Source organism: Actinomadura sp. 6N118 (genome assembly GCF_044326415.1).
In the GTDB taxonomy this organism is placed as follows: Bacteria; Actinomycetota; Actinomycetes; order Streptosporangiales; family Streptosporangiaceae; genus Spirillospora.
On sequence record NZ_JBIRAZ010000027.1, the window covers coordinates 1 to 113,062 of the forward strand.

At 69.7% G+C, this 113,062-nt stretch carries 104 protein-coding genes, 1 tRNA gene and 1 pseudogene (1 of these 106 cut by a window edge); 52 read left to right on the forward strand and 54 right to left on the reverse strand.

What is annotated here, in order from left to right:
* Positions 1-126 precede the first annotated feature (126 nt).
* The 4 genes from ACH34W_RS46090 to ACH34W_RS46105 all read right to left on the reverse strand — a co-directional run bounded on the left by ACH34W_RS46090 (position 127) and on the right by ACH34W_RS46105 (position 2,484).
* Positions 127-200, reverse strand: a tRNA-Met gene (locus tag ACH34W_RS46090).
* 46 nt (positions 201-246) lie between these two features.
* Positions 247-1,299, reverse strand: coding sequence for a PDZ domain-containing protein (locus ACH34W_RS46095; protein ID WP_395967584.1), 1,053 nt, complete (start codon positions 1,297-1,299; stop codon positions 247-249).
* A gap of 103 nt (positions 1,300-1,402) precedes the next feature.
* Positions 1,403-1,834 (reverse strand): molybdenum cofactor biosynthesis protein MoaE, encoded by a 432-nt coding sequence (locus tag ACH34W_RS46100; RefSeq protein ID WP_395967719.1) that lies wholly within the window; start codon positions 1,832-1,834, stop codon positions 1,403-1,405.
* 119 nt (positions 1,835-1,953) lie between these two features.
* A complete protein-coding gene (locus tag ACH34W_RS46105) occupies positions 1,954-2,484 on the reverse strand; it encodes a PPA1309 family protein (RefSeq protein ID WP_395967585.1) in 531 nt (176 codons plus the stop codon).
* A 117-nt stretch (positions 2,485-2,601) separates the two neighbouring features.
* Between ACH34W_RS46105 and ACH34W_RS46110 the strand changes: the two genes are divergently transcribed.
* Complete coding sequence (locus ACH34W_RS46110) at positions 2,602-5,541, forward strand: UPF0182 family protein (RefSeq protein ID WP_395967586.1); 2,940 nt, start codon at positions 2,602-2,604, stop codon at positions 5,539-5,541.
* 238 nt (positions 5,542-5,779) lie between these two features.
* Here ACH34W_RS46110 and ACH34W_RS46115 read toward each other — a convergent pair whose 3' ends face one another.
* Entirely contained in the window at positions 5,780-6,892 is a 1,113-nt protein-coding gene (locus ACH34W_RS46115) for an NAD-dependent epimerase/dehydratase family protein (RefSeq protein WP_395967587.1), read from the reverse strand.
* 86 nt (positions 6,893-6,978) lie between these two features.
* Between ACH34W_RS46115 and ACH34W_RS46120 the strand changes: the two genes are divergently transcribed.
* Both ACH34W_RS46120 and ACH34W_RS46125 read left to right on the forward strand, forming a co-directional pair.
* Positions 6,979-8,325 carry a zinc-dependent metalloprotease gene (locus ACH34W_RS46120; RefSeq protein WP_395967588.1) on the forward strand — a complete coding sequence of 449 codons (1,347 nt, stop codon included), beginning with the start codon at positions 6,979-6,981 and terminating at the stop codon, positions 8,323-8,325.
* Between the two features lie 169 nt (positions 8,326-8,494).
* Positions 8,495-9,025 (forward strand): NUDIX hydrolase, encoded by a 531-nt coding sequence (locus tag ACH34W_RS46125; protein WP_395967589.1) that lies wholly within the window; start codon positions 8,495-8,497, stop codon positions 9,023-9,025.
* 173 nt (positions 9,026-9,198) lie between these two features.
* Here ACH34W_RS46125 and ACH34W_RS46130 read toward each other — a convergent pair whose 3' ends face one another.
* Positions 9,199-9,819: a hypothetical protein gene (locus tag ACH34W_RS46130; protein WP_395967590.1), complete on the reverse strand. Its 621-nt coding sequence runs from the start codon at positions 9,817-9,819 to the stop codon at positions 9,199-9,201.
* Entirely contained in the window at positions 9,816-10,319 is a 504-nt protein-coding gene (locus tag ACH34W_RS46135) for a M48 family metallopeptidase (RefSeq protein WP_395967720.1), read from the reverse strand. The genes ACH34W_RS46130 and ACH34W_RS46135 overlap by 4 nt, the downstream gene beginning before the upstream one ends.
* Before the next feature lie 501 nt (positions 10,320-10,820).
* On the opposite strand from ACH34W_RS46135, the gene ACH34W_RS46140 reads away from it, so the two are divergent.
* A complete protein-coding gene (locus tag ACH34W_RS46140; RefSeq protein WP_395967591.1) occupies positions 10,821-11,198 on the forward strand; it encodes a hypothetical protein in 378 nt (125 codons plus the stop codon).
* Between the two features lie 104 nt (positions 11,199-11,302).
* Here the strand turns inward: ACH34W_RS46140 and ACH34W_RS46145 are convergent, their stop codons facing one another.
* The gene (locus ACH34W_RS46145) at positions 11,303-12,106 is read right to left on the reverse strand and encodes an enoyl-CoA hydratase/isomerase family protein (protein WP_395967592.1); all 804 of its coding nucleotides are present in this window, start codon (positions 12,104-12,106) and stop codon (positions 11,303-11,305) included.
* 156 nt (positions 12,107-12,262) lie between these two features.
* On the opposite strand from ACH34W_RS46145, the gene ACH34W_RS46150 reads away from it, so the two are divergent.
* On the forward strand, positions 12,263-13,636 hold the full coding sequence (locus ACH34W_RS46150) for an ABC1 kinase family protein (RefSeq protein WP_395967593.1): 1,374 nt from the start codon (positions 12,263-12,265) through the stop codon (positions 13,634-13,636).
* A 439-nt stretch (positions 13,637-14,075) separates the two neighbouring features.
* On the opposite strand, the gene ACH34W_RS46155 is transcribed toward ACH34W_RS46150, so the two are convergent.
* The 5 genes from ACH34W_RS46155 to ACH34W_RS46175 all read right to left on the reverse strand — a co-directional run bounded on the left by ACH34W_RS46155 (position 14,076) and on the right by ACH34W_RS46175 (position 17,224).
* Positions 14,076-14,237 (reverse strand): hypothetical protein, encoded by a 162-nt coding sequence (locus ACH34W_RS46155; RefSeq protein ID WP_395967595.1) that lies wholly within the window; start codon positions 14,235-14,237, stop codon positions 14,076-14,078.
* A gap of 97 nt (positions 14,238-14,334) precedes the next feature.
* The gene (locus ACH34W_RS46160; protein ID WP_151566282.1) at positions 14,335-14,613 is read right to left on the reverse strand and encodes a WhiB family transcriptional regulator; all 279 of its coding nucleotides are present in this window, start codon (positions 14,611-14,613) and stop codon (positions 14,335-14,337) included.
* Positions 14,614-14,735: 122 nt separating this feature from the next.
* Positions 14,736-15,110 carry a hypothetical protein gene (locus tag ACH34W_RS46165; protein WP_395967596.1) on the reverse strand — a complete coding sequence of 125 codons (375 nt, stop codon included), beginning with the start codon at positions 15,108-15,110 and terminating at the stop codon, positions 14,736-14,738.
* A gap of 342 nt (positions 15,111-15,452) precedes the next feature.
* Positions 15,453-16,109, reverse strand: a complete 657-nt coding sequence (locus ACH34W_RS46170; protein WP_395967597.1) for an FMN reductase — start codon at positions 16,107-16,109, stop codon at positions 15,453-15,455.
* Entirely contained in the window at positions 16,106-17,224 is a 1,119-nt protein-coding gene (locus ACH34W_RS46175) for an LLM class flavin-dependent oxidoreductase (protein WP_395967598.1), read from the reverse strand. The genes ACH34W_RS46170 and ACH34W_RS46175 overlap by 4 nt, the downstream gene beginning before the upstream one ends.
* 173 nt (positions 17,225-17,397) lie before the next feature.
* Here ACH34W_RS46175 and ACH34W_RS46180 point away from each other — a divergent pair, with 173 nt between their 5' ends.
* Positions 17,398-18,330 (forward strand): FAD-dependent oxidoreductase, encoded by a 933-nt coding sequence (locus ACH34W_RS46180; RefSeq protein WP_395967599.1) that lies wholly within the window; start codon positions 17,398-17,400, stop codon positions 18,328-18,330.
* A 29-nt stretch (positions 18,331-18,359) separates the two neighbouring features.
* On the opposite strand, the gene ACH34W_RS46185 is transcribed toward ACH34W_RS46180, so the two are convergent.
* Positions 18,360-18,803 (reverse strand): hypothetical protein, encoded by a 444-nt coding sequence (locus ACH34W_RS46185; protein WP_395967600.1) that lies wholly within the window; start codon positions 18,801-18,803, stop codon positions 18,360-18,362.
* Positions 18,804-18,991: 188 nt separating this feature from the next.
* Here ACH34W_RS46185 and ACH34W_RS46190 point away from each other — a divergent pair, with 188 nt between their 5' ends.
* From ACH34W_RS46190 to ACH34W_RS46220, 7 genes are all read left to right on the forward strand, one after another.
* Positions 18,992-19,345, forward strand: coding sequence for a YciI family protein (locus ACH34W_RS46190; protein ID WP_395967601.1), 354 nt, complete (start codon positions 18,992-18,994; stop codon positions 19,343-19,345).
* A 34-nt stretch (positions 19,346-19,379) separates the two neighbouring features.
* Positions 19,380-20,618, forward strand: a complete 1,239-nt coding sequence (locus tag ACH34W_RS46195; protein WP_395967602.1) for an RNA polymerase sigma factor — start codon at positions 19,380-19,382, stop codon at positions 20,616-20,618.
* A 435-nt stretch (positions 20,619-21,053) separates the two neighbouring features.
* A complete protein-coding gene (locus ACH34W_RS46200; protein WP_395967603.1) occupies positions 21,054-27,101 on the forward strand; it encodes an SDR family NAD(P)-dependent oxidoreductase in 6,048 nt (2,015 codons plus the stop codon).
* Positions 27,098-27,532, forward strand: a complete 435-nt coding sequence (locus ACH34W_RS46205) for an acyl-CoA thioesterase (protein ID WP_395967604.1) — start codon at positions 27,098-27,100, stop codon at positions 27,530-27,532. Before ACH34W_RS46200 ends, ACH34W_RS46205 begins: the two co-directional genes overlap by 4 nt.
* A 14-nt stretch (positions 27,533-27,546) precedes the next feature.
* Positions 27,547-28,353 (forward strand): class I SAM-dependent methyltransferase, encoded by an 807-nt coding sequence (locus ACH34W_RS46210; RefSeq protein WP_395967605.1) that lies wholly within the window; start codon positions 27,547-27,549, stop codon positions 28,351-28,353.
* 97 nt (positions 28,354-28,450) lie between these two features.
* Complete coding sequence (locus ACH34W_RS46215; protein WP_395967606.1) at positions 28,451-28,891, forward strand: hypothetical protein; 441 nt, start codon at positions 28,451-28,453, stop codon at positions 28,889-28,891.
* A 201-nt stretch (positions 28,892-29,092) separates the two neighbouring features.
* Positions 29,093-29,455: a cupin domain-containing protein gene (locus ACH34W_RS46220; RefSeq protein ID WP_395967607.1), complete on the forward strand. Its 363-nt coding sequence runs from the start codon at positions 29,093-29,095 to the stop codon at positions 29,453-29,455.
* A 206-nt stretch (positions 29,456-29,661) separates the two neighbouring features.
* Here the strand turns inward: ACH34W_RS46220 and ACH34W_RS46225 are convergent, their stop codons facing one another.
* The 3 genes from ACH34W_RS46225 to ACH34W_RS46235 form a co-directional block, all read right to left on the reverse strand.
* Positions 29,662-30,096 carry a hypothetical protein gene (locus ACH34W_RS46225; protein ID WP_395967608.1) on the reverse strand — a complete coding sequence of 145 codons (435 nt, stop codon included), beginning with the start codon at positions 30,094-30,096 and terminating at the stop codon, positions 29,662-29,664.
* A 237-nt stretch (positions 30,097-30,333) separates the two neighbouring features.
* The gene (gene tesB, locus ACH34W_RS46230; RefSeq protein WP_395967609.1) at positions 30,334-31,197 is read right to left on the reverse strand and encodes an acyl-CoA thioesterase II; all 864 of its coding nucleotides are present in this window, start codon (positions 31,195-31,197) and stop codon (positions 30,334-30,336) included.
* Positions 31,198-31,257: 60 nt separating this feature from the next.
* Entirely contained in the window at positions 31,258-33,333 is a 2,076-nt protein-coding gene (locus ACH34W_RS46235; protein ID WP_395967610.1) for an ATP-dependent DNA helicase UvrD2, read from the reverse strand.
* Between the two features lie 139 nt (positions 33,334-33,472).
* On the opposite strand from ACH34W_RS46235, the gene ACH34W_RS46240 reads away from it, so the two are divergent.
* A complete protein-coding gene (locus ACH34W_RS46240; protein ID WP_395967611.1) occupies positions 33,473-33,760 on the forward strand; it encodes a mycoredoxin in 288 nt (95 codons plus the stop codon).
* A 100-nt stretch (positions 33,761-33,860) separates the two neighbouring features.
* Here ACH34W_RS46240 and nudC read toward each other — a convergent pair whose 3' ends face one another.
* Positions 33,861-34,775 carry an NAD(+) diphosphatase gene (gene nudC, locus ACH34W_RS46245; protein WP_395967612.1) on the reverse strand — a complete coding sequence of 305 codons (915 nt, stop codon included), beginning with the start codon at positions 34,773-34,775 and terminating at the stop codon, positions 33,861-33,863.
* A 29-nt stretch (positions 34,776-34,804) separates the two neighbouring features.
* Positions 34,805-36,187, reverse strand: a complete 1,383-nt coding sequence (locus ACH34W_RS46250) for a dipeptidase (RefSeq protein ID WP_395967613.1) — start codon at positions 36,185-36,187, stop codon at positions 34,805-34,807.
* An 89-nt stretch (positions 36,188-36,276) separates the two neighbouring features.
* On the opposite strand from ACH34W_RS46250, the gene ACH34W_RS46255 reads away from it, so the two are divergent.
* A complete protein-coding gene (locus ACH34W_RS46255) occupies positions 36,277-36,558 on the forward strand; it encodes a DUF4031 domain-containing protein (RefSeq protein WP_395967614.1) in 282 nt (93 codons plus the stop codon).
* Here the strand turns inward: ACH34W_RS46255 and ACH34W_RS46260 are convergent.
* On the reverse strand, positions 36,539-37,147 hold the full coding sequence (locus ACH34W_RS46260) for a metal-dependent phosphohydrolase (RefSeq protein ID WP_395967615.1): 609 nt from the start codon (positions 37,145-37,147) through the stop codon (positions 36,539-36,541). The two genes, ACH34W_RS46255 and ACH34W_RS46260, sit on opposite strands and share 20 nt — an antisense overlap.
* A 193-nt stretch (positions 37,148-37,340) precedes the next feature.
* Here ACH34W_RS46260 and ACH34W_RS46265 point away from each other — a divergent pair, with 193 nt between their 5' ends.
* The 4 genes from ACH34W_RS46265 (at position 37,341) to ACH34W_RS46280 (ending at position 43,472) form a co-directional block, all read left to right on the forward strand.
* The gene (locus ACH34W_RS46265) at positions 37,341-38,516 is read left to right on the forward strand and encodes an acetyl-CoA carboxylase biotin carboxylase subunit family protein (protein ID WP_395967616.1); all 1,176 of its coding nucleotides are present in this window, start codon (positions 37,341-37,343) and stop codon (positions 38,514-38,516) included.
* Positions 38,513-40,123, forward strand: a complete 1,611-nt coding sequence (locus ACH34W_RS46270; RefSeq protein WP_395967617.1) for an IucA/IucC family protein — start codon at positions 38,513-38,515, stop codon at positions 40,121-40,123. The genes ACH34W_RS46265 and ACH34W_RS46270 overlap by 4 nt, the downstream gene beginning before the upstream one ends.
* Complete coding sequence (locus ACH34W_RS46275; RefSeq protein ID WP_395967618.1) at positions 40,114-41,781, forward strand: IucA/IucC family protein; 1,668 nt, start codon at positions 40,114-40,116, stop codon at positions 41,779-41,781. Before ACH34W_RS46270 ends, ACH34W_RS46275 begins: the two co-directional genes overlap by 10 nt.
* Before the next feature lie 86 nt (positions 41,782-41,867).
* A complete protein-coding gene (locus ACH34W_RS46280; protein WP_395967619.1) occupies positions 41,868-43,472 on the forward strand; it encodes an AMP-binding protein in 1,605 nt (534 codons plus the stop codon).
* A gap of 69 nt (positions 43,473-43,541) precedes the next feature.
* Here ACH34W_RS46280 and ACH34W_RS46285 read toward each other — a convergent pair whose 3' ends face one another.
* The 12 genes from ACH34W_RS46285 to ACH34W_RS46340 all read right to left on the reverse strand — a co-directional run bounded on the left by ACH34W_RS46285 (position 43,542) and on the right by ACH34W_RS46340 (position 58,612).
* Positions 43,542-43,901 (reverse strand): hypothetical protein, encoded by a 360-nt coding sequence (locus ACH34W_RS46285; protein WP_395967620.1) that lies wholly within the window; start codon positions 43,899-43,901, stop codon positions 43,542-43,544.
* A gap of 145 nt (positions 43,902-44,046) precedes the next feature.
* A complete protein-coding gene (locus ACH34W_RS46290; RefSeq protein ID WP_395967621.1) occupies positions 44,047-44,358 on the reverse strand; it encodes a hypothetical protein in 312 nt (103 codons plus the stop codon).
* Positions 44,359-44,410: 52 nt separating this feature from the next.
* Positions 44,411-45,193 (reverse strand): class I SAM-dependent methyltransferase, encoded by a 783-nt coding sequence (locus ACH34W_RS46295; protein ID WP_395967622.1) that lies wholly within the window; start codon positions 45,191-45,193, stop codon positions 44,411-44,413.
* Between the two features lie 87 nt (positions 45,194-45,280).
* Positions 45,281-48,754 carry an ATP-dependent helicase gene (locus tag ACH34W_RS46300; RefSeq protein WP_395967623.1) on the reverse strand — a complete coding sequence of 1,158 codons (3,474 nt, stop codon included), beginning with the start codon at positions 48,752-48,754 and terminating at the stop codon, positions 45,281-45,283.
* Positions 48,751-51,912: an ATP-dependent helicase gene (locus tag ACH34W_RS46305; protein ID WP_395967721.1), complete on the reverse strand. Its 3,162-nt coding sequence runs from the start codon at positions 51,910-51,912 to the stop codon at positions 48,751-48,753. Before ACH34W_RS46305 ends, ACH34W_RS46300 begins: the two co-directional genes overlap by 4 nt.
* 233 nt (positions 51,913-52,145) lie before the next feature.
* Positions 52,146-52,469 (reverse strand): MGMT family protein, encoded by a 324-nt coding sequence (locus ACH34W_RS46310; RefSeq protein ID WP_395967624.1) that lies wholly within the window; start codon positions 52,467-52,469, stop codon positions 52,146-52,148.
* Complete coding sequence (locus ACH34W_RS46315; protein WP_395967625.1) at positions 52,453-53,616, reverse strand: S8 family peptidase; 1,164 nt, start codon at positions 53,614-53,616, stop codon at positions 52,453-52,455. Before ACH34W_RS46315 ends, ACH34W_RS46310 begins: the two co-directional genes overlap by 17 nt.
* On the reverse strand, positions 53,610-54,323 hold the full coding sequence (locus tag ACH34W_RS46320; protein WP_395967626.1) for a hypothetical protein: 714 nt from the start codon (positions 54,321-54,323) through the stop codon (positions 53,610-53,612). The genes ACH34W_RS46315 and ACH34W_RS46320 overlap by 7 nt, the downstream gene beginning before the upstream one ends.
* A 165-nt stretch (positions 54,324-54,488) precedes the next feature.
* On the reverse strand, positions 54,489-55,691 hold the full coding sequence (locus ACH34W_RS46325; protein WP_395967627.1) for a S8 family serine peptidase: 1,203 nt from the start codon (positions 55,689-55,691) through the stop codon (positions 54,489-54,491).
* The gene (locus ACH34W_RS46330; RefSeq protein ID WP_395967628.1) at positions 55,685-56,458 is read right to left on the reverse strand and encodes a hypothetical protein; all 774 of its coding nucleotides are present in this window, start codon (positions 56,456-56,458) and stop codon (positions 55,685-55,687) included. Before ACH34W_RS46330 ends, ACH34W_RS46325 begins: the two co-directional genes overlap by 7 nt.
* A gap of 40 nt (positions 56,459-56,498) precedes the next feature.
* Positions 56,499-57,770, reverse strand: coding sequence for a S8 family serine peptidase (locus ACH34W_RS46335; RefSeq protein WP_395967629.1), 1,272 nt, complete (start codon positions 57,768-57,770; stop codon positions 56,499-56,501).
* Positions 57,770-58,612 (reverse strand): hypothetical protein, encoded by an 843-nt coding sequence (locus tag ACH34W_RS46340; protein WP_395967630.1) that lies wholly within the window; start codon positions 58,610-58,612, stop codon positions 57,770-57,772. Before ACH34W_RS46340 ends, ACH34W_RS46335 begins: the two co-directional genes overlap by 1 nt.
* A 228-nt stretch (positions 58,613-58,840) precedes the next feature.
* Between ACH34W_RS46340 and moeZ the strand changes: the two genes are divergently transcribed.
* Complete coding sequence (gene moeZ / locus ACH34W_RS46345; RefSeq protein WP_395967631.1) at positions 58,841-60,022, forward strand: adenylyltransferase/sulfurtransferase MoeZ; 1,182 nt, start codon at positions 58,841-58,843, stop codon at positions 60,020-60,022.
* A gap of 87 nt (positions 60,023-60,109) precedes the next feature.
* Here the strand turns inward: moeZ and ACH34W_RS46350 are convergent, their stop codons facing one another.
* Positions 60,110-60,826, reverse strand: coding sequence for a TetR/AcrR family transcriptional regulator (locus ACH34W_RS46350; RefSeq protein WP_395967632.1), 717 nt, complete (start codon positions 60,824-60,826; stop codon positions 60,110-60,112).
* 161 nt (positions 60,827-60,987) lie between these two features.
* Here ACH34W_RS46350 and ACH34W_RS46355 point away from each other — a divergent pair, with 161 nt between their 5' ends.
* The 5 genes and pseudogenes from ACH34W_RS46355 (at position 60,988) to ACH34W_RS46375 (ending at position 64,323) form a co-directional block, all read left to right on the forward strand.
* Positions 60,988-63,132 carry an MMPL family transporter gene (locus ACH34W_RS46355; protein WP_395967633.1) on the forward strand — a complete coding sequence of 715 codons (2,145 nt, stop codon included), beginning with the start codon at positions 60,988-60,990 and terminating at the stop codon, positions 63,130-63,132.
* Between the two features lie 103 nt (positions 63,133-63,235).
* Positions 63,236-63,508 (forward strand): annotated as a pseudogene (locus ACH34W_RS46360) (hypothetical protein); the annotation flags it as partial.
* Positions 63,509-63,519: 11 nt separating this feature from the next.
* Positions 63,520-63,849 carry a transposase gene (locus tag ACH34W_RS46365; RefSeq protein ID WP_395967634.1) on the forward strand — a complete coding sequence of 110 codons (330 nt, stop codon included), beginning with the start codon at positions 63,520-63,522 and terminating at the stop codon, positions 63,847-63,849.
* Positions 63,850-63,875: 26 nt separating this feature from the next.
* Positions 63,876-64,124, forward strand: coding sequence for a DDE-type integrase/transposase/recombinase (locus tag ACH34W_RS46370; protein ID WP_395967635.1), 249 nt, complete (start codon positions 63,876-63,878; stop codon positions 64,122-64,124).
* Positions 64,042-64,323 carry an integrase core domain-containing protein gene (locus ACH34W_RS46375; protein ID WP_395967722.1) on the forward strand — a complete coding sequence of 94 codons (282 nt, stop codon included), beginning with the start codon at positions 64,042-64,044 and terminating at the stop codon, positions 64,321-64,323. Before ACH34W_RS46370 ends, ACH34W_RS46375 begins: the two co-directional genes overlap by 83 nt.
* A gap of 499 nt (positions 64,324-64,822) precedes the next feature.
* Here the strand turns inward: ACH34W_RS46375 and ACH34W_RS46380 are convergent, their stop codons facing one another.
* Positions 64,823-65,266 (reverse strand): nitroreductase family deazaflavin-dependent oxidoreductase, encoded by a 444-nt coding sequence (locus ACH34W_RS46380; protein ID WP_395967636.1) that lies wholly within the window; start codon positions 65,264-65,266, stop codon positions 64,823-64,825.
* Positions 65,267-65,426: 160 nt separating this feature from the next.
* Here ACH34W_RS46380 and ACH34W_RS46385 point away from each other — a divergent pair, with 160 nt between their 5' ends.
* Positions 65,427-65,771, forward strand: coding sequence for a hypothetical protein (locus ACH34W_RS46385; RefSeq protein ID WP_395967637.1), 345 nt, complete (start codon positions 65,427-65,429; stop codon positions 65,769-65,771).
* 404 nt (positions 65,772-66,175) lie between these two features.
* Here the strand turns inward: ACH34W_RS46385 and ACH34W_RS46390 are convergent, their stop codons facing one another.
* From ACH34W_RS46390 to ACH34W_RS46400, 3 genes are all read right to left on the reverse strand, one after another.
* Entirely contained in the window at positions 66,176-67,438 is a 1,263-nt protein-coding gene (locus tag ACH34W_RS46390; RefSeq protein ID WP_395967638.1) for a DUF222 domain-containing protein, read from the reverse strand.
* Between the two features lie 2,129 nt (positions 67,439-69,567).
* The gene (locus ACH34W_RS46395) at positions 69,568-70,023 is read right to left on the reverse strand and encodes a nuclear transport factor 2 family protein (protein ID WP_395967639.1); all 456 of its coding nucleotides are present in this window, start codon (positions 70,021-70,023) and stop codon (positions 69,568-69,570) included.
* Between the two features lie 150 nt (positions 70,024-70,173).
* A complete protein-coding gene (locus ACH34W_RS46400) occupies positions 70,174-72,135 on the reverse strand; it encodes a WD40 repeat domain-containing serine/threonine protein kinase (RefSeq protein WP_395967640.1) in 1,962 nt (653 codons plus the stop codon).
* 146 nt (positions 72,136-72,281) lie between these two features.
* On the opposite strand from ACH34W_RS46400, the gene ACH34W_RS46405 reads away from it, so the two are divergent.
* From ACH34W_RS46405 to ACH34W_RS46425, 5 genes are all read left to right on the forward strand, one after another.
* Complete coding sequence (locus ACH34W_RS46405) at positions 72,282-72,974, forward strand: DNA polymerase beta superfamily protein (protein ID WP_395967641.1); 693 nt, start codon at positions 72,282-72,284, stop codon at positions 72,972-72,974.
* A gap of 231 nt (positions 72,975-73,205) precedes the next feature.
* On the forward strand, positions 73,206-74,084 hold the full coding sequence (locus tag ACH34W_RS46410) for a helix-turn-helix transcriptional regulator (protein ID WP_395967642.1): 879 nt from the start codon (positions 73,206-73,208) through the stop codon (positions 74,082-74,084).
* Positions 74,081-74,275, forward strand: a complete 195-nt coding sequence (locus tag ACH34W_RS46415; protein ID WP_395967643.1) for a DUF397 domain-containing protein — start codon at positions 74,081-74,083, stop codon at positions 74,273-74,275. Before ACH34W_RS46410 ends, ACH34W_RS46415 begins: the two co-directional genes overlap by 4 nt.
* A gap of 339 nt (positions 74,276-74,614) precedes the next feature.
* Positions 74,615-75,400, forward strand: coding sequence for an SGNH/GDSL hydrolase family protein (locus ACH34W_RS46420; RefSeq protein WP_395967644.1), 786 nt, complete (start codon positions 74,615-74,617; stop codon positions 75,398-75,400).
* A gap of 89 nt (positions 75,401-75,489) precedes the next feature.
* The gene (locus ACH34W_RS46425; RefSeq protein WP_395967645.1) at positions 75,490-76,032 is read left to right on the forward strand and encodes a superoxide dismutase family protein; all 543 of its coding nucleotides are present in this window, start codon (positions 75,490-75,492) and stop codon (positions 76,030-76,032) included.
* Positions 76,033-76,102: 70 nt separating this feature from the next.
* Here the strand turns inward: ACH34W_RS46425 and ACH34W_RS46430 are convergent, their stop codons facing one another.
* Positions 76,103-76,993 (reverse strand): Ku protein, encoded by an 891-nt coding sequence (locus tag ACH34W_RS46430; protein ID WP_395967646.1) that lies wholly within the window; start codon positions 76,991-76,993, stop codon positions 76,103-76,105.
* Positions 76,994-77,106: 113 nt separating this feature from the next.
* Between ACH34W_RS46430 and ligD (ACH34W_RS46435) the strand changes: the two genes are divergently transcribed.
* The 7 genes from ligD (ACH34W_RS46435) (at position 77,107) to ACH34W_RS46465 (ending at position 82,420) form a co-directional block, all read left to right on the forward strand.
* Positions 77,107-78,081, forward strand: coding sequence for a non-homologous end-joining DNA ligase (gene ligD, locus ACH34W_RS46435; RefSeq protein WP_395967647.1), 975 nt, complete (start codon positions 77,107-77,109; stop codon positions 78,079-78,081).
* A complete protein-coding gene (gene ligD, locus ACH34W_RS46440) occupies positions 78,071-78,970 on the forward strand; it encodes a non-homologous end-joining DNA ligase (RefSeq protein WP_395967648.1) in 900 nt (299 codons plus the stop codon). The genes ligD (ACH34W_RS46435) and ligD (ACH34W_RS46440) overlap by 11 nt, the downstream gene beginning before the upstream one ends.
* Positions 78,971-79,118: 148 nt before the next feature.
* Complete coding sequence (locus ACH34W_RS46445) at positions 79,119-80,570, forward strand: dihydrolipoyl dehydrogenase family protein (RefSeq protein WP_395967649.1); 1,452 nt, start codon at positions 79,119-79,121, stop codon at positions 80,568-80,570.
* A 143-nt stretch (positions 80,571-80,713) separates the two neighbouring features.
* A complete protein-coding gene (locus tag ACH34W_RS46450) occupies positions 80,714-80,908 on the forward strand; it encodes a hypothetical protein (protein ID WP_395967650.1) in 195 nt (64 codons plus the stop codon).
* A gap of 123 nt (positions 80,909-81,031) precedes the next feature.
* Complete coding sequence (locus ACH34W_RS46455; RefSeq protein WP_395967651.1) at positions 81,032-81,652, forward strand: TetR/AcrR family transcriptional regulator; 621 nt, start codon at positions 81,032-81,034, stop codon at positions 81,650-81,652.
* Between the two features lie 146 nt (positions 81,653-81,798).
* A complete protein-coding gene (locus tag ACH34W_RS46460; RefSeq protein ID WP_151566255.1) occupies positions 81,799-82,035 on the forward strand; it encodes a DUF3107 domain-containing protein in 237 nt (78 codons plus the stop codon).
* 100 nt (positions 82,036-82,135) lie between these two features.
* Positions 82,136-82,420, forward strand: coding sequence for a GlsB/YeaQ/YmgE family stress response membrane protein (locus ACH34W_RS46465; RefSeq protein ID WP_395967652.1), 285 nt, complete (start codon positions 82,136-82,138; stop codon positions 82,418-82,420).
* A gap of 105 nt (positions 82,421-82,525) precedes the next feature.
* Here the strand turns inward: ACH34W_RS46465 and ACH34W_RS46470 are convergent, their stop codons facing one another.
* A complete protein-coding gene (locus ACH34W_RS46470) occupies positions 82,526-84,322 on the reverse strand; it encodes a serine/threonine-protein kinase (RefSeq protein ID WP_395967653.1) in 1,797 nt (598 codons plus the stop codon).
* Positions 84,319-85,137: a hypothetical protein gene (locus ACH34W_RS46475; protein WP_395967654.1), complete on the reverse strand. Its 819-nt coding sequence runs from the start codon at positions 85,135-85,137 to the stop codon at positions 84,319-84,321. The genes ACH34W_RS46470 and ACH34W_RS46475 overlap by 4 nt, the downstream gene beginning before the upstream one ends.
* A gap of 559 nt (positions 85,138-85,696) precedes the next feature.
* Between ACH34W_RS46475 and ACH34W_RS46480 the strand changes: the two genes are divergently transcribed.
* From ACH34W_RS46480 to ACH34W_RS46490, 3 genes are all read left to right on the forward strand, one after another.
* Positions 85,697-87,202 (forward strand): DEAD/DEAH box helicase, encoded by a 1,506-nt coding sequence (locus ACH34W_RS46480; RefSeq protein ID WP_395967655.1) that lies wholly within the window; start codon positions 85,697-85,699, stop codon positions 87,200-87,202.
* Between the two features lie 224 nt (positions 87,203-87,426).
* Positions 87,427-89,505 (forward strand): phosphocholine-specific phospholipase C, encoded by a 2,079-nt coding sequence (locus tag ACH34W_RS46485; protein ID WP_395967656.1) that lies wholly within the window; start codon positions 87,427-87,429, stop codon positions 89,503-89,505.
* 50 nt (positions 89,506-89,555) lie between these two features.
* A complete protein-coding gene (locus ACH34W_RS46490) occupies positions 89,556-90,263 on the forward strand; it encodes an HAD-IA family hydrolase (protein WP_395967657.1) in 708 nt (235 codons plus the stop codon).
* Between the two features lie 16 nt (positions 90,264-90,279).
* On the opposite strand, the gene ACH34W_RS46495 is transcribed toward ACH34W_RS46490, so the two are convergent.
* Complete coding sequence (locus ACH34W_RS46495) at positions 90,280-90,960, reverse strand: glycerophosphodiester phosphodiesterase (RefSeq protein WP_395967658.1); 681 nt, start codon at positions 90,958-90,960, stop codon at positions 90,280-90,282.
* Between the two features lie 137 nt (positions 90,961-91,097).
* On the opposite strand from ACH34W_RS46495, the gene ACH34W_RS46500 reads away from it, so the two are divergent.
* The gene (locus tag ACH34W_RS46500; protein ID WP_395967659.1) at positions 91,098-91,979 is read left to right on the forward strand and encodes an alpha/beta fold hydrolase; all 882 of its coding nucleotides are present in this window, start codon (positions 91,098-91,100) and stop codon (positions 91,977-91,979) included.
* A gap of 92 nt (positions 91,980-92,071) precedes the next feature.
* Entirely contained in the window at positions 92,072-92,977 is a 906-nt protein-coding gene (locus ACH34W_RS46505) for an oxygenase MpaB family protein (protein ID WP_395967660.1), read from the forward strand.
* A 232-nt stretch (positions 92,978-93,209) separates the two neighbouring features.
* Here ACH34W_RS46505 and ACH34W_RS46510 read toward each other — a convergent pair whose 3' ends face one another.
* From ACH34W_RS46510 to ACH34W_RS46520, 3 genes are all read right to left on the reverse strand, one after another.
* Positions 93,210-94,097 carry a RecB family exonuclease gene (locus ACH34W_RS46510; RefSeq protein ID WP_395967661.1) on the reverse strand — a complete coding sequence of 296 codons (888 nt, stop codon included), beginning with the start codon at positions 94,095-94,097 and terminating at the stop codon, positions 93,210-93,212.
* Positions 94,098-94,124: 27 nt separating this feature from the next.
* Positions 94,125-94,835 (reverse strand): MBL fold metallo-hydrolase, encoded by a 711-nt coding sequence (locus ACH34W_RS46515; protein ID WP_395967662.1) that lies wholly within the window; start codon positions 94,833-94,835, stop codon positions 94,125-94,127.
* A gap of 64 nt (positions 94,836-94,899) precedes the next feature.
* Complete coding sequence (locus ACH34W_RS46520) at positions 94,900-95,553, reverse strand: DUF6758 family protein (protein ID WP_395967663.1); 654 nt, start codon at positions 95,551-95,553, stop codon at positions 94,900-94,902.
* Between the two features lie 80 nt (positions 95,554-95,633).
* Here ACH34W_RS46520 and ACH34W_RS46525 point away from each other — a divergent pair, with 80 nt between their 5' ends.
* The 3 genes from ACH34W_RS46525 to ACH34W_RS46535 all read left to right on the forward strand — a co-directional run bounded on the left by ACH34W_RS46525 (position 95,634) and on the right by ACH34W_RS46535 (position 98,783).
* Positions 95,634-96,026, forward strand: coding sequence for an NUDIX hydrolase (locus ACH34W_RS46525; RefSeq protein WP_395967664.1), 393 nt, complete (start codon positions 95,634-95,636; stop codon positions 96,024-96,026).
* Between the two features lie 127 nt (positions 96,027-96,153).
* Complete coding sequence (locus ACH34W_RS46530; protein ID WP_395967665.1) at positions 96,154-96,801, forward strand: hypothetical protein; 648 nt, start codon at positions 96,154-96,156, stop codon at positions 96,799-96,801.
* 35 nt (positions 96,802-96,836) lie between these two features.
* Positions 96,837-98,783, forward strand: coding sequence for a protein kinase (locus tag ACH34W_RS46535; protein ID WP_395967666.1), 1,947 nt, complete (start codon positions 96,837-96,839; stop codon positions 98,781-98,783).
* Here ACH34W_RS46535 and ACH34W_RS46540 read toward each other — a convergent pair.
* Together ACH34W_RS46540 and ACH34W_RS46545 are read right to left on the reverse strand one after the other, a co-directional pair.
* Positions 98,758-100,059 (reverse strand): lysostaphin resistance A-like protein, encoded by a 1,302-nt coding sequence (locus ACH34W_RS46540; RefSeq protein ID WP_395967667.1) that lies wholly within the window; start codon positions 100,057-100,059, stop codon positions 98,758-98,760. The genes ACH34W_RS46535 and ACH34W_RS46540 overlap by 26 nt on opposite strands.
* Before the next feature lie 69 nt (positions 100,060-100,128).
* Positions 100,129-101,067 carry an HpcH/HpaI aldolase/citrate lyase family protein gene (locus ACH34W_RS46545; RefSeq protein WP_395967668.1) on the reverse strand — a complete coding sequence of 313 codons (939 nt, stop codon included), beginning with the start codon at positions 101,065-101,067 and terminating at the stop codon, positions 100,129-100,131.
* 72 nt (positions 101,068-101,139) lie between these two features.
* Here ACH34W_RS46545 and ACH34W_RS46550 point away from each other — a divergent pair, with 72 nt between their 5' ends.
* Positions 101,140-101,646, forward strand: a complete 507-nt coding sequence (locus tag ACH34W_RS46550) for a hypothetical protein (protein ID WP_395967669.1) — start codon at positions 101,140-101,142, stop codon at positions 101,644-101,646.
* A 70-nt stretch (positions 101,647-101,716) separates the two neighbouring features.
* On the opposite strand, the gene ACH34W_RS46555 is transcribed toward ACH34W_RS46550, so the two are convergent.
* Both ACH34W_RS46555 and ACH34W_RS46560 read right to left on the reverse strand, forming a co-directional pair.
* Positions 101,717-102,646 (reverse strand): RNA polymerase sigma-70 factor, encoded by a 930-nt coding sequence (locus ACH34W_RS46555; RefSeq protein WP_395967670.1) that lies wholly within the window; start codon positions 102,644-102,646, stop codon positions 101,717-101,719.
* Positions 102,647-102,661: 15 nt separating this feature from the next.
* A complete protein-coding gene (locus tag ACH34W_RS46560; protein WP_395967671.1) occupies positions 102,662-103,219 on the reverse strand; it encodes a carboxymuconolactone decarboxylase family protein in 558 nt (185 codons plus the stop codon).
* A 159-nt stretch (positions 103,220-103,378) separates the two neighbouring features.
* Between ACH34W_RS46560 and ACH34W_RS46565 the strand changes: the two genes are divergently transcribed.
* Both ACH34W_RS46565 and ACH34W_RS46570 read left to right on the forward strand, forming a co-directional pair.
* Positions 103,379-104,734 (forward strand): magnesium transporter MgtE N-terminal domain-containing protein, encoded by a 1,356-nt coding sequence (locus tag ACH34W_RS46565; RefSeq protein WP_395967672.1) that lies wholly within the window; start codon positions 103,379-103,381, stop codon positions 104,732-104,734.
* A complete protein-coding gene (locus ACH34W_RS46570) occupies positions 104,731-105,225 on the forward strand; it encodes a DUF1003 domain-containing protein (RefSeq protein WP_395967673.1) in 495 nt (164 codons plus the stop codon). The genes ACH34W_RS46565 and ACH34W_RS46570 overlap by 4 nt, the downstream gene beginning before the upstream one ends.
* Before the next feature lie 41 nt (positions 105,226-105,266).
* Here the strand turns inward: ACH34W_RS46570 and ACH34W_RS46575 are convergent, their stop codons facing one another.
* Positions 105,267-105,749: a MarR family winged helix-turn-helix transcriptional regulator gene (locus ACH34W_RS46575; RefSeq protein ID WP_395967723.1), complete on the reverse strand. Its 483-nt coding sequence runs from the start codon at positions 105,747-105,749 to the stop codon at positions 105,267-105,269.
* A gap of 165 nt (positions 105,750-105,914) precedes the next feature.
* Between ACH34W_RS46575 and ACH34W_RS46580 the strand changes: the two genes are divergently transcribed.
* Complete coding sequence (locus tag ACH34W_RS46580; RefSeq protein ID WP_395967674.1) at positions 105,915-107,057, forward strand: Mrp/NBP35 family ATP-binding protein; 1,143 nt, start codon at positions 105,915-105,917, stop codon at positions 107,055-107,057.
* A 93-nt stretch (positions 107,058-107,150) separates the two neighbouring features.
* Here the strand turns inward: ACH34W_RS46580 and ACH34W_RS46585 are convergent, their stop codons facing one another.
* The 5 genes from ACH34W_RS46585 to sigE all read right to left on the reverse strand — a co-directional run bounded on the left by ACH34W_RS46585 (position 107,151) and on the right by sigE (position 112,035).
* Positions 107,151-107,501, reverse strand: a complete 351-nt coding sequence (locus ACH34W_RS46585) for a sec-independent translocase (RefSeq protein WP_395967724.1) — start codon at positions 107,499-107,501, stop codon at positions 107,151-107,153.
* An 89-nt stretch (positions 107,502-107,590) separates the two neighbouring features.
* Positions 107,591-109,351 carry a S1C family serine protease gene (locus ACH34W_RS46590; RefSeq protein ID WP_395967675.1) on the reverse strand — a complete coding sequence of 587 codons (1,761 nt, stop codon included), beginning with the start codon at positions 109,349-109,351 and terminating at the stop codon, positions 107,591-107,593.
* A gap of 76 nt (positions 109,352-109,427) precedes the next feature.
* A complete protein-coding gene (locus tag ACH34W_RS46595) occupies positions 109,428-110,561 on the reverse strand; it encodes a MucB/RseB C-terminal domain-containing protein (RefSeq protein ID WP_395967676.1) in 1,134 nt (377 codons plus the stop codon).
* A 38-nt stretch (positions 110,562-110,599) separates the two neighbouring features.
* Positions 110,600-111,325 carry an anti-sigma factor family protein gene (locus ACH34W_RS46600; protein WP_395967677.1) on the reverse strand — a complete coding sequence of 242 codons (726 nt, stop codon included), beginning with the start codon at positions 111,323-111,325 and terminating at the stop codon, positions 110,600-110,602.
* Between the two features lie 77 nt (positions 111,326-111,402).
* Positions 111,403-112,035 (reverse strand): RNA polymerase sigma factor SigE, encoded by a 633-nt coding sequence (sigE, locus tag ACH34W_RS46605; RefSeq protein ID WP_395967678.1) that lies wholly within the window; start codon positions 112,033-112,035, stop codon positions 111,403-111,405.
* 210 nt (positions 112,036-112,245) lie between these two features.
* Between sigE and ACH34W_RS46610 the strand changes: the two genes are divergently transcribed.
* Positions 112,246-112,851, forward strand: coding sequence for an O-methyltransferase (locus ACH34W_RS46610; protein ID WP_395967679.1), 606 nt, complete (start codon positions 112,246-112,248; stop codon positions 112,849-112,851).
* Positions 112,852-112,871: 20 nt separating this feature from the next.
* On the forward strand, positions 112,872-113,062 hold the start of the coding sequence (locus tag ACH34W_RS46615; protein WP_395967680.1) for a hypothetical protein. 421 nt of this gene lie beyond the right edge of the window; 191 of the gene's 612 nt are visible here — the first part of the coding sequence; it begins with the start codon at positions 112,872-112,874; the stop codon falls past the right edge of the window.

Below are 113,062 nucleotides of genomic sequence, written 5' to 3' on the forward strand. Positions count from 1 at the left end.
GAGCTCACCATCGACCCCACCCGCGACTACCAACCCACCGGACGCCCACCCGGCCCACAACCAAAACGACCCTGAACCCACAATCGTGGGTTCAGGGTCATTCCGATGTCCTGAGACATCACACTGTAGCGGGGGCAGGATTTGAACCTACGACCTCTGGGTTATGAGCCCAGCGAGCTACCGAACTGCTCCACCCCGCGGCGATGTCTTAACTCTATGGCATGCGAGGAGATGGACCAAATCGGCTCAGCCGGTGGGGCATGCGGGGAGGTCGTTCTTGCCCGCCTTGAGGGATTCCAGGGCCTTGATGGCGCTGTCCAGCGTGTCGGCCCGGACGAGGCGGAGGCCGTCGGGGCGGGCGGCCACGGCGTCGGCGCAGTTGTCGGTGGGGGTCAGGAAGATCGCGGCGCCGGCCTGGCGGGCGGCGATCAACTTCTGCTGGATGCCGCCGATGGGGCCGACCTTGCCCTCGGGGGTGATGGTGCCGGTACCGGCGATGAACTTGCCGCCGGTGAGGGGGCCGGGCGTGAGCTTGTCGACGATGGCGAGGGAGAACATCAGGCCGGCGCTGGGCCCGCCGATGTCGCCGACGCTGATTTCGACCTTGAACGGGAACTTGTACTGGTCGCCCAGGACGACGCCGACCACGGCACGCTTGCCGTCTGTCGAGGCGACGGTGGTGAGGGACACCTTCTGCTCGGCGCCGCCGCGCTTGACGGTGACGGCCACCGGACTGCCGATCTTGCGCTTGGCCATCAGCTCGGTGACCTGCGCGACGCTGGTGACCTTGGTCCCGTCCACCGCGATGATCTCGTCACTGGGCTTGATCTTGCCGTCGGCGGGCTTGCCCTTCTGCACGGAGTCGACCAGGACCTGAATGGAGATCGGGACCTTGAGATGGTTGAGCGCGGCGGCCTCGGCGTTCTGCTGCGAGTCGCGCATCTGGCGGGTGTTCTCCTCGTCCACCTGCTGCTGCGACTCGTTCTTGGGGAAGATCGTCTCTTCGGGGACGATCGCCACGTCGTCGTCGACCCAGCCGCGCAGGGCGGTGAAGAGGTCGATGCGGGCGCCGGGGCCGCCCCGGTAGGTGACCGTCGTGAAGTTCAGGTTGCCGGTGGCCGGGTAGATCTCGCGTCCGTCGATCTTGACCAGTGGCTGGCCCTTGTCGTTCGTGCCCAGGGTGTTGCTCGTCGGGCCGGGCATCAGCGCGACGTAGGGCACCGGCATGAAGGAGCCCACGAGGGCGAAGACGAGGACGAGCACGCTCGTGAGGGTGAGCGTGGCGGCACGGCGAGACATGTCGGAAACTCTATGCGCAAGGGGCCCCGCACGCCGCAGCGGAGCAAGGCGTGATGGGGAAGTCGCGGGGGTCTGGGGGTCGCCCCCCAGGGAAACAGGGTGCCTAGCAGGCACCGACCCACTCGTCGCCGCCGTCCTCGAACAGCTGGTGCTTCCAGATGGGCACCTGGGCCTTGAGGTCGTCGATCAGCCGGCGGCAGGCCTCGAACGCCTCGCCGCGGTGCGGGCAGGACGCCGCGACCACCACGGCAAGATCGCCGATCTCCAGGTCACCGACCCGGTGAACGGCCGCGATGGCCTTGACCGGATAGTCCGCGACGACCTTCTCCATGACGGCACGCAGCTCGCGTTCGACCGTGGGGTGAGCGCTGTAGGACAGCCGGCGGACGGCGCGGGCGTGGTCGGTGTCGCGGACGGTGCCGACGAAGACCGTCGTGCCGCCCGCACCGGAGTCGCCGACCGCGTTGAAGACCTCGTCGACCGACAGGGGCGTCTCCCGGACACCGATCAGCCGGATGACGTCCTCGGAAGCCATGACCTCGCTCACGTCACGCAGGTTACCCCGCGAACAAGCCACCCTGCCCGTCCGCCTGGCGTGCTCTGGGGCTTGATCAGGCTTCTCTGGGCGGCTTGGTCAGGTTTCTCTGGGGCCTGTCAGGCTTGTTTGGCCGGCTCGTCTGGTTCGAACGTGGCGATGAGGGCTTCGGCGAGGGCGGGGACCAGGTCGGGGCCCACCAGGACCTCGTCGTCGGTGTCATGGCGGCGGAGGCGGAGGGCCGAATGGCGGGTGCCGTCGCGGAGCACGCCGACGACCATGCGGACGTCCTCGCGCTTGGGGTGTTCGGCGGCCCAGTTGGTGGCCTCTTTCTCGTTCTCCGGGATCTCGTCCTCGGCGTCGGGCGGCAGGACGACCCGTTCGATCACCAGGGCACAGCCCGCGACCGCCTCCGGCCAGGCGATCGTCGCCAGTGCGTCCTCCACGCCGCCCTGCTCGGGAAGCGCGGGCTGCTCCAGGGCGGCAAGCGTGTCCGCGTCGGCGGGCAAACCCAGATCATCGGCCAGCGCGGGCTCGGCGCGCCGCAGTTCGGCGCTTTCCACGAGCGCGTATAGCTTCGGTGCTGTGTCCCATCCTTCCTGGGCAGAGTGGCGTTCGAGGTCCAGCACGACTTCTTCCAGAAGACTCACGGGGTCATCTTCCCCCCAATCCCGCGAAGGAAATGCTGGAACCCCCCGCCAAGTCGGTAAGTTGCATAGACAGCACCGGCTCTCCGCCGGTGGGCATGACCTGAAACGGAGAGGCCATTGACCTTCCGGACTCCCGGATTCGGGCGACGGCTCGGTACCGGCCGAACGCGGCTGGTGGTGCCGGTGCTGGTCGCGCTGGCGATACTGCTGGTCGCGTTCATGGTGTTCACGTCCATCTGGACGAATCTGCTCTGGTACCGCTCGGTCGGTTTCTCGTCGGTCTACACGACGCAGCTGTGGGCCAGGGTCTTGCTGTTCCTCGGCGCGGGCCTGCTGATGGCGGCCGTGGTGGGCGCCAACATGGTGATCGCCTACAAGCTGCGCCCCGCGTACCGGCCGTTGTCGGTGGAGCAGCAGGGACTGGAGCGGTACCGTGCCGTCGTCGATCCGCATCGCAAGCTGATCGCGGGCGGGCTTCTCGGTCTGCTGGGGCTGCTGACGGGTTCGTCGATCGCAGGCCAGTGGCCGGTGTTCCTGGCGTTCCTCAACAGGACGCCCTTCGGGCTCGAAGACCCGCAATTCCACAAGGACATCTCGTTCTACGTCTTCACCTATCCGTTCCTGCGGCTGGTGCTGGGCGTGATCTTCGCCACGGTGATCCTGTCGATCCTGGCGTCGGTGGCCGTGCACTACCTGTACGGCGGGTTGCGGCTGCAGGGCCCTGGTGACAAGGCCAGCGGCCCCGCGCGCGCCCACCTGTCGGTGCTGGTCGGGCTGTTCGTGCTGCTGAAGGCGTTCGCCTACTGGTTCGACCGGTACGGGCTTGCGCATTCCGAACGCGGCGTGGTGACCGGCGCCTCGTACACGGACGTCAACGCGCTGCTCCCAGCCAAGACGATCTTGGCGTTGATCGCGCTGATCTGCGCCGCGCTGTTCTTCGTCAACATCACGCGGCGCGGCATGATGCTGCCCGGCGTCGGCTTCACCCTGCTGGTGGTGTCGGCGATCCTGGTCGGCGGCGTCTACCCGCTGCTGATCCAGCAGTTCCAGGTCAAGCCGGACGAGCTGGCCAAGGAACGCCAGTTCATCGCGCGCAACATCGAGGCCACCCGCGCCGCGTACGGCGTCAACGGGATCAAACCCGAGGTGTACGGGGCCAAACCGGCCACCGACGCCAAGAAGCTGACCGACGAGTCGGGGCGGCTGCAGGGCGACGGCGTGCGCCTGCTGGACCCGAACGTGGTCGGCGAGACGTTCCAGCGGCTCCAGCAGGGCCGTAACTTCTACAAGTTCCCCGACCCGCTCGACGTCGACCGCTACAAGATCGACAACAAGACGATCGACACGATCGTGGCGCTCCGCGAGGTCTCCGGCGCGCCGGCCGGGCAGCAGAGCTGGGTCAAGGACCGCATGGTCTACACCCACGGCTACGGATTCGTGTCCGCGTACGGCGACCGCATCGCGGCCGGCGGCAACCCGGACTTCGTGACCAAGGACATGCCGGTCTCCCCCACCGCCAAGATCAAGGTCGACAAGCCGCAGATCTACTTCGGCGAGCGCTCCCCCGGCTACTCGGTCGTCGGCGGCCAGGGCCAGCAGGAGCTGGACTTCCCCGACGACAAGAGCGCGGGCGGCCAGGCGTACACGCAGTACGAGGGTTCGCGCGGCGTGCCGATCGACTCGTTCTTCAACAAGCTGCTGTTCGCGACCAAGTTCCAGGAGAAGAACCTCCTGCTCTCCGGCGCGATCAAGTCCGGCGCGAAGATCCTCTATAACCGCAGCCCGCGCGAGATGGTGCAGCGGACGGCGCCCTGGCTGACGCTGGACGGCGACCCGTACCCGGCGGTGGTCAACGGCCGGATCCTGTGGATCCTCGACGGCTACACCACGTCCAACGGCTACCCGTACTCCGAGCAGACGAGCCTCGGCGACGCCACCCGCGACACCGTCACCGACACCCGGTCGGCGGTGGCCCGGCAGGCGAACGACCGGATCAACTACATGCGCAACTCCGTCAAGGCGACCGTGGACGCCTACGACGGCACGATCCACCTCTACCAGTGGGACGACAAGGACCCGGTCGTCCAGACCTGGATGAAGGTCTTCAAGGGCACCGTGGAGCCCAAGAGCGCGATCGACAAGGTCCCCGGGCTCAGGGACCACTTCCGCTACCCGCAGGACATGTTCAAGGTGCAGCGCCGCATCCTGGCGAAGTACCACGTGACCGAGCCCGGGCCGTTCTTCAACGGTGAAGGTTTCTGGTCGGTGCCGGAGGACCCGGGCGCCAAGGGCAAGACGCAGCCGCCGTATTACCAGGCCTTGCGGATGCCCGGAATCAATACGCCGCAGTTCTCTCTGACCTCGGTGTTCACGCCGCGTGGCCGCGGCAACCTGGCCGCGTTCATGGCCGTCGACACGAGCGCCGACCCACCTCGGATCCGTGTGCTTGAACTACCCCGAAATTCCCTCGTGGACGGGCCGGAGCTCGTCCAGGGCTCCTTCGGCAGCGATCCAGGAGTGCAAGCCCAGCTGCTGCCGCTGAAACAGTCCGGCACCACGCTGGTCTACGGCAACCTGCTCACGCTGCCGTTCGCCGACGGGATCCTGTACATCGAGCCGGTGTACGCGAAGGTCTCGGGCGGCACGGGCCAGCAGCCGTACCCGATCCTGCGCAAGGTCCTGGTGCGGTACGGGGAGAAGGCTGCCGCGGGCGACACGCTCGCCGACGCCCTCAAGGGGGTCTTCGGCGGCACCGGCGCCATCACGCCGCCGACATCGCCCGGCGAGCAGGGCCAACCCCAGGGCGGCACCCAGCTCAGCGCGGCCGCCCAAAAGGCGATCACGGACCTGCAGAACGCGGTCAACGCGTTCGAAGAGGCCCAGCGCAAGGGCGACTACGCCGCCATGGGCGAGGCCTGGAAGCAGATCAAGGCCGCCCGCGACGCGCTGGCCGCAGCACAGTCCGCAGCCGCCGCCAAGCCGACCGCCAGCCCGTCCCCGAGCCCAACGGGTTCCCCGTCACCAACCCCGACCGGCTCACCCACCCCGACAGGCTGACACCAACCACCTGACCACCCCTGTGGCCGGGCCGGGCACCCGCCCGTCCCGGCCACACGTCTGTCTAAGCCCGACAACACTTCTGTCCAAGCCCGACCACGCGTCCGTCCGAGCCCGACCGCGCGCCTGTCCGAGCCCGACCGCGCGCCTGTCCGAGCCCCGGCCACGCATTTGAAGCGGGGCCGGCGTGACGCGGGCCGCCGTGACGCGGGCCGGGTTGATCAGTCTCGGGGCGGGGTCAGCGGCGGCGTTTGCGGGCTCGGCGGATGGCGGCCGCAGCGCCGATCGCCGCGACGGTGGCGCCTGCGGCGGTCGCCATGGTGGCCTCCTTGCCGCCGACGCGGCGGCCGACGACGGCGTGCCGGCCCGCGCTCTCGTCCATGAGCACGCGGAGCGCGGTCGCGTTGTCGTACGCGGGTTTCCAGCCGGCGGCGCGCAGGCGGGCGGCGTCGACCACCCACGGGTACGTCACGTAGTGCAGATCCGTGGCGGGCGCCGGGGTCATGCCGAGGCGGTGCAGGCGCTGGGCCATGCCGAACGTGACGGCGGCGGGCAGTTCGAAGCTGCGCTTGCCGGTGATCTCGGAGACCTCGTCCGAGCCGAGCCAGCCCTCGCAGGTGACCGCGACCGGGCCCGTGACGCCGGAGACGACCACCACCTCGAGGGCGGCCGCCAGGTCCTCGATATGGCAGAACTGCCAGGCGGGCGTGCTGCCCTTGACCGAGAGCAGCCGGGGCGCCTCGAAGTGCCGGGTCATCACGGTGTCGATCCCCGGGCCGACGATGGTGGCGGGCCGTACGACCGTCACCTCCAGGCCCGGATGGGTGATCGGCGCGCTGGCGGCGAGATCCTCGATCTCCAGGAAGTCGCCCGCGATGCCGGTGTCGGCCTCGGCGAGGAGGGGCGCGTCCTCGTTCAGGGGCACCTCGTTGTCCGGGCCCGCCCCGTACACCATCGCGCTCGTCACCAGGATCACGCGCCGCACCCGTGCGGCGGCCGCGGCCGTCACGACGGTCTGCGCGCCGCGGACGTTGTGGGTACGGCGTTCCCGCGGATCGAGCTCCGGGGAATACTCGAGGTCGGCGTGCACGATCACGTCCACGTCCGACAGCCGGTTCGACAGCAGCGGGTCGCGGATGTCCACGACACGCCAGGTGACGCCCGGCACATCTCCACGATGGCCGTCGATCGCGACGACCTTGCGCACCTTGTGCCCCGAGCCGACTTCGTCGGCCTGTGCTGCCCGCTCGGCGAGCCGCGCGGCCAGCAGCCGCCCCGCCCCGAAGGCCGCGCCGGTGACGGCGACGACCGGACCCTTGCTACGCCGAGGGCGAACCTTGCCCGTTGCCACTGAGGTGCCCCCTTCCTTGTGTACGCGAGTTCGCCAGGACCGGCTAACGTGGCCGGTATGAGCCCATCATGCCCAGGGGCAAACCTATGAGTGACACTCCGTTCGGCTTCAACCGTCCAGGCGACGGTGACGACGACAAGCCCCAGGACCCATTCAAGGCCATGGGCGGCGACATGCAGCAGTTCGCCGCCATGTTGCACCGGTTCGCCGACATGATCGGCAGCCAGGGCGCTCCCGGCGACCCCGACGCCGGTCCGCTGAACTGGGACCTGGCCAAGAACATCGCGCGCCACTCCGTGGTCGAGCAGGGTGACCCGTCGATCGTGGACGCCGAGCGGCGCCAGGTCGAGGAGGCGTTGCGACTGGCCGACCTGTGGCTGGACGAGGGCACGACGCTGCCCGCCGGCATCCAGAAGCCGCAGGCCTGGAGCCGGTCGGAGTGGATCGAGCAGACGCTGCCGGTCTGGGCGAAGGTGTGCGACCCGATCGCGACCCGCATGGTCGAGTCCATGGGCGGCGCGCTCGGCGGCGCGGGCGACATCCCCGCCGAGATGCAGGCGATGGCCGGACCGCTGATCGGCATGGTCAAGCAGATGGCCGGCGCCATGGTGGGCGGTCAGGCCGGACAGGCGCTGGGCGCGCTGGCCCGCGAGGTCGTCGGCTCGGCCGATGTCGGGCTCCCCCTCGCCCCTGACGGCGTGGGCGCGCTGCTGCCCGCCGGGGTGGACGCGTTCGGCGCGGGCCTGGAGGTCTCAGACGACGAGGTCCGGCTCTATCTGGCCCTGCGCGAGGCCGCGCACCAGCGGCTGTTCGCGCACGTGCCATGGCTGCGGGCCCACATCCTCCGCGCGGTCGAAGACTACGCGCGTGGCATCACCGTGGACCTGTCCGGCATCGAGCAAGCGGTCCAGGGCCTGGACATCTCCAACCCCGAGGCGATCCAGGAGGCCCTCGGCGGCGAGATCAGCCTCCAGCCCGAAGAGACCCCGCAGCAAAAAGCGGCGCTCGCCCGCTTGGAGACCACGCTCGCCCTGGTCGAGGGCTGGGTCGACACCGTGGTCAACGAGGTCGCGGGCGGCCGCCTCCCCGGCGCGGTCAAGCTGGCCGAAGCCGTCCGGCGCCGCCGCGCCACCGGCGGTCCCGCCGAACGCACGTTCGCCACCCTGGTCGGCCTGGAGCTCCGTCCCCGCCGCCTCCGCGAGGCCGCCACCCTCTGGCGGACCCTCACCGAGGTACGCGGCACCCAGGGCCGCGACGCCGTCTGGGAACACCCGGACCTGCTGCCGACCGCCGAAGACCTGGACAACCCCGAGGGCTTCGCGCAAAACAAGTCCGAGCTGGACGACCTCGACATCTCCGCCTTCACCAACGAGGACCGCGCCGACGAGGGCGGCACCGACGAGGATGGCGACGACCCCAAAGCGGGCTCGTGAAACACCGGGCCCACACGCGCGTGAACGGCTGCCTGATCGACCCGAGGACCTCCTCGGCCGTGGTCAGGCGCCGGATCGCCCGTGCCTCGCTCTGCTGGCAGCGCCCGACCGATCATGAACGCCGTCGCCGCCACCCGGCCAACTCGCTCTACCCGCGCATAGGCCGGACGTGACCCTGCACGCAGATGCCGTACGCGTCCTCACTGCCTGGCGGGCGCCGGATCCTCACCAGGACCAGCTCCGCCAAGCCTTCCTGCGCCATCTGGGAGATCACGCCAACGGCACCTGGCGTGAGTGCGTCCCCGGGCACATCACCGCGAGCACGCTGGTCCTGGACGCCACCGGCACCCGAGTTCTCCTGACCCTGCACAGCAAGATCAAGGCCTGGCTCCAGCTGGGCGGCCACTGCGAACGAGCCGACCGCACACTGGCCGAGGCCGCCCTCCGCGAGGCCACCGAGGAGTCAGGCATCCCCGGCCTGGCGTTCCACCCGGACCCCGTCCAGCTCGACCGCCACGCCGTCCGCTGCCACCCCGAGGGCTCCTGGCACCTGGACGTCCAATACGTCGCATACGCCCCGGAGAACGCCCGCCACGCGATCAGCGACGAGTCCGACGACCTCCGCTGGTTCCCGGCAGCGAATCTCCCCACCCCCACCGACGAGGCCGTCCGCCGCCTGGTAACCCGAGCCACCCTCTGACCCACGAGGCGCCACCCGCAGCGGACCCGGCAAATTCACGCTCCGGCCCACCAAATGCACGCTCCGGCCCACCGCACGCCGTCTGAGCCAGCGCGGCAGCCCAGTCGGCACACACCTGCAGGTGGCAGACGCGCCATCGGAGCAAGCTGCAAGGCGGGGCGACTTCCCCACTCCTAAGAAAGCGGGTGGCCTTCTAGGAGTGCCCGGGTGGTTTCCCAACCTTCCAGGCCGGGGTCCAGGAGGCGGAGGTCTTCGGGGGTGCGGAGGCGGTGCCAGGACGGACCCTGAGGCACTTGGCCGTGGCGGGGCGCGGAGGCGCGGAGGCGAGGCAGCGCGTCGGGTACGTCGAGGTCGGTGTCCTTGAGAGCCGCCGCCAGCCAGTCCGGGAGCGGAAGCCGGGCGGCGAGGGCCACCAGGCCGCCGTCTTCCGACTGGCAGGCGGCCGACGGGGCGCTGCCGAGGGCACGGAAAAGCTTGCCGAGCAGGAGGGGCGGGAGGTCGGGAGCGTCCCCCGCCAGGAGCGCGGCCTCCTCGGCCCCGGCCGCGTGAAGTGCGGCAAAGGCGCCGTGGAGGGTGTCCTCTCGTACGATCAAGGTGCCCGGCCAGGTGATCGCTTCAGCGTCGGGCTGGTCCGGGGGGCTCAGTACCAAGGCGGGCTTGACGAGTTCCAGCCCGGCGACCACCTCGTAGGTGTCCTCAAGCAAGGCCAGCCGGAACTCGTCCGGATCGATCCCGGGCGGGCTGGGGCGGTGCGAGGCCGGAACGGACAGGACCGCGGCGTAGCGGACAGTCACCCGGCGACCCCGTGGGTGAGATCATCGGGCAGGTCGTCCTCATCGGCCAGCGGGAGGTGCTCGGCGGCGGCCACGCCCTCCAGATAGCCGCGGGCCCGCTCGGTCTTGGGATAGTGCCCCACCAAAGCCCAGAAGTCCGCCCCGTGGCCGGGAATCAGCAGGTGGGCAAGCTCGTGGACCAAGACGTAGTCGACGACCCAGGACGGCATCCCGCGCAGGCGGGTGGAGAGCCGGATCGTCGCGTCGTCCGGCGTGCACGATCCCCAGCGGGTGCGCTGATTGGCGACCCAGCGCACGCTGGCGGGCTCGGCGCGACCGCCCAGATAGCGCCGCGACAGTTCGCGCGCCCGGGCTTCAAGATCGGCATCGCTGGGGCGCCGGCGGCGCTCCCGTTCGGCCAGGCGTTCGAGGATGGTCGTGATCCACTGCTCCTCCTCGGCCTTGCTCAGCCGGGAGGGAAGCATCACGATGACCTTGTCCCCGTCGCGGTAGGCGGACACGGTCCGCCGACGTCGATTGCTACGGCGGACCTCAACGTTGGGGGGCACCCCAGAACCGTACCCAAAATTTTGCCCCCTCCACAGGGGGTGTTTGACATCGCCCCAGGTCAGCCCGGGTGTTTTTGACCATCCCCATAAGGTTTCCACAGCGCCTCCCCCCACTGTCCACAGCAACACCCCGCGACATCCCCAGGCGCCTCCACACCCTGTCCACATGCACCCGTTGACGACCTTTCTGGCCCCTCCTACTGTCAAGGTCCGAGATGGCTCCGGCCGCCGGGAGACCGCTTCGAAAGGGGAAGGGAAGCGGACACCCGGCGACCGGGGCTTTTTCGTGTTTCTGCCAGGTAGGGCCAGGTAGGGCCAGGTAGGTACGTGCGGAGACATTCCGGAGACAGCTTGGAGACGCTCGAATGGTCAGCTTGAGCGGCGCTGCGGCTCATGGCCGCGCGTGCTGGATCAGTACTGGTTCGGCACGTCCGCCGTTCAGAGAGGAAACCGATGAGGAAAGCCGTCCTGGCGGGACTGGTTCCGCTGGCGCTCGCGACCGTCCTGAGTGCTCCCGCCGAAGCGTCGGACACGGTCGAAGCTCAGCGGATCAGCTGCAAGTTCACGACTCCGAAGAGCAGCCATATCTACTTCTCCGGCAGGCAGACGTACGCACAGGTGGGCATTCAGTGCCCACGCAATACAAAAATCAAGCTTTCCATCACGCTCTGGAGGAACGGTCTTTTTGCCGGTCTCCGGACCAAGACATGCAAGAACACGAAGTACTGCTACACCTACATGTCCTATAGGAACTCCAAGGGCAAGCAGACCTGGAAGGCCAAGGTCGGCGGCACGGGCGTGAAGACCCGGACGGTCACCAAGCGTGGATGACCACGACCTGATCATCGGCGCCCCAGCCTCATAGCCTCAGCCTCTTAAAGGAGGCTATGAGGCTGGGGCGCCGATGGGCCTGTGGTGATGGCGCGGGGGAAGGGTTATTCGCCGGTGAAGTTGGGGCGGCGTTTTTGGCGTTGGGCGTTGATGCCTTCGAGCATGTCGCGGGAGCTCATGGTGACTGGCTGGGCCAAGGACTCCCAGCGGAGTGCCGACTCCATGTCGCGGTGGCCGCCGTTCGAGAGGGCGACCTTGGTGAGGCGGGTCGCTATCGGGGCCTGGGCGGCGATGCGTTCGGCTACCGAGAGGGCCTCCGCGAGCACGGACTCACGGGGGACGGCGCGGTTGACCAGGCCGTACGACTCGGCCTCGGTGCCGGTGACGGCGCGGCCGGTGAAGAGGAGCTCGCGGGCGAGCGGAAGGCCCGCCACCTCGGGGAGCAGCCAGGTGGTCGCCATGCCCGGGTGGAGGCCCAGCGCGGTGAACGGGACGAGCAGTTTGGCGTCGGCGGCCACGTAGCGGAGGTCGCAGGCCAGAGCGAGGGCGAATCCGGCGCCGACGGCGTGGCCGTTGACTGCGGCGATGGTGGGTACTTCGAGGTCCCGGACGGCCAGCCACGTCCGGTAGAACTCCAGCATCCGGTCGCGGAGGGGCGGGACGGCGACGGCGTTGGTGTCGGCGAGCCAGGACAGGTCGCCGCCCGAGGTGAACGCGCTGCCGGCGCCGGTCAGGACAACGCAACGGAGCTGCTTGTCGGCGCGAAGGCCGGAGATGGCCTCCTTCCACGCCGCCGTCATCTCGTCGGACATCGCGTTCCGCCGGTCGGGGTCGTTCAGCGTGAGAACGGCGACTCCGTCGGGACGCTTTTCCAGCAGCAACACATCGGACAGCAACACATCGGACATAGCCCGCACGGTATCGCGCGCCCCCTCACAAGGAGCGTGAGAAAGCGCACACTTACAGTATTTATGCAGGTGGCAGCGTTGTGGTCGAACTCACCCGGACAACTGCTCGCCATGCTTCCTAGCGAGAACGAGGGACGATCACCGACAATGAGTCCCGTGAGCGATCTCCCCCGCCGCGCGGTGACGCGGTCCGCAAAGCTGGCGTCCCTTCCGCTTGGTTTCGCCGGGCGCACCGCCCTCGGGGTCGGGAAGCGCACGCTGGGCAAGCCCGCCGAGGCCGTCGCCATGGAGATCCAGCAGCGCACCGCGGAGCAGCTCTTCAAGGTGCTCGGCGAGCTCAAGGGCGGGGCGATGAAGCTCGGCCAGATGCTGTCGATCTTCGAGGCCGCGCTGCCACCGGAGATCGCCGGGCCCTACCGGGCCACCCTGACCAGGCTGCAGGAGGCCGCGCCGCCGCTGCCCGCCGCCGCCGTGCACAAGGTGCTCGCCGAAGGCCTGGGCGACGACTGGCGGGACGAGTTCGAGTCGTTCGACGACAAGCCGGCAGCCGCCGCTTCGATCGGCCAGGTCCACAAGGCCGTCTGGAAGGACGGCCGCACGGTCGCGGTCAAGGTCCAGTACCCGGGGGCCGGCAAGGCTCTCATCAGCGACTTCAACCAGCTCGCGCGGCTGGGCAAGCTCTTCGGGGTCCTGATGCCGGGGCTCGACGTCAAGTCCATGCTCGCCGAGCTGAAGCAACGGGTCATCGAGGAGCTCGACTACACGATCGAGGCCGATTCGCAGAGCCGGATGCGCGAGGGATTCCCGGCGGACGACCCGGACTTCTACATCCCTGAGGTCGTCGCCCAGGCCGGGAACGTCCTGGTCACGGAGTGGATCGACGGCACCCCGCTCTCCAAGATCATCTCATCCGGCTCGGAGGAGGAGCGCGATCATGCCGCGCTGCTCTACTGCCGGTTCCTGCTGTCGGGGCCGAAGCGTGCGGGCATGCTGCACGGCGACCCGCACCCGGGCAACTTCCGGGTCCTGGCCGACGGCCGCCTGGGAGTGCTCGACTTCGGCGCCGTCGACCGGATCCCCGAGGACTTCCAGTACCGGATGGGCCGCCTGCTGCGCATCGGCACGCTGGACGACATCGACCAGGTCGAGGCGGCCCTGCGGGACGAGGACTTCATCCGCGAGGGCGTCGACGTCGACGCCGAATCCCTCCAGATGTTCCTGGCGCCGATCACCGAGCCGTTCATCAACGAGACGTTCAAGTTCAACCGCGAGTGGCTCCGCGACATGGCCGCCAAGGTCACCGACCTGCGTCCCACGAACGTCGTCCGGCAACTCAACCTCCCGCCGGAATATGTGATCGTTCACCGCGTGCTTTCGGCCGGCACCGGCGTTCTGTGCCAGCTCGAATGCGAGATTCCGGCCCGCGCCGAATCCCTCAAGTGGGTCCCCGGCTTCGCCGAAGACGGCGACGACTCCCCGCTCGACACCATCGACACCATCGACACCGCGAACACCGAACTCGCAGGCTGAACGCCCCCACGCCCGTGCAACTCGCAGGCTGAACGCTCCCCACGCCCGAACATCAATTCACAACGCCGAGCGGGCCCGTCGCACTGATGAGGTGCGACGGGCCCGCTGTCGTGCGCGCCGAGGAGAGGTGGCGTAGAACCTCAGGCGCGCCGGGCGCCGGCCGGGAGGCCGCCGCTCGCCAAACCATCCAAGAAGGGCGGGCGGTGGCCTGCTACCGGTCGGCCAGGATCTCTGCCAGTGGGGCGGCAGGATCCCTCCAACGAGGCCGATGGGGATCCCGCCCGTGAACTGGGCACGAGCGGGATCCGATTCGCAGCGGTCCGGAACGGCTGAACGGGCGGCCCAGCCGACTGAGTCAGGCCGGGCGACCGGGCGTTCCGGTGCCCCTGCCGTTGGTCCGGCCGGGTCCCCGCGGCCGGCCGGACCAACGATCAGGTGATCAGCGGGCCAGGAGAATCCGGCGTACCCGGGCCGCACGGGCCTGGGCATCCCGGCGCGCACGCCGTCGCGCCCGTACACGCGCGGCCAGCTGCAGCTGCGCGATCTCCTGGTCCACGTCCCGTATTCGTTCACGGGACAGGTCCTGGCTAAGCAAGATCATTTCCTTCTCCCTGGTGACCCGGGGGCGTGGTCCTTGTACGGGGACCGCGCTCCCCGGGTTCATACGGTGGAGTATCGGCGTGGTGGGCATGCGTTCCTCACACAGCCACTTCGTCCGGACGCGGGTGCTTGCGCGGACGGCCACGGGGCCGCTTGCGCGCGACGATCACACCGCGGACGAACAGCTCGCCACCCCAGACACCCCAGGGCTCGGCGCGCTCGAGAGCGCCGGCGAGGCAGGCCTTGCGGAGCGGGCACTCAAGGCACATGGCCTTGGCCAGCTCGACGTCGGCGGGAGCCTCGGCGAAGAAGAGCTCAGGGTCGGTCCGGCACGGAAGGGTGAGGTCCTCCTCGCTCACGGCGAGAACCCCCTGCATCTCAGTCACCCTTGTTCCTCTCGTTGGATCTCAACGGGTCGTGTCGTGGGTTGTCTGGGCAAATAAGAAGGGCCGCGGATCCGGTATCTGGATCCGCGGCCCTGGGGGCTTGCCGTGTCTTGTTAGACCGGTCGCCTCCAGGGGAACGGACCCAGCACGCCACCCTTGACGGTGACGCCCACGTGGGCCGTGGCCGGAGCATTGGGGCTGATGTCTTCACCGAAGTGATCGAAGACAGTCGTCCCTTGCTCGTCCTGGACTCGCTGCTTGCACAGGTCTCCTCTGCCAATGACGGAGTCACTGCCGGAGACCTGCTGCGCCTGCATCAGCTGCGCATCGCGCCGCTGAAGTAGCTCCACGCCGCCGCCAGGTCGCGCCGTCGCGCCACCGAGCTCAGCGCTCAGTGACGAGAGGCCGGACACAGCGGCATACATCGACCAGGGAGTCGAGGAGCCCAGGCAGGCGTCAGCCCAGGACAGCTGCGATTTGATCAACATGATGGTCACCGGGCCACACACCACCTCTCTGGCTCCTCGGGGCCGGACGCCCGGATACAAGATCCACCGGCGTCGGCCGTTTGATTGCTCGCGTCGAGCGTACGGGGACTGGCGCAAATCAATCAAGGTATTTTTGACCTGCGGTTTTGTGGGTGAGTTCACCCCGTTCGGATGAAACCGATCTTGCTCCGCCGGCGTCGAACCTCTGATGGGAACTCTGCCGACGAGGCCCGACCGGACTACCCGGAACGCCCCGCGCCTCCCATACTCCCTCAAAAGGTCCAGTTGATCAAAGGGCGGACGAGGGCACCCCAGGGCCACTCCTGGCCAGAGCCCTCGAGGTCACTGGCCGGCCAGCAGCCGTTCAAACGGGATCACGTCGTCATACGGGTCAGCCCCGGCATCGGAGGCCGCGTCGGACGCCGCATCGGAGTCCGCGCCGTGCGCGCGTCCGGCGATCAGTCCGGCGAGCTCAGCGCCGGCGCGGTCCACGCGTTCGACCAAGTCCCCGGCGCTCTCACCGGCAGCGCCCCAGTCTGCGGTGGCCGCGAAAACCGCGGTGGGCACCACGAGCGACCGCAGGTAGGCGAACATCGGCCGCACGGCGAACTCCAGCGCGAGCGAGTGCCGCGCCGTTCCGCCCGTCGCGCCGATCAGCACCGGCTTGCCCTCCAGCGACCCGGGCTCCAGAACGTCGAAGAACGTCTTGAAGAGCCCGCTGTACGAGGCGTTGAACACCGGCGTCACCGCGATCAGCCCGTCGGCGCCCACGACGCGTTCGACCGCGCCGCGAAGCTCACCCGTGGGGAACCCGGTGAGCAGATTGTTGGTGAGGTCATGCGCGTGATCGCGCAGCGCCACGTGCACGACCTCGGTCTCCTCACCGCCAGTGGCACCGGCGCCCAGGGACCGTACGGTCGCCGCCGCCAGCCGGTCGGCGAGCAGACGCGTGGACGACGGGTCGCGCAGACCCGCGGAGATGACGGCCAGCGTGCTCATCGGTTCGCCTGCGTCTTCTTCGTGTCGTTCGCCTTCTTCGCGTCGTTCGCCGCCACCAGCTCCAGATGACTGGGGGCGCTGGCAGGGACGTGACTGGGCCGCAGGGCCTCGAACTCCTTGCGCAGCACCGGCACGACCTCCTCGCCGAGCAGATCGAGCTGCTCCAGCACGGTCTTGAGCGGCAACCCGGCGTGGTCCATCAGGAACAACTGCCGTTGGTAGTCGCCGAAGTAGTCCCGGAACTGCAGGGTCCGCTCGATGACCTCCTGGGGGCTCCCCACGGTCAGCGGCGTCTCCCGCGTGAACTCCTCCAGAGAGGGCCCGTGCCCGTACACCGGGGCGTTGTCGAAGTACGGGCGGAACTCCTTGATCGCGTCCTGGGAGTTCTTGCGCATGAAGACCTGGCCGCCGAGCCCGACGATCGCCTGGTCGGCCGAGCCGTGCCCGTAGTGCTCGTACCGCCGCCGGTAGAGCTGGATCAGCCGCTGGAAGTGCTCCTTCGGCCAGAAGATGTGGTTGGCGAAGAACCCGTCGCCGTAGTACGCGGCCTGCTCGGCGATCTCCGGGCTCCGGATCGAGCCGTGCCAGACGAACGGCGGCGCCCCGTCCAGCGGCCGCGGCGTCGAGGTGAAGCCCTGCAGCGGCGTACGGAACTTGCCCTCCCAGTCCACGACGTCCTCACGCCACAACCGGTGCAGAAGGTGGTAGTTCTCGATCGCCAGCGGGATGCCCTGCCGGATGTCCTGCCCGAACCACGGATAGACGGGGCCGGTGTTGCCGCGGCCCATCATCAGGTCCACGCGCCCGTCCGCCAGGTGCTGCAACATGGCGAAGTCCTCGGCGATCTTCACCGGGTCGTTCGTCGTGATCAGCGTGGTGGACGTCGACAGGATCAGGCGTTCGGTCTGCGCCGCGATGTAGCCCAGCATCGTGGTCGGCGACGACGGCACGAACGGCGGGTTGTGGTGCTCGCCGGTCGCGAACACGTCCAGGCCGACCTCTTCGGCCTTCGTGGCGATCGTCACCATCGCCTTGATCCGCTCGGCCTCCGTCGGCGTCCGCCCCGTCGTCGGGTCGGTCGTCACGTCCCCCACGGAGAAGATCCCGAACTGCATGGCGGCCCTCCAGTTAGTAGAACTTTCAACCAACCCGTCGAACCTCAGGGTACACCCACCTATTCCCGGCCCATTCCCGGCATTTCTGGCATGGCTCACGACCTGCCCGGTTTACAGCTCGATGTCGCCCGTACACCTTTTCAACGACGGCACCGGCACGCGATGATCACTGCATGACCAAGGTGCTCGTCGTCGGTGCGGGGGTGATCGGGCTCACCTGCGCCGTGCGGCTGGCGGAGGCCGGCCACAAGGTGCAAGTGGTGGCGCGCGATCTCCCCACCGAAACGACCTCCTCCGTGGCGGCCGCGCTTTGGTATCCCTATCTCGCCTTCCCCAAGGAACGGGTCACGGCATGGTCGGCCGCCTCGTACAACGACTTCCTCAAGCTCGCTGAGATCCCCGAGACCGGCGTACAGATCCGCCGCGGCAGCGAGCTCCTCATGGAGCCTCAGCCAAACCCATGGTGGAGCTCGGCCGTCCCCGGCTTCGAGCGCCTCCCGGCCCCTCAGCCTCCCTACGCCGACGGCTGGAGCTTCGAGTCACCGGTGATCGACATGGCCGTCTACCTGCCTTGGCTGCACGCTCACCTGGAGTCGCTCGGCGGAGAGGTGACCCGCCGCTCCCTGTCCGCCCTCCCGCAGGACGCGCCGCTCGTCGTCAACTGCTCCGGCCTCGGCGCCCGCGACCTCGCCGCGGATTCCTCCCTCGCGCCAGTACGCGGCCAGGTCGTCGTGCTGGAGCAGTTCGGCCTGAACGAGTGGTGGCTCGACGACAACGACCCGGAACTCCCCTGCTACGTCATCCCCCGCATCGACGACATCGTCGTCGGCGGCACCGCCCACCGCGGCGACTGGAATCCCGATCCGGACGCCGAGACCGCCCAGGCGATCCTGTCCCGTGCCGAACGCATGGTCCCCGCCCTGGCAGGCGCCCGCGTCCTCCGCCACAAGGTCGGTCTCCGTCCCGCCCGCCCGACCGTCCGCCTGGACATGGAACGATCCGAGGCAGGCCGCATCGTGCACTGCTATGGCCACGGCGGCGCCGGCGTGACCCTCTCCTGGGGCTGCGCCGCCGAAGTGACCGACCTGATCGCCACCACGGAATAACGCGATGACCTCACCGGCCGAGCGCCGCGTCAGCGTTGAGTTTCGTAGCGTCGTACGAGCACCTCGACATTGCGCGCGTACATGGGGAACGCCCGCCGCCGCTCCTCGATGTGAGGCAGCGCCTTCTCGTACGAGAACGGGATGCTCGGGAAGAGGCTCATGACGTCGTGGAGGGAGACGAGCCGCCGGTCCACGAGGAAGCCGACCAGCTCCGCCTGGTTGAGAACATCGCCGATCGCATTTCGATCGGCGATGCTCATCTGGTCCACATCGTCGAACTCACCGCCCTTGAGCCGCCTTCGCGTCCGGTTGAGCTCGGATGCGTTCCACGCCTTGTGGATCGCCAGCAGCGCAGTGACCGCCCTGGTCCGCCTGGCCTCCCGCACCTGACGCGCGGTATAGATCAGGGCCGCAGTCACGGTGACGGCACCCGACATCGAACTGATCGCGCTGACGGCGTCCCATGCGCTCATCGACCACTCCCGGGGGGCTAGTACCGGTTAGAAGTGGGCGAGAGCGGCGAGGTTCCGTCGACTGGCCAAAGTCCGGTCCGGAGATTTTTCGGGAGAGTGTCGATCGGGGCATCGCTCGTTCGACGCAAGGATGAGAGGCGGGGACGTGAAAAAGGTAACGGGGCCCCGTCCGGACCGAAGGAGCCAGCATGCCGCGATTCATGACGCTGATCCGTCTCGACGAGAACGCCGAGTACGAGCCGCCGGGACCGGAGTTCGACGAGCGGATGGCCGCGCTGTACGAGGAGATCACGAAGGCCGGGGTCATGCTCGACACGGCCGGGCTCGCCAAGACCGGGGAGGGGACGCGGGTCACCTGGAACGACGGGAAGGTGGGGTACACCGACGGGCCCTTCACCGAGAGCAAGGAGGTCATCGGCGGGTACTCGATCATCCAGGCCAAGGACAAGGCCGAGGCCCTGGAGTGGACCAAGCGGTTCCTGGAGATCCACCCGTCGCACTGGCGCGTCAGCGCGGAGGTCCGGGAGATCACCGAAGGCTGATCCTTGCCCGGCCCGCACGTGGCTGCTCTGATGGGTGGTCGTGACGGCGAGCGAGACGATTGAGACGGTCTTCCGGATCGAGTCCGCGCGGATCATCGCCGGTGTCGCCCGCATCGTGCGGGACGTGGGCATCGCCGAGGAGCTCGCGCAGGACGCGCTGGTCGCCGCGCTGGAGCAGTGGCCAGAGTCGGGCGTTCCGGACAAGCCGGGCGCCTGGCTCATGGCCACGGCGAAACATCGCGCAATCGACCTCGTACGGCGCAAGGAGACCTACGCGCGCAAGCTGGCGGAGGTCGGCCGGACGCTGGAGGACGTGCCGCCGCCCGAGCCGGTCGAGGCCGACGACATCGACGACGATCTGCTGCGATTGATCTTCACCGCGTGCCATCCGGTGTTGTCCACGGAGGGCCGGATCGCGTTGACCTTGCGGCTGCTGGGCGGGTTGACCACCGAGGAGATCGCGCGGGCCTTCCTGACCTCCGAGCCCACGGCGGCGCAGCGCATCGTCCGCGCCAAACGCGCCCTCGCCAAGGCCGGCGTCCCGTTCGAGGTCCCGTACGGCGAAGACCGGGCGACCCGCCTCTCCTCCGTCCTCGAGGTCATCTACCTGATCTTCAACGAGGGCTACTCCGCGACGGCCGGCGATGATCTGGTGCGTCCGGCGTTGTGCGAGGACGCGCTCCGGCTGGCCCGCGTCCTGGCGGGCCTGATGCCCAAGGAGCCCGAGGTCCATGGCCTGGCCGCGCTGCTGGAGATCCAGGCCTCCCGCATCGCCGCCCGGACCGGACCGGACGGCGAGCCGGTGCTCCTCGCCGACCAGAACCGCGCCAAGTGGAACCGCCTCCTCATCCGCCGCGGCATCGAGGCACTTCGGCACGCGGGCACGGGCCCGTACTCCGTCCAGGCCGCGATCGCCGCATGCCACGCGCAGGCCGTCCGGTACGAGGACACGGACTGGAAGACGATCGCCGCACTGTACGGCCGCCTCGTCGCCCTGACCCCCTCCCCAGTGATCGAACTCAACCGTGCCGTGGCCGTCTCCATGGCGGAGGGCCCCGCCGCCGCCCTGGAGATCGTGGACACCCTCTCGGACGCCCCGGCCATGAGGAACTACCACCTGTTGCCAAGCGTGCGCGGAGACCTCCTCGAACGCCTGGGCCGCCTGGACGAGGCCCGCACCGAGTACGAGAGAGCCGCCGCCCTCACCCGCAACGAACGCGAGAAGAAACTCCTCCTGGCCCGCGCCGCCCGCTCGAACTCGAACTCGGGATAAAGACGGGTCCACTCCCGCCGACGCGCCGCAGTACTGATTTTATGGACTGCGGCGCATCCCCGCCCCGGGTGGCATTGCCGAATCCGTTCCGTTCACGGTCCGCTCAAAGCCGGTCACATAATCGATATGGAGTGCAATTCCTTTGCAGCTGTCGCTGGCGAGATTCGCCAGCGTCAAATGACGCTCAGCTGCACGTCTGTGGCGGTCCGTGAATCTACGATCGAACGCTTGACGACAGCCAAAGACACTCCCTACAGTCGAGTAACTTAGAACGATCTTGACTTGGAAGAGGCAGAGTCGGCCGCCTCTTCCAGAATGGTCAATCGGCCGCTTTGCGCATTTCCCCACCCGAATGGGCCCGCCGTTCATTTGGCATGCCCGCATTCCGGTGCGGATAGGCGCGCGAAGGGCCGCTGCCGCTTCATGGGGGTTCATGTGGTTTCTCGTATCGCGATCGTCGGCATGGCGTGCCGGTTCCCTGACGCCGCGACGCCGGACGAACTGTGGGACAACGTGCTGGCGGGGCGCCGGTCGTTCCGGCGGATCCCGTCCCAGCGCATCCGGCTGGAGGACTACTACAACGCCGACCGCGCTTCGGCCGACCACATCTACATCACCGAGGCCGCGCTGCTGCGCGACTGGGAGTTCGACCGGATGCGCTTCAAGGTCGCCGGGTCCACCTTCCGCAACGCGGACCTGACCCACTGGCTCGCACTGGAGACCGCCGCCGAGGCGCTGGCCGACGCGGGCCTGCCCGAGGGGCGCGGTGCGCCCGGCCAGTCCACCGGCGTCGTCGTCGGGAACTCGCTGACCGGCGAGGGGATCCGCGCGGCGCAGATGCGGCTGCGCTGGCCGTACGTGCGCCGCGTCGTCGCCGACGCGCTGAAGGACGACGTCGCCGGTGACCGGCTCGCGGCGCTGCTGGCCGAGCTGGAGCACTCCTACAAGGCGCCGTTCCCGGTGCCGGACGGCGACTCGCTGGCGGGCGGGCTGTCCAACACGATCGCGGGCCGCATCTGCAACCACTTCGACTTCAACGGCGGCGGCTACGTCGTGGACGGCGCGTGCGCCTCGTCCCTGCTGTCGGTGATCACGGCCTGCAACGCGCTGCTGTCCGGGGACATGGATCTCGCCGTGGCGGGCGGCGTGGACATCAGCGTGGACGCCACCGAGCTGATCGGCTTCTCCCGCGCGGGCGCGCTCGCGATCGAGGAGATGCGGGTGTACGACCAGCGCTCTGCCGGGTTCTGGCCTGGCGAGGGCTGCGGCATGGTGGTCCTGATGCGCGAGGAGGACGCGGTGGCCCGGGGGCACCGCGTCCACGGGTTCATCGACGGGTGGGGCGTCTCGTCGGACGGCGCGGGCGGCATCACCCGCCCGGAGACCGACGGGCAGCGGCTCGCGCTGGACCGCGCGTACCGCCGCGCCGGGTTCGGCCCGGGCGACGTCGCCTACTTCGAGGGGCACGGCACGGGCACCGCCGTCGGCGACGCCGCAGAGCTGGAGACGCTGATCGAGGCGCGCCGCGCCGCCGGCTCGGACACGCCGCCCGCGGTCGTCGGCTCGATCAAGGCGAACATCGGGCACACCAAGGCCGCGGCGGGCGTCGCGGGCCTGATCAAGGCGGTGAAGGCGGTCGGCGCGGGCGTGCTGCCGCCCACCACCGGCTGCGAGCGCCCGCATCCGCTGCTGGACGAGGGCGCGGACGCGCTGCGCGTGCTGCGGAAGGGCGAGGCCTGGCCGGACGGGGCGCCGCTGCGCGCCGGCGTCAGCGCGATGGGCTTCGGCGGCATCAACACGCACATGGTCGTGGAGGCGGCGAGGGCACGCCGCCGGACACGTGTCGACAACCGCACCCGGTCGATGCTGAACTCCCCGCAGGACGTGGAGCTGTTCGTCCTGGACGCCGACTCGCCCGCCGCGCTCGCCCAGAGCGCCACCGCGCTCGTGCCCGTCGCGGAGGCCGCCGCGCGTTCCGAGCTGCCCGACCTCGCCGCGTACCTGGCCGGGCGGCTCGCCCGCCGACCGTGGCGCGCGGCCGTCGTGGCGGACACCCCGGCGAAGCTGGCCACGGCGCTGCGCCGCGTCGCCGAGCTGGCGACCGGAGAGCTCTCGCAGGACGGAAAGCTCGCCGAGGATGCAAAGCTCTCGGAGAACGGGAAGCTCTCGGAGAACGGGAAGCTCTCGGAGAACGGGAAGCTCTCGGAGAACGGGAAGCTCTCGGAGAACGGAAAGCTCTCGGAGAACGGGAAGCTCGCCGCCAACGGGGACCTCGCGAAGGACAAGGAGCCCGTGAGGCACGGGGAGCCCGCGGAAGGCAGGGACCTCGCGAAGGATGGGGGCGTGCCGCAGCGGCACATCGACCCGGCGTCCGGCGTGTTCGTCGGCGGGCCGGGCGAGCTGCCCCGGATCGTCTACCTGTTCCCGGGCCAGGGCTCGGGCACCCGTTCGGACGGCGGGGCGCTGCGGCGCCGGTTCGAGGCCGTGGACGAGCTGTACGAGACGGCCGCGCTGCCGACCGGCGGCGACCAGGTGGAGACGGCGGTGGCGCAGCCGCGCATCGCGACCGCTTCCGTCGCCGGGCTGCGGATGCTCACCGGGCTGGGCGTGGAGGCGCAGGCCGCCGTCGGCCACAGCCTCGGCGAGATCACCGCGCTGCACTGGGCGGACGCCTTCGACGAGGCCGCGCTGCTGCGGATCGCCACGGCGCGCGGCGCCACGATGAGCGAGCTGGCCGAGGACGGCGGCGCGATGGCGGGGATCTCCGCCGACGCTGCGACGGTCGCCGAACTGCTAGCCGAGCAGGACAACGGCGTCGTCATCGCGGGCCACAACGGACCGCGGCAGACCGTCGTGTCCGGCCCGTCCGCCGGGCTGCTGCGGGTCATCGGCCGCGCCACCCGGGCGGGTCTCCAGGCGGTGCGGCTGCCGGTGTCGCATGCGTTCCACTCGCCCCTGGTCGCCCCCGCCGCCGAGGCGTTCGCCGGGCACCTGAAGGGCGAGGCACTGGCGCCTGTCCGCCGCCGGGTGGTCTCGACGGTGACGGGCGAGCCGGTCGCGTCCGGCACCGAGGAGGGCCTGCGGGAGCTGCTGCGCGCGCAGATCACCGCCCCTGTCCTGTTCACCCAGGCGCTCGCCGCGGCGGCACGGAACGCGGACCTGCTGATCGAGGTCGGCCCCGGCCAGGTCCTCACCCACCTCGCCCGCGAGATCACGGACGTACCGGCCGTCGCCACCCGTACCGACGAGGACACCCTCACCGGCCTGCTGGGCGTGCTCGGCGCAGCGTTCGCCGTGGGCGCGAACGTCGAGGTCGCCGAGCTGTTCGCCGAACGGCTGATCCGGCCGTTCGACCCGGATGCCGAGCCGGGCTTCATCGCCAACCTCTGCGAGATCGTCCCGGAGGTGGACGCGGCGCTGCTGGCCGACGCGTCCGCGCGGGCCGCCGTCACCGCGGGCGGCGCGCCCGCCGGTGAGGCCGTGGACGCCGCGGACATCGAGGACCCGCTGCTGCTCTTGCGCACGCTCGTCGCCCGCCGCGCCGAGTTCCCGCTGGAGACCGTCCAGGCCGACAGCAAGTTCCTCGACGACCTGCACCTCAGCTCCATCGTCGTGTCGGAGCTGGTCGGCGAGGCGATGCGCACGCTCGACCTGAACGAGCCCACCGCGCCGACCGGGTACGCGACCGCGACACTCGGCCAGGTCGCCGAGACGCTGCAGGAGCTGGTCGAGACGGGCGCCACGGGAACGGAGGACGCCGAGACGGCCGCCGCACGCATCGTCCCTCCGGGCGTCGGGCCATGGGTCCGCGCGTTCGCGCTCGACCGCCGCGCGGCGCCCGCGCCCGCCCGGACCGCGCCGCGCGCCCAAGGCGCCTGGCAGGTCGTCGGCGACCACCCCGCCGCCGGGGCGCTGCGCGAGGAGCTGGAGTCGGCACAGCTCGGCGACGGCGTCCTGGTGATCGTTCCGTCCGGGCGGGACGAGCGGCTCGCGACGCTGCGGTCTGGTGCCGAAGCCGTCCTCGCCGCCAAGCTCGTTTCAGGAAGGGACGTGAAGCGCTGCGTCCTCGTCCAGGAGGAGCCGGGCGCCGCCGGTTTCGCCAAGACGCTGCATCTGGAGGCGCCCTGGGTGGCCACGACCGTGGTCACCGCCGCCCTGGACGACCCGGCGACACCCAAGTTGCTCGCCGCTGAGGCCTCCGCGACCGATCGGTTCCGCGAGGTGGAGCATGACGGCGGCGTCCGCCGTGAGCCCGTTCTCTCGCCCGTCGAGCTGGACGGCATCGACCTGCCCCTCGGTCCCGGCGACGTGCTGCTCGTCACCGGCGGGGGCAAGGGCATCTCCGCCGAGTGTGCCCTGATGCTCGCCCGGAGGAGCGGCGCTCGGCTCGTCCTGCTCGGGCGATCAGCGCCGGACGGGGACGCCGAGCTGGCCGCCAACCTCGAACGTATGGACGCCGCCGGGGTCACCGCACGCTACCTGCGCGCCGACGTCACCGACGCGGCCCGCGTCGCCGAGGTCGTCGCGGCGGCGGAGGCGGAGTTCGGGCCGGTCACCGCCGTCCTGCACGGCGCGGGCGGCAACGTCCCCAAGCTGCTGGAGGAGCTGACCGACGAGGACTACGCCCGCACGATCGACCCGAAGGTCGCCGGCCTGGAGGCGGTGCTCGCCGCCGTCGACACCGCGCGGCTGCGGCTCGTCGTCACGTTCGGCAGCATGACCGGGCGCGCCGGGCTGCGCGGTGAGGCCCACTACGCAGTTGCGAACGAATGGCAGAGCGACCTCGTCGAACGGCTCGCTGCCGAGCTGCCGCACTGCCGCTTCCGCGCGGTCGAGTGGTCGTTGTGGTCCGGCGTCGGCATGGGCGAGCGGCTCGGCTCGGTCGAGAACCTGGCTCGCGCGGGCGTCACCACGATCACCCCCGACCAGGGCGTGAAGATCCTGTGCGACCTGGTCGCCGACCCCGCCGCCCCGGTCGTCGCCGTCGTCACCGGACGGTTCGGCGAGATGCCCACCGTGTCGTTCGGCGCGGGTGAGCTGCCGCTGCTGCGCTTCCTCGAACGGCCCCGCGTCACCTATCCGGGCATCGAGCTGGTCGCCGACGCCGACGTCAGCTGGGGCAGCGACCCCTATCTCGCCGAGCACGTGTTCGGCGGCGGGACCGAGGCCGTCCTGCCCGGCACCGTCGGCATGGAGATCATGGCGCAGGCCGCCGCGGCGCTGCTCGACCTCGACCCCGAGGCGGACGCGGCGCCCGTGCTGACCGGCGTGGAGTTCCTGCGGGCGATCGCCGTCCCCGAGGACACCACGGTCACCGTCCGGGTCGCAGCCCTGCGCACCGCTCCGGACCGCGTCGCCACCGTCGTCCGGTGCAGCACGACCAACTTCCAGGTGGAGCACTTCCGCGCGGTCTGCGAGCCGCCGGCCGCCAAGCCCAAGGGCTCGGGAGTCGTCCGGCAGGAGAACGCGGCGCTGCCACCCATGGCGATCGACCCGCAGACCGAGCTGTACGGGCCGATATTGTTCCACGGCCCGCGGTTCCGGCTGATGGGCGACATCCGCCGCGCGGACGCCTGGCACGTCACGGCACGGCTGCTGCCGGGCACCCGGGCGGACTGGTTCGGCCGCTACCTGCCGGGGCAGCTGCTGCTCGGCGACCCGGCGGCCCGCGACTCCTACATGCAGCCGCTCGTGCTGTGCGCCCCGACCGTCCTCGCGATCCCGGCGGGCGTCGACCGGCTCGTCCCGGGCCCGCACGCCGGCGCGACCCCCGCGTTCGTCCACGCCCGCTACCGGCGCGACGACACCTGCTGGGACATGGAGATCACCGACGAGGACGGCGAGCTGATCGAGACCTGGGAGGGGTTCCGGACCCGGATCGTCGAGAAGTTCCCGCTGCCCGGCGGATGGGTGCCCGCCCTGCTCGGCCCGTACGTCGAGCACGCGCTCGTCGAGTTCGGCCTGGCCGGGCGGGCGACGCTGGACACCGACCCGGCTGGCGCGTCCCGCCGCGAGGCCGCCGAACTGGCCGTCCGGCGGCTGCTCGGCGGCGACGTCACGCTGCGCCACCGCCCGGACGGCAGGCCCGAGCCGAGCACCGGCGACACCGTGTCGATCGCCCACAGCACCGGGATCACCCTCGCGACCACCACGCCCGGCTGTGACCTGGAGATCGTCACCGAACGGGGCCGGGACGTCTGGGCCGGGCTCCTCGGCACCGACGGGCTCGCCCTCACCGGGGCCCTCGTCGAGGCCCTGGAGGAGGACTTCGACACGGCCGCGACCCGCGTCTGGACCGCCGCGGAGTCCGCGGTCAAGGCCGGGCTGCCCGCTGGTACCGCGTTCACGCTCGACTCCGTTCACGAGGACGGCTGGGCCGTGCTCGCCGCGGGCGACGCGCGCGTGGCCACGCTCGCGGCCGGGATGCGGGGAGTCGCCGAGCCGGTCGTGCTGGGCGTCCTGACGAACAGGACCGCGACATGAGGGGCTATGAGTACCGGCACATCGTGACGATCGAGGACACCGACCTGCTGGGCAACGTCAACTACGTCAACTACATCAGCTGGCAGGGCCGCGCCCGCGAGCTGTGCATGCGGGAGTTCTCGCCGGACGTGGTGGCGGGGTTCGGTGACGGCGTCCGCCTGCTGACCGTCAGCTGCCAGTGCGAGTACCTGCGGGAGCTGACCGTCTTCGACGAGGTCATCGTGCGGATGTTCCTCGGCGAGGTGGGCCAGACGCAGATGACCATGACGTTCGAGTACTGGCGGCAGCGGCCCGACGGCGAGGAACTGGTCGCGACCGGCGAACAGCGCGTCGCCTGCGTCCAGCCCGACGAGCGCGGCCACATGAAGCCCGCCCGGATCCCCGAGTCGATGCGGCGCCTCATGGACGCCGTGTCGGCCGGCCGCCGCTGAGAGATGAGGATCGAATGAACGGTGTTTCCGCCACGGCCCGCTGGACAGCCGCCGCGCGCGCGGACGAGACCCGCCGCGACGACGCCCTGTTCACCGACGAGCTGGCCGGGGAGCTCGCCGGGCCGGAGGGCTTCGCGCGGTACGAGCGCTACGCCAACCCCGGGACGACTGAGTTCCTCGCCATCCGCACCCGCTACCTGGACGAGGTCATCGGCCGGTCCGCAGCCCTCACCCAGGTCGTCCTGGTCGCGGCGGGCCTGGACACTCGGTCGGTCCGGCTGGCCTGGCCTTCCGGGACCGTCCTGTACGAGCTGGACCACGCCGACCTCGTCGATTGGAAGGAGAAACGGCTTGCCGAATTGGGCGCCCGGCACGCCTGCGAGCGGCAGGCCATCGGCACGGACCTGACCGGACCGTGGGACGGGCTGCTCCGCGCCGCAGGCTGGGACTCGTCCGTCCCCACCCTGTGGATCGTCGAGGGCCTGCTGTTCTACCTACCTGAGGACGACGCCCGCACGCTCCTCGCGCGCCTCGCGTCTCTCTCCGCACCGGGCAGCGTGCTGGCCGGCGACCTGCTGAGCCACCAGTCCATGGTCAGCGAGTTCACCCAGGACGGCCTGCGCCGGCTCCACGAGGACGGCTGCCCGTGGTTGTGGGGCACCGACGATCCCGAGGACGTCCTGACCACGTCCGGCTGGACTGTGCAGGAGGTCAAGGTCCCTGGCGAGGACGGCGCATCTTTCGGCCGCTGGCCCTGGCCGCCGCTGCCCCGCGGCACCAAGGGCTTCCCAATGAACTTCCTGTTCACAACGTCGGTCTGAGCGCCGGCGGACCGGCGAAGTCAAGGCGCCGGGGCACCATTCGGGCTTGGCCCCCTGGAACCTTGGAGGAACACATGCGGCTGGACACCATTGCCGCATGATTCAGAAGACGGTGATCTCCGCCTCCCTCATGACCTGCGCCCTGTCGCTGGTCGCTGTCCCGGCCGCGCACGCCGACGACGCCGCTGCTCAGGCGCGCGGCACGTCCGGATCCGTCAACACCCGTGACAGCGGCGTGCCCGACGGCTCGGGATTCTTCTGGCACAACGGCAACGGTGCCCAGCCGAAGCACAAGTCCGTGATCATGGTCCGCGACAACAGGAAGGACGGCCAGTGGGTCAGGATCACACTGCTGCGGATCAAAAAGCCCTACAACGAGATCATCACGTCGCTCGAGAACAAGAGCGACAAGAAGATGAACAAGAAATACAAGGTCGTCAAGGTGAAGGATGGCACACGCGTCCGCCTGCGCGTCTGCCTGACCAACCGCGAAGGTGAGAAGACCCCCAGCTGCAAGCACAAGGACTTCACCGCCTGATCCACCCCACACGTAGACCGCCCCCGCCCAAAGCTGCGGGGGCGGTCGTGCCTGGGTCTGCCAGGCGGGCCGGCAGACGGGCCGGATTCGTGATCGCAGACGCGCGGGGCATGAGGGCGTATGCGCAGGTCAGTTCGGTTATGTTCCGCCACCGCCGGGTAGGGCCGGGAACGAGTCACTACGTACATCGGGGGGACGAGCATGGCTCAGATCGAGGTCAAGAATTTCCAGCGACCCGACGAAACGCGGGAGTTCGAAGGCAACGGCAAGGCCGATCTGGTGACGCTGGCCGGCAAGACGGTAGGCCGCGCGATCTTCGAGCCCGGATGGCGCTGGTCGAAGAACGTCAAGCCGATCGCCGGCACCGAACAGTGCGAGGTGTCGCATCTGGGCTTCTGCGTCTCAGGGCGCATGCGGATCTTCATGGCCGACGGCACGCAGAAGGAAGTCGCAGCCGGCGACGCCGTCGCCATCCCGCCCGGCCACGACGCCGAAGTGGTGGGCGACGAATCATGCGTCTTCGTCGACTTCGGAGAGATGTCCGAATACGCCAAGCGCACCTGACCGGCCGGTTCCTCAGCGGGCATGCCTGAAACCGTCACGGTGCACGTTGGAATGCACGGGGGGCTCGGCTGACCCCTCACCCGGTCAGCCGGCGGAGGCCGGGTCGCCCCCGGAACCGCTGACAAGGCGCCGGAATCCGCGTACTCGAAAGCGCCCCGTCCGCGGCTGACCGCGAACGGGGCGCTTTGGTACGGCGACTGCTCAACTCACTTCTTGCAGTACTTGCTCTTGCCGGAGATGTTGTGGATGGTCCAGCGGCCCGTCGAGAACTTCTTCTTCCCGTCGGTCTTGCCCTTGGTGGTCAGGCACTTGTACTGGTAAACCCATCCCTTGGTGCCGTGCTTCGCGCGGGCCTGGACGGTGGCGGGGATCCTCTTGCCCTTTGTGCAGTGATTGTTGAAGTAGACCGTGGTGGAGTTGTCGCCCTTCTTCCAGCTGAAGTTCACCCTCTTCTTGCCGCCCTTGCCCTTGCCGCAGTAGATGAAGTCCCTCTTCTGGATCTTCACGGTGTCCGTGACCGCCGCGGCCTTGGCGATGGGGGCGGCGGGAGCGGTGGGAGCGGCCAGCGCGCTCGGCGCGCTCAGCATGGCCAGGGCGATGCCGGCCGCGGCGGTGGTTCCGACGAGCTTGACGGTACGCATGGATTCCTTACATTCAGTACCGGGGAGCGGATGGACGTCGAATGCACATCGGAGCATGATCATGTGCAACGACAGTGAAATGCTCGCTGAACCCCTGTGGCGCCCGAAAGGGAGCAGGGTCCTAAACACATTCGGCTCACAACTGGTACCCAGGTACTAACACATAAGCGCCCGCTCCCATGCTGTAGGGAGCGGGCGCCGTTGGTGGATCCACCTTGCGGTCGACGTTTCTGCCTGTCAGGTGTCGGTTACTCGGATTAGGCCCTCTTGCATTACGGAGACGACCAGGTCGCCTTCGCGGGTGTAGACCTGGCCTCGGGCTAGGCCTCTGGCGCCGCCGGCGAAGGGGGTTTCTTGGTAGTAGAGGAGCCAGTCATCGGCTCGGAAGGGTTTGTGGAACCACATCGCGTGGTCGAGGCTGGCGCCCATTGTGCGCTTGTCGCCCCAGGCCAGGCCGTGGTTGAGGAGAACGGTGTCCAGAAGGGTCATGTCCGACGCGTACGTCATGAGGCAGACGTGCAGGAGGGGGTCGTCGGGGAGTTCGCCGTCGACTTTGAGCCAGACCTTGGACTCCGGGGTGGCGAGGGAGGTGTCTTTTGCGGCCTCCCAGGTGAGCGGGGTGGCGTGCCGGACGTCGAACGGGCGGCGGGCCACGAAGTCGGTGGCGAAGCGTTCACCGAAGAGGGGTGTCAGGCGGTCCTGGGCCAGCGGGATGCTCTCCGGGTCGGGCACGTCGGGCATGGGGGCCTGGTGGACTGGGCCGTCCTCGACGATCTGGAACGAGGCCGAGAGGCTGAAGATGGCCTTGCCGTGCTGGATGGCCAGGACGCGGCGGGTCGTGAACGAGCGGCCGTCGCGGACCCGGTCAACGGTGTAGACGATCGGCACCGAGGGGTCGCCGGGCCGGATGAAGTAGGCGTGGAGGGAGTGCACCGGCCGGTTGGGGGGCACGGTGCGGCCGGCGGCGACGAGGGCCTGGCCTGCCACTTGGCCGCCGAACACGCGCTGCTGGCGGTCCTCGGGGCTGCGCCCGCGGAAGATGTCGTTCTCGACCTGTTCGAGATCGAGGATGTCCAGCAACGCCTTCAGTGATTCCTTCACGCCGGCAAGTGTTGCAAATCGGAGGGTGTGGCGCGGCTCTCACCCCCTTGGTATGGGGTTTCAGGCGCGGCAGAGGGCCAGGACGGCCTCGCCATATTTGTCGAGCTTGATCTTGCCGACGCCCGGGATCTGGGCGAGGTCCTCCATGGACTCGGGGGTGCGCTCGGCGATGGCCTGGATGGTGGCGTCGGTGAAGACGACGTAGGCGGGGATCTTTTGGGCGGAAGAGGTTTCGGTGCGCCAGTCTTTGAGGGCTAGGAGGAGGCCCTCGTTGAGCTCGGCGGGGCAGTCTTCGCAGCGGCCCAGCTTGCGCTCGATCGCGGCGGTGAGGGGGCGGCCGCAGACGCGGCAGGGTTGCGGGCCCTTGCGGCCTGAACGTTTGGTGCGTTCGACGCGGGCCGGAGTCGGGGTGGCGGTCTTGGGGGTGAGGCCGTCGAGGAATCGGGACGGGCGCCGGTTGCGACGGCCTCCTGGAGAACGGGAAAGGGCCCAGGAGAGCGAGAGGTGCTCGCGTGCCCGGGTGATGCCGACATAGAGGAGGCGGCGTTCTTCTTCTATTTGTTCGGGTGTCTCGGCGTAGATGATCGGGAGCGTGCCCTCGGCCAGGCCGACCAGGAAGACGGCGTCCCACTCCAGGCCCTTGGCCGAGTGGAGGGAGGCCAGGGTGACGCCTTCGAGGGTGGGGGCGTGCTGGAGGGCGGCGCGTTCTTCCAGCTCGGCGACGAAGTCCGGCAGGCCGGCCTGGGGATTGTCGGCGGCCATGTCTTCGGCCAGCTGTGCCAGGGCGGCGAGGGACTCCCACTTTTCGCGGGCGGCGCCGGTGCCCTCGGGGGCCTCCTCGGTGAAGCCCGCGCCCCCGAGGACGTGCCGCACCGTCTGTATCAATCCGAGGCCGTCGGTCTCGGCGTCGGCACCGGCGCGGGCGGCGCCGCGCAGGCGGACGACGGCCTCGCGGACGGCGGGACGGTCGAAGAACCGCTCCGCGCCGCGCAGCACGTAGGGCACGCCCGCTGCGGCGAGGGCGGACTCGTAGGTCTCCGACTGCGCGTTGATCCGGTAGAGCACGGCGATCTCGCTGGCCGGCACGCCCTCGTCGATGAGCTTGCGGGCACGGCGGGCCATGTCGTCGGCCTCGGCGACCTCGTCGTCGTATTCGCTGAAGAGCGGCTCGGGGCCGTCCTGCCGCTGGGCGACCAGCTCCAGTTTGTGGCGGCGGGCGGTCTCGCTGCGGGACTGGCCGATCACCCCGTTGGCGAGCTGGACGACCTGCGGCGTCGAACGGTAGTCGCGCACCAGCTTGACCACCGTGGCGCCCGGGTGCTCGCGGGTGAAGCCGAGCAGGTGGTCGGGGCTGGCCCCGGTGAACGAATAGATCGTCTGGTTGGGGTCGCCCACCACGCACAGGTCGTCGCGGTCGCCCAGCCACGCGTCGAGCAGGAGCTTTTGCAGCGGGTTGACGTCTTGGAACTCGTCGACCACGAAGTAGCGGTATTGCTCGCGGACCTGGTTGGCGACGTCGCGGTTGTCGGTGAGGACGGCGACCGTCAGCTCCAGCATCCCCTCGAAGTCGAGGAGGTTGCGCTCGCGGCGGAGTTGCTCGTACATCGAATAGACCCGGGCCACGTCGACCACGTCGTTCGGCGCCTTGCGGGACGACCGGGCGACCGCGGCCGCGTAGTCTTCGGGGCGGGTCTGGGTGACCTTGGCCCACTCGATCTCCGCCGCGATGTCGCGCAGCTCGGTGCGGCCGAACGACAACCGGCAGGCCCGCGCCGCGTCCGCCACCACCGGGATCTTGGACTCGATGATCTTGGGCGTGTCGCCGCCGATGACGCGCGGCCAGAAGTACGACAGCTGCCGCAACGCCGCCGCGTGGAACGTGCGGGCCTGCACGCCGGGCGCGCCGAGACGGCGCAGCCGCCCGCGCAGCTCTCCGGCGGCACGAGTGGTGAACGTCACAGCGAGCACCCGCTGCGGCGCGACGACACCGGTCAGTGTGGCGTATGCGATGCGGTGGGTGATCGCCCGGGTCTTGCCGGTGCCGGCGCCCGCGAGCACGCAGACCGGCCCCTGAACGGCCTCAGCGACCGCCCGCTGCTCCGGATCAAGCCCCTCCAGAACCCCCTCAGCCTCCATGGCCCCATCCTTGCAGCCGCGAGGGACGGAATCGGCCTCCTGCGCCAACTGTGGATAACCTCTGGAATGCGACGCGGCCCCCGGATGTTGTGCTGGTCGGCCGCAGCACCCCAGAACTTTGACAGGAGAAGACGTACAGATGGCGACGCCGACCACCGAACAGGCCAGGGGCCCGATCGGCCAGCTCACCATGTACACCACGACCTGGTGCGGCTTCTGCCGTCGCCTCAAGAGCCAGCTGGCCCGCGACGGCATCCGCATGGCGGAGGTCGACATCGAGCGCGACCCGGCCGCCGCGGAGTACGTGATGAGCGTCAACGGCGGCAACCAGACCGTCCCCACCGTGACCCTGGTCGACCCGACCGGTGAGCAGCACGTCCTCACCAACCCGAGCGCCAAGACCGTCAAGCGACTGCTCGGCGTCTGAGACTGTCACAAGACCTATGGAGGCCCCCGCTGCGGCGGGGGTCTCCGTATGTCGAACGGCGGGCATGTCAGAACGGCGCCATGTCAGAACGGCGGGCATGTCAGAACGGCGGCATGTTCGGCAGCTCGCCTCCGTACCACCGCATGATCAACTGCGCCGCGATCGACAGCGGCCCGGGCGCGACGATCTGCCCAGCCTCGATCGCCGCGCGCAGCTCGTCCCTGGTGTACCAGGCCGCGTCCAGGATCTCCTCCGGGGCCGGCCGCAGTTCCAGGTCGCCGTACGCCCGCGCGAAGAAGCCGAGCATGAGGCTCTGCGGCAGCGGCCACGGCTGGCTGCCCAGGTAGCGGACGTCCCGTACGGCCAGCCCGACCTCTTCGCGCACCTCACGCGCGACCGCCTGCTCCAGCGACTCCCCCGGCTCGACGAAGCCTGCCAGGATCGAACGACGGTCCTCCGGCCACTGTGGCCCGCGGGCCAGCAGGATCCGCTCGTCGTCGTCCTGAACCAGCATGATCACGGCCGGGTCGACCCGCGGGAACTGCTCGGACCCGTCGGCCGGGCAGACCCGTACATGCCCTGCCGCCGCGAGCTCCGACGGCCCTCCGCAACGTGGGCAGAAGCGGTTGGTGGCGTGCCAGTGCTCCAGCGCGACCGCGTGCGTCAGCAGTCCCGAGTCCAGGTCTTCCAGCAACGCGCCGACCCGCCGGATCCCGGCCTTCTCGGCGCCCTCGATCACCGGCAGCGGCCCGGCGACGGCGACGGCGAAGTAGGCGATCCCGTCGTCGTCCACGCCCAGCAGATAACGGTCGCCGTCCGGCACGTCTGAGGGCGAGAGCAGCAGCAGGGCCGGGCCGCTTTCCACGCGGACGAGCGCCCGCCCCTGCTCGATCATCAGCACCCGGGTACGCGGGTCGGCCCACGCGGCCTCGACCCAGGCGTCATCCTTACGGCGTTCGGCGACCCGGTCGAGGGTGCCGCGCGCCAGGGCCAGCCACTGCAGTGTCTCGGACAAACGGCCTCCCCAAGAGCGGACAATCACGCCTAACGCAGCGCGGTCGCGAGCTCTTCCCACAGGTAGGCGGCCGCCTCGGCGCCCTTGAGCAGCAGTGGCATCTCGACCTTCTCGTTCGGCGCGTGGATCTGGTCGTCGTCCAGCCCGACGGCGACGAAGACCAGCGGCGCCTTCAGGATGTCGGCGAGGTCGGCCTCCGGGCCGCTGCCGCCCTCCCGGGTGAACAGGATCTCCTTGCCGAACGCCTTCTCCATCGCCCGCCGCGCCGCGCGTACGGCCGTGGAGTCGATCGGCGAGAAGCACGGCCGCACGCCGTCGGCGGCGATGTTCACCTCGCTCCGGATCCCGGCCGGGGTGTTCGCCGCCACGAACTCCTTGAACGCCTCCTGCACGGTGCGCGGCTCCTGTCCGGCCACCAGCCGGAACGAGATCTTCGCGTGCGCCTCACGCGGGACGATCGTCTTCCCGCCCGGTCCGGTGTGGCCGCCCCACATGCCGTTGACCTCGGCGGTCGGCCGCGCCCAGACGCGCTCCAGCGTGGTGTAGCCCTTCTCCCCGTACGCGGCGCCGCTGTTGCCGGCCGTCTTGAGCCACGCCGCCTCGTCGAACGGCAGCCGCGCGAACAGCTCGCGCTCCTCGGCCGTCAGCGGAACGACCCCGTCATAGAAGCCGGGCAGCGTGACCCGTCCGTCCTCGTCGTGCAGACCGGCCAAGAGGGAGGCCATCGCGTGCAGCGGGTTGGGGACGGCGCCGCCGAACGACCCGGAGTGCAGATCGATGTCCGGCCCGTACAGCGAGACGCTCACCTCCGTCAGGCCGCGCATCCCGGTGCACATGGAGGGGACGTCGGCGCTCCACATCGTCGTGTCGCTGATGACCACGGCGTCGCACGCCAGCCGATCCCGCCGTTCCTGGAGCAGCTCGGGGAAGTGCGCCGAGCCCGACTCCTCCTCGCCCTCGACCAGCAGCTTGATCGTCACAGGCGGGGCGGTGGCGCCGGACGCGGCGAGCCCGGCCGCGATCCCCAGCGTGTGGAAGAAGACCTGGCCCTTGTCGTCGGACGCCCCGCGCCCGTACAGCCGGTCGCCCTTCTCCACCGGGCTGAACGGATCGGTGTGCCATTCGGCGAGCGGCTCCACGGGCTGGACGTCGTGGTGCCCGTAGATGACCACCGCAGGCGCGTCCGGGTCGGCGGCCGGCCATTCGGCGAAGACCGCGGGCAGTCCGCCCGTCTCCCACACCTCGACCGTCGGGAAACCCTGCCCGCGCAGGTAACCGGCCAGCCACTCCGCCGAACGCCGTACATCCGCATGGTGCGCCGGATCCCCCGAGATCGAGGGGATCGCCAGCCACTCCTTGAGATCGGCGAAGAACCGCTCCCGGTTACCCTCGATATACGCCGCTACGTCCACGTTTCCCGTGCTCCCTTGCACATCGTTCCCCATGGCACTGTAGGGGATGGCACTGTAGGCGTTGGGCACACCTATCCCGGGAGTCCCCCTTGATCCTTATCGACCCGCCGCTGTGGCCCGCGCGCGGACGGGTGTGGTCACACATGGTCAGCGATGTCTCGTACGAGGAGCTGCACGTGTTCGCCCGGGCTCTGGGCGTGCCGCCGCGCGCGTTCGAACGCGACCACTACGACGTGCCCTCCCACCTGTACCAACAAGCCATCGACCTGGGCGCCGAGGCAGTCGGCTGCCAGGAGCTCGTCGCCCGCCTGATCCGGGCGGGCCTGCGCCACCGCAAGTTCACCGGCCCCGTCAGGCCCTCAACAGCATGAGCTCGGTCTCGATGTTGCGCCGGGCCACAGCCTCAAAACGTTCACGCGCCGGAGCGGTGTGGAAGAGCGCGGGCAACTCCAGCAGCCCCGCCAGCACGTCGGCCCGGCCGGGCTTGAAGAACTCGTCCGGCACGAACGCGTACTCCTCGCGGACGGCGGCGGCGTACGCGGCGTACCGCTCGGGATCGGAGCCGAGGATCGCCAGGTCGGCATCGCACAGCACCTGGCCGTTGCGGTCGCCGTCCTCGGGGGCGTGGGTCTCGGTGAGGACGATGAGACGTGACACTTCTGCGACGCGCTCGGGCGTGAGGTCGGTGTCGGTGAGCATGCGTTCCGCGAGCCGGGCGCTGCGTTCCTCGTTGTCGGCGCGCTCCGGGTCGTACACCGCGTCGTGGAACCATGCCGCCAGACGTACGGCGTCGGCGTCCGCCGCGTGGCCCGCCAGTTCGTCCACGAGATCCAGGACGGCGGTCAGGTGCTCACGGGTGTGGTAGCGGCGGTGGTCCTCGCCGTAGCGGGCAGCCAGTTCCTCGCCGATGTGCCGCGTCTGCGACCCAGCCAGTTCCATCCAGCGGTCGACAAGATCCATGCATCCATCCTGGCGGAAATCAAGACAGCCAAGCGCAGCTTGTCCTTTGATTGGGTGGCTGGGTGGGGGCTGTGGGAATGGCGTAGGAGGACACGCGGTGGCATCGTTCTTCCGCCCACCTTGCGCCCTGCGACGCTAAGGTGGGCACTTCGACTTAGGCAAGCCTTACCTTACCTACTGCTGAAGGAGATGGGTGGCCGTGGCCGCCTCGCTCTACCTCGTCGCCGGCAAGGTCACCGACTCGGTGACGTACGGGTTCCTCCCCGCCGTCGCCCGGCTGGACCTCGACGTCGTGCTCCTCACCGACCGGCCCGCCGACCACGCCAAGGTGTTCAGCGGGCGGATCGTGGCGTGCGACGTCACCGACTTCCGGGAGATCGTCGCACACATCGACGCGGATCGCAGTGCCGATCCCCGTGCGATCTTCACCAACAGCGACTGGCTCCAGGCTCCCGTCGCCCTCGCGGCCGCCTATTTCGGCCTGCCCGGTAAGGACTGGCGTGCCGCGACCCGTACGAAGAACAAAGCCCTGATGCGGACCCACCTCAGGGATCTCGACCCGGTCTTCTCGGCGGACGCAGACGCCGTAGCGGAACACCCGGGCAACGCGCCGTTTCCCCTCGTCCTCAAGCCACGCGAGGGCGTGGCCAGCGAGGACGTCTTCCTCGTGCACGACGCCGCTGAGCTTGCCGCCAGGCGTGCGGAGATCCGCGAGCGCCGCAAGGATCCGCTCGTCGTCGAGGAGTACCTCCCGGGCAGGCTCCACACGCTCGAGACCCTCGGCGACGCCACCGGCCATATGCGCGTGCTGGGGTCGTTCCGCACCGAGATCTCCCCGCCGCCCCATTTCATCGAAGAACGGCTCGAATGGGCGGCGCCGCCCCCCGAGACCACCCAAATCATCGAGCAGCTCCACGCGCTCGGCGTGGGCTTCGGCGCCAGCCACACCGAGTTCGTCGTCCACAAGGGCAAAGCACGCCTGATCGAGGTCAACTACCGCGTCATCGGCGACCACTGCGACTTCCTGATGGCCGACCTCCTGGACATCCCCCTCTTCGAGCAGATCCTCAGCGTTCATCTGGGCGAGCCGCTCCCCCCAAAGTCCGAGCGCCCGCGACGCCATGCCGTCGCCGAAGTGGTGATGGCCGAACGCGCCGGGACGCTCGTCGAGGCGCCCGAGGCCCAGGAGCACACTCACGACCGCGTAAGGATCGCCTACCGGCCGCAGCGCGCCAAGGGCGACACCATCGAGATCACCAACACCAACCGGGACTACCTCGGCACCATCCGGGCCATCGGCCCCGCCCAGGACGAGGTGGAGGCGGCCATCGACCACTTCCGGGCCGCACACGACTGGACGGTCGCGTGAACGAAGGGCCGCTGGCAGCGCGGGTGCTGGACACTCTGCTGCGCGAGGACTACGCCGGAATGCGACGCTACGTCAATCCCGACCACCGCGTTCTGGACCTGCCGGGCGACCAGCTGGGCGGCGCGCAGATCGTCCGGCTGCGCAAGGGCGGCTTCCTGACCGACCTGGTGGTCGACCCGGCGCAGAACCTCCGGCTGGACGACGTGTTGTCGGCGGTACGGCGGATCGCCGATCCCCGTGACGATGTGAGGGCGTTCGAACGCGAGTGCCGGGAGGCGGCGGTCACCCTCCGCCTGCACGAGCACGCCCAGCGGGAGGTCCTCGACCGGCTCGGCCAGGCTCCCGAGGACGTCCGGCACGGCCCCGGCACGTTCTACGAGACGCTCGCCGCGTACACCGACCATCCCGTCTACCCGACAGGCCGCTGCCGTACCGGGCTGAGCACCTCCGACCTGCGCCGCTACGCACCCGAGTTCGGCCCGTCGTTCGAGCTGCGCTGGGCTGCCGTGCCTCGTGACCGGGTCACGTCGGCAGGCGTCCGGCCCGAATGGTGGCCGCAGCCCGCCGAAACCGGCCTCGACCCCGCCCTGGCCGCCACCCATGATCTCTTCCCGGTGCATCCCCTCACGGCGTCGGCCCTGCGCAACGACCCGGATGTCCTGCTGAGCCCTGAACGGCATCTCCGCGTTCGCCCGACACTCTCCATGCGGACTCTGGCGGTCACGTCGCTGACCCACCTCAAAGTGCCACTGACCACCAGCACGCTCGGCCTGCGTAACCGGCGCACGATCGTGCCGGGCACGCTCTCCGACGGCGCCCGCGTCGAACGGATCCTGGATCGGGTGCTGGAACGCGAACGAGACCTGCCGATCCTCCTCGCCGACGAGCAGACGTACGGCCACGCGGGCTCTCCGTTCCTCGGCCATCTCGTACGGCGGTTCCCGGCCGAGACGGCGCGCGCGCACGTCATCCCGGTGGCGGCACTGCTCGCCGAAGACCCGGACGGCGGTTACGTGATCGAGCGGTGGAACGTCGAAGCCACCTTCGGCGCGTACCTGGACGCCCTCCTCGCCTGGAATGTTGCCCTCTTCCGCTACGGCATCGCACTCGAAGCGCACCAGCAGAACGTGTCCGTCGTCCTCAACCAACACGACCCGTTGAAGCTGCTGCTCAAGGACAACGACGGCGCGCTGATCGATCCGGTGAGGCTGGCCGCCGGCCTGGACACGAGCGACACGCCCCGCCACTTCCTCGACTGCGACTTCAACGACCTGCGGATGACGACCACCGACCAGGAGGCGCTCGCCCGCGTCTTCGTCACGATCACCCTGCACCTGTGCGCCGCGGCGCCCGCCTTCGGGCTGGCCGAACGCGGCCTTCTCCCGCTGCGCACCGGCCTGGCGATGCTCCGCGACCGGCTCGACGCGCTGCTCGGCCCGGACGACGCGTTCCTGCGGGCGCGCACGCTGGACGCCGACCGGCTGCCGACCAAGGCGATGGTCACCGCCGGGACGCTCGTGGACAAGGCCCGCACCGGCGCGGCCGACATCAACAAGCACTACGGCCCGCTCGGGCCCAACTATCTCCGGGACGACCCTTGCTCCTGACAGGACGACCGCTCGGGGCCGGCGACGCGTCGGCGACCGCCCTCCTCAACTGCCTGATCCGGGAGGTCTGCGCGCCCGAGCACCAGGTATGGCCGGACGGCGCGCACCTGCTGTTCCGGCTGCCTCGGGTCGGCGTGATGTTGCGCGCGGGCCTCGTCCGCCCGCCGTCCGGGCCCACGTTCCGGATCGCGCCGCCGTACGAGGAGCGGCGCGGGAACGACTGGATCACGGCGGGCTGGGACCGGCTGGCCGACCTGATCGCGGGCGAACTGGAGCTGGCGACGGGGCGGGCCAATCCCGAGTTCCTCGGCCAGGTCACCGATGGGCACACCGCCCTGGAGACGATCCTCTCGTCCCGGAGCCTCGCAGCCTCCGCCGAGGTCGCCGAGGTCGCCGACGCCGTCGACCGCTACGTGGAGTCCGAACAGTCCCTCGTCACCGGCCACCGGTTCCATCCCTCCCCCAAGGCACGCCAGGGATCGCCCGCCGACTGGCTCCCGTACGCGCCGGAGACGCGGTCGCGTTTCCGGCCTCGCTGGCTGGCCGTGCGCGAGGACGTTCTGGCGGAGGAAGGCGACCCGGCGGCGTTCGCGCACCTCGAATCGTTCGGCCCCGCCGTGCCGGACGGCTTCCGCCTGTTGCCCGTTCACCCCTGGGAGCTGCGTCTTCTCGCCGACCGGCCCGTCCTCCGCCGCGCGTTCGCCAAGGACCTCATCCGCGACCTCGGTACGGAAGGGCTCGGCGCGGAAGGCGGCATCGAGGCCGTTCCGACGTCGTCCGTCCGCACCGCCTACCTGCCCGCCGCCGACACGTTCTGCAAGTTCAGCCTCGACATCCGCATCACCAACTGCGTGCGGAAGAACGCCTGGTACGAGCTGACCGGAGCCGTCGTCCTCGACCGCTTGGTCCGCAGGGTCTTCGACGGCATAGACGCCACCTTCCTCTCCGAGCCTGCCTACCGCAGCGTGGCTCTGGCTGACCGGCGGCTGTACGAGGGACTCGGCGTGATCCTGCGCCAGGGAGTACACAGCCTCCCCGGGACACCCCTCCTCACTGCCGCTTTGGCCGACCCCTATGGTTCGCTCCTGGCGAGCCTGCCCGTCCTGGCCACTCCGGACGGCGCCATGGCTTGGTGGAAGGCGTACGTGCGCCAGGTCGCGCCACCCGTTCTGCACACCTACCTGGAGCACGGGATCGTCCTCGAACCGCACCTCCAGAACGTGCTGGTCTGCGTCGACGACGACGGAATGCCGGTCCACGCCGCCTTCCGCGACCTCGAAGGCACCAAGCTCGTCGGCGGCCGATGGGACCACCTCGACCACCTCACCGGTCTTCCACCCCGCGTACGCGAGGCCATGACGTACGACGCCGACCGTGCCTGGAACCGGGTCGTCTACTGCCTCCTCGTCAACCACCTGACGGAGACCGCCGCCGCCGTGGCGGACCTGCACCCGGCACTCGACGCGCAACTCTGGCCGGCCGCGCGGCGCTACTTCGCCGGATACGAACGCCATCCGGAGGTCAGGGCGCTCCTCGCCGGAGTGCCGCTGCCCGCCAAGGCCAACCTCCGTGCACGCTGGGCCCGTACCGCCGACCGCACCGCGACCTACGTCCCGGTGCCCAATCCGCTCGCCCCGCCCGCGCCGCAACTCAACTGACAGCGCCACAACTCAACTGACTGGGCCTAATCCACTACAGAACGGGTATGTCGCTGACTCCCCCGCGGAGAGAAGGAGAGACGACCGTGCTGGAACGGGTGCGAACGTGGGCGGGTCTGGGGGTCCGGGCGACCCGGGCGGTCAGGGACGGCGGGATGTTGCAGCCGATCCGCCCCGACCGGGCGGCGCGACTGCCCTTCCAGTACTTCCGCTTCGGCCCGGTGCCGGCCACGGTCGGCGCGATGTCGGCCCTCCGCTATCCCAGCCGCACCGCGCTGATCGATGAGCGCGGCTCGATCACCTACGCCGAGCTCGAACGCCAGGTCGCCGCGTTCGCCACCGCCCTGCGCGCACGCCTCGGCGAGGAGGAACGGGTCGGCGTGCTGTGCCGTAACCACCGGGGCTTCGTGACGGCGGTGCTCGCCGCGTCCCGGCTCGGAGGCGACGTCGTGCTGTTCAACACCGACTTCTCCGGACCCCAGCTCGGCGAGGTGGCCGAACGCGAGGGCATCGCCCTGCTGGTCCACGACCAGGAGTTCGATGAGGCCGTGGACGACTCCTCGTTCGCAGCCCAGCGGGTCCACGCCTGGGTCGACGACGAGGATTCCGCCAAGTACGACTCGATCGACGGCCTGATCAGGATGACCGAGGCGCAGCCGCTGCGTCCCGGCTCGCCCAGCAAGGTCATCGTGATGACGTCCGGGACGACCGGCACGCCCAAGGGGGCCCGGCACGACATCTCGCTCAGCTCGCTCGCCCCTGTGGCGTTGAGCCACTTGATGCGCATCCCCTTGCGTTCAGGCGCCCCCATTGTCATCGCGCCGCCGCTCTTCCACGTGCTCGGCTTCGCCTACACGTCGGTCGGCCTCGGCATGGGGATGCCGCTGGTGCTCCGTCGCCGGTTCGACGCCGCGGAGATCCTCCGGTCGATCGAAGAGAACGAGGCGGAGGCGCTGGTGGCCGTGCCGGTCATGCTCCAGCGGATCCTGGACGTCGCCGAGGGCAGGCGGCCCGCGTCACTCGAGGTTGTGATCTGCGGTGGCTCGGCCCTGCATCCGCACCTTTCCGAGGCGTTCATGGACGCGTTCGGCGACGTGCTGATCAATCTGTACGGGGCGACGGAGACGGGCTGGGCGACGATCGCCACGCCCGAAGACCTGCGGGCGGCCCCGGGCACGGTGGGCAAGCCCTCGTTCCGGCTCACCATCAAGATCCTGGACGAGGACGGCAACGAACTGCCGGCAGGCGAGGTCGGCGAGATCTACACCGGGGGCGGACTGCGCTTCAGCGGCTACACCGGGGGCGGTGGCAGGGACGTGCGCGACGGCCTCACGGGCACCGGCGACCTCGGGCACTTCGACGAGGAGGGCCGGCTCTTCATCGACGGCCGCGCCGACGACATGATCATCTCCGGGGGCGAGAACGTGTTCCCCGGCGAGGTGGAGGACCTGCTCGGCCGCCACCCCGACGTCGCGGAGGTGGCGGTCACCGGCACGGACGACGAGAAGTTCGGCGAGCGCCTGGTCGCCTACGTCGTACGAACCGAGAACACCGACGTCACCGAGGACGACCTCAAGGCGTACGTGAAGCAGCATCTGGCCCGCTACAAGGTCCCGCGCGACGTGCACTTCGTCGACGAACTACCCCGCACCAGCACGGGCAAGGTGCGTCCGAAATCGCTCCCCGGGTGACTCCAGGTGACCCCCGGGAGCCGCTCCCGGGGGCCGGTGCACGCGGTCCGCTATGAGTCCGCTATGACGTCAGATGGTCCTCAGGCACTTGTTCAGGACCCAGCCGGAGGCGGTTGTGCCGCTCGGGTTGACGTAGGCCCAGACCCTGCTGCTGCCCCCGCAGAGCTGAGCCGTGTAGCTCGCCCCGTTCTGCGTGCTGAGCTTGCAGCCGATCTGGCCTTCCATCATCGTGCCGAGAATGCGTGAGGTGCCGCGCGGCTCGCTGTAGACGCCGATGTTCACCTTCGCCTTCACGGAGACGCTACAAGCCTGGATCGCGGCCTGGCCGGAGGTGGGACCGTCCGCCATCGCGGCGGGGACGGTAAGGCCGAGACCGCTGAGGGCCACGGCGGCGACGCATGCGGCTCGGGCCACACTGCGCTTGTTCATCTGGGACTTCCTTCCAGTTCCACGCGGGTCGTCGCCCCGCGTCAAAACCGGACCCTAGTGGCGATCACCAGGCGAATTGATCTTGATGGGTGGATATGGCCCAGATCACACCACCCATGGCCCCGGCCGGCATCGCAGGGCCCGATCAGGCGGCCCCGGCGCGTTGGCGCTTGGCGGCCATGCAGATGCGGGCGAGGTCGTTGAGGGCGTCGGCGCGGCGCTCGTCGAGCGAACGGCCGTCGTCGGCCGACGACTCGGCGAGGGTGTCGATCACCAGGGAGAACACCGGCCACTCGGCCGGGCCGATGGAACCCTGGAAGTCGACGCCGTCGGCGAGGTCGTCGAGGTCGAGGTTGCGTGCGAACGTCGCGAGAGCCGCCTCCGCCGCCACGATGCCGATGCGCATCGCCAGGGCAGCGGGCTCACGATCGAGGGGAAGTGCCGCAGTAGAACCCATGTTCGACACGATAGCCGAGTGCGGCGATCTCAGTCGAACATTTGAGCGAAACTCAGGGTGCTATTCCGCAGAAGAAGGCGTTCGAGTGGGTGAAGTGAAGCTCGCCGTCCACCTCGCTGGGCCGCATGCCGGTCTCCGGGCCGCCGGCCAGCTCGTCCGCCAGTTCCTTCCGGATCTGCGCGGCCGCCGCGGACGGCGTATGCGACTGCTCAAGCCACGGCTCCAGGGGGCGTACGAGATCGAACGGGTCGGTCCGTTTCACCTCCGCGCCCGCCGAGGCCAGCAGCTCGGAGATCTGGTCGGCGGGCAGGATCGTACCGTGCGAGGGGTCGCGCAGCCGCTCGATCCGGTCAACGTCGGCGGCGCCGATCGACTCGTCCCGGACGAGATCCGCGACGACCACGGCCGCGCCGGGACGGCTGACCCGCACCATCTCGCGCACCGCGGCCTCCGGGTCCGGGACGTGATGCAACGCGAAGCGGCAGATGACGAGCGTGAACGAACGGTCGAGGTAGGGCAGGCCGGCGGCGTCCCCGCGCGTGAACGTCACGTTGGTCAGGTTGTCCGCGTCCGCCTCGCGCTTGCCCTGCTCCAGCATGGCGGGGGTGAGGTCGAGCGCCGTGACGTGACGCACGCGCCGGGCGATCGCACGCGAGACCAGGCCGGTCCCCGCCGCGACCTCCAGCACGATGTCCTCCGGGTCGAGCTCCGGCTCCATGAACTGCACGAGCCTGGCCAGGTTGACGGTGAACTCCATGTTCAGCCGTGGATCCCCGAACGCCGCCGCCTGCTTGGAGAACTCACGTACGACCTTCTCACCATGGGTCACCGTCACGCTGCCTCCTTGATGGGGTTTCCCGGATACTCCCTGAAACCACGCAGCGTGAACAGAGGTGAATGGCTCACATATCGGCAAAGAAGCTCAAACTGCCGGGATCTGCTCCAGCAGCGCGGCGAGCCCGGCCTCGTCGAGCAGGTCGGCGGGCCGGACGGTGACGTTCGCGCTCACATAGTGGAACGCCGCGCTGACCTGCTCCACCGGCACACCCGCCAGCTCCGCCCAGGCAAGCCGGTACGCCGCGAGCTGCACGGAGGCGAAGCGCGCGTCGTCGCCAGACGGCGGGCGGCCGGTCTTCCAGTCGACGACCTCGTAGCCGTCGGCGGTGCGGAAGACCGCGTCCATGCGCCCGCGCACGAGCCGGTCGGCGATGATCATCTCGAACGGCACCTCGATGTCGAGCGGCTCCCGGGCGGCCCACTCGGACTCTTCGAACCGTTCTTGCAGGTGCGCGAGCTGCGTGTCCTCGGCGGCGCCCTCGTCGGCGGCGCCGGGAAGCTCGTCGGCGTCGAGGAGGCGCTGCTGCCCCCAGCGGCCCTCCAGCCAGGCGTGGAAGGCCGTGCCGCGGCGCGCGTACGGGGCGGGCGGGCGCGGCATCGGGCGGCGGATATGGCGGGCCAGCGCGGCCGGGTCACGGGCGAGCGACACCAGCGACGACACCGACAGGTGCGCGGGCAGCTCCACCTGGAGGCCGTCGCCGCTCCGGCCCCGGTCGCGCTCGGCCAGCAGCAGCTCGACGTCGCGCGCCCACGCGGTCATACGTGCGCGGTCGGCGTCCTCCAGCCCGGCGTCCCCGGCCCACAACAGGTTCCGGCCGGTCATCGCGTCCTCGACCATCCGGGCACCCTCGACGATCGCCTCGTAGCGTTCGCGCTCGGAGATGCCGGAACGGCCCCGGTCGCCCGGCCCGGCAGGCCACTGCGCCTCCTCCGCCTCAGCGAGCAGCGGGTTGGGGGTGCCCTCCTCCGGCGGCTCGGCCCAGACCACGACCTGCCCGGCGTTGCCCGCCATGCACGTTTCGCGGACTTCCTCCAGGAACGGCGACGGCCCGAGCGGGCGGCCCGACGAGCCCCACCAGTAGCCGGTGGTGATGAGCAGGCTCGACGCGCGGGTGACGGCGACGTAGGCGAGCCGCCGTTCCTCACGCAGGTCCCGCTCGCCACAGGCCTGGTCGAACGCGGCCAGATCGTCCTTCTCCAAGCCGCGCAGGGCGGGCAGGTCGGCGCGGTCGCCGCGCAGCATGAACGGCAACACGCGCGGGTTGGCGGTCCAGCGGGTGGCGTTCTGTGGCGGGGAAGGGAAGATCGAACCCTTGGCGGGGCCGCCGCTCTTCTGCGGCGTGTACGAGAGTCCGGGCACGATGACGACCGGCCATTCCAGGCCCTTGGACGCGTGGACGGTGAGCAGCTTGACGCTGTTGGTCTCGCCGACCCGCCCCGCCTCCAGCCCGAACTCCTCGGTCTCGGCGGCCTTGAGGTAGGCCAGGAACGCGCCGAGCGTCGGGTCCTCGGCGTCACCGGCGAACGTCGCGGCGGCGTCGATGAACGCGTCGAGGTCGGCCCGCGCCGTGACCGGATCCAGCCCGGACCGGGCCGCGACCTCGATGTCCAGGCCGAGTGCCCGTTCCACCTCGTTCACCAGGTCGGGCAGCGGCAGGCCGACCTGGGAGCGGAGCCCGCGCAACTCGTCGCGGAGCCGCCTCAACCGCCCGTACCCCTCGGGCGAGTACGTCTCCGGCGGGCCGAGGTCGTCGAGCGCGTCGACCAGGCTCCCGGTCTCCTGGTTGAGCTCGCTGACGAGTTGCCGCAGCGGATCGTCAGCCGCCGAAGCCGCCTCCCCGGCCACGGGCTCCCCGGCCACGGGCTCCCCATCCGCAGGCACCCCGTCCGCAGCCCCTCCATCCGCGGACCCCTCATCCGCAGGCGCCCCAACCCCAGGCGCCCCAACCGCAGACTCCGCCGCCGGAGGCTCTTCGGGGCGTTCGGGCGGGGTGACGTCACGGGCGGCCTCCTGAGCCAGCGCCCGCGCGCGGCGGCCCAGGGCGACCAGATCACGCGGCCCGAGCCGCCAGCGCGGCCCGGTCAGCAACCTCGCCAGTGACGCGCCGGACGTCGGGTCGTGCATCGCGCGCAGGGTGGCGACGACGTCCTGCACCTCGGGCACGGTGAGCAGGCCGCCGAGGCCTACCACCTCGACCGGGATGCCACGGCTCTCCAGCGCGCGCCGGATCAGCGGGAACTGCGACCGTTTGCGTGCCAGCACCGCGACGTCGGAGTACTGCAGCGGCTCGTCCTGCGGCGCGCCGTCCGGGGCGATCTCAGGGTCGGCCGCCATGAGCCCGGCGATCCGGGCGGCGATCCGTTCCGCCTCGTCCTCGACCGTCTCGAACAGCGCGCACTCGACCCGGCCGCGGCCCTCCCGCCCCGCGCCCGGCACGAGCCGGGGCACGGCCGCGGTCTCTGCCCGCAACTCGTCCTGGATGCGGGCGGCCGCGTCCAGGATCTGCTCGCCGTTCCGGAAGCTCCGGCTCAGCTGGACGACCGGTGCCTTGTCCGGCTGCCGCCCGGCGATCGGGGCGTTCAACGGGAAGTCGTAGGCGAAGCGCAGCAGGTTTCCCGCGCTCGCCCCGCGCCACCCGTAGATCGACTGGCACGGGTCGCCGACCGCCGTGACCGGATGCCCCCCGGCGAAGAGCGACTTGAGCAGGACGAGCTGCGCCTGGCTGGTGTCCTGGTATTCGTCCAGCAGCACCACCGAGAAGCGCGACCGTTCGATCATCCCGACCTCGGGATGTTTGTAGGCGATGCGCGCTGCCAGCGACATCTGGTCGCCGTGGTCGACCACCTCGCGGCCGGCCTTGGCCTTGGAGTACGACTCGATGAGCGGCATCAGCTGTTCGCGTACGGCGTGCTTGGCGAGGATGTCGCGCTGTGCTTTGAGGGGCTTCTTCAGCCCGGCGAAGCGTTCGTCCAGCCACGCCCCGACCTTGCGCACGTCGTTCGCGGTGCGCAGGTGCTCCGACAGGTCGCCGGACAGCTCCATGACGGCCTTGGTGACCGTGTCGGGCTGCCAGTCGATCTTGTCCATCGGGCCGCCGTACGCGTCGACGACGCGCGAGCAGATCTGCCACGCCACCGCCGGGGAGATGAGCCGCATCGTCGGCTCCAGCGCCTCGCGCAGCGCGTGGTCGCCGAAGAGCCGGGCGGCGTACGAGTGGTACGTCGACACCATCGGCTCACCGTCGAAGAGCTGCTCGCCGCCGAGCCGCTCCAGCTCGTCCCCGGGGAGCATCTCCTTGAGCTTGTCGAGGCGCTTGCGCACCCGGATGCCGAGCTCGGCGGCGGCCTTGCGGGTGAACGTCAGGCCGAGCACGCGTTCCGGGCGCACGAACCCGTTGGCGACCAGCCAGACCACGCGCGCGGCCATGGTCTCGCTCTTGCCCGACCCGGCGCCCGCGATGACCGCCATGGGCGCCAGCGGAGCCTCGATCACACGAGCCTGTTCCTCGGTCGGTTCGGGGATCTCCAGCAGCCGCGCCAGCTCGGCCGGAGTGATCATGGACCGACCTGCCCCCCTTCCTCATGAACCGGGCAGCAGGACCGTACCGGGCAGGTGCGGCATTTGTCGTTCGCGCGGGCCTGGAACACGTCGCTCGCCATGCCGGTGGCGACGATCTCGACCAGCTTCTTCGGCCACTCGGGATCGTCGTCCTCGCCCGGCGGCGGCTGCTCCTGCTCGCGCGCCTTGGCGGTGAACGCGGCCTTGCCGACCTGGATCAGCTTGGCGCCGCCCGGCTCGATCAGCCCGTGCCGCTCGAACGCGCCGAGCATCACCGCGTACTGGTAGACGCCGAGCTGCGGGTGCCGGGCCAGGTCGTCCTTGGGCACGGCCGTGGACGAGGTCTTGATGTCGATGATGACCGCGCGCCCGTCGGCGTCGCGTTCGGCCCGGTCGATCCGGCCCTTGATGACGACGCGGCCGAGATCGACCTTGAACGACTCCTCCAGCGCGACGACCTCGTTGGGGTTGTCGCGGTGCCAGGTCAGGAACTTGTCGACCATCGTGGTCGCCTGGTCGCGCTGCTTCTCCGAGTACCAGGCGCTCCGGAACTCCAGGTCGTTCCAGATCTCGTCGAGCCGCCGCGCGACGTCCACCTCGGTGACGCCGTCGTCGGCGCCGGCCATCTCGGCCACCGCGTGGATGACCTTGCCCATCGTGCTGTACTCGTTCGGCCCGCCGTCCTGCGCGCCGACCGCCGAGGCCAGCAGCCAGCGCAGCCCGCACGTGGTGAACGCCTCGACCTGCGACGGCGAGATCGTGATCTGCTCGTCCTCGGTGAACGCCGGACCGGGGTCGGACAGCGCCGTGATCGCGTACCAGTTCTCCGGCTTGGCGCCGCGCACGCCCGCCCGCGCCAGCCGGGCCAGGTGCCCGGCGGCGGCACGGCGCAGCGGCTCCGGGCGGGACGGGTCGGCCACCACTGAACGCAGGTCGGCCACCAGCGCGGACATCGAGAGCCAGCGGGTCTTCTCGTCGAGCTGCGACTCCTCGATCGCGCCGGGTAGCAGCTCGTTCAGGAACCGCGACGGCCGCTCCTCGCTGTCGTCGCCGCCGACCGCCGTCACCACCAGGCGCTTGCGCGCGCGGGTGACGGCCACGTAGAACAGCCGCCGTTCCTCATCCATCATCTTGGCGGCCATCGAGGCACCGGCGGCGGCGCTCGCCACGCCGTCCGCGCCCTCGGGTTCGCTCCCGGCGGCGTGCTCGATGAGCTCCTCGATGCCGAGCAGCGAGCCGCGCAGGCGCAGGTCGGGCCAGACGCCCTCCTGTACCCCGGCGACGATGACGACGTCCCATTCCAGGCCCTTGGACCGGTGGGCGGTCAGGATCCGGACGGCCTCGCCCTGCGGGGCCTGCTCGGCGAGCGTGTCCCCCGCGATCTCCTGGGAGGCGATGTTGTCGACGAACAGCTCCGGGCCCGCCTGCGGCAGCCTGTCCACGAACCGCGCGGCGTGGTCGAACAGCGCCACCACGGCGTCCAGGTCACGGTCGGCGGCTGCGCCGCGCGTGCCGCCCTTGACGCTCTGCTCCAGGAGCACCTCGGCCTGGCCGCTCTCGCGCCACAGCTCCCACAGCACGTCCTCGGCCGTGCCACCCCGGTCGGTGACGTCCCGCGCGATTTTGATGAGGCGTGCGACACGTTCGGCCGGCGCCCGCACTCTCTCGTGAACGAGGGTCAGCTCGCGCGCATCGTCCACCGCCGCGATCATCAGCTCGTTCAAGGGCCGGTTGCCGCCGGACAGGTCCTCCAGGTCGCGCAGCGCACGCTTGAGCCGCCGCAGGCCCAGCGCGTCGGCGCCCCCGAGCCGCCCGGTGAGCAGGTCCTCAGCGACGACCTCGTCCAGAAACCCCTTCTTCAGCGCCGCGCGCAGCAGCACCAGGATCGGCCGGACGGCGGGCTCGGCGATCAGCGGCACCTCGTCGCCCGCGACCACGACCGGCACCCCGGCCTGGGCGAGCGCCCGCCGCAGCGCCGGAACCTGCCGGACGGCACTCCGCACCAGTACCGCCATCCGCGACCACGGCACCCCGTCCAGCAGGTGGGCCCGCCGCAGCTCATCGGCGACAAGCGCCGACTCCTGCGACTCGCTGTCGGCGATGACGGCGTGGACTTCGCGCTGTGTTTCGCCCCCATGGCTTCGCCCCGCCTCCCCCCATTCTGCTTCCTCCAGATGACGAAGGGCTCGGTGCTCGGCGGACAACGGCCCTGCGGGCAACCGGCGGGCGATGCGGCGCGAGGCGGCGAGGATCTCCGGGCCCATCCGGCGGCAGGTCCGCAGCGCGACCACCGGCGCCGGGTCGCCGTCCAGCGTCGGGAACCGCTGGGGGAACTGCAGGATCCCCCGTACGTCGGCGCCCCGGAACCCGTAGATCGACTGGTCCGGGTCGCCGACCACGACCAGGTCGCGGCCCTCTCCCGCCAGCCGCTGGAGCAATTCCTCCTGCGCCGGGTCAGTGTCCTGATATTCGTCCACGAAGACGGCGTCGTAGGCGTTGCTCTCGCGGATCCGCACCTCGTCGTCGGCCAGCATCCCGGCCGCCATCTGGATCAGCTCGGCGTAGTCGTACGTGGGCACCGGGTCCACCGCGAACCGGTCGACATAGCGCTCCATGAAGCGCCCGATGGCCGTCCAGTCGTCACGGCCCCGCGTCCGTCCCAGCGCGACGAGATCCTCAGGGAAGAACCCTCGTTCAGCGGCACGCAGATAGAAGTCGCGAAGCTCCTCGGCAAAGCCGCGCGTACCAAGCGTCTCGTGCAGCCGATGGGGCCAGTCCCGAGCCCCGTCGGCCCGCTCCCCCTCCAGCAGGCGCCGCACTTCCAGCAATTGCTCGGGCCCAGACAGCAGCCTGGGTGCCGGCTCCTCGTTCAGCACCGCGTCCCGGCGCAGCAGCGCGTAGGCGTAGCTATGGAAGGTCAGCGCCAGCGGCGTCCGCGTCGTCCGGTGGAGACGGCCGGTGATCCGCTCCCGCAGCTCCCCGGCGGCCTTGCGGCTGAACGTGAGCACCAGCACCCGTTCAGGATCGACACCGCGATTCTCGATCCGATCGACCACGGCCTCGACGATCGTGGTGGTCTTCCCGGTACCCGGACCTGCCAGAACGAGCATCGGCCCGCCCGCGTGCTCGACCACGCGCCGCTGCTGCTCGTCGAGCACGGGCGCGACCGCGCGCGCCGGGCCGCTGCGGCGGACGAGGCGGTACGAGGCTGGGGAAGCTGGTGGCACAACATTTCATTGGAGCAGATCAATGAGCCAGATCTGACCACATCGGGCGCATGTCGCGGATGTGACCTTCGATACTGCGTTCGATAGAAGTGATCGACGTGCAATGTGGCCACGCCCGGGGCCGCCGATCCTCAGTCAGCCGGTCTCGTCTCAGCTGGTCTCGTCTAGCCTGTCCTGTCCCAGCCTGTCCCGTCCCAGCGTGCCCGTCGCATGTCCACTCGCCGCCCGTCCGGGCGGACGGGCGTCCCCTCCGCGCGGTAGTGCTCGAACGCCCGCACCTCGTGCCCCTCCGCGGGCCGCCCGTCGGTCCGGACCACCCGCCACCAGGGCACCCCGCCGCCGTAGAGCGACATGACCCGCCCCACCTGCCGTGGCCCACCGACACCGACCAGCTCAGCGACGTCCCCGTACGACATGACCTGCCCCTCGGGGATCCGCTCCACCGCGTCCAGCACCGTCTCCGCGTACTCGTCAGGATCGGATCGCATCCCCAGATTCTCGCCGCAGCAGGAGCCGGACCGCCACCCCGATCAAGATCAACCCCAGCAGGGCCAGCGACCCGAATCCACCCAGCCAGGCCAGGTTGTAGGGGGCCGCTCTGACCTTCCCGGGCTTGTCCCCACCAAAGTACGAGCCGTCGGCCACCAACGGCTTGCCCGCGACCTGGACGGGCTCCTTCGAGATCCGCTGAGCCTCCTTGAGCGCCCCCGCCGGATTCACGATTCCGAACCCAATCTCCGCGTCGTACTTCCCCTTCCCCTTCGGATGCCGCGCCGACGTGGCCAATGCCTCCCCCACCTGGGCGGGGGTGAGCTTCGGGTACTTTGCCTTGACCAGTGCGACCGCAGCGGCTGCCCAGGCCAGCGGAGGACCGTATCCCCAGAAGGTCCAGGGCTTGTTGCCAGGTGCGAGGGCCGGATGCTCGGTCCCCGGAGCGGACACCATGATTCTGCTGCTGGCGGCGGTGTACTTCTTGTACCGCCGCACCTTCTCATCGAGGGCTCCGACGCCGATCACTCCCGCCGCGCCTTCGGGATAGCGCTCACGGGTGCCATGGTCCGAGGTAGGCGTGACCACGACCGCGTTCTTGCTGTGGGCGTATGCGACGGCGCCGCGAATCTGACCGTGCGGATCATCGGAAAACGGCAGCACCGCGATCACATCGGCGTCCTCGTCGACGGCATGCCGGATCCCCTTCGCGATGAGGCTGTCCCAGTCCGCCCTCCGCTCCCACGCCTCGTAACCCGGGTCGCCCGACTCAGCGTTGATCCGCACAGACAGGATCTTCGCCCCTGGCGCCATCCCGACACCGGTCGAAAGGTCGCCGTCGTTCCCCGCGATCCAGCCAGCGATGAGCGTGCTGTAGCGGCGTTTGGGCCGGGGAGTTCCGACGAAGTCCTTCTCCTTCTCCACCGCGCCTCGCAGTGTCCGAACGTCGCGTGCGACGCCACTGCCGAGCAGCGCCACCTTGACGCCCTCGCCCCGGGTGATCTGATGGGCCTCCCGGTAGTCACGGCCGAGCCGCCTGCCCCACTCGTAGGAATCCGGATTCGCCTGTGCGGGTGCGGCCACCGGCGGCGTGACGAGGGCCACGAGGGCTCCGGCGAGCACCACTGCGGTGCGGCGGGTCAGCATTGGACCTCCTTGCGCTCGCACGGCGCCTCCACGTCGCTGAAGTGGCGCATGACTTTGGCGAGTGCCGTGTCGGCGAACTGGAACGTCTCGGCCATCAGGGCCGGCTTCACCCGATCGCGCGCGACCAGCCAGCCACTCGACCTGAAGAACAGATACGGAGTTCCGTTGGTCAACCCCTGGAACTGCCGGCGGTCGCCGTCTCCGAAACCTTCGGTGACGGTTCCCCGCACCAGGACCGTCCGCACTCCGGCCTTCTCGTCCTCGGAACCGATCGCGGTATTCGCACGGCCCGCCGCGTCGCTGCCGGACATCACCGCGATACCGAGCGTGGTGGCCATGGTGCCGCTGGCGTCCACGTAGGTGGCCCTGAGCACGGTGCGGCAGCCATGCTTGACGAGAACGTCAGCGATCTTGCGATCGAACGCCTCCGCACAGCCAGCCGGAGGCGCGACCCCCGCGCGGCGGATCGCCTGGAGCGGGTCTACCTTGGTCACCGTCGAAACGCCCGCCTCGCCCGTGGTCGAGGTGGCCGAAGGTGCGACCTCCAGCGTCGCCGGGAAGATCTCGCCGACCTTGAGGTTCTGCCAGCGAGTCGCGATCTCCTTCGTTCCCGCTTCCTTAACCTCCGTGCGCGTCGGCTTGCGGTTCAGGTCGGCGACGATCGCGATGACCCCACCTGTGACGGCGGCGACGCCGAGCAGCGCCATGCTGAGGGCCAGTATCCGGCGACGACGGGCGGGCGCTTTGGACGGTTTGGACGGCTCGGATGATTCAACTGGCTCGGATGATTCAGCTGGCTCCGATGGTCCAGATGGTTCGGAAACTTCCGCTGTTTCGGACACAGTTTCCGATCCAATTGACGGCCTGTCTCATTACGGTTGCGGGTCGGCCTCGCTTTGCGGTCGGCGACGGAAGGCCATGACCAATGAGAAGACGAGGACGGCCAGGGCCACGGTCGCGGTGGTGGCGGAGGTGACGATCAGACGGTCGTCGCGATGGATCACGCGGATCGGGCCCGTGTCGCCGTTGCCTTCGCCGAAGCGCTGGGTGGCGGGGAGGCCCAGGCCGATGCGGCGGGCGGCGGCCAGGCGGTCGGACTCGGTCAGGGCCGCGTGCGCGTCGATGGCGCCGAACCCGACGCCGAGGTCGTAGCCGCCCGCCGGGCGGTGCCGGGTACCCGTCACGATCGCCTGGGTGACCAGGGCGGGGGCCAGGCCTGGGTGACGGGAGCGGATCAGTGCGGCGACGCCGGAGACGAACGCGGTGGCGGGGCTGGTGCCGTCGCCGATCCAGTACTGGTCTCCCGGGCCCGCGCCGATGATGCGCACGCCGGGCGCGGAGACGACGACCGAGGAGTTGCGGTTGGAGAAGCCCGCGTGCGCCCCTTTCTCGTCGACGGCAGCGGCGGAGATGACGCCCGGGAACGAGGCGGGATAGGAGAACGGGGCGTGGCCGGAGCGGCGAGCCTTGTCGGTGGCGCCCGCGTTGCCCGCGGCGGCCACGACGACCACGTTCTTGCTCAGTGCGTAGGCGACCGCCTCGCGTTCCGCCTTGGTGGCGGAGGAACGGCCGAGCGACAGGTTGACCACGTCGGCGCCGTTGTCGACGGCATAGCGGATGCCGCGGGCGATCGTGTCCTCGTAGCGCATGTCGTTGATGAACTCCGAGAAACCGGGCTCGTCGTTCTCCACGATCACACGAAGGGCCAGCAGGCGGGCCTGGGGGGCGACGCCCATCACGCCGTCCGCGCCGCTCGGGCCGTGACCGTGGCCCGCGATGATCGACGCCATGTTGGTGCCGTGCAGCCGTTTGGGCTCGACTCCGGCCGGGTTGGCGCCTTCGGTGTAGTCGGGGCCGAGGGTCACCGAACCGGTCAGGTCGGCCTGGGCGGGATCCACGCCCGAGTCGAGTACGGCGACGGTGACCCCAGAGCCCTTGGAGAGCTCCCAGGCGCGCGGAACGTTCATTGACTGCATCACCGGCGCCGTCTGGTCGCGGATCTCGTCGGACCGGGCAGGCGTCCCGGGAAGGGTGACGAGGGCGGCCACGGCGGTCGCCGCGAGATATCTCAGCATGTGAACGCCCGCGACTCGCAGTCGACCGGAGCCGGGGCGGTGAGCGGATTCAGAACCGCGACGGCGAGTTGCGGCGCCAGAGCGAACAGGTCGTTCTGCTGCTTCGCGCCGCGTACGACCGGTCTGCCGTCCACGTAGCCGACAGTGGCCGCGACAACGTACGGCCCGCGTTGCCGTACGGCCGCGGTCTGCCTGGCGGCGTCACCGAAGCGGGCGGTCACCGATCCCGGGAACGGCAGTGCACGCAGTCCCGGTCGTGGGCTGCGGTTCGGGAACGCGGCGGCGGCTGCACGGGCGGCCTGAACGTCGGGGAAGACCGCGACGCCGACCGCGATCGCCAGGCCCTGCGGCTCGTCGAGGTAGACGGCGCGCAGCACGGCCCGGCAACCGTGCTTGGTGAGCGGCCCGTTGAGCTGCGGATCCACGGCGGTCTCGCATCGGGTGTCCGGGGAGATCCCCACGCGCATGGCGGTCTCGTCGCCGCCGACGTCCAAGGTGTACGGGATCTGCTCGGGGAAGATCCGGCCCGACGGCCACGTCACATAGCGGCGGGCGATCTCCTCGATGGCGGCGTTCTGGAGTTCGGTGGACGTCGGCTCGCGGGTGAGCTCACCGGCCAGCCGCAACGCCATCGGAACCAGCACCGCAAGGCTGCACGCGGCGGCCAATCCGGCGATCAGGGGCCTCATCCGCAGGCGCGCCGTGCCGTCGGATCCCGGTTCCTCCGGTTCCGGCTCGAGGTCCGGGGGTGAGATCTCGGCGCGCACGGAGCGGAGCGTAGCCGAGAAACTTCTCAGTAAGAATGGCTCAGTAATAGTGACCTGGGCCACCAGTGCCGTACGGATAGCCCGGGGGCAGGGCCTGGTGAGGCAGCGCGGGAAGCCGCGGGTTGCGGCGGGCCAGGGCCACCGAGATGATCACGGCCGCCAGGGTGCCGCCGACTCCGAGCACGATGATCGCGATGATGACCGGGCGCATCCAGACCGGGCGTTCGATGATGGCGACCGGCTCGGGTGGCGAGCCGTCCCCGAACCGCTGGCCACCCGCCTTGCCGGCCAGACCGGCGCGTGGCGTGGTCAGGGTGTTCGCCGCGGCGAGCGCGCGGGCCGCGTTCACCTCGCCGAAGCCGAGCTCCGGGTTGTACTTGCCGGACGGGCCGTTCTTGGCGCTGGCGACCAGCGCCTGGGAGACCAGCGCGGGCGGGAGCTTGGGGTGCTTCGCACGGATCAGCGCCGCGATCCCGGACACGATCGCGCTGGCCTGGCTCGTTCCGGCGCCGCCTTTAAAGTACTCACCGCCAGGTGCGGCGTAGACGATGTCCTCCCCCGGGGCGCCGACGACGACCGAGTAGTTGCGGTTGGAGAACTTCGCACGGTCGTGCCCCGGCGTCATAGCGGCCACCGAGATGACGCCGGGATAGGAGGCCGGATAGGAGTATGGCGCGAAGCCGTCCTTGTCGAGCCTGCGCTTGCGGTCGCCGTCGTTGCCGGCCGCCGCGACCACCACGACGCCCTTATTGATGGCGTAGCCGATGGCCTCGCGGTCGTCCCGTACCTCGTCGTACTTGCCGAGGGAGAGGTTGATGACGTCGGCACCGTGGTCGGCCGCGTACCGGATGCCCCTGGCGACAGCGCCCTTGCTCTCGGACTTGTAGCGCCGGTAACTGGCGTCCTCCGGCTCGGCGATGGAACGGATCGCCAGGATGCGGGCCTGCGGCGCCATCCCGATGACTCCGGAGTTGCCGCCCGGGCCGTGACCGTGACCGGCGATCAGGGCGGCCATCGCGGTGCCGTGCTCGCGGGTGGGCTTCGTGCCCCGGTCGATTTCGGCCAGCATGCTGGGGCCCGTGGTGACCGAGCCCTTCAGGTCGGGCTGGTTCGCGTCGGTGCCCGAGTCGACGACCGCCACGGTCACGCCGGCGCCGCGGGTCTCCTTCCACGCGGCCTCCAGGGAGAGCGACTTCAACATGGGAAGTTCCGCCTCGCGGATCGCGTCGGCCTGGGCCGGGGCGGGCGCGAGCAGGGGCGCGGCGCCGATCGCCAGCGCCAGCAATGCCGCCGCGGCAGTCCGTGCGCCCATCAGCACCTCCACTCGCTGCGGGAGCAGTCCGGCAGCGATTGCTGGGACAGTGCCTTGGCGACCTGGCGCCCAAGTTGCGGCGCCGACTCGAACGGCAGGCCGGGCCGTACCTTGGTGATCGCGGACGCGGGGCGCCCGTCGGATTGACCCGAAGTGGTCAACACCACGTACGGCCCGCCACGGTCGGAGGTGCGGTCCTGCCGGGCGGCGTCGTTGAACCTCGCGCCCGCCGTGCCCGGGAACGCGGCGGCGCGCAGTGCGGGCCGTACCCCCAGCGAACGTTTGGCGTCGACCGGCGTCGACGGCGGGATCTCCTTGTACGCCCGGTCGGCCGCCCACGCGTCGGGGAAGACCACCACGCCCACCGTGATCACGACGCCCTGCATCTGGTCGGTGTACGTGGCGCGCAGGAGGGCACGGCATCCGTGCTTGCGCAGGATCGCGCCCAGTTCCGAGTCCACGGCGGGCTCGCAGTCGGTGCCGGGAACGATGCCGAGCCGTCCCGCGAACTCGCTGTGCCCGCCGTTGGTGGTGGCGTACGAGAGCCGTTCCGGGAAGATCCGCCCGGCCGGCCAGGACTGCCAGCGCCGGGCCACCTCAGCGGCGGCGGCGCGCTTGAGCTCGGCGTTCGTGGGTTCACGGTTGAGCGTCACCCAGGTACCGGTGAGGGCCGCCGCGGTCACCAGCAGGTAGACGCACCCCAGCACGATGGCGACGACCATCCATTGCCGGGCGCGCAGGCCGAGCACGACGCCGGGACGGCGCGCCGGGTCCACCGGGGAGGAGCCCGCCGGTGGGCCCGGTCGCACCGGCGGCTGGTGGGAGGGGGGCAAGAACGCCACAACCGACAAGGCTAACGGTGGATCGCTACATTCCGCCCGCCACAGGACAGTAACGACGAACCGCCCAGTTACCGGTTCCGTCAGGAGATGCGGCCTGACGTTTGGGAATGCGACAGGGCATGGCAAGGTTGTCGCCTGAAGGACGACGTTGTCCCGCCCAGAACCGCACAGCCTTGAAGAGCACAGCGTCACCTTTAAGAGCACAGCGTCAACTCAGGAGCACTCACCGTGTCGTTGCCACCTCTGGTCGAGCCCGCAGCGGAGCTCACCCGTGACGAGGTCAATCGTTACTCGCGACACCTGATCATCCCCGATGTCGGGATGGCCGGGCAGAAGCGCCTCAAGAACGCCAAGGTCCTGTGTGTGGGCGCGGGCGGCCTCGGCTCCCCGGCGCTGATGTACCTCGCCGCCGCCGGCGTGGGCACGCTGGGCATCATCGACTTCGACATCGTGGACGAGTCCAACCTGCAGCGGCAGATCATCCACCGGCAGTCGACGCTCGGCAAGCCCAAGGCCGAGTCCGCCGCCGAGACCGTGCGCGAGATCAACCCGTTGATCGACATCCAGGTGCACAACACGTCGCTGGACCGCGACAACGTGATGGAGATCTTCGCCCAGTACGACCTGATCGTCGACGGCACCGACAACTTCGCGACCCGCTACATGGTGAACGACGCGGCGGTGCTGCTCGGCAAGCCGTACGTGTGGGGTTCGATCTACCGCTTCGACGGGCAGGCGTCGGTGTTCTGGGCCGAGCACGGCCCGTGCTACCGCTGCCTCTACCCCGAGCCCCCGCCGCCCGGCATGGTGCCGTCCTGCGCGGAGGGCGGCGTGCTCGGCGTGCTGTGCGCCTCCATCGGCTCCATCCAGGTGAACGAGGCGATCAAGCTCATCACCGGCATCGGCGACTCGCTCGTCGGGCGCCTGACCGTCTACGACGCCCTCGAGATGAGCTACCGCAACGTGAAGGTCCGCAAGGACCCCGAGTGCCCCCTGTGCGGCAAGAACCCGACGCAGACGGAGCTCCTGGAGGACTACGAGGCGTTCTGCGGCGCGGTCTCCGACGAGGCCGCCGAGGCCGCCAAGGACTCCACCATCTCGGTGCACGACCTCAAGGCCATGCAGGACCGCGGCGACGACATCTTCCTGGTGGACGTGCGCGAGCCCAACGAGTACGAGATCGTCTCGATCCCGGGCGCGACGCTGATCCCCAAGGGCGAGTTCCTGAACGGCGCCGCCCTGGAGCAGCTCCCCCAGGAGAGGAAGATCGTCCTGCACTGCAAGTCCGGGGTGCGTTCCGCCGAGGCGCTCGCGGTCGTCAAGAACGCGGGCTTCGCCGACGCCGTTCACGTCGGGGGCGGCGTGGTCGCCTGGGTCAACCAGATCGACCCGAGCCTCCCGCAGTACTGACCAGCAACCAACCCACAGCCCCGAGCACCATCGCCGGCCTGATGCGGTCGGGACGTCCCGTCCTCCGTATCAGGTCGGCGATGTGCGTCAGCGGGGCGGGGCGTACGTCAGCCCGAGCGTCCCGCCGACCTCGACCATGGTGAGCTCGAAGAGCGGCTCTGCATCGTCCAGGGCGAAGTCAAGATGGCCGAAGACCTCCAGGCTGACGCCACCCTGGAGCCGGATCCAGCACTGCAAGAACCGCTGGATGACCCCCAACGGCAGATCCACGCCGAGCGCCTCGGCCCGATAGCGCCGCAGTTGCTCCCGCAGCCCAGGCTCGATCTCCTCGTCGGCCGCGATCGGGAACTTCGCCTTCTGCCACAGCTCCAGGAAGAGGCCGAGAAACGTCGCCCCGAACCGGCGCGCGCACTCCTCCGCGAAGTCCGCCTGCTCCTTGTGACCGAGGCCCGGCAGCGGGGCCCCGAACAGCAGCGCGTACTCGCGCCGATGGTCCAGTGACCAGCGCCTGAAGCGGCGCGAGGCTGCCATGAACTTCCCGCTCAGGTCACCCTCCGGCACGGCCTTGATGTCCCTGACCAGTTCCTCGGTGAGCTCGGTGAAGAGGTCGCCGACGAGATGCCTGAGCAGCTCGCCGTGGCTGTCGAAGTAGCGGTAGAGCGCCGGCGCCGTCATGCCCATGTCGCGGGCGATCGCGCGCAGCGTGACCGCCTCGGGGCCCTGCTCGACCAGGATCCGCCGCGCCGTGTCGGAGATCTCCCGCATGGTCGCCGCGCGCAACCGGTCGCGCCGTGACTCCACCACCGTGCGAGCTCCTTCCCCATCACCGAAGAGTGTCTCCGCATGATTCCCCAAAAACACCCTTGACGGAAGTGAATGCTGCATGCAAGGTTAACACTGTTAGCTAGTTAACGCCATTCACCACCGTTAGTGGAAGTAACACAGCGTTCATATAGGAGCACACGATGTTCGAAAGCTGGGGCCGCCTCGTACACCGGCGACGGCACCCGATTCTGGGCCTCTCCCTCATCGCGATCGTCTTCATGGCCGTCTGGGGCACGGGGGTGTTCGGCGCTCTCACATCGGCGGGCGGCTTCGACACCCCGGGCAGCGAGAGCGCCCGCGCGGCGGAGACCGCCGAACGTGCCCTTGGGCGAGACGGCGCCGACGTCGTCATCCTCTACAAGAGCACCAACGGCCGGACGGTCGACGACCCCGCGTACCAGCGCTCGGTCGACCAGGCCCTAGCCGCGATTCCGGCCGGGAAGACCACAAACTCGACCACGTACTGGAAGTCCAAGTCGCCACAGCTCGTCAGCAAGGACCGCACCGCCACGTACGCCGTCCTGCAACTCGCCGGCGCCGACGCTGAGACCCGCGAGAAGAACTACGACGCGATCGCCGACGACCTCACCAAGACGTCCAGCGCGCTGACAGCCAAGGTCGGCGGCCAGCAGGGCACCGAGACCGCCGTCAACGAACGGGTCTCCGCCGACATCGCGCGCGCCGAGGGGATGGCGATGCCCATTCTGCTGATCCTCCTGGTCCTCATCTTCGGCAGCCTGGTCGCGGCGAGCCTCCCCCTGCTCATCGGCGGGCTGGCCGTGCTCGGCTCGTTCACCGCCCTGCACGCCCTCACCTACACCACCGACGTGTCGATCTTCGCGATCAACATCACCACGTTCCTCGGGATGGGACTGGCGATCGACTACGCCCTCTTCGTGGTCGGCCGGTTCCGCGAAGAGCTCGAACGCACCGGCTCCACCGAGGACGCCATCGCCAACACGATGTCCACCGCAGGCCGAACCGTCGCCGTCTCCGGCATCACCGTCGCGGTCTCGCTCGCAGGCCTCCTGCTCTTCGACCAGAACTTCCTGGTCTCCATGGGCTACGGCGGGATCGCGACCGTCCTCGTCTGCATGGTCGCCGCGCTCACCGTGCTGCCCGCCCTCCTCGCCGTGCTCGGCCCCCGCGTCAACGCCGTCTCGATCCGCCGCAAGAAGCGCCCGTCCAACGACCGCTGGCTGCGGCTCGGCCACAGCGTCATGCGCCGTCCCGTGCTCTACGCCGTCGGCGCCACCGCGATCATCCTCGCCCTCGGCGCGCCGTTCCTCGGCATCAACTGGGGCGGCGTGGACGCCAAGGTCCTGCCCACCGGCGCAGAAGCGCGCGTCGTCGCCGAGACCCTCGAACGCGACTTCCCCCGCAACGCCACGAGCCCGATCGAAGCCGTCGTCACCGGCGACTCGACTGAAGTCAAGACCTACACCGACCGCCTAACTGCCACCCCCGGCATCACCAGCGCGACCGTCACGGGTTCGCAGAACGGCACCACCCGCATCGCCCTGCTCTACCAGGAGGAGCCAGCCTCCGCCGAAGCACGCGCCCTAGTCGAACGAGTCCGGGACGTACCCAAGCCTCCAGGCACCGAGGTCCTGATCGGAGGCGCCTCGGCCGACATAGTCGACCAACTCGACAGCATCGGCGAGACCCTCCCCTGGCTGGCCCTCACCGTCGGCGTGGCGACGTTCGTCCTGCTCTTCCTCGCCTTCGGCTCCATCGTGCTTCCGATCAAGGCCGTCCTCATGAACCTCCTCTCCCTCTCCGCCGCGTTCGGCGCGATGGTCTGGATCTTCCAGGACGGCAATCTCTCCGGGGCCCTCGACTTCACCGCCACCGGCTCCATCGCCCCCGCGATGCCGATCCTCATGCTGGCGATGCTCTTCGGACTGTCGATGGACTACGAGGTCTTCCTGCTCTCCCGCATCCGCGAGCAGTACGACCTGACGGGCGACAACACCCAATCCGTGGCCATCGGCCTCCAACGCACAGGCGGCATCATCACCAGCGCCGCACTCCTCTTCATCGTGGTGATCGGAGCCTTCTCGACCTCGGGCATCACGTTCATCAAGATGACCGGCGTCATCATGGCGATCGGATTCCTCGTAGACGCCACCATCGTCCGCGCAATCCTGGTCCCAGCCACAATGCGCCTGATGGGCCGCGCCAACTGGTGGGCCCCGCCCGGCCTAGCCAAGCTCTACAGCCGCTACGGCATCCGCGAGTCCGAAGCGCCCGCACCCAAGACCCTAGAACCAGCCGGCACCTGACCCGATGTGGGGCGAGCACCGCTCGCCCCACATGGCCTTCCCACCCTGCTCCTCACACGCAACGCCCTTCGATCAGCAATCCCGCACGTAACGTAAGAGCAGCTACACCGGCAGCGAGGGCCGCCAATGCATCGAAGTCGCCGGTATCGGTGACCGCGACAGCAAGGACCCGCACTCACCGTCACCCGCCAAGCTCTTGCCACCGCCATGCGCCACCATTCGGCGGCGTCACGCAAAAGCGGCGACGACGGCGGCCAGTGTGTCGAGATGGTTGGCCTGTGACCACGTCGGCGTACGCGACATCAAGCCAGCCACGGCCCGCACTCGCCTTCAACCGCCATGGGCTTCCCCTCGTACCGTGGAGGCATCGCCTTAAGGAAGGCGGCGATGGCGGAATCACGGCGGAAGTTCGATCAGGACTTCAAGGAGGGCGCGGTGCGGCTGGTGAACGAGACCGGCAAGCCGATCGCGCAGATCGCCAGGGATCTGGGAGTCAGTGCCGGCACGCTGGCCCACCGCGGATCACCGCCGACCTGCGGGCGATGGCTGGCGACTGTTGGTGAACACCGTCGCCAAGGCGATGGCCACCCAGGGCTTGGCCGCCCGTCCCAAACACCGCCGCCGCAGCACCACCCGGCCCGACCGATCGGCACGCAAGGCACCCGAGCGGCTTCACCCCGCCGGTCCGGCCAGACACCGTCGGGGTCGGTGATCTGACCGAGCTGCCCAACACCGAAGGCCGCTTGCATCTCGCCTCGATCCTGGATCTGCACTCGCGCCGTTGCGTGGGGTTCGCCGTGTCGGCCCCCCACGACGCCGCACTGGCCAAGGCCGCCCTGCAGGTGGCCATCGCCGTCCGCGGCGGGGAGGTGCCGGGTGTGGTGATGCACACCGACCAGGGGTGGCGAGCTGTTCAAACAGGCATGCACCGTCGCCGGCACCACCCAATCGATGGGCCGCACCGGCTCCGCCCTGGACAACGCGGTCGCTGAGGCGTTCAACTCCACCTTGGAACTACTGGCCCGCCACCGGTGCGACCAAGCCCGCAGAGCGGTCGCCGCCTGGATCGACGACTACAACATCGTTCGGCACCACTCGGCCGCAGCCATGATGAGCCCGATCGACTACGAACGCGCACGCAACCGGACAGACGACCAAGAACAGACGCATGCCGCCACAGCGGCGGCATGACCACCAACCCCCAATAACAGGTCTCTACGGTTCGAGGGGATGGACACCAAGCCCAGCTGAACGAGCCCGGCGACCGAGGCGTGATGACCGGGTGATCGACGAACGCGAGACACTAGCCGCGGCCATAGACCTCCATGCCGGTGTCGCCAGCAATGCGCCGCCGGGAGGCAAAGAGGCGATGTCGGCCGGGCATGCAACGCTCTCGGCATGAGCCTTATGGATCAAGAAGTCCGACGGTCGCACATCCAAGAGGAGCGCCGGGCAGGCTCGCAGCAGACGAGGCGTCCGTTGATGCGATCGAGCGGGAGATGGGCATGCCGCCCGCAGGCTGACAGCGGCCGCTAAGAATGGCTCTGGCGCGAGGTGTGGGGCTTTGACGGAGAGTGATGGCCCGGATCTCCTTGACCGTCCGTCTATGGTCGCCGGAGTCCGCTGCATACGGGTGAGCCTCGCTGGCAGGCGTCGGACGGGGGAGGTTCGACTCGCGGTGGTCGCGGGTCTACGAGGACGTGCAGAACGCGGTGCCCTGACGTTCGACGATCACTACGGGGATGTTGCGAGAGGTTTCCTGCTGGTAGGTCTCGTAAATCGGCATGGCCGAGGTAAAGGCCTGCCATAGGTGCGGCCTCTGGCTCGAGTTCGCCGTTCGCGCCACCGCGGAGAAGGTCTCGGTGCCGATCTGGACGGTGACAGCGGGGTCAGCGGCAAGGTTGAGATACCACGCGGGGTGGGTGGCGGCTCCACGGTTGGAGGCCGCGAGGAGGTAGCGGTCGCCATCGAGGACGTAGACCAGTGCGGTCCGACGAAGCTTGCCCGACCGGCGGCCCCGCGTGGTCAGCAGGAGGTCGTTCATGCCCGGCCTGGGCCGACCATCGTTGTCCAGGAATCGTTTGATGTGGTCGGCGACCCACGCTTTCGGGCTGTCGAAGACTTCCTCGCTCATGCGGCTCACGTTATGCGGACCTGCGGTTTCCGATCGGATACCGCCTGCTCAGAGCTGGGCGGCCCGCGTCTTCGCCACCACCCTCCGGCACGCTGGAGCGGAGGTGAGGGCGGCGAATTAGGTTCTGTCGGGCGAATCATCGCGTCGTAGGCTCCAGCACATGCACAGCAGCCTGGTGGAGCACGCCCGATGTCTCTACGGGGACGAGTACCGACCGGTACCGGAGTGCAACCTGGAACACCGGGAGCACTACTTCGTCGAAGAATTGACCTTCGCTGACGCGGATTCGATCCTGGCCATGTTGCGTGAGCTCTGCCCCCACGTGGTCGACGGCCACCTGCCGATCTGGGTCCGGAATCTGGCCTATCGGCTGGCGCTCTTGCAGCGGCCGAACGAGCCGACGCTGATGCGACAGGCTGCCGAGAATCTGTGGCTGCACGGCCCGGACTGGGACCACATCGCAGCAGACCTGACGAGACGGGCAGACGCTCTCGATGCGGGCTGATCACGCGTTGAGCCATAGGCGGATCGAGGTGTCCTGTGCTCGGCGACGGTATCGGCGTGCGCGACAGCAAGGACCCCACGGGCCTGCACTCGGCCTCACCCGCCATGCCCTCGCCACCGCCGTCCGCCACCACTCCACAACAAGGCGTAGAGCAGTCACAGCGGTGATGAGGATGGCGAATGTGTCGAAATCGCCGCCCTCGTCGACCGCATCTGCCGCTACTGCTCCAGAATCTCTGGACCGGGCACCAGCGGGGTTGGACCAGCAGTGGCGGCGAGGACGAGTAAGCGGCAATGCTGCCCGGCGCGAGTGCGGCCATGGTGAAAGCGGTTGTGCGCGGGGCGTGCCTGTAGGCCCGGCGCTGGGAGTGCGCCGGGCTGCAGGCTGGGGGGTGTGCGGAGTGGTCAGGCCGCGTGGTCGTGCCAGGGGTTGTCGGCCTGATCGACAGGTCTGCCGTGTCTGGGTCTGGCGACCCCGTCGGGAGGAAGCGCCCGATACCGGTAGCGGCCATCCTCGGTGGTGGTGATCTGTATCTGCTCGGGGTGGGTGTGTTTCCAGCGGTTGTGCCAGCCGCAGCACAGGGCGAGTTTGTCGATGTCGGTGGGGCTGTTGCCCAGCGCCCACCCATCGACATGATCGACCTCGCACAACAACCCCGGCACCTCACAGCCCTGCACCGCACAGGTGTCATACAGCGTTTCCAGCACCCGGCGCTGCCCGGCGGTGGCGATCCGCACCGCATGCCCCAAATACAGCGGCACATGGTCGGCGCTCATGATCAGTGGGGAGATTCCGGCGTTGAGGGCGATGCGCCGCACCTGCGCCGCCGGGATCGGGGTGCCGTCCCGCAGCCGCCCGGGCCGGTCATCGCCGGTCAGGGTCTGCAGGTCGGCGATGACAGTGACCCGGGTGTCCCTGTGCCCACCAGATAGCACGGTGGATAGGGCGGCGGCGGTGCGTTCGGCCAGATCGCGGCGGTCGTTGGTCCCGGCGGGTTTGGCCAACGGCGCCAGGGTGCCGTCCAGGATGGCGGTGTCTTCGGGATTGAGCCACCCGTGCAGGTAACAGCCGCCATCCAGCGACCGGCTGACGGTCACCCACGACCGCTGATACCCCCGCGCCGCATCCTCGGGCGGTTTATCTTCCCCGGCGAGTTCGGCGACCAGATCATGCACTCTGCGGCCCAGCCGCGCCAGGTTCCGCGCCGACACCCCGCCCGCCACCGCCTCCAACAAAATGCCCTCGGCGGCGGCGCAGTCGTCATCGTTGAGGCGTTGTACGGCGTCGGCGATGGTGGCGGCGTACCCATACGACAGGGCGCCGGTGGCCAGTTGCTGGTTCACCTGCTGCAGCCGGGGGAGTTGGCGGGCCAGGGTGAGGCGTTCTTGGGCGCGGCCCTCGCGCATGCCCAACCGGCACCGCAACCACGCCTGGGTGGACGCCAACCCCCAGTGCTTGGGTTCGCCGGTCCGGTCCACCACCGCGATCAACCCCGCCAGCACCTGCTCACCCTGATCCAACGCGGCGGCGAACTGCTCGGCCAACTCCATGCACACCGGACCCGACTCCGGCGCCGCACGCTGGGCGAGTTGGGTGGTGATCGCGGCGGCCGCTTCCACCAATTCAGCGGTGGAAGCGGAATCTAGTCCCGCCACGATCGAATCCATACTGTTATTCTATCGTCACGTTCGGTGATATCGCAAGGTGTTGAGTGCCGATTGCCAGCGGTATCCGGCCACCTTTTGTGCCGGGTGCGGTAGGCGGTCGTCCCGCAATTTCCGTTGATCAGGAGCGGTGAGCCGGAAGGTTAAGTCGGCGTCATTCGACAAGGTCAGCGTGTGCGTTTGTGGGTGGGTGGGGTGGGGGGTCGTCCCACGGTCGTTGTCGGTTGCGGACGGGTGGATCGGAGGTTAAGTCGGCTGGTCTGGGTGGGTGGTTGAGCGGCGCCGAAATGACCGTTTGCGGTTTGTGCGGCTTTGTCGTGGGTTGCGGTCACGTTGGTTGCGGTTGCGGGAGTCCAGCCATGCGTCACAAGGGTGAGGGTGCGCCGCCGCCTGGGGTTGCGGCACATCCCGCGCTCCGCGCGGGGCTAAAGGGTCGAACATCAGCCACCGCCAACCCACACAACACCAACCAGCCGAGCCCGCCGCCTACCTTCTCGTCGCCGCCGCTTTAAGGCCTCAGCCCGGCCCACCCGGCAGTCGGGCGAGGCGCGGAGCCAAAGGGGAGACCGCTGCCGCAACCGCGCAGCGGCAGATCAGTAAGCTGCCGCCCGGAAAGCTGTGCGGACGCACCTGCCGCCCCTGCCCACTACCTTCTTGTCGCCGCCGCTTTTATGTCTTAAGCCCCAACCGACCGGCTGCCGGGCGGAGCGCGAAGCCAAAGGGGAGACCGCTGCCGCCAACCGCGCAGCGGCACGAAGTAACCTGCCCCCCGGAAACCGGTGCGTACGCACCTGCCGCGCCCGCCGCCTACCTTCTTGTCGCCGCCGTTTTGGGCCATTAGCCCGCCTCACCCGCCTGCCGGGCGGGGCGCGAGCCAAAGGGGAGACCGCTGCCGCAACCGCGCAGCGGCACGAAGAAAGCTGCCGCCCGGAATCCTGTGCCTACGCACCTGCCGCCCCTGCCCACTACCTTCTTGTCGCCGCCGCTTTTAGACCTTCAGCCCCACCCCACCCGCTGGCCGGGCGAGCTGCGAGCCAAAGGGGAGACCGCTGCCGCCAACCGCGCAGCGGCACGAAGTAACCTGCCGCTCGGAAACCGGTGCGTACGCACTTGCCGCGGCCGCCGCTTGCCTTCTTGTCGCTGCTGCTTTTTGGGTCTTTAGCCCGCCTACCCGACAGCCGGACGGGTGCGGAGCCAGAGGGGTGGCCGCTGCCGCCAACCGCGCAGCGGCACGAAGCAACCTGCCACCCAGAAACCTGTCCGCACGCACCTGCCGCACCCACCGCCTGCCTTCTTGTCGCCGCCGCTTTTAGACCTTCAGCCCCGCCCCACCCGACAGCCGGACGGAGCGCGAAGTCAAAGGGGTAGCCGCTGCCGCCAACCGCGCAGCGGCACGAAGCAACCTGCCACCCAGAAACCTGTCCGCACGCACCTGCCGCACCCACCGCCTACCTTCTTGTCGCCGCCGCTTTTAGACCTTCAGCCCCGCCCCACCCGACAGCCGGACGGAGCGCGAAGCCAAAGGGGTGACCGCTGCCGCCAACCGCGCAGCGGCACGAAGTAAGCTGCCGCCCAGAAACCTGTCCGCACGCACCTGCCGTGCCCGCCGTCTGCCTTCTTGTCGCTGCCGCTTTTAGGTCTTTAGCCCGGGCTACCCGCCGGCCGGGCGGGGTGCGGAGCCAGAGGGGTGACCGCTGCCGAACAACCGCGAAGCGGCACCGCAGCAACCCGCAAATTCACAAACTCAGAGGCAGGCACGAACCCAAAGCCCGAACGCGCCCACCAGCAGCGGTGAAACACTCGCATGATGGCCGAGCCTCGGCGCGGCTCCCGGCATCGGGCTCGGTAAGGGCGGACTCAAGGCTGTCATCGAAAGCCGTACGGGGGCGGGAGTCGTTCAATAAGCCCGGTCCCGCCGCCGGTCAGGGCTCTGGCTCGACGATGACGGTGACCTTGGTGGCTTTGTGGCCACCCGACAGGACACTGGACAGGGCCGCATTGGCACGTTCAGCCGTGTCGCGCAAATCTTCCGGTCCGACAGGCCTGGCCAATTGCTCCAGGGCTCCGTGCCAGAATGCCGAGTCCTCCGCGTTCAGCCCGCTCTCAGCTGAGAGCCGCCGTCCTGGCGTTGTTCAGTGATTGCCTCCCACGCGCGTGGCATCGAACGCTTGAGCAACCGAGAGGCTGTCCTCATAGATGTGGTGCCGAGTGATAAGGCCGTGTTCGACGGTGAGGTGCAGGGCGAACCGGGCATGGTAGGCACGTCCGGTCGGGCGGGCGGTCTGGCGGATCTCGCCGAGCACCACCGCCTCATCACCGTCGACGAGGACACGTTCAATCTCGGTGGCTACGTGCTCGGGCACATGGTGTCCGGCGAGTTCTCGGTAATGGGCGGCCGCGTCGGCGCGGGTGGAGCGGTGGCGGATCCACGGGGTGTCTGCGCGGCCATGCTCGGCCTCCGGCCAGCTCAACTTCCAGTCCCCATGATCGGCATACAGCTCCGCCACACGCTCAGGGTCTCCCTCACCGATCCGGCGGAGTAGTTCCTCCACCACCGTCCGCGTGGTCGCGGATGTGGCCATGGGCATGATGAATCCTCCCGGTCTGAAACCACGTCGTAGTGATGCGGCAAGATCACCATCCTTGCCCGCACAGACCGACCAGAGCGATTACCTCTCAGGTAAGCACCGCCAGTATCCGGACGGTCTGTCGGGCGCACCGGCTTGCGGGGCGGCGGCTTACTTCATCGTCCATACGGTGAGGCGCTTGCCACCGGCCGCGACCGTCGTGCCGTCGGGGCTGACGGCGACGCAGTTGATCCTGGTGCCGGTGCTGAGCGAGGCGATGCTCTTGCGGGCGGCGACGTCCCACAGCGTGATGGTGCCGTCGTTGAAGCCGCCCGCCAAGACGCCGCCCTTGCCGAAGGCGATGCACGTCACGCCCGAGCCGGCGCCGGAGAGGGTGGCGGTCCTGGTGCGGGCCGCGACGTCCCACAGCGTGATGGTGCCGTCGTTGCAGAGGTTCGCCAGGGTCTTGCCATCGGGGCTGAACGCCAGGGAGTTCACATTGGAATTGGTGTGCGCAAGGGTGGCGATGTTCGTTCGGGAGGACGCGTCCCACAATTGCAGCCGCCCGTCGGTGCTCTTGTTCCCGGGAATGTCGTTGCCGCTGGCGGTGGCCAGCACGTCACCCGAGGGATTGAACGCCAGTGCGGCGGCCCAGTAGCCGTCACCGGTGGTCAAGGTCGCGATGCTACTCCGGGCGGCCAGGTCCCACAGCCGGACGGCCGGTGCGTCATAGGTGGACGCCAAAGTCCCGTTCACCGGGTTGATCGCCACGGCGCTGAGGGCGCCGTCCCACTCGACCGGGTCGAGGTAGGGAAGGGTCGTGACATCGCCGGTGGCGACGTCCCAGAGGCTGATCGTCCCGTCGCCGTTGCCGACCGCCAGGCGGGCTCCGTCCGGGCTGAACGCCGTGGACCGGGCGGACCTGAACTCCGGATTGAACGACGTGACCGCCGAAAGCGGCTTGGACCACGGGTTGACGACCTTGTGGGTGAACGTCCCGGCCGGCGTTCGGGAGGCCACCTTCCAGAGCCTGGTCCTACCGTCGTCGCCGACGCCAGCCAGGAGGCCGCTGTCGGGGCTGAACGTCACCGACCGCATCTCACCGTCGCCTTCTAGCAGCACCGCCGGGAGGGAGGTCGCGCTCGCGCGCGGCTTGCCGGCTCCTGCAGGGGGTGAGTTCAGCAGTGCGACCACCGGAATGGACGCCACAGCGGCGGTGCTCAGCCCGCCCACCACGAAGGCGCGGCGGCTCGGGTGCCACCCGGGTGGCCTCGTGGTGCGTTCGTATGTGCTGACCATCGTTGTGACGGCTGGAGGTAGCCAAGGCCCGCCCCCCGCGTGCGGAACCGCTAGGCGGTCCAGAATCTCGCGGAGACTTGGCCGCTGCCCTGGGTCCTTGGCCAGACAGGCGATGACCACAGCGGCGATGTGGGATGGGACGCCTGTGAGTTCCGGCTCCGCGTGGACGACCCGGTAGACGACGGCTTCGACCGAGCCCATGCCGAAGGGTCCGTTCCCGGTCGCGGCGAACGTGAGCACCGATCCCAGGGCGAACACGTCGCTGGCCGGGCCCACCTGTTGCCCGCGCGCCTGCTCGGGCGACATGAAACCGGGAGTCCCGAGCACGGCGGTGGAGGTGTGAGCGGCGTCCATGGCCCGTGCGATCCCGAAGTCGATGACGCGCGGGCCGTCGGCGGCGAGGATGATGTTGCCGGGCTTGAGATCACGGTGCACCAGGCCCGCGCCGTGGATCGCGTCCAGCCCCTCCGCCAGCCCCGCTCCCAGGACACCGAGTGCCGCCGCCGGCAGCGGCCCGTGCTCGTGAACGGCCTGTTGCAGCGATGGGCCGGGGACATAGGCGGTGACCAGCCACGGCGGATCGGCGCCGGGGTCGGCGTCGACCACCTGCGCGGTGTAGAACCCGCCGACCCGCCGCGCCGCGGCGACCTCCTGGGCGAACCTACGGCGAAATCCCGCGTCGCCCGCCAATTCGGGCCGCACGAGCTTCACCGCGACCAGCCGGCCGCCGCGGGAACGGCCCGCGAACACCTGGCCCATCCCGCCGCCGCCCAGTCGTCCCAGCAGGCGATACGTCCCTACTTGCCGTGGATCGCCACCCTGCAGCGGGTCCATGCGTCAACACCCTGCCCAAAAAGAACACTAATGTCTGTCTAACCTTCCATGGTCCTCGGCAAGGCACGCAAGTCGATGGCGACGCTTCTAAATGACGCTTCTAAATGTGGTCGCGGGGCGTTCGGTGGGTGTGTCACGTTTGGTCCATGAACGTGCTGCTGTCCGGGATCGTGGGGTCGACCGCGTATGGGTTGGCGACGCCTGAGTCCGACGTGGACCGGCTCGGGATCTACGCGGCTCCGACCGAGCAGTTCCACGGGCTGCACCTGCCGATCGGCAAGAAGGCCAGCAAGGTCAGCACCGACCCGGACGTCACGTTCCATGAGGCGGGCAAGTGGGCGGCACTTGCCCTGGGTTGCAATCCCACCGCGACGGAGCTGGCCTGGCTGCCGGATCAGTTCTACGAGACGCGTACGCCGCTTGGTGACGACCTGATCGGCATCCGCACCGCGTTCCTGTCCGCCGGGCGAGTGCGCGACGCGTATCTCGGCTATGCGACGGCCCAGTTCAAGCGGCTCGAAAGCCGCGGCGACGGCTCGTTCTCCGCTGACACGCGCAAGCGGACCGCCAAGCACGCGCGGCACCTCTACCGCCTGGTGACCCAAGGCGAACACCTCTACGCGACCGGGCATCTGCAGATCCGCGTGGACGACCCGGAGAAGTTCCGTTCGTTCGGCGAGCGGGTGGCCGCAGGCGCCATCGACGAGGCGCGCGAGATGATCGCCGCCGCAGAGGAACGCATCGGCCGCCTCCGCACGCCGCTGCCCGACCGGCCCGACGAGGAGACGGTCGAGCGGTGGCTGCACGCCGTCCGCGCGGCCCACTATTCCGTGCGCTGATCCTGACGCCGAGACAAGACGCTGAGACAAGCGGCCTGTCGATTTTCACGTCGCAGAGCCCCTCTGCCCACATCATCATCGTCCGACCGGCCACCCGACACACGAAACAATTGGGCCGTGACCTACGAAATCTGTCAGGTTCCGGTTACGGAGTGCGGTCGCGCGGCGTACGCTCACAAACGCACGCAGGTCTTGCACGGTTCGGACTCGGCCCTGGTTCTGGAGCCCGGCATGATTAGCCCCTTCGTACGTCGCCGTCGTCTGGCCATCGAGCTTCGCGCCCTCCGTGAGGACGCCGGGCTCACCCATGAGCAGCTCGCCAAGAAGATCGGCGAGGCGAGGACCAAGCTCAGCCGGCTCGAGAACGGGCACATCGCGCCCGACCAGAACGACATCATCAAGCTCCTGGACGTCCTGCAGGTCGACGGCGACCGGTGGACGAAAATCGTGACCATCGCGCAGGAGGCCGCGGCCAAGGGCTGGTGGGAGTCGGACATCAAGGCGATGGGCGAACGGCAGGCCCTCTACGCCAATCTCGAAGCAGGCGCCGTCACCATCCGCGAATACCAGCAGACCTACCTGCCGGGCCTGCTCCAGATCCCGGAGTTCACCCAGGCCGCCGCCGAGGCCCTCAACGCGCTGCGGCCCGGCCGGGTGGACGTCCGGGGCGTCATCAAGGGCAGGGCCGGACGGCAGCGCATGCTGCGCCGGCCCGGCGGGCCGACCTACCAGGTCATCATCGACGAGCTCGCGGTGCGCCGCCCCGCCGCCCCGCCGCCCGTCGCCCGTGCCCAGTTCGAGCACCTGGTGCGGCACACGGTCGACTCGCCGCACGTCTCGCTCCGCGTGTTGCCGGTGAACGCCCTGATCGCCGGCTACTCGCTCCCCGGATCGGCGTTCTCCGCCTACACCTACGCCGACTCCGACGACCCGACGGTGGTCGCGATCGAGACGGTCGACGCCGACCTCGTCCTCACCGAACCCGAGCAGGTGGCCCCGTATGACGAGCTGTACCAACGGCTGCACGACGCGGCCCTGCCGGAGGACGAGAGCCTCGCACTACTCGCCCAGGCAGCAAAGGAGCTGCCCGACGATACGGAGGAACAATGATCTCCGATCGATTCGCCGTCTGGCGCACCGCAGGTCGTAGCGGCGGCGGCAACTGCGTGGAGGTGGCGGGCACCCCCGGCCTCGTCGCCGTCCGCGACTCCAAGGACCGGGTCGCACACCTGGAGTTCACCGCCTCAGAGTGGACGACCTTCCTGCACGACGCCAAGCGGGGTGCCTTCGACCCCCGCTGATCACCAATCTTGCGGCATCCGGAGGGCTGGGACACGATCCCGGCCCTCCCGCATGTACGCCAGAGTGAGCATGAAGTTACGGAAAGTCCTTGTGATCTAGCTCACAAGCGGAGACACTTTCGGCAATCTCTCGGCTGCACAGTCAAGCCCCCTGAACTGAAGTCGATCCGGCTCAGTAGGCGGCTCACTAGGCGGCTCACTAGGCGGCTCAGTAGGCATGGCCCCAAGTCCCCGCGGCGGCGCGGTGCGGAGGACCCGCGCCGCCGCGGCTTTGAGCACGCCCGAGGAGCGCCCATGCGCTCCAGATCAATAACAGGTCCAGGTCAATATCATTGGCGCATGTCTTGGACGCGATATGTGGCGATTGGTGACTCCTTCACGGAGGGGCTCGGCGATCCGTACCCCGACGGGGGCTGGCGGGGATGGGCGGACCGGGTGGCCGAGGGGCTGGCCACGGCGAACGACGGTGTGGCGAACGACGGTGTCAAGTACGCCAACCTCGCGATCCGCGGGCGCCTGCTCGACCCCATCGTGACGGAGCAGCTGCCCGCCGCGCTGGAGCTGAAGCCCGACCTGGTCTCGATGTCGGGCGGCGGCAACGACATGCTCCGGCCTGGGTCGGACCTGGAAGCGCTCGTCGCACGGCTCGACGACGCCGTCGGGAGGATCCGGGCGACCGGCGCGGACGTGGTGCTCTTCACCGCCGCCGATCCCATCGGATCCCCCGTGATCCGGCTGACGCGGAGCCGCGTGGAGGCGTTCAGCGACCAGATCCGTCTCCTGGGCGCCAAGCACGGCGCGTACGTCGTGGACCAGTGGCAGATGGACGTCCTCCGCGACTGGCGGATGTGGAACGTCGACCGGCTGCACATGTCCCCGGCTGGGCACCGCCGGGTGGCGCTGGCCACGCTCGAAGAGCTCGGCGTGCCCGCCGGCGACTGGCGCGACCCGGTCCTCGACCCGCTGCCGGAGCTCGGCCGGGGCGCGCGGATGTTGTGGAACGCCCGGTGGGCGCGCGGTTACCTCGCGCCCTGGGTGGGACGCCGGCTCCGCGGACGGTCATCCGGTGACCTGATCACGGCAAAGCGGCCGACACTCCAACCCGTTCTCGACCAGTCCGGATGAACGCGACGCTAACTCGGGGCGTGTGAGGACGACTAGATCGGCGCCAGTGGGCAGGATCGTCGCGTAGGTCAAGCGACGAAAGGGATGTCATGCGCCTGCTGAAGCGTTCGGCCATCACGGTGACTGCGACGGGAGCCACTCTGGGGCTCTTCGCGGCTCCCGCCCTGGCCAGCTCGAAGCCCATCATGGTGAAGAAGCCCATCATGGTGAAGGGGCCGACCTACTCCTACGACGCCGCGTACGCCGAGGTTAAGAAGCGGGTCGTGGTCACCAGGGCGATGGCGAAGGAGTCGACCACCGTGCTGCTGTTGGTGTCCGGCCTGCCGTCCTCGGAGGTGGGCAAGACGCTCGGCGCCCACGTTCACACGAACGCGTGCGGCCCCAAGCCCGCCGACGCCGGCCCGCACTACCAGAACCCGGACGCGCTTCCCGGGACTCCGCTGCACGACAAGGAGATCTGGCTGGACTTGCAGGTCCACAAGGGCGGGTATGCGGCCGCCCAGGTGCGGGTGCCGTGGAGGATCGCCGAGGGCGCGGCCGGGTCGGTCGTCGTGCACGCGCATCCGACGAACCACGAGACGGGTGACGCAGGGGCGCGCCTACTCTGCACGACCGTGCCGTTCGGCTCCTGAGCCGGGAATCGGATCCCCAGCCCGGAATCGGATCCCCAGCCGAATGGGATCCCCAGCCGAAAGGGCCAAGTCACGCGGACTTGCGGCTGCGTGACTTGGCGGGCGCCTTTTTCGCCGTGCTCTTGGTGGACTTGGCCGCCGTCGACTTGCGCGCGGCGGGCTTCTTCGTTTCGCCGTCCTTCTCGCCGCGGCTCTTCTTCGCGGCCTCGACGCTGGCGCGCAGCGCGCTGAGCAGGTCGGCGGCGGGCTCCTCACCCTCCTCGGGCTCGGGCCTGGTGACCTCGCGGCCCTCGACCTTGGCGTCGATGACCGACTGGAGCGCCTCCCGGTAGGCGTCCTTGTACTCCGCCGGGTCGAACTCACCCTCCATCGACTCGATCAGCGAGGTCGCCATCGAGAGCTCCTGCTTGCGGATCTCGATGTCCTCCTCCAGGAACGGGAACTCGGGCGCGCGGATCTCGTCCGGCCACAACATGGTCTCCAGGACGAAGATCCCCTCCCGCACCCGCAGCGTCGCCAGTGACTCGCGCTGGCGCAGCGCGACCTTCACGATCGCGACCTGGCCGGACTGTTCGAGGGCCTCGCGGAGCAGCACGTACGGCTTGGCGCCGGTGCCGTCGGGCTCCAGGTAGTACGACTTGGCGAAGTAGATCGGGTCGACCTCGGACTGCTCGACGAACTGCAGCACGTCGATCCGGCGGCTCGTGGACAGCGGCAGGTCGGCGAAGTCCTCGTCGGTCAGCACGACGATCTCGCCGCTGGGCAGCTCGTAGCCCTTGGCGATGTCGGAGTACGGCACCTCTTCGCCGTCCACGGTGCAGACCCGCTTGTACTTGATGCGACCGGCGTCCTCACGGTGCACCTGGTGGAAGGAGACGTCCCGTTGCTCGGTCGCCGAATACACCTTGACCGGGATCGTGACCAGGCCGAAGGAGATCGCGCCCTTCCAGATACTGCGCATGATCTGTCCCTACCCCGGAGGCTCGTCCCCTTAGCATCGTCAAACCATTCGATTTCCGCCAGATCGGCATCTAGATCCTTTTCCCATGAGCAGGCAAAGGGTAAAGAGCGGTTATGACCATGCCGTGGCCGGTGCAACCGATGATGGCCGACACCGGGGAGTTGCCTGAGGACGCCGACCGCTGGGGCCTGGAGCTCAAGTGGGACGGCGTCCGAGTCATCACCTACGTCTCCGCCGAGGGCGTCCGGGCCAGCGGGCGCCGCACCACCGAGCTCGCGGGCCGCTATCCCGAGCTGTCCGGGCTGGCCGACCTCCTCCCCCACCATGACGTGATCCTGGACGGCGAGGTGGTGGCGTTCGAGGACGGGCGGCCCAGCTTCGAACGCCTCCAGCGCCGGATGCACGTCCCCCGTCCTGACCAGCGCCTGATCCGGGAGGTCCCGGTCAGGTACGTGGTGTTCGACATTCTCTTCCTGGACGGGCACCTGCTCTACGACATGCCGTACGCCGACCGGCGGTCGTTGCTGGCCGAGCTCGACCTCGCTGCGGCGGGGCCCGTGGAGGCACCTCCGTACCTGCACGCGGGGGACGCCGAGCAGGTCGCCGAGCTCCTGGAGTTCACCCAGGAGCAGCGGCTCGAAGGGCTCATGGCCAAGCGCCTCGACTCCCCGTACCGGCCCGGCCGGCGAGTGGACCACTGGCGCAAGGTCAAGAACTTCCTCAGCCGCGAGGTCGTCGTCTGCGGCTGGAAGCCCGGCAAGGGCCGCCGGGAGGGCGGCGTGGGCTCGCTCCTGCTCGGGGTGTACGACGAGAAGAGCCGGCTGTGCTTCGTCGGGCACGTCGGCACGGGCTTCACCGACCGGGCATTGGACGAGCTGTACCAGCGGCTGTGGCCCATCCGGCGCCCGACGAGCCCCTTCGACGAGCCCGTGCCCCGCGAGTTCTCCCGTGACGCCCAATGGGTTGAGCCGCACCTCGTCGGGGAGGTCGCCTATGCAGTGCAGACCAAGGACGGGCGGCTGCGCTTCCCTTCGTGGCGCGGCCTCCGTTCGGACAAGGACCCGCACGAGGTGACCCGTGAGCCCTAAGAAGGTGGCCGTCGAGGTGGAGGGACGGCAGTTGGCGCTGTCCAACCTCGACAAGAACCTCTATCCGGCGTTCACCAAGGGTGAGGTAATCGACTACTACGTCAAGGTCGCCCCGACGATCCTGCCGCATCTCAAGGACCGCCCGGCGACCCGCATCCGGTATCCGGACGGGGTGGACGGCGGCTCCTTCTTCGAGAAGAACGCGCCCAGTCACACACCTGATTGGATCCGCACCCAGACGTTGCCGACGCCGGGCAGCTCCAAGGGCCGTACGGAGCTCGACTTCATCATCATCGACAACCTGCCCACGCTGGTGTGGTGTGCCAACATGGCCGCCCTGGAGTTGCACGTGCCGCAGTGGAAGGTCGGGCCGCGCGGCGCCGTGCACAGCCCGGACCTGACGGTGTTCGACCTGGACCCGGGCGCTCCGGCGACGATCATGGACGCCTGCAAGGTCGCTCATCTGCTCCGTGAACTGCTGGCCGGCGACGGGCTGGATTCCTATCCCAAGACGAGCGGGAAGAAGGGCCTGCACCTGTACGTGCCGATCAAGGAGAACGACCGGACCTCCGAGTACGCCAAGGAGTGCGCGGAACGCCTGGCCTCCGCCCACGGTGACCTGGTCGTCAGCCGGATGGAGAAGAGGCTCCGCAAGGGGAAGGTCTTCGTCGACTGGAGCCAGAACAACCCGGCCAAGACCACGGTCGCCCCGTACTCTCTGCGCGCAGCCCAGTCCCCGTCGGTCTCCACGCCCGTCACCTGGGACGAACTGGAGGGCTGCGGCTCGACCAGCGACTTGACGTTCTCTCCAGAGGAGGTGCTGGAACGGGTGGACGAGCACGGAGACCTGCTCGCCCCCCTTCTCGACAACCCGCAACGCCTCCCCTAAGGGCAGGGACGCGCTGGGCTCGGCGTGGGCCCGATTGGTGCTCTGCGCTGTACGAGCGTGCCGTATGTGTTCGAATCAGCACTCTCCGGCACCGAATTCCGCCACCATAGGGACCGGGGACACGGGTTGCGCGGAGAGGGAAGATCAGTTGTCGGAGAACCATCACTACGACGTCGTGGTGCTGGGCGGGGGGACCGCGGGTGAGCTCGTGGCCGCCGGCCTCGCCCAGGCAGGGCGCGACGTGGCGCTCGTCGAAAACCGCTTGGTCGGCGGGGAGGCCCCGTACTTCGCCGACCTGCCGTCCAAGTCGTTGTTGTCGTCCGCCCGGCGCGGGGAGACCTGGGAGTTCGCCACCGCCCGCCGGGACGAGCTGACCGCCCATCTGGACGACGACAACGCGAGCGCGGCGCTGGCGGAGGAAGGCGTGACCGTGCTGCGCGGCTGGGGCAAGATCGTCGAGCCCGGCGTGATCGACGTGGACGGGACCGAGCACACCTACACCGATCTGGTCCTCAGCACCGGCAGCGAGCCCGCCGTCCCGGACGTCGACGGCCTGGCCGGCGTACCGACATGGACCAGCGACGAGGCGCTGTCCGTACCCGACCTGCCCCGGCGGCTGGTGATCCTGGGCGGCGGGCCGATCGGCTGCGAGATGGCCCAGGTGTACGCGTCGTTCGGCTCGCAGGTGGCGATCATCGAGTCCGCCGGGCGGTTGCTGACCGCCGAGGCCCCGTTCGCCGGCGAGGTGCTCGCCGACGCGCTCCGGCGGATGGGCGTCGACCTGCGGCTCGGGGCCGGCGTGGCCCGCGTCGAACGCACCGACTTCGCCCTGCGGCTGTGGTTGTCGGACGGCGGGACCCTCGACGCCGACAGGATCCTGATCGCCGCCGGGCGGCGGCCCCGGACCGGAGGGCTGGGTCTGGAGAGGCTCGGGATCACCGTGCCGCCAGGGCAGGGCGTGCCGGTCGACGAGACCTGCCAGGTCCACGCGGACGCCGCCGCGTCGCCACCGGACGGGGAGCGGGTCACGTCGCCGCCGGACGGGGAGCCAGGCGCGTCGCCACCGGACGGGGAGCAGACCGCGTCGCCACCGGACGGGAAGCCGGCCACCGGCCCGATGCCTGGCGGGATCTGGGCAGCCGGGGACGTCACCGGCGTCGCACGGACGACCCACGCGGCCCGCTATCAGGCCCGGGTGGTGGTCTCGAACGTGCTGGGCAAGCGCTGGGAGGCCGACTACCGGGCCGTTCCGCGGGTCGTCTACACCACGCCCACCGTCTATTCCGTCGGAATCTCCCCAAGCCAGGCGGACGAACTCGGCATCGACCTGCTCACCGCTGGGTACGATCTCGCCGCGACCGCCAGAGCGGCAGTGGAGGCAGACGAACGGGGCCGCGTGGAGCTCTACGCGGACCGTTCGCGCGGGCTGCTGATCGGCGCCGCCGCTGTCGGCCTCTACGCTGAGGAGTGGATGAGCGAGATAGCGCTGGCCATCCGGGCGGAGACCCCGCTGAGCGTGCTCACCGACGTGGTGCACGCGTTCCCCACGTACGGTGAGTCCATCGAGCCGCCGCTGCGGGAGCTGGCCGAGCGCCTATAAGGCGCTGAGCAAAGCGAGTCGTTTGATGGCGCTGAGCGAAGCGAGTCCATTGATGGTGGTGGGCGGGGGCTGGAGGACGGTCGTCCGTCGATCGCGGTGGCGGGGGGCTGAAGGATGATCATCTGGTGGGAGGAGGACTCACGATGAGCGAGATGAACGGTCCGGAGGAACTGTCGCCCGAGGCCCCAGAGGCGGACGTCGTGGAACAGCTGGAGCCCGCCGAAGGCGACGAGGAGACCGAGCAGGAGTGGCCTCAGGAGGTTCCGTTCGACGCGGATGAGGCCGACGCGGTCGAGAACGCGCGCGTCATCCGTATCGATGACGACGATTATCGCTGAGCGCGCAACACCCTCCTGGCGTTTGTTAGTGACCCGCGAGGTTACTGGCGCGTAGGATGATGGGATTGATTCCCTGCGGCGGGCGACCCCTCCCGCCGCAATGATCGGTGATCGGAGAGTGTGGTGACCGCGACCCCGGACGCCCGCCCTCGTGGCACGAGGTTGCCGCGACTGGCGCGGCGCAGGCAGTTGCTCGGCGCGGCCCAAGAGGTGTTCGTCGCCCAGGGCTATCACGCCGCCGCGATGGACGAGATCGCCGAGCGGGCAGGCGTCAGCAAGCCTGTGCTCTACCAGCACTTCCCCGGCAAGCTGGAGCTCTATCTGGCGCTGCTGGACGAACATGCCGAAGGCCTGGTCAAGACGGTCCGCGACGCGTTGGAGTCCACCACGGACAACAAGCTGCGCGTGCAGGCCGCCATGGCCGCCTTCTACGACTTCGTGGCCGGCGAGGGCGAGGCCTACCGCCTGGTCTTCGAATCCGACCTGCGCAACGTGGCCCCGGTGCGAGCCCGGGTCGAGCGGGCCAACCAGCAGTGCGCCGAGATGGTGGCCCAGGTGATCCAGGAGGACACCAACGCCCCCAGCGACGAGGCGTACCTGCTCGGCATGGGCCTGGTCGGCATGGCCGAGGTCAGCGCGCGCTACTGGCTCGGCCAGCACCGCGCCATCCCCAAGGAGACCGCAGAGAAGATCATCGCCCGTCTCGCCTGGCGTGGCATCTCCGGATTCCCTCGCACAAGCTGACGCGGACAAGCTGACGAAGAACAAGCTGGCGAAAACACGCTGGCGAGAAGGTCAGTTCGCTCGCGGCGAAGGCGTCGGACGGCGAACTCGGTGATCTCCGTGCGACGATCGGAAGCACAAGCCGCCGGAAGCAGGGGAGCAATCGCGTGCAGGTTCGCATCGGCGTCCAGTTCGTGCCCAAGGAACTCGTGGTCGAGACCTCGCAGACCGCCGACGAGGTGCAGCAGGCGCTGGCCGAGGCGCTGCAGGCCGAGCGCGGGGTCCTCGTGCTCAAGGACCAGCGCAACGGCCGGGTCGTGATCCCGGCCGACCGGGTGGGCTATCTGGAGATCACCGAAGAGGAGGGGCGGACCGTCGGGTTCGGCGGCTCGCAGTACACCTGACCTGCGATTTGTTTGAACTGGGCAGAGCGGGCATACCGATCGCCGACCACGGGACGCGGAACACCAGTGCCGCTCCCACGAAATGGAATGGTGATCGACAATGCTCACGACGATCCTCTGGTTCATCGTCGTCGGTGCCATCATCGGAGCCGTCGCCCGGCTCCTCGTCCCCGGCAAGAACCCCATCGGCTTCCTCTTGACGATCCTCGTCGGTGTCGCCGGTGCGATCCTCGGTGGCGTGGTGGCCGACGCGCTGGGCGCGGGCACCCTTGTCGCGCTCGTCTTCGCTCTGATCATCGCCGCAGCCGGCGTGTTCGCGCTCACCGCGATGCAGACGCGTGGCGGTGGACGGACCCGCTGGGGCGCCCGGCGACGGACCTTCTGACCCGGTGAAAACCGGCACTGAACTGAGGGCCCCCACCCCCTGCGGCGGGGGCCTTCTTCATGCGCCGACCTTCATGCGCCCTCATGCGCCTTCAGGCGCCGACGTTCATGCGCCGATGCGCTGGAGGATCTCGGGACGCAGCACGTCCCGCAGCTGGGTGTAAGGGATTTTGGCGAACGGGGCGGACCGGTGGCAGGCCATGTCGTAGCCGAGCATGAACATCGGGACGCTGATCTCGACGCGCCGGCTGGTCAGCAGGAGCGAGAAGACACCCTTTCCGGCCAGGCGGTCGGCCGGGATGTCCCACTCCGACTCGGGATCCCCGCTGCTTCCCTTGCACCCCTCTTGGGCGGCGAGGCCGTTCCTCATGAGCCGGCGGATCAGTGCCTTGGTCCCCGCCAGGCCCATCACCTCGGGCCGGAGCAGGTCACGGCTCGTCAGCTCGCGTCCGGTTGCCAGATCGACAGTGATCACGTCGGGATGGCCCGTGTTCCGCTGCGTGTCCGCGAAGGTGTAGCGGACGGACATCAGCCGCGGCCCCGAGAGCCCGGTCTCGTACGCCGAGGACGGGCGGTGGCTGCCGGCCGTGTCGCCGAACGCCCGGATGTCGTTGTGGGCGGAGGCCATCCACCGGTCCACAGGGGCGCGCAGCGCCTTGTTGACCCCGGCCTGCACCGCCGCGTTCCCGAGCCCGTCCACCTGCGGGAACCGGAGCGTATAGGTGATCGCAGGTGAGGCCAGCGTCCGCGTCTCGCTGACCGGCCGGAAGGCGAGCGGAGTGTCCTTGGTGGTGGGCCGCGAGCCGCCGCCCGAGCCGCCGTCGTTGGCGGCGTAGACGCCCGCACCGCCCGCCGCGACGGCCGACGCGGTGATCACGGCGGCCGCGACCTTGGCCCCGGTGGTGGCCAGCAGGCCCGCGCCCAGACCGCCAGCACCCGCACCCCCGGCGCCGGCGCCCGCAGCAGCGCCACCAGCAGCGCCGCCGGCTGCTCCTCCGGCAGCGGCCCCGCTCGCGACGGCGCCGCCCGCCGCGCCGGATCCGAGGACGGCCGCGCCCACCGGCAGGAGCGCCGCCAGCGCGACGGCGGCCACCGCGAGCGCCCGGACACCCCGGTCCTCCCAGCCGGGGCCGTACGCGGCGTTCGCGGCCGTCTCCAGCTCGTTCAGGAACGCCGCGGCACCCGGTGGGCGTTCCTCCGGCGTCTTGGCCAGGCCCCGGGCCAGGAGCTCGCGCAGCCCTTCCGGGACGTCTTCCACGGGGATCGGCGCCTCCCGGTGCTGGGCGGCGAGCCCGTCACCGAGGTAAGGCCGGCGGCCCGTGACGCACTCGAAGAACACACAGGTCGCGGCATAGACGTCGGTGGCCGGTGTCGCGGGCCTGCCGTGCCACTGCTCGGGCGCCATGTAGGCGGGCGTGCCACCCGTCGCGCCGTCTCCCGCCGACGCCGCGATCCCGAAGTCGATGAGCTTGCTGAGGCCGTCCGGCTGTACGACGACGTTGGCGGGCTTGTAGTCGCGGTGGACGACTCCGACGCCGTGGGCCGCCGCGAGGCCCAGCAGGGAGCCCTTGAGGACGCTCAGCGCGGCCTCGGGCTCCAGGGCCTCGTGTTCCTTGAGGATCTCCCGCAGCGAGACCCCGTTCACCGCCTCCATCACCAGGGCGGCACCGGAGTCGTTCATGACGAAGCGGTAGAGCCGGACCACGTGCGGATCGGTGACCCGGCCGAGCATCACGGCCTCGCCGCGCAGCCGTTCCAGCTCCCGCTGATCGCCCTGCCGCCGGTCCAGGTACTTGATCGCGACCGGTGTGCCCGCGGTGTCGTGCCGGGCGAGCACCACCCGGCCCTGGCCGCCCCTGCCCAGCTCGCGGAGCTCCGTGAAGCCTTCGACCCGCCAGGTCACTTGGCGGCCGCGCCCGCCAGCAGCCGCGGATACAGGTCCTTGTTGATCATGTCCTTGACCTTGTCGTACGGCGCGGTGAACGTGAAGTTGTTGCAGCTGGTGCCCGTGGTCGACCAGATCAGCTCCATGCCCTGCTCGGTGAACAGGACCCCGGCGGGGGCGGGCGACTCGATCGGGTCGCCGTCCCGCTTGCCAGGGGAGAAGTCCTTCTTCTGGATGTCGTCGAGCTCGCAGTCCTTCCAGTCGTCCTTGGGACCGGAGAGCGCGTCCCAGAGCTTCTTCAGCCCCTTCTTCTCCAGGGTCTTGGAATCGAAGACGTCGTCGGCCGTGAGCGCCTTGCCCGCCTTGACGTCCACGGTCACGGGCACGTTCGGCAACCCGCCCTCCCCCTCGAAACAGGGGATCATCTGGATGCTGTTGGAGGCCGAGATGATCTCCCCCTTGCGCAGACCCAGCCGGACCTTGGTCTGGATGACGCTCGACCGGCCCTTGCACTCGGTGCGCTGTTCGGGCAGCAGGGTGGCGGACGCCCACTTGACCGACCAGTCGAGCGGGCCGCGCAGCGCGTCGTTGACCGTCTTGGCGGCCGCCTGGTCGGGCAGCCCCGCGATCTTGACGTACTCGGCCTCCTGGAACTTCACCAGCTTGTCGGCGTACGCGGAGTTGTCGGTCAGGACGATGGTGCCCTTCACCGGATCACCGCCGCCCCCCTTGTCGTCCGAAGACGAGCATCCGGCGGCTCCGGCCACCATGAGGGTCACGGCCGCCAGGGCCACGACGTCCTTCAAACCCGCGTTCTTCAAACCCGCGCGCATCCGTCTGTACCTCCGCCCTGGGACTACGTATCCCACCCAATTCCGGCGCCCCCAGGATGGCAGGATCTGTGGCCGCATGCGGACGATCAGAGAGGGTTGCCCGCCCGTCCGCACGGGTACCCAGCGCAGCGCATGGAATAGATCGGATATGGGAACCGTTGAGACCAGTGATCGGCTATTGGTGTATGGAATCAACGGCCGGTACACTGCGTCGCGGAGTGTGACCGCACGCAGCCACGCAATGTGACTGCTTTCAACCCCTGACTGCGGTCGCCGAAGAATTGATTGACGGCTGGTCCCTCCCGCGCGAGCGCGCGGCCACGAGAAGCGACCGGCGGGAACGCCCCAGCAGATGGGGCCCTGCCGGTACGGATCGTGTCCCTAGGCGGCCCGATCCACCGGAGACCGGCGAACGGCCGGATACCGGCGGAGGCGGGCCAGGAGCAGCGCCGCCACCGGGAGCGAGGACCCCGCACTATGGAGGCTGAAAGTCCTGACTACCTTTCGTGAACTCGGGGTCGTACCCGAGATAGCCGATGCGCTCGAGACCGAGGGCATCGTGGAAGCATTCCCCATCCAAGAGCTCGCCCTGCCGATCGCGCTGGGCGGCCACGACATCATCGGACAGGCCCGTACGGGCACCGGCAAGACCCTGGCCTTCGGCGTCGCGCTGCTGCAGCGGATCACGCACGGCGGCAAGAAGCCCCAGGCCCTGGTGGTCGCGCCCACCCGTGAGCTGGCTCTCCAGGTCACCGACGACCTCCTGGTCGCCGGCGGCAAGCTCGGCACCCGCGTGCTGTCGGTCTACGGCGGCCGCGCGTACGAGCCCCAGATCGAGGCGCTCCGCGAGGGCGTCGACGTCGTCGTCGGCACGCCCGGCCGGCTGCTCGACCTGGTCAAGCAGAGGCATCTCGACCTCTCGCAGGTCGGCGTGCTGGTGCTGGACGAGGCCGACCGCATGCTCGACCTGGGCTTCCTGCCCGACATCGAGCGCATCATCGAGCGTGTCCCGGCGCAGCGCCAGACCATGATGTTCTCGGCCACCATGCCGGGCGAGATCGTGGCCCTGTCCCGCAAGTACCTGACCCGGCCGACCAACGTCCGCGCCGAGTCGCACGCCGAGTCGGAGGCCACTCCGCAGGTCGCGCAGCACGTCTTCCAGGCCCACCAGATGGACAAGCCGGAGATGGTGGCCCGTCTCCTGCAGGCCGAGGGCCGCGGGCTGACCATGGTCTTCTGCCAGACCAAGCGGGCCTGTGACCGGGTCGCGTCCGACCTGGTCCAGCGCGGCTTCGACGCCGCGGCCGTGCACGGCGACCTCGGCCAGGGCCAGCGCGAGCGCGCACTCCGCGCGTTCCGCAACGGCAAGATCGACGTGCTGGTGGCCACCGATGTGGCGGCCCGCGGGCTCGATGTCGACGACGTCACGCACGTGGTCAACTTCGAGTGCCCCGACAGCGCCGACACCTACGTGCACCGCATCGGCCGCACCGGCCGCGCGGGCAAGGAGGGCGTCTCGGTCACGCTGATCGACTGGGCCGACCTCACCCGGTGGAAGCTGATCAACAGCACCCTCGACCTGCCGTTCGCCGCACCGGAGGAGACCTACTCCACCTCGGAGCACTTCTTCGCGGCGCTGGGCATCCCGGCCGGCACCAAGGGCAAGCTGCCCAAGGAGCAGCGCGGTGAGCGCGCCGGCCTGGACGCCGAGGAGCTCGAGGACATCGGCGAGACCGGCAAGACCCGCTCCCGTGAGCGGGGCGGCCGGGACCGTGACCGTGACCGCGGTGACGAGGGCGAGCGGACCCGCCGGCCCCGGCGCAACCGTTCCCGCTCCCGCACGCGCGGCGGCAAGCCCGTCGAAGGTGTCGCTGCGGACGGTGGCAAGGACGCCGCCACCGGCACGAAGCAGGCCGACGCCGGCATCGTGCCCGCGCCGGAGACGGTGACCACCGCGGAGGGCGACAAGCCCGCCCGCACCCGGACTCGCTCCCGCCGTCGCACCCGCAACGGCAAGCCGATGGCCGAGGCCACCTCTGAGACCGCGGAGGCCAAGTCGGCCTGACGCCCGCCCGGTCCACCTGACAGCTGCAAGATCACGCCCACCCAGAAACGTGATCTTGCAGTTGTTCTGTTTCTCCGCCGGTCAGCGTTCTGGGAGGCCTCGTGCTCTGGGAAGGCCTCGTGTTCTGTGAAGGCCTCGTGCTCTGGGAAGGTCTCGTGTGCCCGTCACCGGGTGGACGGATGATCGCCTTCGTCCCTTAACCGGCCCGGTCGACTGTTCTCGGCATGAGCACAGGTCACGGTCCCTCTCGCCGTAAGTTCCTCGCCTCCAGCGCCACTGTCGCCAGTGGCGCCGCCGTCGCGTCGGTGTTGCCTCCCTCGGTGCACCAGGCGCTGGCACGGCCCGTCCGCCCCGGCGGGCTCAAGGCGATCAAGCACGTCGTCCTGCTGATGCAGGAGAACCGGTCGTTCGACCACTACTTCGGCGCGCTGCGCGGCGTGCGGGGCTTCGGCGACCGCAACGCGATCACGCTCCCCACCGGCAAATCGATCTTTGAGCAGCCGGACGGCGCCGGCACCGGCGCCGTGCTGCCCTTCCCGCTGCGCACCGCCGCCGAGCTGGCCAAGAAGGACCTGCAGTGGATGGGCTCGCTGCCGCACGGCTGGTCCGACGGTCATGAGGCACGGGCGGACGGCTGGAACAGCGGCTGGATCCCGGCCAAGACCCCGGCGACCATGGCCTACGTGGAACGCCGTGACATTCCGCTCCAGTACGAGCTGGCCGACACGTTCACGATCTGTGATGCCTATCACTCCTCGGTGCCCAGCTCGACAAGCCCGAACCGCAACTACTTCGTCTCCGGTCACACCGGCTATGAGCCGGGCAGTACGAAGCGTGCGATCGAGAACGACGCGTACAGCGAGGACACCCACGCGGGCTACGACTGGACCACGTACGCCGAGGAGCTGGAGAAGGCCGGGGTGTCCTGGAAGGTCTACCAGGAGTGGGACAACTACCAGGACAACAACCTGGAGTTCTTCGTCAAGTTCAAGGAGATCGCCCGTAAGGTGCTGCAGGGCGACTTCAAGAGCATGGACAGCTTCTACTCCGCCTTCCTGCGGGCGGACGAGGCCAAGCGCAAGCAGATGCAGGCGCGGCTGGACGAGGGCGTCGCCAAGCTGCCCCCGGCCGAGCGCGGGCTTTTTGAGCGCGGGCTGCGTCGCGTTCCTGCCGGTGGGCTGGCTGCGGACTTCCGCGCCGACATCAAGGCCGGGAAGCTGCCCGCGGTCTCCTATCTGGTGCCCTCGGCGGCCGACTCCGAGCACCCGAGCGCGTCCTCGCCGATCCAGAGTGCCCGGATCACGTACGACATCCTCGACGCGATCGCCTCGGATCCGGAGATCTGGGCCACGACCGCCCTCTTCATCACCTACGACGAGTTCGACGGGCTCTTCGACCACGTGCCACCGCCGGTACCGCCAGAGAGTGTGACCGGCGAGTACTACAACGGGGATCCGATCGGATTCGGCTTTCGCGTCCCGATGACGGTCGTCTCGCCGTGGACGGTCGGCGGATACGTGTGCTCGCAGGTCTTCGACCACACGTCGATGACGCAGTTCATGGAGAAGTGGCTCGGGGTCAGGGCTCCCGACATGGGTGACTGGCGCCGCACGGTCTCCGGCGACCTGACCTCGGCGTTCGACTTCGCCTCCGCGGGCCGCCGGCCTTCGGTCGAGCAGCCCAGCGCGGTGCCCGCCTTCACCGGACGCTGGAAGCCCACGCCGCCCGCCGACCAGAAGATGCCGGCGCCCGAGCCGGGCACCCGGCGGGCGCGTCCGCTCCCCTACCAGCCCGAGGCCTCCCTCAGCGTCGCCAAGGGCACCCTCCGGCTGTCGCTGACCAACACCGGCATCGAGAGCGTGCACTTCTCGCTCTACCCGTACGCCGGAGAGCTGCCCAAGCCGCGGCATTTCGACGTCGCCCGCAAGCTCGAGCAGGAGATCAAGCCGGGCGGCGACGCGTACGACCTCGTCCTCATCGGCCCGAACGGCTTCCGCCGCGAGTTCGCCGGGACCGCCCGTGGCGGCGCCGACGTCACGTCCCTACCGCAGGCGAACGGTGGCCGCGACGTTTGGATCTTCTTGAAGAACACGGGCGACGAGGAGGTCACGTTCACCCTCAAGGCCCTCGCCTACGCCAAGCGCGACCGCCAGGTGAAGGTCAAGCCGGGCAAGCAGCGCAAGGTCCGCTGGAACACCGATCACGGCTGGTACGACGTCGAGATCAAGGTCTCGGGGGACGCCACGTTCCGGCGCCGCCTGATGGGCCATGTCGAGAACGGCCGCCCCAGTCTGTCCGGCTGACCAGCCTGTCCGGCTGACCGGCCCGTGGCGGGCGTGACTACGATGTGATCATGGAGCATGCGTGGAAGGGGACGAATCCGCCGGCCGTTGTCTTTGATGTTCTGGGCACCCTGGTGGATCACGCTGGGAGCCTCGCACGACGGGTGTCCGCGGTGGCCGGGATCGAGAGCGGGGCCGCCGCGAACGTCGTCCGTCTATGGATTGACCACGTCTCCGCGCAGGAGCGCGAGATCATCGATGGCCGCCGTGCGTTCGCCCCCAGCCACGAACTGGATGCCGGCGCCTTGACCTGGCTGGCCGGTGAGGGTCTTCTGCCTCCCGGCTCCGTCGCCGGCCTCGCCGACGCATCCGAGTGGCTGCAGCCCTGGCCGGACACTGTTGACGGCCTTGACCTTCTTTCTGCCGATTTCATGGTGCTCGGTCTGTCGAACGCCAGCCGCCGTGTCCTCACCGGGCTCAGTGGCAGATCCGGGCTGCGGTGGCACCAGGTGCTCTCCGGCGAGGACGCGGGCACCTACAAGCCGGCTCCAGGGATCTACGAGCTGGCCATGGCGAGCGTGCCCGCCGGTTCAGACCCGCCCTTCAAGGTGGCCGCCCATGCTTGGGATCTGCGAGCGGCCGCAGCTGCGGGCATGCGCACTGCGTATGTGCCTCGCCCTGACGGCGACCCGCCTGGCCCGGACGACACGTTCGACCTGCATGCCACAAGCATCCGGGACCTGCACGCACAACTGCTCACCTTGGCCAAGAGCACCTGACCGTCTGGCGTCCGGGTCAGGCGTCCGCGCGGAGGGTCAGAGCGCGGCGGGGGTGGTCGGTGATCAGCACGGCCACCCTTGCATCGCCCAGGAAGCGGCGCATCAGGGGCTCGCCGTTCACGGTCCAGATCATGGCCGGGAACCCGGCACGGGCGCACTGGCCCAGCACCCCGACCCTGGCCAGCCGGAAGTTGAGGGCGACCATGTCGGCACCGCTCTGCCTGATCCGGCGGATCGGCGCGAAGTCGTTCACCACGCCGCACTCCCACCAGCTGCGCCCGATCGACAGCGCGGTCACGACCCGGGGGTACGCCTTCTTGATCAAGCCGATCGAGGCGGCGTCCCTGGTGGTCACCACGAAGTCGTCCGGGCCGAACGCCTCCAGCGCCAGCTCGACCATCTCGGTCTCGCAGCCGCGTTCCTTCAGATCGAGATGCCCCTTGACCCCGCCCGCCGCGATGATCTCCACGGCCTCGGACACCAGGGGCACCGGCCGGCCGGCCAGATCGGCGAGCCGCTCGAACGGGAGGCGGCTCAGCCTCTGCCCGGCCACGTCCGGATCGTGATGCACGACCAGTTCGCCGTCTCCGGTGCGGCGGACGTCGATCTCGACGTACTCGGCGCCGGAGGCCACCGCCTCATGGAGCCCGGCGCGTCCCGCCTCGTCCCGGCGGTGCGCGGAGATCGCCGTCACCATGATCGTGACGCTACCACCAAAGAACCTTTACCGGTGTCCGGTCCTGCGTATTTAGTACGCTGGCCCCCTGTGAGTAAGCCCCGGTTCCTGAGCTTGTCCGATTCCCCGGCGCAGTCCCGTGAGGGGGCCGGGAAACGATGAGCACCCCCCGGTTCCTGAAGCTGCCAACCGGTGTGCGGCGGACCTTTGTCGAGACCACGCGCGGCCCGTTCGCCGCGCTTGAGGCGCTGCCCGGCTCCGGCGTGGCGGAGCGCTGTCCCGCGTTGCTCGTCCCGGGCTTCACCGGCAGCAAAGAGGACTTCATCTCCGTCCTGGAGACGCTCGCCCGGGCCGGCCGCCGCGTCGTGGCCGTCGACATGCGCGGACAGTACGAGAGCAAGGGCAATCCGGACGATCCCACCGCCTACACCCGGACGGCGCTGGGCGAGGACATCGCGGCGCTGGCCGAGGCGCTGGGGCCCGACCCGGTGCACCTCGTCGGCCATTCGTTCGGCGGCCTCGTCACCCGCGAACCGCTGATCTCGGGGCGGATCCGGCCCGTCTCGTACACGCTGATGAGCTCGGGTCCAGGTGGCCTCACCGGCCCGGCCGCGGCCAAGGCCGAGGCGCTCCGGGACGCCATCCCGGAGCTCGGCCTGGCCCAGATCTGGGCCGTGAGCATCGGCCCGGACGCGGTGGCACGCGGCGTCCCCAAGGAGATCCTCGCGTTCCTGGAGGCACGCACGCTGGGCAACTGCCCACAGGGACTGGTCGGCATGGCAGGCGAGCTTCTGTCGGCCCCGGACCGGGTCGACGACCTGGCCAAGGCCATCGAGGACGCGGGCGTGCCTGTCCTGGTGCTGTACGGGGAGGACGACGACGTCTGGGATCCCCGCGTGCAGGCCACCATGGCCGAACGCCTCGACGCCGCCAAGGTCGTGATCCCCAGCGCGGCCCACTCGCCCGCCGTGGAGGCCCCGGAGACCACGGCGAGCGCCCTCACCGACTTCTGGAACCAGGCCGAACGCCGCGTCTTCTGACGTGATCCTGCTCACGTCCAGGCGATGATGCACACCTCGCGATGTAATGACACACTTACTTAAGTTTGTCTCACACACCTGCGAGGTGGGGAATGTCGGCGACCGTTGCGCCACCCGAGAGCGTCACCTGGCGTGTCCACATCGACCGGTCCATGTGGATCGGCGGAGTCCGCAGCCTCATGCTCCAGGCACTGCACCCGATGGCGATGTGGGGCGTCTGGCAGAACTCCGACTTCCAGGACGACCCGCTGGGACGCCTCCAGCGCACCGCCGACTTCGTGGGCGTGGCCACGTTCGGCAGCCACGAGGAGATCGACGAGCTGTCCGCCAAGGTCCGCGGGATCCATCGCAGCCTGCGCATCCTCAACCACGACACCGGCAAGAAGGAACGCCTCGACCAGCCTGAGCTGCTGCGCTGGGTTCACTGCGCCGAGGTCTACTCCTACCTGGAGGTCGCCCGCAGGTCCGGCTTGCCGCTGACCGACGCGATGGCCGACCGCTACCTCGATGAGCAGCGCCGCACCGCCACGTACGTAGGTCTGCATGCCGAAGACGTGCCTGGCAGCGTGGCCGAGATGGAGGACTATCTGGCCTCCATGCGCCCGCACCTCCGCGTCACGGAGGAGGCCGCGGCGACGGTGAAGTTCCTGATGTGGCCGGCCATGCCGGACAACCTGAAATTCCTGACCCCCGGCAAGCCCGGCTACTTCCCGTTCGGCGCGCTCTGCTACTACTCGCTGCCGGACTGGGCACGCCAGATGTACGGCGCCCTGCCCGAGGTCCCCCAGCCCGCCGTAACGGCCGCCCTAAGGTCGTTCCGCACGGCCATGAGCACCGTCCCAGAGCGCCTGCACGACTACGCCTTCATGAAGCCCACCCGCGACATGCTGGAACGCGCTCGGCAACGCCTGGCCGCCGACGGCTACGACCTGAGCAAAGGCCTCTACGGACTAAGGGACCCCCGCCGCTGGCCTGTGTTTATTGATTCCACGACCTGACCCGCTCGCCTGGCGGCTCGCGGGTCAATCGTGCAATCGGCGAGCGCGGCATCGCTTCGCGATCTCTCGTGAAGCTTCGCCTTCGGCTCGCTTCACGACCCGTTCGCGCGCTCGCGTGCGGGCTGGGGCAGGGGGATTGTCATGATCCTCCTAGCTGGGCCGTGATCTTTGTTTTGAGCGGGGGATGTCGGGTGGCCAAGGAATTCCGCGACGTCGCCAGCAAGGCGGCCAATCAGGGGCCTTCTATTGGGAGGGCTGCCCAGGAGTCTTTGCGGGGGGCTGCGGCGCGGCCTTCGGGGCAGTGGCGGGCGTAGTCGCACCAGGCGCAGAGGTTGCCTGGCCTGGGCGGGAAGACCTCGTCGTATGGGGTGTGGTCTACGGAGGTGGCGTCACCCTGGCGGGGGCGGGGGATTTTGGTCTTGTACGCCTCGTCTGCGGCGGATGCCTCGGCGGCGATCTGCTCGGCGCGGCGGATGTGGCGAGCGAGTGACTCGTCGGTGTGCTCCCAGACGGCTACTTCACCGGTGGGAAGGTGGTGCAGCTCCACGCGGCGGCAGGGACGGCGCAGGACGCGGGAGGCCGCCACGGCGTAGATCGCCAGGGCCAGAGAGCCGCGGGCGTCGTCGGCGGTGAGGATGTGGCGGCCGGTCTTGTAGTCGACCACCACGAGCTCCGATCCGCGGTCGTCGAGCCGGTCGATGCGGCCCGAGACCGCGATCCGGTCTGTGCGGGTCGCGACGGTGCGTTCGACGCCGATCGGCTCGTCGGCCGGGTCCAGGCCCGCGGCGTAGCGTTCGACCATCTCGCGGGCACGCTCGCGCCACTGGGCGGATTGCGAGGGGTCGCGGAAGCCTTCGGTGAGCCAGCCTCGGATGAGGAGGACGCCCGCCATGGCGGTCGTCCGCTCCTGGAGGGGAAGGCGCCACCAGGCAGCCAGGGCGTTGTGCACGCTGGCGCCCACGCTGTTGTGGGCCCACGGCGGCCCCTTGGGCGGCGCCGGACGGTCCAGATAGGTCATCCGGTACCGCCGGGGGCAGTCAAGCCAGGTGTTCAGCCGCGAGGGCGTGCAGGTGTAGAGCCGTCGCGGCATGCCTTCGAAGCCGAGTTGCTCGGCGGTCACGTCGGTCCCCGAACGTCGGTGTGCGGCTCAGTCGTCGTCGCGTTCGGTGGCCAGTGCGCCCCAGCTCTCCCAGCGGGCGTCCTCTTCGCCGACCGTGGTCTCCTCGCCCTGTGCCGGCAGGACGCGCAGGTCCTTGGGCAGCGGGGTGAGCATGGCGCCGATCGAGTTGAGCTGCTTGCGCAGGTCCTCGTAGGCGCCGCCGATCGAGCCGGGACGGCCGCGGTGCAGGGTGTCGCCGGAGAAGAGCACGCCCAGCTGCTCGCTGATGATGCTGACGCTGCCGGGGGTATTGCCCGGGGTCTGCATGATCTCCAGCTGGGCACCGCCGATCTCGAAGGTGCCGCCGTCCTCGAGCCAGATGTCGGGTTCGAGGGACCGCAGCGCCTTGGCGTCCGCCTCGTCCTCCTCGTCCTTGGCGAGGCGGCCGAAGTAGTCACGCCAGAGCAGGCGATCGGAGCGGTGCAGCGCCACCGGCGCCCAGTACTCCTCGTCCTCCTCGCCCGCGGCGGCCACTTCGAGCGCCGACATCAGGTGGTGCTCGTTGCCGTCGGTGCAGATGACGGCCATGACCTCGCGGTCTCCGACCTCCTTGAGGATGGCCTCGGAGTCGAAGCCCGGGTCGATCACGATGACCCCGTCGTCATCACCGACGATGTAGGTGTTGTTCTCGACGTCATACTCGGTGCCGTCCAGGGTCGTCTTCCCTGACGTCACCACGGTCTCGATGCGCGCGTCCACGTTCCGCACCCTACCGCGCGCAGCGGCCCACAGGGAGCCGCTCAGAGATCATCGCCGGGGACTACTACTCGTCCAGGCGCGGGCTGTAGGCACCGAACGGCAGGTCGAGGTCCATGCCGGGCTCACGCAGATCGAGCAGCTGCGGGCGCTCCAGCATCAACACGCCGGCGTCCGCGGGCCAGAGCACCACCCACAGCCAGTTGGCCATGGCCTCGCCGACGTAGACCGCACGATCGGACTCGGGCGACGGCACCGCCCACATCGGCACGGAATGGCCGCAGGTCGCGGTCGGCCCGTTCACCTCGATCTTGGCGTGCGGCGGGCCCTTGTCGAAGCCGGTACCGGGATCGGGGCCGTTCTTCAGCCCGGCGTAGTAGGCACCGAGCCCGATGCCCGGCTCCTCAGCGATCAGGAGCATGTCGGCCGGGCCGGAGAGCAGCCCGGGACCGGACAGGGCGACCGCCGCGGCGCGTCCCCCGCTGCGGTCGTCACCCACCGTCACGAATCCGGTGACCAGCCAGCCCAGGGGCAACGGCCATGGCGTCCAGACCGGGACCCTGATGTCCCGCAGGACGGCGGCGAGCCCGTCCGGGCCGGGTCTCTTGGCAGGTTGGCGGGGGAGGACGACGCCGTGCACGCCGCAGCTCCAGTCGCTCGACCAGAGGTTCGGCGCGTGCAGTGGTCCGCCGCAACGCGGGCAGGTGGGCTCCGCCCTCATGAGTACCAAGGGTGCGTGGCAGATTTCGTCCCGTCAAGTTCTTGCTGGTAGGTACGGCAAAGAGCGGACAAAATGAGGGCATGCGTGTGCGCTGCGTAGGGGGAATCGTCCACGATGAGACCGGTCGGCTGCTGGTCGTGCGCCGTGGCACTCCACCGGGCGAGGGACTCTGGACGATCCCCGGAGGCAGGGTCGAGCCGGGCGAGTCCGACGCCGCCGCGGTGGCCCGCGAGCTCAAGGAGGAGACGGGCCTGGACGTGTCCGTCGGAACGCTGGTCGGCACGGTGGACAGGCCCGGGCCCGGCGGCGTCACGTACGAGATCCACGACTACGCCGCGAGACCTGCCGCCTCCACCCCGCTCCGCGCGGGCGACGACGCGGCCGACGCGCGCTGGGTGACGCCCGACGAGCTGCTCTCTCTCCCCACCGTCCCCGGACTCCTCGACGCCCTCAGGAGTTGGGGTCTTCTGTAGGGCTGCACGCGGCGGACCTCGCAGAACGTTCAACGCGATCACGCCCGCTCTCGGCCACCGCCGCGTCTTGCGCCGCCATCGCATCGCTGGTGTCGTGGAATGACGCGACATCAGGGGTCGAGAAACCATGCGTAGGACAGGACCGCTCCTGGCGCTTTTCGCCGGCCTTGCGATCCTCATCATCACAGGCACCACCGTGCTCGTCCGGACCGTTTCCTCGGACCGGAAACCGGACGAATCACCGCCGCCGCCGCTCACGGCGACCACGGCGGCCCCCGCACCCCCGCCGATCCCGCAATCGGCGAACGCCACCTTCGCCTCCAGAGTGTCCGGCAGCCGCGCCGTCGTGGCGCTGACCGTCAAGGGCAGCAACGCGATCGCGTACGTCTGCGACGGGCGCACCCTGGAGGCCTGGCTGCGCGGCAAGGTCTATCCCGAAGGCCTGATCCGCCTGCAAGGCAAGAAAGGAATCCTCACCGGATCAGTCCAGGGCGACACCGTCATCGGTGCCGCCAGCCTCTCCCAGCAACGCGTGATGGGCTTCCGCGCCCCGGTGGTCAGGGCGCCGTCCGGCCTGTACCGCGCGGCCGCCCGGACGACCGCGGGCGCGCAGCTCGTCGGCGGCTGGATCGTCCTGCCGAGCGGAGCCCAGGTCGGGATGGTCAACAACGGCCAGAGTTCCCAAACCGCCCCCATCCTCGATCCGGGCGCCGGTGCGATCACGATCGAGAACGAACGTTTCCCGGTCGCCCCCGCCGACCCGGACAAGCCCTAAGGAGCACTTCACTGGCGACCTTTGACCCATCCCAGGTGGGTCCCTACGAGGTGGTACGGCGGCTCGGGGCAGGGGGCATGGGCGTCGTCTATCTCGCCCATGCCCCCGACCGGGAGTTCGTCGCCGTCAAGGTGATGAACCCCGGCTGGGTGGCCGAGTCCGGCTTCCAGGTCCGTTTCGAACGTGAAGTGGAGGCGATCCGCCGGGTCGCCCCGTTCTGCACCGCCCCGGTCCTGGACGCCTCCATCGAGGGCGACCTCGCCTACATCGTCACCGAGTACGTCGAGGGCAACACCCTCTGGCAGGCCGTCAAGTCGAACGGCCCCTTGATCGGCGCCAGGCTCGAATCGGTCGCCGTCGGCACCGCCGTGGCCCTCACCGCGATCCACCGCGCCGGCGTCACCCACCGCGACCTCAAACCGGGCAACGTGATCCTCTCCCCGGAGGGCCCCAAGGTCATCGACTTCGGCGTGGCCCGCCTGGCCGAGTCCACCCCCATCACGGGCGACGTCGCGATCGGCACTCCCCCGTTCATGTCACCCGAACAAGCCCGGGGCGAGCGGGTCACCCACGCCTCCGACGTCTTCTCCTGGGGCTCCGTCGTGGCCTTCGCCGCCACCGGCCACCCCCCGTTCGGCCGCTCAACCCCCGAGGTCTTCTACCGCCTCGTCCACGAACGCCCAGACCTGACCGGCCTCCCCGACAGCCTCGCCCTCATCGTCAGCCGGGCCATGGACAAACGCCCCGACCGCCGACCGACCGCCCGTGACCTGATCGACGTCCTGGTGGCCCACGAAGCGCAGCCCAACCCCCTGGCCCAACCCCCGTCCCTATCACCCGAGGAGGCCGCGCCCGTACCCAACGGGCAGCCCCACCCGGACAACCAGCCCGCGCCGCACGATCTGACCACTTCGCGCGACCAGGCCTCGCTGCACGACCAGCCCAAGGCACACGACCAGGCCGCCCTGAGGGACCAGGCAGCGCCGCACGACCAGGCCGCCCTGGGGAACCAGGCCGCACCGCACGACCAGCCCATATCGCGCGATCAGGTCGCGCCCCATGACCAGCCTGAGGCTCAGAGCCAGCTCGGGCCGCACGATCAGGTGGCGGCGCACGACCAGGCCGCGTCGCACGACCAGGCCGCGTCGCGTGACCACAGCGCGCCACACGACCAGTCTGGGGCGCGCGACCAGCTCGCGGCTCATGACGAGGGCATGCCTGACGATCAGCCTGTTACGTATGAACAGTCTGCGGTTGAGGAGACTCGTCTCGATTTTCTTGAGCGGGAGGGCGAGGAGCAGCTTGAGGCGCCTCGGGTGGGGTGGCTCGTGTTGGGGGCGGTCGTCTGCGCGTTGGTCGTGGTCGGGGTGGTCTATGTCGTCTCCGCGGGTAATGGGCGTTCGGGGTCTGCCTCGTTCGAGGATGACTTCGACTCCAAGCGCGGATGGCTGGAGCGGGAGCACAGCGACGGGGTGGCCCGCTACTTCGATGGCGGGTACCTGCACCAGTTGCCGCCCGACCGGGGCATGGCCGCCACGGCGCCGGTCAAGGCGAACGAGATGGGGGATGTCCGGGTGGTGGCGCGGGTACGGCTGCAGGGTGGGGCCGGGTCGTACGGGATCTGGTGTGGGGGCAACCCGGTCACGCAGGCGACCAACCGGTATGACTTCTACCTCACGAACGCGCGCACGGCGGGGATCGTGAAGGAGTTCCAGAACGGGTCGCGGCAGGAGCTGCGACCGCTCCAGAAGGCTCCCGGCATCACCGACGGGGAGAACCGGATGGAAGCCGAGTGCCGGTTCGGGGATGGGGTCACCCGGTTGAAGCTGCGGGTCAACGGGCGGCTCGTCGCCACCTACGACGACCAGGCGCGGCCCCACGGGGCAGGCGCCTGCGGAACCGCCGCCATCTCGGAGGCGGGCTCCACGGCGACGATGACGGTGCGGTACGAGTCGTTCAGCGTCCGATCACTTCAGGAGTGAACGGCGAAGGGTCGCTTTCCTCGACCGGGCTCGCGGTGGTGGTCTGCACCTTGAACCGGCGGACCATCCAGACGATGACCACGGCGTAGAGGAGCATCGGCGCCACATCGGCCACGACGTACTGCCACGGCACCGACCCCTGCTCGATGTCCAGCTTGCCGATGGCGGCCGGGAGCAGGAACGCCATCAGGTTGTTGAAGACGTGCACGGCGATCGCCGCCTCCAGGCCGCCGGTGCGGACCACCAGCCAGCCCAGGATCGCGCCGAAGAGGAACACGTCGAGAACGCCCCAGCTCGTGTAGCCATGACCCGCCGTGAACAGCGCCCCGCCGATGACGATCCCCGGCCAGGGCGTGCGGAAGATCACGCTGAACGCGCGGCCGGCCTTGCCGGTACGGGTCTCCAGCGTCCAGGAGCCGATCGCCTGGAGCAGCCAGCCGCGGAAGATGTACTCCTCGGCCGCCGCCTGGAACGGCACCAGCACGATGATGATCACGGCGGGCAGCAGGAAGTCGTCCCAGCCGACCCACTTCTCCGGCGTCTTGGCGGGATCGGGGTCCGTCACGACGAGGGACGCCGCCCACGAGCAGGCGACCGACACGACGCAGAAGGCGATCGCCACGCCGCAACAGCCCAGCAGCCACTTCCAGCGGAGCCTGCCCGTGACGGACGAGACCGTGCCGGGCCTGCGGCGCTGCACGCAGAACGCCGCCAGCGGCACCAGCGGCAGCAGGATGGCCAGGGAGCCGAGCTGGAAGGCCAGGTCGGCCGTGTCGTCGCCGAACAACCCGTCGCCGCTCGGCTCGTACACCCCGCCGTTGACCAGCGAGTACACGATCGCCCCGATGACCATCAGCCCGATCATCGCCCCCAGGGCGGCGAGGACGATCAGTACCGAGCCGACCAGCGGCCGCCACCAGCGGTGGACCTCGTTCCGGGCGACCTGGTGGTACCTGACCCCGTCCCGGGGTGGCACGGCCCATGACCGCTTTACCGGCGGGTCGTATCCCGGATAGACGGGTCCGCCATAGGCCTGTGGCAGGTCACCGTAGGGCGTTTCGTACGGCTGAGGCTGCCCGGCGTATGGCTGAGCCTGCCCGGCGTACGGCTGAGGCTGCTCGGCGTACGGCTGGGCCTGGCCTGCGTACGGCTGGCCGTAGGGCTGCGGATATTGGGTGGGCTGGGACGGAGGCTGTTGCGGTGCCCGGTCAGGGGACGGGCTCGCCGTCCCCGAGTCCGGCGGCGCCCAGCCGTTGACGTCCGCCGGGTCCGACACGCGCGACCTCCTCGTAGAGCCCCACCCTTACCTGAAATCGTACGTGGCGAAACCGGCGAACCGGACTGGCTAGGCGGGTGGCTGAAAGATCTTCGTCCGTTCCAGGCTGGCGGCTCGGCCCTTGGCGGCGATGACCAGGGCCATCTTCCGGGACGCCTCGTCGATCATCTCGTCGCCCAGCATGGCGGCGCCGCGGCGTTCCACCGTGGTGTAGTAGTCGTACGCGTCGAGGATGAGCTCGGCATGGTCGTAGTCGTCCTGCGCCGGGGAGAACACCTCGTTGCCCGCCTCGACCTGCGAGGGATGCAGCACCCACTTGCCGTCGAAGCCCAAGGCGGCCGAACGCTGCGCGACGCGCCGGAACGCCTCCACATCGCGCACGTTGAAGTACGGCCCGTCGATCGCCTGCAGGTCGTGGGCTCGGGCGGCCATCAAGATCCGCATGAGGATGTAGTGGTAGGCGTCGCCCTCGGTGTAGCCGGGCGGCTGCTCCCCCACCACCAGGGTCTTCATGTTGATCGAGGCCATGAAGTCACCCGGGCCGAAGACGAGCGTCTCCAGCCGGGGCGAGGAGGCCGCGATGGCGTCGATGTTGACCATCCCGCGCGCGTCCTCGATCTGAACCTCGATGCCGATGCGGCCCGCTTCGTACCCCATCGCGCGTTCGATCTGGGTGAGCAGCCGGTCGAGCCATTGCACGTGGGACGGGTCCTGCACCTTGGGCAACATCACGCAGTCGAGGTTCGCCCCAGCGCCCTCCACGACCTCGATCACGTCCCGGTAGGTCCACTCGGTCTCCAGATCGTTGACCCGGACGACGCGGACCTTGCCCGCCCACTCCCCCTCGTTGAGGGCGGCGACCACGTTCTTGCGCGCGTCCTCCTTGGCGGCGGGCGCCACCGCGTCCTCCAGGTCGAGGAAGATCTCGTCGGCCGCCAGTCCCTGCGCCTTCTCGATGAAACGCGGGTTGCTGCCCGGAACTGCCAGCGTGGTACGTCGCGATCGCATGGCCCGGATGCTATCCACCGGGCGTGCCGCGTGGCCGTTCGCCTCCCGCCGCCGTTGTGAGACGCTGGCGGCATGGGTGATGCGCTGGTTGAGGAGGCGGCCAAGAAGTCGGGGCTGCTGTGGCTCGCATTGCCGGGGCTGTCACAGCCGCGCGCGGCCTGGCACCTCTGGCACGACGGCGCCGCGTACGTGCTCACCGGCGGCGAGGGCGAGCAACCGCTGCCCGGCCTGCCCGAGGCCGATCGGATTCTCGTGACGCTGCGGAGCAAGGACAAGGGCGGTCGGCTCGTCTCGTTCATCGCGGCGTGCGAGCCCGTGGAGCCCGGCTCCGAGCTGTGGGACACCGTCGCGCCGCTGATGGCCAAGGACCGGCTGAACGCCTCAAGCCACGAGGGCCAGATCGAACGGTGGGCGAACGAGTCGTACATCATCCGCCTCACGCCGACGGACGAGATCACCGAGTCACCCGGCGGTTATACCGGCGACTACGCGCACGTACGGCCCGTCCCGACCCCGGCGACGACCGCCGGGCCGCCGCCCCGCATGTTCGGGGGCAAGAAGCGCAAGGTCGACCAGTGACGCTCCCCACGTGGTGGATGGAGCACTCGGGGGAGGGAGCACCCCCGCTAGCGCCGCGTGGCTCCCGCCGCTAGAGCGGCAGTTCCTGGCCCTCCGCGATCGCCTGGAGCTTGTCCGGGTTGGCCACCAGATGGATGGCCCCGACCCGGCCCTGGTCGTTGATGTCCACCGAGAGCGTGGTGATCGGCCCCGCGGGCCCGTCGATGACCAGCGCGGGATTCCCGTTCAGCAGCACGGTCCGAACCCGCCAGTCGCTCGGGTCGACTCCCGCGTAGGGCTGGCCGCCGACCGCGGCGAGCCAGCGCGCGACCTTCTCCGCGCCGTGGATCGTCCGCAGGGCGGCCCTGACCTTGCCGCCGCCGTCGGTCCACAACGCGACGTCCGGAGCGAGGATCTCCATCAGCCGGTTGATGTCGCCGCCCATGGTCGCGTCCAGGAACCGTTCGGTGGCCTTGAGCCGCTCCCGCGGATCAGCCTCGAACCTCGGCCGCCGCGCCTCGACATGCTTGCGGGCGCGCGTGCTGAGCTGCCGGACGGAGGCCTCCGACCGGTCCAGCGCCTCGGCGATCTCCGCGTACGGAAAGCCGAAGACCTCCCTCAGCACGAACGCGGCCCGTTCGAGCGGGCTCAGGGTCTCCAGCACGACCAGCATCGCCATCGACACCGACTCGGCCAGCTCCGCTCCCTCGGCGGCGTCCGGCGAGGTCAGCATCGGCTCGGGCAACCACGGGCCGACGTAGGTCTCGCGCTGCACCTGCGCGGACCGCAGCCGGTCGAGCGCGAGATTGGTCGTGATCCGGATCAGGTACGCCTTGGGGTCCGCCACGTCCGAACGGTCAGCCGCGGACCACTTGAGCCAGGCGTCCTGCACCGCGTCCTCGGCGTCCGCCGCCGTGCCCAGCATCCGGTAGGCCACCGCGAACAGCAGATTCCGGTATTCCTGGAACACTTCGGCCGCGACGTCGCTCACGAACACGAGCTTCTCACGCGTCTCCGTCAACGGGTCATGGACCCCTCATGCGTCGCCGGCCGGGATCTCGCACCTGTCCTTGAAGCCCTGGCCCGTCAGACCGGCCGCCGCGTTGAACCGCGACCGCAGGTTCTCCAGCGCCACGATCATGGTGAGCTCTACCAGTTGCTTCTCGGTCAGATGCCGGCGCAGCGCCTCGGTCAGCTCGTCGGTCACCTCGGGCGGGTCCGCGGTCATGGCCTCCGCGTACTCCAGGACCAGGCGTTCGTCCTCCTCGAACAGCTCGCTGTCGCGCCAGTGCGGCACCGCCTCGATCTTCTCCAGCGGCGTCCCGTGCATGTTGGCATCCCACGTGCCGAAGTCCACACACCACGAGCACCCGATCCTGACCGCCGCAGCCATGCAGGCGAGATCTTTGAGCCGGTGCGGCAGGGCCTTCCACCGCAGCACCTGGGCTTCGAGGATCCCGTACGCGGTCGACACTCCCATGTGATGGCCCATGGCACGGCCGGGGTCGAGCTCCTTGCCGAACTTCTTGCGGGTCAGCCACGTGCCGAGGCGGTAGGTGCGCGTCCTCGGGGGGTCCAGCGAGATGCGAGCCATGAACGGCCTTCCCTTACAGCTCCGGCCCGACAGCGGGCCTTTTCCAGGTCATTCCTACGACGGGACAGCCGCACGGGATGTGACATCGCCCTCCCAAACTGCTGGTCAATCGCTGTCCCGGTCCGGGTCAACCTCATGATCGTGGGTAGTGTGCCTCCCATGAGCGGATCCCCGACCCGGGTGTTCATCGCCCGACTCGCCGGAATCGCCGTGTTCGACCCAGCGGGCGACCAGGTCGGCCGTGTCCGCGACGTGGTGGTCGCGCTCCGCCTCGGCGCCAGGCCGCCGCGCGTGCTCGGCCTGGTGGTGGAGGTACAACCGCGGCGGCCGGTGTTCCTGCCGATCACGCGTGTGACGGTCATCGAGTCGGATGCGATCGTGTTCAACGGGCGGCTGAACGTGCGCCGTTTCCAGCAGCGCGAGTCCGAGACGCTCGTCATCGCCGAGATGCTGGACCGGACGGTGAAACTCACCGAGACAGCCGAAGCCGTGTCCGTGGTGGATGTGGCCATGGAGCCGACCCGTACGAGGGACTGGCTGGTCAACAAGGTCGCCGTGCGCCGCGGCGGCGGCCGCGGGCTGCGCCGCAGGCATGGCGAGGTCTTCATCGTCGACTGGGACGCGGTGACCGGTTTCTCCGCTGTCGAGCACGGCCAGGGCGCCGCCGGCGTGATCGCCGCGTTCGAGAAGATGAAGCCCGCCGACCTGGCCAATTTCGTCCACGACCTGCCCGAGAAGCGCCGCGCCGAGATCGCGCTGGCGCTCGACGACGAGCGGCTGGCCGACGTGCTGGAGGAACTGCCCGACGACGACCAGGTCGAGATCCTCGGCAAGCTGGAGGTCGACCGCGCCGCCGACGTCCTGGAGGCCATGGGCCCGGACGACGCCGCCGACCTGCTCGGCGAGCTGCCCACCGAGCAGCGCGAGCAGCTGCTGACCCGGATGGAGCCGCAGGAGGCCGCGCCGGTCCGCCGGCTGCTGACGTACAAGGACGACACGGCGGGCGGCCTGATGACCACCGACCCGGTGATCGTGTCGCCGGACGCGAGCGTGGCCGACGCGCTGGCCCAGATCCGCAACCCCGACCTCAACCCCGCGCTGGCCGCGCAGGTGTACGTGTGCCGCCCGCCCACCGAGACCCCGACCGGCCGCTACCTGGGCACCGTGCACTTCCAGCGGCTGCTGCGCGAGCCGCCGTCGAACCTGGTCAGCGGCAGCGTGGACAGCGAGCTCGACCCGCTGCGCCCGACGATGTCGCTGGAGGCCGTGGCGACGTTCCTCGCCACCTACAACCTGGTGGCGGGGGCCGTGGTGGACGAGAACGGGCACCTCCTCGGCGCCGTCACGATCGACGACGTGCTCGACCACCTGCTGCCCGAGGACTGGCGGGAGACCGTGATGGACGCCACGGCCGAGGAGACGTCCGACCCCGAGGAGGAGGCGGTCCGCAGCGGCGGGTTCCCGGTCATCCCCGATGAGATCGAGATCCCGAACGGTACGGAGGGCACCTCATGAGCCCGTCCCGTCTTGAGCAGCCGCGTGAGATCCGCCGGACCGTGCTGCCGCGGCCGCACTACGACCCGGAGTCGTTCGGCCGGCTGTCGGAACGCATCGCGCGGTTCCTGGGCACGGCGCGGTTCCTGGTCTACATGACCGTCTTCGTCGCGGTCTGGATCCTGTGGAACCTGCTGGCCCCGGCGTCGCTCAAGTTCGACCCGTACCCGTTCATCTTCCTGACGCTGATGTTGTCGCTCCAGGCGTCGTACGCGGCGCCGTTGATCCTGCTCGCCCAGAACCGGCAGGACGACCGCGACCGCGTGCAGTACGAGCAGGACCGGGCGCGCGGCGACCGGACCATCTCCGACACCGAGTACCTCACCCGTGAGGTCGCCGCGCTCAGGCTCGCGCTGAACGAGGTGGCCACGCGCGACTTCCTGCGTTCGGAACTGCAGGGGATGCTCAAGGAGCTGGACGGCGACCGCAGAGACTCCAGCCACAGTCTGTAGAGGCACAGCCTGTAGAGGCACAGCCTGTAGAGGCACAGCCTCTACGGAAACGGCCGCGCGAGAAAAGGAGCCGCCACGACCGGGTCGTCGGCGAGCTTGTCCAGGATGTGGCCGAACTGGCGCAGATCTTCCTGGTCGAGCCTGCTCAGCACGTACTCGCGTACACCTCGTTGGTAGGTCGGGGTGGCCGCGGCCAGCCGGGCGCGACCGGCCTGGGTCAGCACGGCGAACAGCCCGCGCGCGTCACTGTCGCATGACTCGCGGCAGACCAGACCTTCCCGCTGGAGCCGGTCGACGAGCCGGGTGAGACCGCTGCGGGAGAGCAGCACCCGGTCGGCGAGGTCGTTCATCCGCAGCCGGCCCTCCGGTGCCTCACCCAGATGCATCAGCACGTCGTACGAGGCGAGCGCGAGATCGTGGTCGGCCAGCAGATCGGCCTGGATGCGGCGGGAGATCTGGACCTGGGCACGGAGCAGGGTGCGCCATACGGTCAGCTCGGCGGCCGAAATGGTGCTGGACGGCATTGTCACGCCCCGATCGTACGGCTTCCTCGCGTGCCCGCGCGATGCCGCCGGGGGGCCGTGTCGTCCCCGGTCATCCCGTTCTGCCGAACCGGTTGAAGATCACCCCCGGGGGGTTTCCGGCCCCGGATTAACGAACACCCGCGCGGACTTCATACCATGGGTGGCATGGCCTCCCAGTTGACGACCGAGCAGGTGACCGCGGCGCTCGCCACGGTGAACGATCCTGAGATCCGTAAGCCCATCACCGAGCTCGACATGGTCAAGAGCGTCGACATCGCGCCGGACGGCTCGGTGCACGTCGGAATCTTCCTGACCGTGGCCGGCTGTCCGATGAAGGACACCCTGACCCGCACCGTCACCGAGGCCGTCGCCAAGCTGGACGGCGTCACCTCGGTGCAGGTGGAGCTGGACGTGATGAGCGAGGAGCAGCGCAAGGCGCTGCGTGACAAGCTCCGTCCCGGCGACGCCGGCAAGGAGATCCCGTTCGCCAAGCCCGGCAGCCTCACCAAGGTCTACGCCGTCGCGAGCGGCAAGGGCGGCGTCGGCAAGTCCTCCGTCACCGTCAACCTGGCCGCCGCGCTGGCCGCCCAGGGCCGCAAGGTGGGCGTGGTCGACGCCGACATCTACGGCCACTCGGTGCCGCGGATGCTGGGCGTGAAGCACCCGCCGACCAAGGTCGAAGACATGATCATGCCGCCGTCGGCGCATGACGTGAAGGTGATCTCGGTCGGCATGTTCACCGCCGGCAACCAGCCCGTCGTGTGGCGCGGCCCGATGTTGCACCGCGCACTGCAGCAGTTCCTCGCCGACGTCTACTGGGGCGACCTCGACATCCTGCTCATGGACCTCCCGCCCGGCACCGGCGACATCGCGATCTCGGTCGCGCAGCTGCTCCCGTCGGCGGAGATCCTGGTGGTCACCACCCCGCAGCAGGCCGCCGCCGAGGTGGCCGAACGCGCCGGCGCGATCGCCGCCCAGACGCACCAGCAGGTCGTCGGCGTGATCGAGAACATGTCCTACCTCAGCTGCCCCCACTGCGGTGAGCGCCAGGAGATCTTCGGCTCGGGCGGCGGCCAGACCGTCGCCGACGCGCTCACCCAGACCCTGGGCACCCGCGTCCCCCTCCTGGGCCAGATCCCGATCGACCCCCGACTGCGCGAGGGCAGCGACAACGGGCAGCCGCTGGTGCTGGCCGACCCCGACTCCGGCGCCGGCAAGGAGCTCCGCACCATCTCCGACAAGATCGGCGGCCGCTCCCGCGGCCTGTCCGGCATGTCCCTGGGCATCACCCCCAAGAACAAAATGTGACCCACCCCACGTAGAGAAGGGCCCACTCCAAGGGGACGGGCCCTTCTTCTACATCCAGCTTTTGTCCAGACTCTTCTCTGTCCGAACGCCAGATCAGGTGGCTTCGGAGTCGAAGGGTGGGCGTTCGCCGTATTCGAGGCCGCCGGCCATCGTCGCGTAGGGCTCGTCGTCGAAGACCTGGCCGTTGGTGTGGCCCGGCTCGTCGTCGGGGTCTTCGAGCAGGTGTTTGCGGACGAAAGTCTTGGGGTTGAGGTCGGCGATGTCGAAGTCCTTGAACTCCGGGCCGAGGCCGTCTTGGAGATCGGCTTTGGCGCTGTTGGCCATCTGCCGCAGCTGCCGCAGTGCCCGGCCCGCCTGACCGGCGACCTGGGGCAGCTTGTCACCGAAGATGACAAGGGCGAGCACGACGAGCACGGCCATCTCGCCCAGTCCGACGTCGAACAACCCGTCCTCCACAAGCGCCAGGGGATCCGGGCCGTACAACCCCGGATCCCCACAGCGTATCTCCAGCTCGGATGAACCGGATCTGAACGTCAGGCCGCGGCGAGGGTGACCTCGACCGTGGTCTCCTTGCCGCCACGCGTGTACGTGACCTTGATCTTGTCGCCGGGCGCCTTGCTGCGGATCTGCGCGGCGAGGTCGGACGGGTCCTCGATCGGCTGGTCGTTGATCTTTGTGATCACGTCGCCGGGCTTGAGGCCGGCGCGCTCGGCCGGGCCGCCCTTGACGATCGGCGGGGTCCCGTTCGCCTCGGTTTCGCTGATCTTCACGCCGGGGCCCGGGAACTTCTGGTCCATGCCGATGCCCAGCTGGGTGCGCTTGGCGGTGCCGGTCGCGATGATCTCTTCGGCGACGCGCTTGCCGTGGTTGATCGGGATGGCGAAGCCCAGGCCGATGCTGCCGCTCTCCTGCCCGCCGTTGAGGGTGGCGATGGCGGTGTTGATCCCGATGACCCGGCCCTTGAGGTCGACCAGCGGGCCGCCGGAGTTGCCGGGGTTGATCGCCGCGTCGGTCTGGATGGCGTTGAGGACCGAGCCGTCGCCGCCGCCCCGGGTGGGCACCGCGCGGTTGATCGAGCTGACGATCCCGCTGGTCACCGAGCTCTGCAGGCCCAGCGGCGAGCCGATCGCGACCACCGGGTCGCCGACCGCGAGATCGTCGGAGTTGCCGATGGTGAGCGCGGGCAACGAGTGCGCACCCGAGGGCTTGAGCACCGCGATGTCCGATCGCTCGTCCCGGCCCTTGATCGTGGCGGGCAGCTGCTTCTTGTCGTTGAAGACGACCTTGATGTTGCCGCCCCCGCCGCCCGCGGAGACCACGTGGTTGTTGGTGACGATGTAGCCGCCGTTGACGATGAAGCCGGTGCCCGCGCCGCCCTCGCCGCCGGGCGTCTCCACCCGGATCATGACGACGCTGGGCAGCACCTTCTGGGCGATCCCGGCGATCGAGTCCGGTGGGCGGTTCTTGACGGCGGGGCCGGCGCCCGAGCCGCTGCCGCCGCCGAGGCTGACGCTGCCGCTGTCGTTGCCATCGCTCGCCATGACCGCGACCCCCGCGCCGACGCCGCCGGCGACCAGAGCGATGATGAGGCCGATGATGGCCAGCACGCCGATGCTGGGGCCACCACGGACGGGCATGGGCGGCGGCGGTACGGGGGCCCAGTTGGGACCTCCCGGAGGCGCACCGAACCCGCCGGGGCCGCCCATCGGCCGCGGACCGCCCGGAAGCGGCGGGCCCATCGGCCGGGCTCCCGGGTGCGGCGGCACAGGACCGCCCGCACCGGGCGGCGGAGGCTGGTGGCTGGAGTGCGGCGGCCAGCCGTATGGAGTGCCCTGCATGTTCTCAGCGGCGGCACGCGGATCCTGGTTGTGCGGTACGAAACCGGGACGGTGCCGGGCCGAATCGAGGCCTTCGAGGCCTTCGGGGAGGGGCGTCTCAACTGCGGTCGGCCGTGTGTCCCGCGGCATGTCGTTCTTGGCGAACGCGTCCTTGGCGAACGTGTCCTCGGCGAACGCGTCCGGCGGGGCGAAGCCACCGCCCACGGGCGCACCACCCGCGGACCCGGCGGCGCCGTGCTCGGCCGTCCAGCCGGGCTCCGTGTCCGGCTCGTCCGTCCAGCTGGGCTCCGTGTCCGGCTCGGCCGTGTCGTCGGCCTGGGGACCGGCCGCCGCCTGCTGGAGGTCGTCCACCTGGTCCTGCGGGCCAGCGGACTCCGCCCGCTCGGCCCCGTAGCCGGCGACCACCCGGTCGTCCCCCGGCGACGCCTTGACCGGCTCGCGGCTATCTTCCGTCATCCCCATCTCTCCTACGGAGTGGTTCTCATCATCCGCGTTCATCGTGCCCAGCGGCGCATGTGGTGAGCATAAGACCTCACCCGAAGGGATTGGCCCACGAACCCAGTCTGCGCATGCCTCGGCCCAGCCGCCCCCAGAAACGCGGCCCGCCGTCCGGGAAGGCCTTGATCACCGAGTCGGCGGTGCCGGCCGGCGCATCGGTGAGGACCGTGTAGACGTAACCGTCCCCGGACCAGACCGCCCACCGCTGCAGCGAGTCGCGCCGGAAGACCGTGCGCCCGTTGCTCTGGGTCCGCTGCCATCCGGCGAAGCGGCGCTCGTCCAGGCCGCCGCGTTGGACGAAGACCGACACGGCCGCCAAGCCGTCGGAATAGCTGAGATGAACGGTGGACTCGTCGGGCTTCGGGGCCGAACGGCGTGCGTCGTGGAGCGTGAGCCGGCCGGGCAGCTCCTCCGGCATGCGCCAGCCACGGTCGCGCAGCACGCTGATCTCGCTGGCCGCGAGCCGGTCTTGCCAGGGCAGGGCGGCACCGGCAGGCGGGAGCTCCGGCGTGCTCTCGCCCATGGAGCGGCCGCCGCGAAGCTGGATCCGTTCCCCGCTGCCCGGCGAGGTGATCTGCACCTCGCGGAAGCCGGTGACCGCGACCGCCTGGCCCGCGTCGTCGATCAGCTCACGGTGCAGCATGAGCCCCGTCTCGGTGTCGAGCCAGAACCGCCCGGCGGCGGTGCCGTCCGGTCGGCGCGCCTCGATCACCCGGGCCCGGCGGCCGCACACGTCGGCATCGGCGGTGCGGACGACCGAGTAGTTGCGGGTCAGGAGCGCCAGCATCTCCATCGTGAAGCCGGTGAGCGCACCTCTGATCGCGGAAGCGTCAGGATGGAAGGTGCGGCTGACCGCCGTGATCGTGGCCGTGCCGGGCGGCGTGACCGTCCGGGGTGCCGGCGGTGGCGTGCCGCGCGGCGGCGCCTCAGGGGTGAAATGAGTGCCCTCGCCCGGCGTGTGCGCCACCTTGACGAAGGAGGTCTTGGCGCCGTCGCCGCCCCAGGTGGTGAGGAACTGCATGCCCTCGTACGGGACCTGCCGGGCCGCCTCGGCCGCCGCCTGCAGCAGCCGTACGGCCTCGGGGTCGCTGCGCGACCGCCGCGTGGCGCAGGCGTCTCCAGCCAGCGCCGCGGCCAGCGCGAGTGAGCCGACGAGGCCGCCCGCCATCAGGGCACCTCGCCGTCCACCGTGCCCGGTGCCGAAGGTCACGGCTCCGGGGAGATCTGGACGGGAATGTCCTCGTTCACCGGATCGGTGAGGGGGACATCCCCGGACGTCAGCGCATGTTCAACCGCGAACCGGTCGAACGCGGGGGTCACGGTGGGCGCTTCGCGCTCGCCACCGGCGACATAGGAGGCGGTGCCCAGCCCGATGAAGAGCGTCGCGGCGCCGACGGCCAGGTAGCGGCGGCGCGGCGCGCGGTGGGCCAGCGCGACCCCGGCGCTCATGCTCGCGACGCGTCCTGCGCCCCGGCTCGCAGCGGCGCGACCGGCCGGGCGGTTGTCCCGCGGCCTCGATACGAGCGGCGATCTCTCGCGCGGCCCGCCATGCCGCAACAGCGGCGGACGTACCGGCGACGGCCGTCCGGTCGGCGGAACGATGCCCTCGCCCGGCGCTCCTTCGCGCAGTGCCCCCTCACCCAGTGCACCCTCGCCCGGCATCCCTTCGCCGGGCCCGATGCCCGGTCCCATCCCGGTGCCCGCCCCCATCGCGCGCAGCCGGGACATCAGATCGCCGGACGGGAGAGATTCGTCCCCGTCGATCAGCGGAAGGTCAGCGAGACCGCGCAACCGGCCCTTGATGCGGCGCAGCGCGTCCGCCTCGGCCCGGCACCGCTCGCAACGCGCGAGATGGGCGAGCGCGCGATCGCGCTCCTCATGGCCCAGCTCACCGTCGACAAGAGCGGTCAGACGCTCCCCCAGACAACTCACGCGGCTCCCTCGTCGTTCCGATCAGTCACGCCCGACCATGGTGATGGTCAGGCGCAATCGTCGCGCATCCGGCGCGGCTAGACGCCCTCCGGCTGCAGTCTCCGCTGGGGCGCGCGGTGCTCGAGCGCGGCTCGCAGCTGCGCCCTCCCCCGGTGGATACGGCTGCGCACGGTCCCCAGTTTGACGCCCAGTGTCGCCGAGATCTCCTCGTACGACAGCCCCTCGATGTCGCACAACACCACGGCCGCCCGGTATTCGGGGGCCAGGGCGTCGAGCGCGGCCTGGACGTCGGCGTCGAAATTGCGGTCGTCGAACGCCTGTGCGGGCGTGGGTTCACGGCCCTGCAAGCGCTCGGCGGCGTCGTCTCCCAGTCCCTCGAAGCGAATGCGCTGGCGACGGCGCGCCATGTCGAGGAAAAGGTTCGTGGTGATGCGGTGCAACCAGCCCTCGAACGTGCCCGGCGTGTAATTGGACAGCGAGCGGAACACCCGGACGAAGACCTCTTGCGTGAGATCCTCGGCGTCGTGCTGGTTGCCCGTCAGCCGGTAGGCGAGCCGGTAGACGCGCCCGGAGTGCTCGCGGACGACCTCGTCCCATGACGGCGGCGCCCACTCCGCGTCCGGCGCGTTCTCCCTGGCTGCTGCGTTACCGAGCCCCTGCCTGGGGCCGACCCCCACAGCGCCCTTGAATGTAAGTGCTGCGACTCCCATGGTCCCGGGTTGTTCCTCTCTATGCCTCACGCTGTCGCATTGGAACGACACGGTCACGCCTGGGCTGGGGCGGTTGTAGACCGGCTGTCAGTTAGAACGCGACGAAACGCGAGTTGGTTCCCGGTCAGCGATATGGTCTTTCCAGCATGAGCCAGGCGGGGGTCCCGCGAGGAGGCAGCCATCGACGCCATTCAGGCCACCCTGGCCTACGTGGAGGAATTTCTCCCCGAAGACGAGCCGATTATCAACGCCCGCCGACTCGGCGAGGAGGTCGGCGCGGTGCCGATCGGTCCCGCCGGGGGCGCCGCGCTGCGCTTCCTCGCGGCCATGATCGACGCGCGGACGGTCGTCGAGGTCGGCTCCGGCTGTGGTGTCTCGGGGATCTGGCTGCTCCGCGGCATGCGCAAGGACGGCGTCCTGACCAGCGTCGACGTCGAGCACGAGCATCAGCGGCTGGCCAAGCAGGCGTACGCGGAGGCCGGTCTCGGCGCATCCCGGACCCGGATGATCGTTGGCCGCGCGCTGGAGGTGCTGCCGCGCCTCACCGACGGCGCGTACGACATGGTCTTCTGCGACGCGGTCAAGCAGGAATACCCCGAATATCTGACCGCGGCGCTGCGGCTCCTGCGGCCCGGCGGCGTGGTGGCGTTCGACAACGCGCTCTGGCATCACCGGGTGGCCGACCCTGACCGCCGCGACCCGGACACGCTGGCGATCCGCGAGGTGGGCCGGATGATCCGCGAGGACGAACGTCTCGTCCCGCTGCTGCTCCCGGTCGGCGACGGCCTGCTGTGCGCCGTCAAGCGCGACGACTGAGCACGACGACCGAGCCCGCCATGGCGAACACCGATGAGCAGGCCCTCCCGGCGTTCCCGGTACGGGCCCGCCTGACCTGGCGCGGCGCCGTCCAGATCACGGCCTGCCTGATCCTGGTGATCGCCTCGGTGGCGTTCGTCGCGGGCGGCCTGATGCGCGGGATGAGCACCGGGAGCGTGCTCTTCATCGTGCTGGGGGTGGCGGGGCTGGC

What these genes read in the sequence shown, in the direction of transcription:
- ACH34W_RS46390 (WP_395967638.1), bottom strand. Translation starts at nt 67,438, where the DNA reads ATGGATTCGATCGTGGCGGGACTAGATTCCGCTTCCACCGCTGAATTG.
- ACH34W_RS46155 (WP_395967595.1), bottom strand. Translation starts at nt 14,237, where the DNA reads ATGATCTTGCTTAGCCAGGACCTGTCCCGTGAACGAATACGGGACGTG.
- ACH34W_RS46260 (WP_395967615.1), bottom strand. Translation starts at nt 37,147, where the DNA reads ATGGATCTTGTCGACCGCTGGATGGAACTGGCTGGGTCGCAGACGCGG.
- ACH34W_RS46355 (WP_395967633.1), top strand. Translation starts at nt 60,988, where the DNA reads ATGTTCGAAAGCTGGGGCCGCCTCGTACACCGGCGACGGCACCCGATT.
- ACH34W_RS46450 (WP_395967650.1), top strand. Translation starts at nt 80,714, where the DNA reads ATGAGCGAGATGAACGGTCCGGAGGAACTGTCGCCCGAGGCCCCAGAG.
- ACH34W_RS46395 (WP_395967639.1), bottom strand. Translation starts at nt 70,023, where the DNA reads ATGCCCATGGCCACATCCGCGACCACGCGGACGGTGGTGGAGGAACTA.
- ACH34W_RS46180 (WP_395967599.1), top strand. Translation starts at nt 17,398, where the DNA reads ATGACCAAGGTGCTCGTCGTCGGTGCGGGGGTGATCGGGCTCACCTGC.
- ACH34W_RS46205 (WP_395967604.1), top strand. Translation starts at nt 27,098, where the DNA reads ATGAGGGGCTATGAGTACCGGCACATCGTGACGATCGAGGACACCGAC.
- ACH34W_RS46335 (WP_395967629.1), bottom strand. Translation starts at nt 57,770, where the DNA reads ATGGGCGCACGGACTGCCGCGGCGGCATTGCTGGCGCTGGCGATCGGC.
- ACH34W_RS46590 (WP_395967675.1), bottom strand. Translation starts at nt 109,351, where the DNA reads ATGACGGAAGATAGCCGCGAGCCGGTCAAGGCGTCGCCGGGGGACGAC.
- ACH34W_RS46420 (WP_395967644.1), top strand. Translation starts at nt 74,615, where the DNA reads ATGTCTTGGACGCGATATGTGGCGATTGGTGACTCCTTCACGGAGGGG.
- ACH34W_RS46570 (WP_395967673.1), top strand. Translation starts at nt 104,731, where the DNA reads ATGAGCCCGTCCCGTCTTGAGCAGCCGCGTGAGATCCGCCGGACCGTG.
- ACH34W_RS46550 (WP_395967669.1), top strand. Translation starts at nt 101,140, where the DNA reads ATGGGTGATGCGCTGGTTGAGGAGGCGGCCAAGAAGTCGGGGCTGCTG.
- sigE (WP_395967678.1), bottom strand. Translation starts at nt 112,035, where the DNA reads ATGGGAGTCGCAGCACTTACATTCAAGGGCGCTGTGGGGGTCGGCCCC.
- ACH34W_RS46170 (WP_395967597.1), bottom strand. Translation starts at nt 16,109, where the DNA reads ATGAGCACGCTGGCCGTCATCTCCGCGGGTCTGCGCGACCCGTCGTCC.
- ACH34W_RS46525 (WP_395967664.1), top strand. Translation starts at nt 95,634, where the DNA reads ATGCGTGTGCGCTGCGTAGGGGGAATCGTCCACGATGAGACCGGTCGG.
- ACH34W_RS46165 (WP_395967596.1), bottom strand. Translation starts at nt 15,110, where the DNA reads ATGTTGATCAAATCGCAGCTGTCCTGGGCTGACGCCTGCCTGGGCTCC.
- ACH34W_RS46505 (WP_395967660.1), top strand. Translation starts at nt 92,072, where the DNA reads ATGTCGGCGACCGTTGCGCCACCCGAGAGCGTCACCTGGCGTGTCCAC.
- ACH34W_RS46595 (WP_395967676.1), bottom strand. Translation starts at nt 110,561, where the DNA reads ATGGCGGGCGGCCTCGTCGGCTCACTCGCGCTGGCCGCGGCGCTGGCT.
- ACH34W_RS46160 (WP_151566282.1), bottom strand. Translation starts at nt 14,613, where the DNA reads ATGCAGGGGGTTCTCGCCGTGAGCGAGGAGGACCTCACCCTTCCGTGC.
- ACH34W_RS46530 (WP_395967665.1), top strand. Translation starts at nt 96,154, where the DNA reads ATGCGTAGGACAGGACCGCTCCTGGCGCTTTTCGCCGGCCTTGCGATC.
- ACH34W_RS46575 (WP_395967723.1), bottom strand. Translation starts at nt 105,749, where the DNA reads ATGCCGTCCAGCACCATTTCGGCCGCCGAGCTGACCGTATGGCGCACC.
- ACH34W_RS46485 (WP_395967656.1), top strand. Translation starts at nt 87,427, where the DNA reads ATGAGCACAGGTCACGGTCCCTCTCGCCGTAAGTTCCTCGCCTCCAGC.
- ACH34W_RS46100 (WP_395967719.1), bottom strand. Translation starts at nt 1,834, where the DNA reads ATGGCTTCCGAGGACGTCATCCGGCTGATCGGTGTCCGGGAGACGCCC.
- ACH34W_RS46095 (WP_395967584.1), bottom strand. Translation starts at nt 1,299, where the DNA reads ATGTCTCGCCGTGCCGCCACGCTCACCCTCACGAGCGTGCTCGTCCTC.
- ACH34W_RS46285 (WP_395967620.1), bottom strand. Translation starts at nt 43,901, where the DNA reads ATGAACAAGCGCAGTGTGGCCCGAGCCGCATGCGTCGCCGCCGTGGCC.
- ACH34W_RS46580 (WP_395967674.1), top strand. Translation starts at nt 105,915, where the DNA reads ATGGCCTCCCAGTTGACGACCGAGCAGGTGACCGCGGCGCTCGCCACG.
- ACH34W_RS46145 (WP_395967592.1), bottom strand. Translation starts at nt 12,106, where the DNA reads ATGTCCGATGTGTTGCTGTCCGATGTGTTGCTGCTGGAAAAGCGTCCC.
- ACH34W_RS46410 (WP_395967642.1), top strand. Translation starts at nt 73,206, where the DNA reads ATGATTAGCCCCTTCGTACGTCGCCGTCGTCTGGCCATCGAGCTTCGC.
- ACH34W_RS46495 (WP_395967658.1), bottom strand. Translation starts at nt 90,960, where the DNA reads ATGGTGACGGCGATCTCCGCGCACCGCCGGGACGAGGCGGGACGCGCC.
- ACH34W_RS46465 (WP_395967652.1), top strand. Translation starts at nt 82,136, where the DNA reads ATGCTCACGACGATCCTCTGGTTCATCGTCGTCGGTGCCATCATCGGA.
- ACH34W_RS46430 (WP_395967646.1), bottom strand. Translation starts at nt 76,993, where the DNA reads ATGCGCAGTATCTGGAAGGGCGCGATCTCCTTCGGCCTGGTCACGATC.
- ACH34W_RS46400 (WP_395967640.1), bottom strand. Translation starts at nt 72,135, where the DNA reads ATGGACCCGCTGCAGGGTGGCGATCCACGGCAAGTAGGGACGTATCGC.
- ACH34W_RS46120 (WP_395967588.1), top strand. Translation starts at nt 6,979, where the DNA reads ATGAGTGACACTCCGTTCGGCTTCAACCGTCCAGGCGACGGTGACGAC.
- ACH34W_RS46475 (WP_395967654.1), bottom strand. Translation starts at nt 85,137, where the DNA reads ATGCGCGCGGGTTTGAAGAACGCGGGTTTGAAGGACGTCGTGGCCCTG.
- ACH34W_RS46310 (WP_395967624.1), bottom strand. Translation starts at nt 52,469, where the DNA reads ATGCGATCCGATCCTGACGAGTACGCGGAGACGGTGCTGGACGCGGTG.
- ACH34W_RS46220 (WP_395967607.1), top strand. Translation starts at nt 29,093, where the DNA reads ATGGCTCAGATCGAGGTCAAGAATTTCCAGCGACCCGACGAAACGCGG.
- ACH34W_RS46215 (WP_395967606.1), top strand. Translation starts at nt 28,451, where the DNA reads ATGATTCAGAAGACGGTGATCTCCGCCTCCCTCATGACCTGCGCCCTG.
- ACH34W_RS46405 (WP_395967641.1), top strand. Translation starts at nt 72,282, where the DNA reads ATGAACGTGCTGCTGTCCGGGATCGTGGGGTCGACCGCGTATGGGTTG.
- ligD (WP_395967647.1), top strand. Translation starts at nt 77,107, where the DNA reads ATGACCATGCCGTGGCCGGTGCAACCGATGATGGCCGACACCGGGGAG.
- ACH34W_RS46325 (WP_395967627.1), bottom strand. Translation starts at nt 55,691, where the DNA reads ATGCTGAGATATCTCGCGGCGACCGCCGTGGCCGCCCTCGTCACCCTT.
- ACH34W_RS46545 (WP_395967668.1), bottom strand. Translation starts at nt 101,067, where the DNA reads ATGCGATCGCGACGTACCACGCTGGCAGTTCCGGGCAGCAACCCGCGT.
- ACH34W_RS46425 (WP_395967645.1), top strand. Translation starts at nt 75,490, where the DNA reads ATGCGCCTGCTGAAGCGTTCGGCCATCACGGTGACTGCGACGGGAGCC.
- ACH34W_RS46320 (WP_395967626.1), bottom strand. Translation starts at nt 54,323, where the DNA reads ATGGCGCTGCTCGGCGTCGCCGCCGTCACAGGTGGGGTCATCGCGATC.
- ACH34W_RS46175 (WP_395967598.1), bottom strand. Translation starts at nt 17,224, where the DNA reads ATGCAGTTCGGGATCTTCTCCGTGGGGGACGTGACGACCGACCCGACG.
- ACH34W_RS46415 (WP_395967643.1), top strand. Translation starts at nt 74,081, where the DNA reads ATGATCTCCGATCGATTCGCCGTCTGGCGCACCGCAGGTCGTAGCGGC.
- ACH34W_RS46300 (WP_395967623.1), bottom strand. Translation starts at nt 48,754, where the DNA reads ATGATCACTCCGGCCGAGCTGGCGCGGCTGCTGGAGATCCCCGAACCG.
- ACH34W_RS46225 (WP_395967608.1), bottom strand. Translation starts at nt 30,096, where the DNA reads ATGCGTACCGTCAAGCTCGTCGGAACCACCGCCGCGGCCGGCATCGCC.
- ACH34W_RS46235 (WP_395967610.1), bottom strand. Translation starts at nt 33,333, where the DNA reads ATGGAGGCTGAGGGGGTTCTGGAGGGGCTTGATCCGGAGCAGCGGGCG.
- ACH34W_RS46365 (WP_395967634.1), top strand. Translation starts at nt 63,520, where the DNA reads ATGGCGGAATCACGGCGGAAGTTCGATCAGGACTTCAAGGAGGGCGCG.
- ACH34W_RS46290 (WP_395967621.1), bottom strand. Translation starts at nt 44,358, where the DNA reads ATGGGTTCTACTGCGGCACTTCCCCTCGATCGTGAGCCCGCTGCCCTG.
- ACH34W_RS46565 (WP_395967672.1), top strand. Translation starts at nt 103,379, where the DNA reads ATGAGCGGATCCCCGACCCGGGTGTTCATCGCCCGACTCGCCGGAATC.
- ACH34W_RS46500 (WP_395967659.1), top strand. Translation starts at nt 91,098, where the DNA reads ATGAGCACCCCCCGGTTCCTGAAGCTGCCAACCGGTGTGCGGCGGACC.
- ACH34W_RS46140 (WP_395967591.1), top strand. Translation starts at nt 10,821, where the DNA reads ATGAGGAAAGCCGTCCTGGCGGGACTGGTTCCGCTGGCGCTCGCGACC.
- ACH34W_RS46185 (WP_395967600.1), bottom strand. Translation starts at nt 18,803, where the DNA reads ATGAGCGCATGGGACGCCGTCAGCGCGATCAGTTCGATGTCGGGTGCC.
- ACH34W_RS46240 (WP_395967611.1), top strand. Translation starts at nt 33,473, where the DNA reads ATGGCGACGCCGACCACCGAACAGGCCAGGGGCCCGATCGGCCAGCTC.
- ACH34W_RS46380 (WP_395967636.1), bottom strand. Translation starts at nt 65,266, where the DNA reads ATGAGCGAGGAAGTCTTCGACAGCCCGAAAGCGTGGGTCGCCGACCAC.
- ACH34W_RS46520 (WP_395967663.1), bottom strand. Translation starts at nt 95,553, where the DNA reads ATGAGGGCGGAGCCCACCTGCCCGCGTTGCGGCGGACCACTGCACGCG.
- ACH34W_RS46490 (WP_395967657.1), top strand. Translation starts at nt 89,556, where the DNA reads ATGGAGCATGCGTGGAAGGGGACGAATCCGCCGGCCGTTGTCTTTGAT.
- ACH34W_RS46210 (WP_395967605.1), top strand. Translation starts at nt 27,547, where the DNA reads ATGAACGGTGTTTCCGCCACGGCCCGCTGGACAGCCGCCGCGCGCGCG.
- ACH34W_RS46315 (WP_395967625.1), bottom strand. Translation starts at nt 53,616, where the DNA reads ATGCTGACCCGCCGCACCGCAGTGGTGCTCGCCGGAGCCCTCGTGGCC.
- ACH34W_RS46560 (WP_395967671.1), bottom strand. Translation starts at nt 103,219, where the DNA reads ATGGCTCGCATCTCGCTGGACCCCCCGAGGACGCGCACCTACCGCCTC.
- ACH34W_RS46190 (WP_395967601.1), top strand. Translation starts at nt 18,992, where the DNA reads ATGCCGCGATTCATGACGCTGATCCGTCTCGACGAGAACGCCGAGTAC.
- ACH34W_RS46385 (WP_395967637.1), top strand. Translation starts at nt 65,427, where the DNA reads ATGCACAGCAGCCTGGTGGAGCACGCCCGATGTCTCTACGGGGACGAG.